Source organism: Hymenobacter montanus, from assembly GCF_014699115.1.
Classification (GTDB): Bacteria; Bacteroidota; Bacteroidia; order Cytophagales; family Hymenobacteraceae; genus Hymenobacter; species Hymenobacter montanus.
The window spans coordinates 1-115,343 of sequence record NZ_JACXAD010000004.1 but is presented as its reverse complement, the minus strand read 5'-3'; the positions used below and the strand labels follow the sequence as shown (position 1 = coordinate 115,343).

The window sequence follows — 115,343 nt, the reverse complement described above, 5'->3', positions numbered from 1 at the left end:
GGCCCTGCGCACGCGCTTCCTGGTCGAGAATGGGGAAGTACGCCAATCTATCGAAGCGACGGTTGATTTCACGGTAGACTACCACGAGCAGCTCGACTGGGAGCTGACTGGCGAAGCGGTGGCCGCCTTCGCCCGGGCGTTTGTGCAGCCGTTCAACTTACAGCAGGCCCCCCTGCTGCGCGCTGCCCTGCTGCAAGTGCAGCCCCAGGCCGGCGCACCGATGCACCTGCTGCTGCTCGACAAGCACCACATCGCCAGCGACGGCGTTTCCGAGCAGGTGCTCTGGCTGGAGTTGCAGCAGCTCTACGCCGGGCAGTCCCTGGCGGACGTCGCCCTGCAGTACAAGGACTACGCCGTCTGGCAGCAGGCCCGCCAGGACAGCGCCGCGCTGGCCCCGGCCCGGGCCTACTGGCTCACCCACCTGGGCGGCGAGCTGCCCGTGCTCAACCTACCCCTCGACCACACCCGCCCCCCGCAGCGTAGTGGACGCGGAGCACACGTGCGTACTGAGCTGGCACCGGAGCTGGCGGCCGGGCTGCAGCGGCTGGCCCGCCAGGAGGGGGCTACCCTGTTCATGGTGCTGCTGGCGGGCTACTACGTGCTGCTGAGCAAGTACAGCGGGCAGCAGGATGTGATAGTGGGTACGGTAACGGCAGGGCGGGAACCAGCCGAGTTGGAAGGGATAGTAGGCATGTTCGTCAACACGCTGGCCTTGCGGGCGCAGCCGGCGGGGGACCTCTCGTTTAGTGGCTTCGTGCAGCAGGTCAAGCAGCTGGTGCTGGCGGGCTTCGAGCAGCAGGCCTACCAGTTCGAGCAGGTGGTGGAGGACCTACAGCTGGCCCGGGACCTGAGCCGGCACCCGATCTTCGAGGTACTCTTCACTCTGGAAAACGAGCCGATTATAGCCGGTCAGCTAGGGGCCGCTTCCGTAGTGCCGTACGAGCTGCAGGCGCATCAGGTAGCCAAGTTCGATTTGAGCCTGGTTATGCGGCAGCGCGGGCAAGGGTTGGAGATGGAGCTGAATTACAACCCCGACCTGTTCGAGCGGGAAACCATAGCCCGTATGGGGCAGCACTACCATCAGCTGTTGGCAGCGGTAGTAGCTAACCCGACGCGGCCACTGCACGCCGTGAGCATGCTCAGCAGTGCAGAAAAGTTACAGCTGGTGGAAGAGTTTAATGCCACGGCGGTGGCATACCCGCCGGAGCAGACACTGGTAACGCTGTTCGAGGAGCAAGTGGCCCGCACGCCCGACGCAGTGGCGCTGATCTACCAGCAGCAACAGCTGAGCTACGCGCAACTCAACGCCCGGGCCAACCAGCTAGCCCGGCAGCTGCGGGCCCAGGGCGTAGCGGCGGAGACGGCTGTGGCCCTGCTGGTGGAACGCTCCGTCGAGCTGGTCGTGGCCATCCTGGCTGTGCTCAAGGCCGGCGGCTGCTACGTCCCGCTGGACCCGGCCTATCCGGCTGAGCGCATTCGGTACACGCTCCACGATAGCGGGGCCCGCCTGCTGCTCACCAACGTGGCCGCAGCTCAGGAGTACGCCCCGCACGTGACCGTGCTGGAGGTAAGCCAGGACAGCCTCTATCAGGGGGAAGCCCAGAATCCACCGCGGGTGGCGGGGCCGGGCAACCTGGCTTACATTCTCTACACCTCGGGTACGACGGGCCAGCCTAAGGGTGTCATGATCGAACACAGCAGCGTGGTTAACCTCCTGGGGTGGGTAGTGGAATTGCTTTACCGCTCGTTAACGGGCAAGGTGCTCCTAACGTCCTCCTATGTATTTGACGCCTCGGTAGAACAAATCTTTGCCTCCCTGGTGGCGGGCACCACCCTGGTAATAGCCAGTGAGGAACAGCGCCGTGATCCAAGGGCCTACCTGGCCTTATTGGAATCGCAGGCTATCCAGCTGCTCGACATTACCCCCTCCTACTTATCGCTGGTGGTAGCCGAGCAGGCCGACCGGCCGGTACAGTTAGCCTTACGCTACATCGTATGCGGCGGAGAGCCACTGGGCGACGAGCTGATTGCGCAATCCCGGCGGGTGCTGGAGGGAGTGCAGCTACTGAACATGTACGGGCCCACCGAAACTACGGTAGACGCCACGTACGAAGTAGCGAGCGAGCGCAAAAAAGCAGGGGCACCGTCAATAGGTCGTCCCATCCCCAACGTGCAGGTGTACCTACTCGACGCCGGCGGGCAGCTCGTGCCCGTGGGCGTGCCCGGCGAGCTCTGCATTGGCGGAGCCGGCGTGGGCCGCGGCTACCATCACCGCCCCGAGCTGACGGCCGCCAAGTTCGGATCCAACCCGTTCGGGGCGGGACGGCTCTACCGCACGGGCGACGTAGCCCGGTGGCTGCCCGATGGTAACCTTGAGTACCTAGGCCGGCAGGACGAGCAGGTCAAGATTCGCGGCTTTCGCATCGAGCCCGGTGAGGTCGAGCAGGTGCTGCGTCAGTGCCCGCGGGTGCAGGAGGCGGTCGTGGTCGCCCGACAGGAGGCCGGGCAGCCGGAGCCGTATCTGTGCGCCTATTTCGTGCCCCAGCCGGGAGAACCAGCCCCCGATAGCCAACAGGTGTGCGCCTATTTAGAGCAGCATTTACCGGGGCATATGGTGCCTACTTGCTTCGTACCGCTGGCCAGCTTACCGCTAACAATCAACGGCAAGCTCGACAAGAAAGCCCTGCCGGCGCCGGACCAGCCGCAAACGGGGCTAGCTTATACCGCCCCGACCACGGAGCTGGAAGAAAGCTTGGCCACTATCTGGCAGCGAGTGCTGAAGATAGAGCGGGTGGGTATCCACGACGACTTCTTCCGCTTGGGCGGGCACTCGCTCAAAGCCATTAGCCTGGTGAATCAGGTGGAGAGGGAATTTGGCAAACGACCGTCCTTTAGCGACCTGTTGGCTGATCCTACTATTAAAGGGCTAGCAACTGCCCTGCAGCGACAACCAGCCGTAACGCAGGAGGCAGCTATTCGGCCTGCTTCAACTCAGGCTTCGTACCCCTTGTCCGCAGCGCAGCGGCGGATGTATGCGCAGCAGGCGACAGCCCCGCAAAGCACGGCCTACAACATGCCGCAGGTTTTGGTGCTACGCGGCAGGGTCGACAAACAGCGGCTGGAGCAAGCCTTGCAGCAAGTGGCGGATCGGCATGAGTCGCTCAGAACGAGCTTTACCCTGGTAGATGGGGAAGTACGACAGCGCATTGAGCCCCTACGCTTTGTTCTGCCCTGTCAGCACCGCCCCGACTGGGAGGTAGACGGGCCGGAGGTGCTCCAGTTTGTGCAGGCCTTCCCGAAGCCCTTCGACCTGGCCTGCGCCCCCCTCTGGCGAGCAATGCTACTGCAGGTGCAGCAGGCGGGAGAAGAGCTCCATCTACTCTTGCTGGACAAGCACCACATTATCAGCGACGGGGTGTCGGAGAGTATAATCAACCGGGAGCTGAGTGCGCTGTACGCCGGCCAGGAATTGGCGCCCCTTAAGCCACTGCAGTACAAGGACTACGCGGTGTGGCAGCTCGGGCAGCAGGACAGTGCGCGGCGGGCGCAGGCGCGACAGTACTGGCTCGATCAGTTTACCGGTGAATTGCCCGTCTTGGCCCTGCCCTCGGACTTCGCCCGGCCGGCCGTGAAAAGCCTGATCGGAGGAGTATGGCACTTTGAGGCGGAGGCGGAGCTGGTTACTCAGCTGCACCAGCTGGCTACCGACCATCGCGCCAGCCTGTTCGCGGTCTTGCTCGCGGCTTACTATGCGTTGTGGCATCGATACACCAGCCTGCCGGAGATTGTAGTGGGCACTATCACGACGGGAAGAGGCAGGCCCGAATTAGAGGAAGTAGTGGGGATGTTTGTCAATACCCTGCCCTTAAAGATGGCGCTTCAGCCCCAAGAGCCCTTTAGCGGGTTGATCCGACGCGTTAAGCAAGGCACGATGGAAGCCTTCGCGCACGAGGACTATCAATTTGATGAGTTGGTGCAGGAGCTTCGAATCGCCCGGGATCCCAGCCGTAGCCCCTTGTTCGACACCATGCTGGTGCTTCATAACCAGGACAGTCAGGGCCTGCACCTGAGGGGCAGCGAGATTTCAGCCTATCAGGGGAATACGCACCGGGTTGCCCTGTTCGACTTGGTACTGGATTGTTTAAGGGAGGATAAAGGGAAACTGTACTTTCAGTGGAACTACCGCAAAGACTTATTCCGGCCGGAAACCATGGAACGGCTCGCGCAGCAATACCTCCAGGTACTGAAGCAGGTAGCGTCCCGGCCCGATATGCCTTTGAAAGAAATAAGTATTCTGACCGGTGCTGAGCGGGCTTTGATGGCCCGATTTAATGCCGCCGTACCGCCCCGCCGGCAAGCGCAGGTGGCCAGCTTACAGAACTCCTAGACCGCCTAGTAATGGATATGTACAACCACTTAGCACCTCATCAGCCAGATGAGACCTTACACGGCTTGTTTGAGAAGCAGGCCGCGCAGCGCCCCGACGAAGTGGCGCTGGTTTTTCAGGAGCAGCAAGTAAGCTATCGGGAACTGCAACGGCGGTCCGATCAAGTAGCGGGCTTCTTAATCGAGCGCGGCGTTAAGCCGGGCGAGCTGGTAGGCTTAATGCTCGAGCGCTCGGTCGAGCAAGTAGTCGCTCTCCTGGGCATCCTAAAGGCAGGGGCCGCTTACGTGCCGCTCGATCCGGCTTACCCAATGGAGCGCAAGCGGATAATTTTACAGGAGAGCGCCTGCCGGGTGCTCATTGCTAATCCGGCTCATATTCAGGGAGAATTGGCAACCGTACAGCTCGTGGATGTCAATTCAGCGGCCGTGATGAACGGCCGGGCTAAGCCGGCTGTGCCTTCCACCGGGGCCGACCTAGCCTACGTCATTTATTCGTCGGGGACAACCGGGCAGCCCAAGGGAATTATGGTTGAGCACGGCTCCCTGATCAACCTATTGCGCTACTATAATCGCCGCTATTGCATTAACCAGGACACCCGGATTCTTCAGGTAACAAACCTGGTTATCGACATTGCCTTGCAGGAGATTTTTAGCAGTCTGATCAATGGCTTGACGCTCTACATTCCTACGCAGGAGATGATCTTCGACCGGGAAGCCTTGCGGGGTTTTATAGCGACCAACCAGATCAGCTTCGTGCAGGTAATCCCCGACACACTCAGGGAATACTTTCTGGAAGGGGAGCGCCTGGAGTCGGTGACCACCCTCTTATGCGGTGGGGATAAGCTACCCGGAGAATTACAGGACGCAATTGTCGCCAAGGGGTATCCCTTGTACAACGTATACGGCCAGACGGAGACTACCATTGATGCCTTGGTCAGTCAGTGCACAACAGGAGTTCAGGGCTTTGATGAGGTGGTGGACAACTGCCAGGTGTACGTGCTGGACGACCAAATGCAGCCCGTGCCGGTGGGGGTGGCGGGTGAAATCTGCGTGGGCGGGGTGGGGGTTGCCCGGGGCTATTGGCAACAACCAGCTCTCACCCAGGAGAAGTTTATTGAGAATCCCTTCGCCGAAGGCCGGCTTTACAAGACCGGGGACCGGGGGGTAATAACCTGGGAAGGCCGATTGGAATTCCGGGGCCGACAGGATGAGCAGGTTAAGATTCGGGGCTACCGCATCGAATTAGGAGAAATTGAGAAAGCGTTGCTGGGCCACCCGCAAGTGCGGGAAGTAGTAGTGGTAGCCCAGGGCGAGGCAGAAGAGGAAAAGTACTTGTGCGCTTACTACACCCTGCCTTTAGCCGACGCGGGCGGGCGGCCAAGCGAAGAGCTGCGCGAATACCTGCAGGGCCAGCTACCGGGCTACATGGTGCCAAGCTATCTGGTAGAGCTGCCGCAACTGCCGGTCAATGCCAACGGAAAAATTGACCGCCGGGCTTTGCCCTTGCCCGACAAAACTCAGCGCAGCAAAGAATTTGTGGCCCCCCGTAACGAAATCGAGCAACAGCTGGTCGAAGTGTGGGAAGACGTGCTGAAAGTAGCGCCTATCGGTCTTAACGATAACTTCTTTGAGATCGGGGGCGATTCTATTAAAGGCATTCAGGTAGTGGCCCGGCTACACCAGCAAGGCTTTAAGCTCAGCGTGGCCCACCTGATGCAGTTTCCGCGCCTGCGGGAGGCGGCCTTGCAGGTGCAGCCCTTGACCATTGCGCTGGATCAGGGGCTGGTGCAGGGCGACGTCAAGCTCACGCCGGTTCAGCAATGGTTTTTCGACTTCCGCTTCACCGACCCCCACCACTTCTCAATGGCTTGGATGCTGCACCGGCCCGAAGGGTTGGACGAACAGCACGTTCGGCAGGTGTTAGAGGCCCTGGCTTTGCACCACGATGCCCTGCGCATGGTATATCGACCGGAGCAGGACCAGGTACGGCAGCATAACCGGGGCCGCGAAAGCGCTCCCTACGACTTACGGGTGGTAACCGTGCAAGGCGCCGAAGACGAAGGCCGGGCCATTGAACAGGCCGGCACGCAGCAGCACGCAAGCATGGACCTGGCCGCGGGCCCCTTGCTGAAAGCCGGGCTATTCCGGGCCAGTGATGGCGACCATCTGCTCCTGTCTATTCATCACTTGATTATGGATGGGGTTTCCTGGCGCATTGTGTTGGAAGATTTTGCCACGGCTTACCAGCAGCTGCAGCAAGGACAAGCCATTCGCCTACCCCCCAAAACCAGCTCTTTCCAGCAGTGGGCCGCGGCGGTGCACGGGTACGCCCACAGTCCGCAGCTGCAGGAAGAAGTCGCCTATTGGCAGCAGGTTGAGCAAGACTTACAAGCCCTTACTCCGCCGGGGCAAGCGGTGGGAACCACGGCCGACCTGGCCTTGGAGTGGATTAGCCTGAGTGAGCCGCAAACGCGCCGCCTCCAGCACGAAGTCCATCAGGCTTATGGCACGCAGATGAATGATGTTCTACTAACCGCGCTGGCCCTGGCCTTGTGGGAGTGGACTGGGCAAGACAAGCACATCATTATGCTCGAAGGGCACGGCCGGGAAGAAGTAGTGCCGGGAGTGGATGTCAACCGAACAGTGGGGTGGTTTACAGCGCACTTCCTGCAGCCCTTGAACGTGAAATTTCCCCACGACTTGTCGTATCAATTGCGCTCTATAAAGGAGCAGGTAAGGCAGGTGCCCCACAAGGGAATCGGCTACGAGATCTGGCGACACCTGTTGAGCCGGGAGCACCCGGCTGAGCGCCCGTACCCCCTGGTGGATTTTAACTACCTGGGCGAGTTTAACGAAAGCGATGTTGCAGCGGGCCTGCAGCCTTCTCCTTACTCAGTGGGCATTACGACCAGCCCGGCCAGTGAGCTGGTAACCGATATCGAGCTAGTAGGCAGTATCCGGGCCGGAAAATTGACCTTACGCTGCCACTACAATAGCAAGCGGTTTGAGCAAGCGTCAGTGGCACACCTCCTGGAGCGGTTACGCGAGCAGCTAAGCAACCTGATCGACCACTGCATGAACCAGATGCAGCCCGCCTTGACGCCTTCCGATTTCAGCGCCAATGACTTGTCGCTCGACGATCTGGCTCTGTTGCAAGGCCAGTTCAGCAATTTCTAAAAGCTCCTAACTCTTTCTACATGCAGTCTACCATTGAGGATATCTACTCGCTATCCCCCCTGCAAGAGGGAATGCTGTACCATCACCTGGCCCAGCCAGACTTTGACGCGTACGTTTCCCAGTTTGTCTACACCCTGGAGAGCGACTGGCAGCCGCCCCACTTTGAGGCGGCCATGAAGGCCCTGGTCGCCAAGCACCAAGTGCTACGGACCGTGTTTGCCTACGAGAAAATCAGTAAGCCCCAACAGGTTGTGCTTAAGCAGCGCGAGGTGCACGTGCGCTACGAGGACTGCTCGCCGCAAGCCGCCGATGAGCAAGCCCAGTTTTTACAAGGCTATTACGCCACCGACCGCCAACGGGGCTTTGATTTGTCGAAAGACTGCCTGTTGCGGCTCTCCGTGATCAAGACTGGCCCGCGGACGCACAAGTTGGTGCTCACCCATCATCACATCATCGTCGACGGCTGGAGCTTTCCCTTGTTGATCGAGGACTTCACCCGGCTCTGCCAGTTAGCGCAGCAGCACCAGCCTTTACCCACCACCGCCAGCCCGCCCTACAGCCGCTACATCAACTGGCTGAAGCAGCAGCCCCGGCAGCTGGCGTTAAACCACTGGCGGGAGTATCTGGCGGGTTATGAGGAAACCGCTTCTCTGCCCAAACTCACCCCCCAGGCCAGTTCCCATTTCGAGCTCGGGAAGCACAACCTGCGATTTAACCAACAAACCACGGCTCAGTTGCGGGCCCTGGCCATCGGCCAGCAAACGACGCTGAGTACTGTGTTTGAGGCGCTGTGGGGGCTTGTGCTACAGCGCTACAGCGGGAAGGACGACGTGGTATTCGGACGAGTTACCGCCGGCCGGCCGGCGGAGCTGGTTGGAGTCGAGCAGATAGTGGGCTTATTCCTCAACACGGTTCCGCAACGGGTCAGCCGCCAAGGCAGCGCGACGTTCCTGGACCTGCTGGCGAAGCTGCGCGACCAAAGCCTGCGGATGCAGCCGCACGAATACGTAGGGCTGGCCGATATCCAGCAGCAGAGCCCGCTCAAGGGGCAATTGCTCGACCATCTGGTTGTATTTGAGAACTACCCGGCTGGTAGCGGCGCGGAAGGGCCCGCTGAGGAGTTCACCTTACAGTTGGAACAGGGGGTTGAGCAAACCAACTATGATTTTACGGTAGCCGCCATTCCCGGCGAGGAGCTAACGATAAGATTGGAATACAACGCCAGCCAGTACAGCGAGGCGCTGGTCGGCTACATCGCCGCCTATTTGGAGCACCTGGCTCATACCATTGCGCAGGAGCCAGGCATCGCCCTCAACTCACCCTCGCTAACGGCTCTGCTGCCGCAGGAACAAACGCTGTTGCAGCAGGTGAATGCTACGCAGGTCGCTTATCCTGACAACAAAACGGTGCAGCAGGTTTTCGAGGAGCAGGCGGCCCAGACTCCCGATGCCGTAGCGGTGGTGCATGAAGACCAGCAACTGACGTACCGGGAGCTGAACGAGCAGGCCAACCAGCTGGCTCACGCCCTGCGGGCAAGGGGAGTAGCCAGGGATACGGTGGTGGGGCTGCTGGTGGAGCGCTCCCCCGACATGGTCGTTGGCATGCTGGGCATTCTGAAGGCCGGCGGCTGCTACCTCCCCATTGATCCGGCTTATCCTGCCGAACGAATCAGCTATGTACTGGTTGATAGCGCGGCCCGGTTAGTAGTCAGCAGCGGCGGGATCGCATTGGAAACCCAAGAAGTACTGCGCTTAACTGATTCCGTTGTTCAGGAAGCCAGCAGGGACAACCCGACGCTGGTCAATCAGCCCACGGACCTGGCTTACATTCTTTATACCTCGGGTACGACGGGCCGGCCCAAGGGCGCCCTGATCGAGCACCGCGGCCTGATCAACCTGGCCTTTGCCTACCAGGCGGCGTGGGGACTTAACTCCTCAGACCGGGTGCTGCAGTTCGCCTCCATCAGCTTCGATGCCTCTACCTACGAGATTTTCATCACGCTGGCCGCTGGAGCCGCGCTCTACCTGGTGCCCCGCGCTACCATCGAGGACTACCGCGCCTTCGAGCACTACCTCAACCAGCACCGCATCAGCGTCGCTACCCTCCCCCCTACTTACGCTGCCTACCTTGAGCCCGCCCGGGTGCACACGCTACGCGTGCTCAGCACGGCCGGCTCGGCCAGCACCCCGGCCCTGGCCGAGCGCTGGCGCCAGCAGTTGACGTACGTCAACGCCTACGGCCCGACCGAGGCCAGCGTGGCTGCCACCCTCTTCCCCTACACCCGCCACGAGCTGCCCCTGGCTTCCCGATACGCTTCGGTGCCCATCGGCAAGCCCCTGGCCAACGTGCAGGTCTACCTGCTCGATGCCGACGGGCAACTTGTGCCCGTCGGCGTGCCCGGCGAGCTCTGCATTGGCGGAGCCGGCGTGGGCCGCGGTTACCACCACCGCCCCGAGCTGACGGCCGCCAAGTTCGGGCCCAACCCGTTCGGGGCGGGACGGCTCTACCGCACGGGTGACGTGGCCCGGTGGCTGCCCGATGGTAACCTTGAGTACCTGGGCCGGCAGGACGAGCAGGTCAAGATTCGGGGCTTTCGCATCGAGCCCGGTGAGGTCGAGCAGGTGCTGCGCCAGCACCCGCGGGTCCGGGAGGCAGTGGTGGTCGCCCGGCAGGAAGCCGGGCAGCCGGAGCCGTATTTATGCGCCTACTTCGTCCCCCAGCCGGGAGAACCGGCCCTCAACGGCGAACAGGTGCGCGCTTACTTGAACGACCAACTCCCGGCTTACATGCTCCCGGCGTATTTCGTGCAGCTACCGCAGCTGCCCCTGAATACAAGTGGTAAAATAGACCGGAAATCGTTACCAGCCCCGACTAAACAAGGCGACACCACAGATTTCATCGCCCCCCGGAGCGAAGTTGAGAATAAGCTGGCGCAGGTATGGCAGGCTGTGTTAGGGGTGGCCCAGGTAAGCCGGGATGATAGCTTTTTTCTGCTGGGCGGCGATTCCATTAAAGCTATCCAGGTGGTTTCCCGCTTGCAGCAGCAAGGCTTGAAGCTGACCGTCACGCACCTCATGCAGCACACCGTGCTGAAAGTAGCGGCGCTATACGCCACGCCACTGGATGCTCAGATCGACCAGGGCCTGGTAACGGGGCCGGTACGGCTTATCCCCATTCAGCAGTGGTTTTTCGAGCAGAACTTCGTGGATGAGCACCATTGGAACTTTCCCTGGGCCCTCCACGACCAGCAGGGCTTTAAGGAGGCCTACGTGCAGCGGGTGCTACAAGCCCTGGTTCTGCATCACGACGCCCTGCGGATGGTGTACCGGAAGGAACCATCAGGAATCATTCAGCACAACCGGGGCCCGGAAGGCCCGCTGTACGAATTCCGGCAGCTTGATGCCCGGGGAGCAGCTGATCCGCAAGCGCTTATCACCGAAGCCGCTACTGCCTTGCAGAACAGCATTGATCTGGCGGCCGGGCCTTTGCTGAAAGCGGGCTTGTTCCGAACGGAGCACGGAGACTACCTGCTCCTGGCCGTCCACCACCTGGTAGTGGATGGGGTATCGTGGCGCATTCTGCTGGAAGACTTTGCCACTGCTTACGCGCAGCTCAGCCAAGACCAAGCCATTAAGCTGCCCGCCAAAACCACTTCCTTCCAGCAGTGGGCCGAACAGCTACATGCCTACGCCACCAGGGGCCGGCTGCGGGAGGAGCTGCCTTACTGGGAAAAGATAGAACATCAGTTGCTGACCGCAGCCCCAACGAAGCATATGGGTACCGGTGCCGACGCCAAACAAGTGGAGGTTCGCTTGACCGCCCAGCAGACCCGCCAGCTGCAGTACGAAGCGCATCAGGCCTACCAAACCCAGATGAACGACCTTCTCCTGACATCCCTGGCCCTCGCCCTGCGCACGTGGGACGGCCAGGCGCAGCACGTGATTGCGTTGGAGGGGCACGGCCGGGAAGAAATAATTGAGGGAGCTGATCTGACCCGGACGGTAGGCTGGTTTACTACCCTGTTTCCCTTCGTGCTAAATGCGCCTTCCGGCGAAGACGTATCGTACCTGGTGCGTCAGACCAAGGAGCAGTTACGGCAGGTGCCCCACAAGGGCATCGGGTACGGCCTGTGGAAATACTGGTACCGCAAGGAGCCCTCAACCAGGAGCCACCCCGAAATAAGCTTTAACTATCTGGGCGAGCTTCCGGCGAATGAGGCGGTGGCCTACTCGTTTGGTCTGGCCGGGAGTGAGCAGGCCGAGCTAACCTATGCCTTGAATCTGAACGGCATGATTCAGGGCGGGGAATTAGCATTCAGCTGCCAATACAATAGCCAGCAATACCCCGCCGACCAGATTACGCAGCTGATGGAGCAGTTCCGAGAACAACTGCTGCACCTCATCGAGCATTGTACCAGCCAGGAGGAAGCCGCCTTTACTCCTTCGGACTACGGGACCACCAGCATCGATATGGAAGAGCTGAGTGATTTGGAAAACAGCCTGGCTGACATCTAAAGTGGTTTGTAGTCGGCGCGGCCGGGGGCCTCACGTGCCCCCTGCGGGGCAGACCCCGGTTCGCTTGATGCGCGAAGCCGCAGGAGAGGGGAGCCTGACGTTCACTATACGGACACGGAGCTGAAAATCGCTCTAAGACGAAAGGTGGCAAGACTTCCCGCTCAGAGCATTTGGCTTACCCCCTCCCCTTTCCTAAACGACTAGCTCTAAAGCCCTGGCACGACTACGTCCGCTTGCGGGCTCCCTCGGCGCATTCTCAAATCAAGCACTACGGCTTCCTCAGCTTAACTCATTGACGAAATGGAAAATAAAGTTATCAAGACCAGTCCGGAGAAGAAAATTGAAAAGCTTCTTGATCTGTCTCCTTTGCAGGAAGGCATCCTGTATCATCACCTGGCCGATGCTGCCTCGCTCGCTTATATTCCCCAGGTTATTTATAACATAGCGGGCCCCTGGGAGCCGCGGCACGCCCAGGCAGCCCTGGATGCGCTGGTTGCCCGGTTCGAGGTGTTGCGCACGGTATTCGTGCACCAAAAGCTGAGCAAGCCCCAGCAGGTTGTCCTTAAAACCCGCCAGGCTAAGCTGCGCTACGAAGACCTCACGTACCTCCCGGCGACGGAGCAACCGGCTTACCTGCAACAGTATGCCGAGGACGACCGGCAGCAGGGATTTGACCTGGCCAAAGACTGCCTGCTGCGCGTGTCCCTGATTCGAACGGGCCAGAACGCCAGCAAATTGGTGTGGACCTATCACCATATTATCCTGGACGGCTGGAGCGTCCCGCTGCTGCTCAACGAGTTTATTCAGTTCTACCAGCTGGCCAGCCAACGGCTACCGTTAGTGGTTGAGCCGGCCCCCGCGTACAGCCACTACATCGACTGGCTGAAAAAGCAGCCCAAGCAAGAGGCCCTCACTCACTGGCAAGCTTACCTGGCCGGGTATGAGCACCCCGCGGGGCTCCCAAAGAAAACGGGGACCGGGCGCCCCGGCTACCAACTGGTGAAACACACGCGCTGGCTGAGCAAACCGGTGACGGATGCCTTGCGCGCGTTAGCCAGAACCCACCAGGTTACACTGAGTACGGTGTTCGAGGCCCTCTGGGCCCTGGTGCTGCGGCGCTATAGCGGTCAGGACGACGTGGTGTTCGGGCGAATTAGCGCGGGCCGGCCCGCCGACCTGGCGGCAGTAGACCAGATTGTGGGCTTGTTCGTCAACAGCGTACCGGTACGCGTCAACTGCCAGGATTGCCCGACGTTCGCCGAGCTGCTGACCCAGTTGCACACCGACCACCTGCGGATGCAGGCCTACGAGCACGTGGGCCTGGCCGAAATTCAGCAGCAGAGCTCGCCTAAAGGGCAATTGCTGGACCACCTGGTCATGTTCGAGAATTACCCGGTTGTGCGGGCTACTCCGGAGCAGCACGGCCAGGCTGATTTCACCCTGTCGGCCGAGGCGAGCATTGAGCAGTCGAACTATGACTTTGACGTAACGGCTTACCCGGGCGAGGAGCTGATGCTGGAGCTGGCCTACAACGCGCAGGTGTACGAGGACTGGCTGGTGACCCATATCGGGCAGTACTTCGTGCAACTGGCCGAAACCATCGCCCGCGACCCTGAGATTTCGCTGCGCGATGCCGCCATTACCGCCCTGCTGCCGCACGAGCAGGCGTTGTTGCAAGCCGTGAACATGACTGGGCGGGCCTATCCGCAGGAAGATACCTTGCCCGACCTGTTTGAAGCCCAAGCCGCGCGTACCCCGCACGCCATTGCGCTAGTAACGGACGAGGGGCAGCTTACCTATCAAACCCTGAACGAACGGGCCAACCAGGTAGCGCACTACCTGCAAACTCATTACCAGCTCCAGCCCGACGACCGGGTGGGGTTGCTGCTGGGCCGTTCGGCCGATCTGGTAGTCGCCCTGTTGGGGATCCTGAAAGCCGGCGCGGCTTACGTGCCCGTCGACCCAGCCTATCCGCGGGAGCGTAAGCTGGCCATTCTGCAGGAGAGCGGATGCCGGGCGCTGCTGACGGAGCAGTTACACCTGGCCGAGGCCCTCCATTCCGCAGCCGTAGACCTCGCTACCATTCCCCGGGGGGAGCGGAGCAACCCGCCGCGCACGACGCAGCCCCAGCACTTGGCGTACGTGATCTACTCTTCGGGCACCACCGGCAAGCCCAAGGGCATTATGATCGAGCACCGTTCCATCGTGAACCTGCTTTACTACTACAACGAGAAGTACCAGCTCCGCCATACCGACCGGCTGCTGCAGCTCACCAACGTTGTCATCGACATTGCCTTGCAGGAGATGTTCTCCGCTTTCATGAATGGCTTGCCGCTGTTCCTGCCCAGCCAGGCGCTGGTCTTCGACCCGCCGGCCCTACGCCGCTACATCCGGGAGCAGGGCATTACGTTTATCCAGCTCATTCCCGATACCCTGCACGAGTACCTGGCGGAAGGAGAGCGAATCGAAGAGCTGCGAATAGTGCTGTGCGGCGGCGATAAGCTGCCGGAGAAATGGAAGGAGCTAATCGTAGCTAAAGGCTACCCCCTGTACAACGTGTACGGACAAACCGAAACCACCATTGATGCGCTGGTAAGCCAGTGCCAGGTGGGTAAAAACGGGTTTGAGGAGGTGGTAGCCAACTACCAGCTGTACGTGCTGGATGAGCAGCAGCGACAAACCCCAGTGGGGGTACCCGGCGAAATCGGCGTGGCCGGCGTGGGCGTGGCCCGCGGCTACCTTAACCAGGCAGAGTTGACCAGCGAGAAGTTCGTGGATAACCCTTTCGGCGACGGCCGTTTGTATAAAACGGGGGATCGGGGCCGGTGGCTAAACGATGGCACGCTGGAATTTGTGGGACGGCAGGACGAGCAGGTAAAAGTCCGGGGCTACCGCATTGAGTTGGGCGAAGTAACCAAAGTGCTCTTGCAGCAGGCCGAACTGCGGGAAGCCGCAGTAGTAGCGCAAGCCACTGATTCGGAAGATAAGGCCTTGTGCGCCTACTACGTCCCTAGCGCAGATCATCCGAAGGTATCGGCTCAGGTCTTGCGTAAGCGGATGCTGGAGCAGCTGCCCGACTACATGGTGCCGCAGTATTTCGTCGAATTGGATCAATTGCCGTTGAATGCCAACGGCAAGCTGGACCGGCAAGCGCTGCCCCTGCCCGGCCGGAGCCAGGGCCACACCGGCTACGTAGCGCCCCGTACGGCAGCAGAAACCAAGCTGGCTGCGATCTGGCAAGACGTGCTCAAAGTAGCACAAGTTGGGATCGATGACAATTTCTTTGAGCTAGGAGGGCACTCACTGAAGGCCATTGCGTTGCTGGCCAAAGCGGGCAAGGAACTGCAGGTAGCCTTGTCCATCCGGCAGCTGTTCGAACAGCCCACTATCCGGCAACTGGCGGCCTCCTTCGCCGGGCAGATTGCCGCTGAGCCGGTTGCCTACGCCATCCCGCCGGCGCCGGAAAGCCCGTTTTACCCCTTGTCCTCGGCCCAGAAGCGGATGTACGCGCTGTATGAGCTTGATCGGGAGAGCACGGCTTACATTACGCCTTCGGCCTCAGTGATTGAGGGAGAAGTAGACGTTGCGCAACTAGAAAAAGCCTTTAACCAGCTCATTGCCCGACACGAATCGTTGAGAACCTCCTTCCACCTCGTCGACGGCCAGGTGGTGCAGCGGATTACCCCCCGAATTTCCTTCTCACTGGCCTACGAGCAGCGCCCGGAGTGGGAGGTAGCGGGTCCGGAAATCCAGCAAGTGGTCAGGGAGTTCACCCGGCCCTTCGACCTGACGCAGGCCCCCTTGCTCCGGGCCCGGCTGTGGCGGGTGAAGCAAGGGCCAGGCGTGGCCCACATCCTGCTGGTCGACAAACACCACATCATCACCGACGGCGTTTCGGAAGAGATTATTGACCAGGAATTAGCCCGGTTATACGCCGGCCAGGAGCTGGCGCCCGTGGCCTTGCAGTACAAGGACTACGCCGTGTGGCAGCAAAGCCAGCTCACGAGCGAACGAGTAGCCCGCCAAAAGCAGTACTGGCTGGAGCAGTTCCGCGACGGGGTGCCCGTGCTGAACCTGCCAACCGATTACGCCCGGCCGAAAACCAGGAGCTTCCAGGGCAACTACGTCTTCTTTCGCTTCGATGAGCAGCTGACCAACCAGCTGAAGCAACTGGCCCGGGACGAGCAAACCACGCTCTACGTGGTGCTATTCACTCTTTTCAAGACCCTGCTGCACCGCTACACGGGCGAAAAGAGCATCGTCGTAGGGTCAGGGTCGGCCAACCGGACGCACGCCGACCTGCAGGAAGTCGTCGGCATGTTCATCAACATGCTGGTGGTAAAAACAACCCCGGAGGCGCCGCAGCCTTTTGTCGAATACCTGCGGCAAGTGCACCAGGCCACCCTATCGGCTTTCGACAACCAGGACTACCAATTCGACGTGCTGGTGCATGAGCTCAAAACAGCCCGGGACGCCTCGCGTAATCCCTTGTTCGACGTGTCCTTTGTGTTGCAGAACATCGAAGAAGCCAACCGGGCCGAATCGGCGCTTACCCTGACGCCCTACCAGCACGCCGACACCTTTGCTACCACCCGGTTCGACCTGCACCTGGAGGCTTGGGAGAGCAACCAGCAGCTAGGCCTGCGGCTGGAGTACAGCACCGAGCTATTTAAGCCCGCGACGGCCCAACGAATGGCTCGGCATTTTCAAGCCATCGCGGAGCAGGTCACGGCCAATATCCGGGTTCCGCTAATGGCCATTGAACTGCTCTCCCCCACCGAGCAACAGCAGTTGGTAGCGGAGTTCAATGATACACCAAGGGTTCAACCAGCGGCGGGTACAATCCATGAGTGCCTGGCCCAGCAAGCGGCCCGCACGCCTCAGGCGGTAGCACTGGTTTACGAGGACCAGCAGCTTACCTATCAGGAATTAGATGAGCGGACCAACCAGCTGGCTCGCTTCCTGGCAGAAGAACAGCAGCTGCGGGCGGAAGAGCCCGTGGCCCTGCTGGTAGATCGTTCGCCGGAAATGATCATCGGCATGATCGGTATTCTGAAAGCCGGCGGCTGCTACGTTCCCCTCGATCCGCAGCTGCCCGAAGAGCGGCTGCAGCACGCCCTGGCCGATGCGGCAGTACGAATCGTGCTGTCCGGCAAAGACCATGTGCGCTTGTTGAACCGCCTGCAGTGGGAAAGCGACGTCCGGACCTACGTATGCCTGGATACGGACGACGTTTACGCGGAAGTGGAAAAGCAGGGGAATGATCTGATGAGCCAGCAATTATGGGATTACATCGGTGAAGAGGCTGAGAATGCCATCATGGGCGGCGGCTGGAAGAGCAGCTACACGGGCGAATACCTCAGCGAGCCGGAAATGGCGGAGTACGCCGAAAACATCTTTCTCAAGCTCCAGCCTTACTTGCACGCCCACACCCGGATACTGGAGATTGGCTGTTCGTCCGGCCTGAGCATGTTCCAGCTCGCGCCCCACGTGGCTCACTACTGCGGGACCGATTTATCGGGCGTGATTTTGTCGAAAACGCAGGAGCGAGTAGAAGCCGCCGGGTTCCGCAACATCCATTTGCACGTGCTGGCGGCCCACGAGATCGATCAGCTGCCCGAAGGCGGATTCGACATTGTGATTATCAACAGCGTGGTTCAGGCCTTCCTGGGCCACCACTACCTGAGGCAGGTAATCAGTAAGTGCGTCGACAAGCTGTCGGATCGAGGGCTCATCTTCGTGGGTGATGTGATGGACCAGCGTAAGAAGGCGGCCCTGGCGGCCTCGCTGGAAGACTTTAAGCAGCAGCACCAGGCAGCGGGCTACGTCACGCGGACGGACTTGTCAAAAGAGCTGTTCATCGACCAGCGCTTTTTCGAAGACCTATTGCAGGAGCAGGCCGCCCTACAGCAAGTTGAGTTCTCCGAGAAAATCCACCAGATCCGCAACGAGTTAACGCAGTTCCGGTACGATGCGCTGCTGACGGTAGCTAAGCAGCAAACCGCTTCGCCCGCCCGCAAGCACAAGCAGCAGCTGGACCGGCGGGCCGTAGCGCGGCATAGTTCAGAGCAAGTCGCATTCAAGGGCTCGCCCACTCAGCTGGCTTACCTTATTTACACCTCGGGTAGTACGGGCCGGCCTAAAGGAGTGATGGTCGAGCACGGCGGGCTGGTTAACCATGCCATTGCCTACCAGCAGGCATTTGGGCTGACGCCCACCGACCGGGTCCTGCAATTTGCCAGCCTCAGCTTTGATGCTTCGCTGTCGGAGGTTTTCATGGCCTTCGGGTCGGGGGCCAGCTTGCACATGGTGCCGGCGGCCACTATCAGCAACTACCGCGATTTCGAGGAGTATCTTACCCGGCAGCGCATTACGGTTGCCACCTTGCCACCGGCTTATGCGGCACAGCTCAAGCCTGGTCGCCTCCCCCATTTGCGGGTATTACTCACCGCGGGTTCGGCCAGCAGCTTTGCGCTGGCCAACCTGTGGAAGGAGCACGTGACCTACATCAACGCCTACGGGCCGACCGAAGCCAGCATCGCCGCCAGCTTCTTCCACTGCCCGCCTGGGGCCGCGCTCGAACAGCAGTATGCCTCCATTCCCATCGGGCGCCCCATCGCTAACGCGCAGGTGTACATCCTGGATGAGGAGCTGCGGATTCAGCCGCTGGGCGTGCCGGGCGAGCTGTGCATCGGCGGGGCCGGAGTGGCCCGGGGCTATCTCAACCAGCCCGTGCTTACCCGGGAAAAATTCATTGCCAACCCCTTCGCTGCCGGCCGGCTGTACCGGACGGGAGACCTGGCCCGCTGGCTGGAGGACGGCAACCTCGAATACCTCGGCCGGAAAGACGAGCAGGTGAAAGTCCGCGGCTACCGCATTGAGCCGGGCGAAATCGAGCAGGCCCTGCTGAATTACCACGGGGTGGCTGAGGCTACCGTCGTAGCCCGCCCGGAGCCGGACAGTGCGGACCACTACCTGTGCGCCTACTACGTACCGACCGATACTACCCGGCCGGCTTTCCCGATAGAGGAGCTGCGTGTTCATCTGCTCACCCACCTGCCGAAGTATATGCTCCCCGCCTATTTCGTCCGGCTGGATGCTATGCCCGTAAACGTCAGCGGCAAGGTTAACAAAAAAGCTCTGCCGGAGCCCGACAAAGGCTACGCCGCAGTCGCCTACGTGGCCCCCCGCACTAAGGCGGAAAAAGCCTTGGCGGCGGCTTGGCAGAAGGTGCTAAAAACGGAGCGCGTGGGCCTTGAGGATAACTTCTTTTTCTTCGGCGGCGACTCTATTAAAGCCATTCAAGCCATTGCGCACCTGCAGCAGCAGGGCCTCACCATCACCATGGCCAAGATGTTTCAGCACCCCGTTCTGGGAGCGCAGGCCGAACAGGTCGAGCCCATCATCCGGGAAGCCGAACAAGGCCCCGTGGAAGGGGTAGTGAAGCTGACCCCGGCTCAGCAGTGGTTCCTGCACTTCAACGGGTCAGACAAAGGGAACCAGCATCTATTCTGGTGCCTGTACCAGGCAAAGGGCTTCGACGAACAGCACGTGACGCAGGCCCTGCAAGCCGTAGTGCGTCATCACGATGCCTTGCGGATGATCTACCGCGACGATAGCGGAAAGATAGTACAGTACAATAAAGGCCCGGAAGCTTGTGACTTATTCGAGTTGCAGGTAGTGGATGTCCGGGGGGCCGCTTCGGAAGAAGAAGCCATTCGGCACGCCGCCGAACAGCTGTACTCGAACACCAACCTGTCGACCGGTCCGTTGTTCCGCCTGGGCCTGTTTAAAGCCAGCGTCGGCGACCACCTGTTCTGCTTTGTTCATGAGCTGGTAGCCGATGGAGTAGCCATCCAGATCATCGTGGACGACCTGGCAAAAGCCTACCACCAATTGGAGCAGGGGCAGGCCATCCGTCTACCGAAAAAAACCACTTCCTATCAGCAGTGGGCCGAAGCCTTGCACCGCTATGCGTTTGGCTCGCAGCTGGCCCGGGAGGCCGCTTACTGGCAGCTAGCCGATGAGGTGATTAAAGAAAACACCGAGCCCACCGCTGGCCTTACCTCCAAAGGCGTTTGGGCCGATATGCAAGAAATTGCGCTGCCCCTGAGCCGGCGGCAAACCAAGCAATTCCAGCAAGAGGTTAACCAGGCCTACCAGACCCAGAGCGGCGACGTACTGCTCACGGCCCTGGGCCTGGCGCTGCGGGCCTGGAACGGGCACGACCGGCAGGTGATTGCGATGATGGGTCACGGCCGAGAAGAAGTTATTCCGGGGGTTGACGTGACCCGGACAGTCGGCCAGTTCACAACGAGATACCCGGTTCTGTTGGAGTTACGTGCGAACGGCGAATTTGCCGACCAGCTAACCCACACGAAGGAACAGCTGCAACGAGTCCCGCATAAGGGCATTGGGTATGAGCTATGGAAATACATCCATAAAAACGAAGTCCCGGTTTACCCGGAAGTGCTGTTCAATTATTTAGGGGATTACCTCGGAACCGCGTCGGCCGAGCTGGCGCAGTTCGACACACCGATCTATTCGCCCCGGGATCCGGTCAGCCCGGCCACCGAATTGCTATTCGATTTGGATATGAGCGGCATTATCATCGACGGGCAACTACTTCTTAAATGCCGGTACAACCCAAAACGAAGCGACGAACACCAAGTGCGGCAGCTCATGGAGCTGTTCCGGCAGCAATTGCTTGACCTGATCGAGCATTGCACCACTCAACAACTACCACTTACCGCGGCTACCGCAAGCCGATAAGTTCATTACCACCTCTCCCAACCTTTCCAATCTATGAATTCTACCTATTCGACCATGGAGGCCCCTGCGCTAAAGGCGGCGGCCGCCAAAAAGGCCCCTCAGGTGCTGCAGCTTACCCTGGCTGAGCAAGAGCAATTGCAATACGTAGCAACTGTTCTGGCGGCGCGCTACATCCACGCCGAAGTGCCGGCCTTCGTCCACCGGGCCCGCATCCTCGCCGGTGAGCTGCCCCCCCGGCTGCTGTCGTACCTGCACAACTTCAAGTATGATGAAGACAACTACGGCGTGTGCCTCATCAAAGGCTACCCGATTGACGATGTTGCGATAGGCCCAACCCCGGCCCAGCTAAACAATCAAATCTATTCGCTGAATGCCGTGCGGGAAGAAATGCTGCTGGTGTTGTTCAACTCGGTATTAGGCGATTTGATGAGTTGGAGCACCCAGCGGGAAGGCCGATTAATCAACGACATCCTGCCGATAAAAGGACACGAGCAGGAGCAATTAAGTACGGCCAGCAACAGCACGCTGGAATGGCACATCGAAGAAGCGTTCCACCCCTGCCGGGCCGATAACCTAAGCTTGCTGTGCTTGCGCAACCACGACCTGATCGCCACTACGTTTAGCTCCATGGCTACTATCGAGCTGCCGGATAACGTGAAAAGGGAGCTGTTTCTCCCGAAATACATCTTTGAAGCGGATAAGAACTTCAACTCCCCTGCTTTTCGCTTGCAGGATCCCGCGCCCGTGCTCTTCGGCGATTATGCCGCCCCGTATTTGCGGATTGACCCTGCTTTTATGCATCCTATCGCGGGGGATCAACCAGCCGCCGAAGCCCTGGCTCTGCTTATTGACCTACTAAACAGCCAGCTGGAGGAAGTAGTGCTCGAAGCGGGCGACTACTGTTTCATTGATAATTACCGGGTTGTTCACGGGCGTAAGCCTTTCACTGCCCGCTACGATGGCCAGGACCGCTGGCTGAAGCGCGTACTGGTGACCCGGGATTTACGCAAATCGAGAACCATCCGGAAGAATGCCGCTTCCCGGGTGCTGCTTACCAACTAGTCGTCATTAAAGAACAGCTGCTCTGCTGAAGCATTCGCTTCGCGCGACCCATCCGCTTACTTATTTTAAGATGAAGCTAATCAAGTTTCTGAAGAGGCATTCGCCTTACTTCACGTACCAATTATTCGCGATCGGGATAATGGCCGGGCTGGCCGAGACGGGGGCTATCGCCATCATCAACGAAGTAATTCGAAGGAGCCCGGCCGGTACTGACTTTTACCCCAAACTGTTACTCGGGTTTGTAATTGCCGTGACGGCTTACATTTTCATACAAAAGTATTCTCAGCAATCCCTCATAAAGCTGGCCGAGAATATTATCTGGAAAGCGCGCCTTTCGATTATTGACGACGTCCGGCAATCTGATTTCGAGCAGTACGAAAATTACGGCAGCACGAACATCTACACGGCCTTGAGTCGCGATGTTGGCCGAATCTCCGAGTTTGCCACCTTGCTGCCAAGCGCAGTTATTGCCCTGGTTACCACCGTTGGCTGCCTGGGCTACCTGCTGTGGCTCTCCTGGGTTGGCTTTGTTTTTACGGCCCTGATTATCGGCGTACTGGTGGCCATTTACTTCCTGCAAAGCAAGCGGGCGGTCCAGGATATAGAAGAAGCCCGCCGCGTAGAAGCCACCTTCTTCGAGCATCTCAACGATCTGTTAGCCGGGGTTAAAGAGGTTAAGATGGATAGCAGCCGGAACAGCGACTTATACACCGGCTACCTAAGTCTATCCGCTCGAAAGGCGGAAAAAATACTAGCCAAGAGTAACATCAGCTTCGTTACTATTTCCATTATTTACCAGCTGTCATTCTTCGTTCTGGTCGGCTTAGCGATTTTTCTACTTCCATTTTTGAAGATCAGCTTTTTCGCCAACACCTCTCAGTTTGTATTGGTCATTCTCTACATGATTGGGCCTATTCAGGGGCTAACCCAGATCATTCCTACTATCTCGTTCTCTAATGTTGCGGTTAAGCAAATAGAATCGATAACCCAGGAAATAGCCTCTATGAAGGAGGTTCTCAAAACCGAGCCCCCCACCTGGGCCAAACAGCACCTCGCCCCTATCGTCTTCGACCGCGTCTGCTACACGTACGAAAACAAGCAGGAGCGCCGGGGCTTTCAGCTGGGGCCGTTAAGCATGAAGATTAATCCGGGAGAAATCGTTTTCATAAGTGGCGGCAATGGGTCCGGGAAATCTACCTTCGTCAAGCTCCTGACGGGTTTATATCGCCCCACCGAAGGCACTATCTGGGTGAACGACCATCCGGTTTCCGCCGATAGCCTTCAGGCCTACCGGGAGCTTTACGCGCCTATCTATACCGACAACTACCTCTTTAAGCGCTTATACGGCCAAGCCGCGGTTGACCCGGCCAAAGTCAATGCCCTAATTCAAAAGCTTGGGTTGGCGAACAAGGTCACCTTTGTCGATAATGCTTACAGTACGCTGGACCTCTCCCAGGGGCAGAAGAAGCGGTTAGCGCTGATTTCAGCGCTCATGGAAGACAAGCCAGTTTACGTTTTCGACGAATGGGCCGCTAATCAGGACCCTGAATTTAAGGAGTACTTTTACCGGCAGCTGTTACCTGAGCTAAGCGACGCGGGAAAAACGGTATTCGTCATTACGCATGATGATCGTTATTTTTCCGTAGCAGATCGCCATTTCCATATGGAAGCTGGTAAGCTACTCGAAAATCAGGTTGTTACTCTTAGCTGAGTAACAGTCAGCAATAGAGCCGAGGGAAAGCAGTAATCTTAATGTTTAAGTACTACCGGCCGGTTTAATACCTGAGCTGATGCTCAGTGGGCAAACCCGAAACTATCGCGCACAATAATACCCGAGCCGCGAAGCTGGGCACTTCAGCGACTGCCTGCTTCACGTTCACCCGTGAGTCACCATGAAAGAATGTAGTACGTACCCGCTCATCACCTCGAAGCTTTATTCAGCATTCAGCGCATGGAGATTGATGCTTCGGATGGCTAATTGTTCAAGAGGATGAGAAGCAGTCAGCCAACAAACAGCTGAGGGGTCGATATGAATAGGTTTAAAAAAGTACTCTGCACCCGCGTATGAAGTTCTATCCGATAACACATCTAATTCGTGCAGAGGGATGTTTAACCCGGAGCCCTCGGCTTTCACAATAGCTTCTTTTTTGCACCACAACGAATAGAATAAAGCAATGGGGTTGACAGCTGAAGTCAGCGCCACTGTTTCGGAAGCCGTGAACTGCGCTGTAAAGTCTCGTATATCAATTTCACGCACCACCTCTACATCTATCCCCACTGCTTTCTGTTGATCAACTGCGCAGATTATATAGGGCCAGGAGTGGGTTATGTTGAAATAAGGGCCATCGCTAAGATAGGGCTTGCCAAAGCTGGTGTATTTGATCTGCGACAACAGATTACCTGATAACCCATTGTCAAGCAGGGCCTTTTTCAACAACATTCTGCCAATCAGACTTGCCTGCCTATCTTCCCACTGCCTGAAGCTATTTATTTTGCGTTGCAGATCTGCAGGCATTTGCGAATAGAAAGAGTTAAAGAGACTCTCCTTAATTGGCTCGGTTACCACTGCGTACAACACGGTTGTCATGGTTTACTAAGATAACACGGGGGCTAAAGCGTCATACTACTTCCCCATTATACCGTAGGCAGTATATAAAGAAGTGATATAAGCAAATATACTCCTCCGTTTTAAGTGCTATCGGCGCAGCAAACAAAGCGAGCATAGCTACCAACTACCGCCGCCGCCTGAAAAGGCCAGGAATCAGCGGGAATGGGTTCTCTTCATAAACTAGCTTAAGCCAAGTAATAATACCCCTAGGTAATGCTGATTCAGATTCCAGAACAGCCAGCGCTATGACGATGATTTGGACAATTCTTTTAATCAGGACAGACTCACAACTGCTAGCGTTGGACCATCCTATTGTCGAAGACAGGTCGAATATGTTAAGCTTATGTTTCCTCAATCTGGACTTAATAGGGGCCTATTTTGTTAAATTTAGAACATTTTTAAGTAGAAATAAATATTGTTCAATAATTTTATATGAAATTCAAAGTCTATTAGTTAGCCATAGTTATCCGAAGGTTATCGACATACGTATCTTAGTATTCCCTATTGTTGAGTTTATAGTCTGTAGACAGGCTGAGCGGATCTGATTTCACATTGCACAAATTTCATTACAGCTATGCAAAGGATACTATCAATAGTATCAGAGTGGATGGTGATATGCAGCTTGCTCCTCATAGTTGGTAGAAAAGAAGCTCTTGGGGCGTCTCCAAAGAATATAGACAGCCTGCGAGTAGCTCTGAACAGTACCACGGCCGATTCGACCAGGGCGCGGCTCCTATGCCAGCTTTCCTTCGCGTATCTGCCGATAAATACGGATAGCGCCCTGGGCTTAGGGCAGCAGGCCCGACGCCTGGCCCACCGCACCTGGCAACCTTACTGGAAGGCTAAGGCGCTGGGGCTGCTGGCGGCTGCTTACCAGGAGCAAGGGGAGCTCTCCCTGGCAGTTAACTATCAGCGCCAAGAAACAGACCTGTGGCAGGCAATGCACCATACCGACAAGCACCCCAGGGCCCTGCGCCAAGCAGCCGGCCTTGATACTGGTTGTTTGCTGCTCAACTCAGCCGAAGCGTACGACAATGTGAAGCAGTACGAGAAAGCACAACAGGCCGCGCTCACCATCAGCGATAAAATGATGCTCTTGCTGGCGGCGCTGGCTGGCACATGGCTGCTAATCCGGCAGCGGCGCCTGCGGGCGGAGCGCGACAACGCCGAGCTACGCGCCTATCAGGCGGAATTGCAGACTCAGCAGTTGCAAGCGCAAGAAGAGCTGCGGCAAAGTCAGTACGCCCTGGAATTAAAAAACAGTGAGCTAGCTAGCCTGGTGCTGCAAGTAAGTGGCAAAGAGCAACTGGTAGCCGACGTGAAGGAGGAGCTACGTGCGGTCGCCCAGAAGACGAATGGGGTGGCGCAGCAACGCCTGCAGAAGATGTATCAAAGCCTGACGCTGAATGCTCAATCAGGGGCTAACCGCGACTATATGCAACAGATATTAGAGCAGGTGCACCCCCGCTTTTTCGCTGCCCTCCAACAGCGGTGCCCCAGTGTAACGCAGAGTGACCGGCGGCTAGCCGCCCTGCTTCGACTACACTTTACCACCAAGGATATTGCTGGGATACTCAATATTTCGGAAGATGGAGTGCGCAAGGCCCGCTACCGCCTGCGCCGCAAACTAGGCCTCGCGGCCGAGCAAGAGCTATCGGCTTTTCTGTATACGCTGGACGAGGAAGCCACCCCGAATGAGACCTCTATGCCAGAGTAGCGAAACAAACAGTCTGTACCCCGGAACCGCAGAGTCTGCCCAAGGCCTTGCTACTAGCTTGTACAGTGGCGCTGGTCAGCTACCAGCAGCCACGTAATGCGGCATTTCGCCTGCTTCCCTTCTTCAGGGCAGGGTAGGTATTGTAGAGAGTATGAGATTCGAACTCATGAGTCAGTTTCCCGACCACAGTTTAGCAAACTGCTCCGTTACCACTCCGGCAACTCTCTAAGTGAGGAGGGTAAAGGAGTCGAACCCTTATACCGAAGCATAGCACAGTTTTCAAGACTGCTTGACCGCCACTGGTCGCTACCCTCCTTGCAAGTCACGAGCTAGAATCGAACTAGCCCCCTGGCTTTGCAAGCCAGCGCCCCGCCGCGGAGCATTCGTGACCATAAAGTGGACTGGGCTGGTATCGAACCAACATCTTCGCTTTTTCAGAGCGACACATAGACCTCTATGTTACCAATCCAATTCGTGGGAAGTGATGGAGTCGAACCACCCGAGCTATTAAACAACAGGGTTACAACCTGTCCCGCTGCCCCTACGGTATAACTTCCCAAATTGAATAGCCGTCCGGTTGACGGCTATTTGCACACGGGGGAGGAATCGAACCTGATACAAATGGTTTTGGAGACCTTCTCGCTGCCTTAGTACTTGCCCATGTAAAACAAAAAACCCTGGCTTCGGGGCCAGGGTGCATCGTTGTTAAGAGGACTTACTTCTTAGGCAACAGGCATCCGGGCCACTTTTGTGGTCGAGTAATACCAGCTGCTAAAGGAGCGATTCATCATAACGGTGCAAATGTACAAACGATTATTTACAAAACAATACCTCACCTCATTTTCTTTTTAAATTCGGCCACATTCGCAACGCAATCAGGGCGGAAAAAATAGCGGCCCTTACGTGACAAAACGATAGAAAAGAGGGTCGATTCGGCGGGTGTTCGGGGTTCGCTCGTGATATAAACTATTCATATACAGCATCTAGTTACATCGATACCACAGCCCTGCCTATTTGCTCCAGTTTAATGGATACGCGGTTAACCCCGGCGGCGGAAGCTGGACCGTGGCCTCGGATGAGCGATTGAAGAGGAGCGTATCGGCTTTCAGGGATGGCGGCCTTGAGGCGCTTACCCGGGTCAGGCCGGTTTGGTTTGAGGACAACGGGCAGGCAGGTATGCCCACTAATAAGCGGCGCGTGGGCGTGATTGCCTAAAGGATACAGCAAATAGCGCCCTATATGGTGAGCCGCCACCTATCAGGACCCCACGGGGTCTGGTCAGGCAATGCAACGCGCATCCATTTTCCAGGTAGATTTCGTAGCGCACGAGCTCGACGTTGCCCCCTTGAGCGAAGCGTTCATCTGGTCAATGACCAGCCGGCCGTAGCGCTCCCACGTACCGGTACGTGTTGAGGAGCACACCCGTGGAAGTCGTCTGCGTACTGACGAACGCGAGCTCGCACGGGTCGGCACGGTCCGAAAAAAAGCGTTTGCCTCGGCCCAGCAAGACCGGGTAGACCAGCAGCACCACCTCGTCGGCCAAGCCCTGCTCGAGCAATAAGGAAGTCAACGTGGAACTCCCGCAGACAATCAGGTCCGGGCCGTTCGTTGATTTGAGGCGGCGAATACCCTCTAGGATATCCGTGCCCAAGTCCTGGACCGGGCCCCATTGGAGGCTCTCCGGCCGGTGGGTCGCGACATATTTCGTCGCCGCATTCAGCCCGTTGGCCATCGGGCTATCCCCGGCCGTCGGCCAGAAGCCAGCCCAGGCATCGTAGGTGCGGCGGCCCAATAGCAAATCGAAACAGCTGCCGTAGGCCTCGACCACGGCCGCCAGCCCCGCCGGCGTCCGATAAGGTACCGTCCAATTACCATGTGCGAAGCCTTCGTCTTCTTCGTGCTGGATTACGCCATCCAGGGAGACGTGTTCCATGATTCTGAGCTTTCTCATGCTGTTTGCTAGTAGGTCACTGTTGACACAAAGTTGAAACGAATGCAGTGTACGTGGAGCAATCAGGACAAACAGCTAGCTACTAGGCCTGTACATAAACTTAGAAACCACTTTAGGGTATAGTCCCCGGATGAGGTAGGTGGGGTCACGGGTAAAGATAGTGGGGTTCTGTTACCACTGGGCACAAACGAATTCGTGTGAAGTCAGCCCGCGTAGGGTCTTCAAGCACTTGGCTTGGTTATAGGCCAGCCAGAAGGCTTATAGGCGCTCGTTGAGCTTGTCCGTGGTCTGATAGTGGAGCGATGCACAGTCGCCTCAAAAGCGCTAGCTAAGAACTATGTGGGCTGGCCTTTCAGCACCCTACTCAGTCCCCTCTGCAAGCGGTGGAAACTGGCAGGCTTACTTTTGGCTTCCTCCCTCTCGTTCTCAGCCCATGGATAACTGGCCCATTTTGCTCGCGCTGACGCTCGCTCTCAGCGGGGGCGTCTACTTGCTCTCCCGTCCGCTGCCCCTGGACTACAAAAACCGGGAATATCAACGCCATCTCACGCACGAGGAAGTGGCCGCGCTACGGCGGGGGGAAACGATTGAGAAGACGCATAAAGCGTTTCAATCGATCTGGAAGGATTATTACGATGAGGGGCCGCTACGCGTGACTCCGACGCCGAAGGGCAAGTACAAGTACACGTTCCTGCCGCATGGAGAGTGGCGGCGCCTGCGGACGGACGGTCGCCTGTGGGCCGAGTTCACGCAGACGAGTTGGCCACAAGAAAACTACTGGCACGAGTATTTTCCTACCGGTCAACCAGACTTTCATATGGTGACAGTTCCTCAGGTGCTGGACGGGGACTCCGTGCTCGAAGTACGGACCACCTATTTTAAGCTGGCGACGCCTACTGATACAGCTTATGTAGAGCACCGCTTCGCTAAGCTGCACGAAAATAAGGAAGCTCGGAAGCGTTTCTACTCCTTTGATGCGGTGGGCAAGCGCGTGGTGCCACCGGGATGGAAGCCGACACGCTAGGCCGGCGGTTACTAGGAGGCGGCACTAAAGGACCTCAGCTTGGTCCTGGTCGACTATATACAACTCATGCGCGGCGACACCAAAGGCAACCGTGAGCAGGAAGTAGGCAGCATCAGCCGCGGCCTCAAGGAACTAGCCAAGGAGCTCAACGCGCCCGTCATTGCCCTCTCCCAACTCTCCCGCGACGTGGAAAAGCGCGACGGTGAGAAGCGCCCTTTCCTCAGTGACCTCCGCGAATCCGGCAGCTTAGAGCAAGATGCCGACTGCATCGTGTTTTTATGGCGTGGCGAATACTACAACATCGCCGAATACCAAGACGGGACCGCCAACACTACGCAGGAGGCGTAGTGAGCAGGAAACATACGAGCAGCTTAACCTCAAAAGCCCCTTTTGGGGCGCCACGTTAAACTCCTTCCGTACTCAGTCCTAGCTAACAGCCAGGAAGGGCTAAGCCTGGCTTCCTCCCCCGTTGGCGCAGTGGGCGCTGAAACCAGGCACCCGCCGCCCCACGAAACGACTACAACAATCAGAGATTTGGCTACGGGTGCCCAAAATCTCCGGCGGACCTTTGTGCCATAATCCAACCAGGTCCCCTCAGCCGCGAACCCTGAAAAACAACCCGTCGCTAGTTGGTTTCTGCTGAGCCATCACCCGATGCCTGTGCCATGAAAAAAGAGCAACCCCGCCCAGTCGAAACCATTACCGCTTTTCACCAACTGCGCGGGCTACCCAAGCCGGCCCATCCGCTCATCAGCGTCGTTTCCTTCGACGACATGTGCTACGCCGCGGACGGCTCGCCCGCCACGCTGGTTCATAACTTCTACTCGATTGCCCTCAAGCGCAACTTCACCGGCAAGCTCAAGTACGGCCAGCAGCATTACGATTTCGACGAGGGCGTCATGGTGTTCATGGCCCCGGGCCAGGTCCTGACCGTGGAGGCCGACGGCCCCCTCCACCACGAGGGCTGGCTGCTGCTCCTGCACCCCGATTTCCTCTGGAATACGCCGCTGGCCAAGACCATCCGCCAGTACCCGTTTTTTAGCTACGCCGTGCACGAGGCCCTGCACTTGTCCGAGAAGGAAGAGCGCCAGATGACGGATATTCTGCAGCACATTGCCCAGGAATACCACGCGAACATGGACGCCTATAGCCAGCGTGTCATCGTGGCCCAGCTCGAGCTGCTACTAACGTATTCCGAGCGCTTCTACCAACGGCAATTCCTCACCCGCCAGATGGCAAACCATCAGCTGCTCGAACGACTGGAAGACCTGCTCACGGCCTACTTCGCCAGCGACGCACTGCCCCAGCACGGGCCGCCCACGGTCCAGTACATCGCCGACCAGCTGCATGTGTCGCCCAACTACTTGAGCGTCCTGCTCAAGACCCTCACGGGCCAGAGCACCCAGCAACACATCCAGGATAAACTCATCGAACAGGCCAAGCAGCAGCTCGCCACCACGGCGCGGTCGGTGAGCGAAATCGCCTACGCCCTGGGCTTCGAGCACGCGCAGTCGTTCAGCAAGCTCTTCAAGACCAAGACGGCCCTCTCGCCGCTGGCTTTCCGCAACTCTTTCAACTAACCCCTGCCCATGAAACTCGAAGAAAAAGGTCCCATACAGCCCCCGCCCGTGCTGGCGGGCCCCGGCCAGAAAACCGCCGCGGCGGTGCAGGCCTGGCCGGCCGTCATCGCGGCCACCCACTGGGACTTGTTCGACCGCACCCGCGCCGACGGCGCGGATTTCTACGTGGGCGAAGAAGAACTGGGCCACATCCACCTGAACGGGGAAGTGCACCTAGCCACGACGCCGGCCCTGGGCCGGCCGCTGCTGACGCAGGGCCTGGCCCGCCCGTTTCCCTACGGCGGGGGCCCCGGCGACTGGGTCACGTTTCTGATTCGCACCGACGCCGACGCCGACCACGCCCGCTGGCTCTTTCAACTCAATTACGACCGCCTGCGGGGCGTGCCATTGGCCACCCTCACCGAGCGCGTCCACGCCCAGCCCCGGCCGTGACCCAGGCCCCTGACCAAGTAGCCGGTACGGCCCACCGTTTCGCTTTTATCACCATCACCCCACCACTATGATTGTTATCACCGGAGCCAACGGCCAATTAGGAACCGCTGTGCTCACCCATTTATTGCGCACCCTACCCGCGACGCGGCTGGTGACCAGCGTGCGCAACCCCGCCCAGGCCGCCACCTTTGCCGAACAGGGGGTGTCGGTGCGCGCCGGCGATTATGCCCGGCCCGAGAGCTTGCGGACCGCCTTCGCAGGGGCCGACCAAATCTTCTTAGTTTCCGCCGATAAGCTCGGGGAAGAAGCCCGGCAACTGCACCGCGTCGCCATCGACGCGGCCGCGGCGTCCGGCGCCGGCCGCATCCTGTACACGAGCCACATGGGCGCGCGGCCCGATTCGTTTTTCGACCCGGCCCAGAACCACGCCGCCAGCGAAGCCCTGTTGGCCACCTACCGCGTGCCGTACACCGCGCTACGCCACGGCTTCTATGCCGAAAGTGCCCTGCACATGGTCGGGTACGGACTGAAGGCCGGCCTGCTGCAAACGCCAGAAGACGGCCCCGTGAGCTGGACCACCCGCGCCGACCTGGCCGAAGCCGACGCGCTGCTGCTGGCCCAACCCGGCCGCTTCGACGGCCCCACGCCCCCGCTCACCGCCGCCGAAGCCGTGACCATGGCCGACCTCGCCCGCCTGGCCTCGGAAATAACGGGGCGCGACATCCAGCACGAGACCCTGACCGATGAAGCCTGGGTGAAGGCCCAAGTAGCGCAGGGCGTACCAGCGCCAGTGGCCGACCTCCTGCTGGGCTCGTTCCGGTCCTCTCGGCGCGGCGACTTCGCCGCCGTCGACCCCACCCTGAGCGCGCTACTCGGCCGCCCGCCGCGCTCTATGCGGGACGTGCTGGCTGACTTTCTAAGCCCAGTTAGCGCCTAACTGCCCCGCAAACACAATTCCCACCGCAAGGAATGGTGAGTAAGTCAGTTGCACGAATCACAACCAAAACGAGCGGACCACTGGCCTGCTCGTTTTGGTTTCACCCCATCTTGCTGCTGTTAGCCCTTCCCTCCGAGCTGGACCGCCTTGAATTCTCTTTGCTGAGGATAATTGTGGCCATATAGCCTGATAGACCCGGTACAGCTGCGCAAGTAAACAGCGCCACCCTGCCCCCGGACGCGCGTCGTACGGCTCACGCCCGCTCCGCTACCAGCCGGTACAGGTCTTGGGCATTTTCAAGAGCGGCGCCCATGGTATTGTTGAAGTAGGCATACACGTCTTTCCCCTCTTGGAGGTAGTCGTGTATCTGCTCGGCTTGGTCGTGTAGAAAGTCGCGCTCGTAGGACTCGCGGTAGTTGCCCTGCGGGCCGTGGAAGCGCATGTAGACAAAGTCGGCCCCCTCGTTAAGGCGGGCGTTTCGGGCGGGACCTTTGTCGTGCAGCACGAGGCTGGCGCCGTGGTGGTCCAGCATCTCAAACGCATCATCTGCATACCAGCTTGGGTGACGAAACTCCACCGCTTTGCGCCACTCGTGGGCGGGGTCTGCAGCCGCAAGCGCATTCAAGAGGGCACTGACCGCGTGTAGCTGACGAATGGTGTTGCTGGGCGGGAACTGAATGAGCAGGCATCCCTTTTTGGTGCCCAACGCACATGCGGCCTCTAGAAAGCGGACCATGCCGGAGAGGTCATCGGCAAGAGCCTTGGTGTGCGTGATATCGCGCCACAGCTTGAGGGTAAAGTCAAACGCAGGGCCGGTTTCACCGGCCCAGGCAGCGAACGTTTTGGACTGGGGGATGCGGTAGAAGGTGCTGTTAATCTCCACCGAGTTAAACAGGGTGGCATAGTAGGTGAGGCGGCTCGTCGCCTGGTAGGCCTCCGGAAAGGTGGCCTTGGGGCCGGGCACGACGATGCCGCTGGTGCCCGTGCGCAGGGTGCCAAGGAGGGCAGGCATGGGAAAGAGTTAAATGAGAGTTTCGGGGTATAACGTGCCACGCGGCCTCGGCGTTTTACCCCAAGCGCCTCTTCACGGGGTTCCAACGTATCACCTGCTTGTCATCGTAGCTCTCTTTGCAGATCCGGCAGGGGGATGCCATCTAGGCTGATAAGTAGCACAGAGTCCCCAATTAGGCTAGCACACGGCAGTCGGGCGAGGCCTAGTACTTGACTGTGTTGCCGCTTTTGCAGTAGTATATCTGCCGACTTGTGACGGGCCCGATTTTGATGGAATTGGCGAAACAAGCAACCCGGTGTATCTGATGCAATACATTACTTAACGTACTGCTTCTTATCGTGCAGCTCGTACCATTTGCCCAAAACACTCCCATACATGTTGCTTTGCTTCTTCCACCTCACAATGCCAATGCTGAGCTAAACCAGAAAGAGTTCTTTTTAGCGAATGTTGCCGAGTGGAAATATTGCCAGCAAATGTGAATGGTGCATCTGTTTCAGTAAGCACGGTATTTCTAGGTAGCGCTTGAATTATCTGCTGCCCGTTGCGACTAGTAACCATCTTATGGTTGACAGAAAAGAGAAATCCAGCAGCTACAGCCTGGCGCAATTCATCAAGCCCCCCCGAAAACCAATGTAGAATAACTTGGTGCGAGGTGCCGCGCACCGCTTGTTTCAGCTCCTCAATGGTTTCGCGGGCAGCCCCGCGGCTATGCACCGTGAGAATTTTAGGCTCTTGCTGCTTAAGAGAATCTAGTATGTTTCGAAACACGGTCAACTGGGCATGTCGCTCGGCTTGCTCGTTAGAAGTGCCATCCAGTCCTATTTCTCCAATGTATTTAGCTTCGGCGAACACAGCTCGCAGCTTTTCTACTTCAGGTGCCCGCCGACTTGCCAGTTCAGGGTGCAGACCCAGCGCCACCCGGATGTTGTAACACTCCTTAAATATCTTCTTATTAGGCTGCCATAGCGTTGGGGTATTGGTAACCGTGATGGTTTTAATGGGTAGCGCATCTTCTTCGGCAACGCCGGTACGAATACCAGGGAATAGGTCTAAGTGGCAATGGGTGTCAACGTAATAACTCATCCTCAGTCAACGAGGCGGACCTGTCGCAACACGGCTTCTACTTCAGCTAAGCCACTCTTGTAAGTAGCCAGCGATTTCTCAGGGTCATTCAGAGGCCCTGTCAGACGGATAGCAGCCGTCAGGAAATTAGGCTGGGTACGTGCTCGCTGGCTTAAGTACCGCAGTGACATGGCGTGCTCTCCCTTGCCCGGTGTATTGTCACTGGTCGAAACGTGTAGCGTTTCGGTATAAATATCAGTTCGATAGGGCGGATATCCATCGGCACGCAACTGGCTATTATCATCAGGTAGTCTAGCTTTTTTAAGGGCTGCCCGGCGGATTATGCACGGCACGCACCGGCCGCAATGGCGCTTGCCCGCGCCTTCTAGGTTGGCATTGCGGGTGGCTGGGCGACTACACGACATGGTATCCACACTAGCTACAAACGCCGGATCAGCGCTTTCAATCAGCATCTCGCCCTTGGTTTTGAATTCAAATGGGTTTGTAATGGTGGTTTCCAGTTGCAGCGCATCAAACAGTTGCTGCATTAGGCTCAGGTAATAGGGGTGCGTGGTGCGGGTGCTGTACGCTCCCAGACGAAGGGGCGTCAACGACAGGTTGAGCGTAATGAAACCGTTTTCTGGAATGTGAAGTTGCTTACGCTGCCCTGCGGCCGGAGCAGGCAGGGCAGAGGCGCAGGCTGCACCCAGCGCCAAGAATAGAAATGAGCGTCCCCGCTCCGTGTTTTCCCCGTCAATAGCCTTATTGTTTTCCTGGGGCTTACCTACCCGCACGTAGGCTTCCACAAGTTGCGGGTCGAGCGTGGGGTAACGACCTGCTAGCGCAGTAGCCGCCTTGTTGCGATATTCGGATACATCGCTGCTCTTGGCATGCCCGACCAACAGGGGCCGCATACCAGCTTGGAGCAATCTCATGGCCCCCAAAAAGCTATCCATGCCGCCGGAAAACAAGCAAATGGTATCCGTAAGATAAGTGGACGGGCGCATGGGACGCTTGGCCACCGTGATGCTGTCGGTGCTGAGCCGGAAGGTAAGTTGCCATAGGTCTCCAGTCAGAAAGTTCAGCAGTTCGGCCAGCAGGGCTTCCTGCGCCTGCCACAGCGCGGGGTCGCTCACGGGAATGAACAGGTGCAACTGCCGGGTCCAGCTGTCGGCCGCGTAGCGGTGCCGCTTCACGCAGGTGTCGGCCGCATAAACGGTCGCGGCGACGTTCAGAAAATCCAACCCCGTGGCCGTAGGTAGCAGATGCAGCCGACGCAAGCTCTTGAGCAGCTTGCTGAAGCTTACTCGCTGCACCTTGTGCGCTGGGTCCTCCGTGTAAAACGTGTAGAATTGGGCGAAAGAAGTTGTATCAGCCCCAGCGCCCGCATCTTGTGGACCTACCCGTAACTCAATACCAACGTGAGCCATATTAACAGAAATTTAAGAGTTTAGGATAGTTTGGATGGCAATGCGGTAAATGCGGGCCAGCTTGCTCTCAATGGTGGCTTTGTCTTGCGCTGCTTTTTGCAGCTCCGGCACGATAGTACTGCGGATGAGGCCGCTCACTATCTGCGAAAGCTGCTCCTCGGCCTGTAGCGCCTGGGCCGGATTAGAGGTCGCCACCGTGAGGTCGCGCCCAACGTCACAGATGAGTCGGTACACCAAGCTTTCCTCCAGAAACACGGCCATCATCTCGGCCACTTGCGTGCTCGTCAGGCTACTTAGGTCGAGCGCGGAATTTTCGTCGATTATGCGCACTACAGCCTGCGCATAGGCATACTTCGTGACGGCGTTATCCAGCAGCGACGATGTGCCGCATACGGCTTCCATCAGGGCCGACAGCACTTCCACCACTGGCCGGCCCGTGTACTGAGCTAGGTTGTACTGGGCAAGCACTGGCGCTATGCCCTGCTGCTGGATATCGCTGAGAATGCCTCCGAACCGGGCCACGGCCCGGCTGGATGACTGAATACGCTGCGCTGCTCGCTGGGGTCCCCCGAGAGCATGGCGGTAATAGTTCTTAACTACCCGGACCAGGCCTGCCGACATGCCTGTGCGCACGGCTTCTCGAAAGCCGCGCTGGCTGGCATCGAAGCGGTTATAGGGAATATCCGGGTTATCATCGTCGGGAACTGGTGGCTCGGCCGGCGCCTCTTCATTGCCTGGCTGGTCCGGCTGGTCGGAGTCTTCCAGCTTGTTCTCCTCCTGCGGGTCGTCATTTTCTTCGGTGTCCTCTTCCTCTGTGTCTTCCTCATCAAGCCAGTCGGGCAGTAAGGGAGTAGCACGACTGATGCCCCGTCGATTGGTAGAAGTTCCCATAGAGTTAGCGGATGGTTAGTTGCGTGATGAGAGTTTTGAGTCCGGCCGAGGCGTCGGCGTTGCGCTGCACGTTGGCGAAAAACTCGGCTTTCGCCTGCAGGCCGGCAGCCGACTGCATAAAGTCCAGATTGGAAGCCACCCAGGTGCCCAGTTCGCGAGCCGGAATGGCCTGAAACAGGTTGATTAAATCCACTTCCAATCCGGCGTGCTGCTGCACCAGGTAGAGCAAGCCTTTCATGGGCATTGATTCGCTACGCCAGCTGTTTTCCTTCACAGCCAGCTTTTCTAGTTGTCGGAACAGCAGCTGCGCTAACGGGTCGGATAGGGCCGTGATGTTGGCCTGCTGGCCCTGCATGGCCATGCGGCTGCCACTGGCCAGCACCTCTAACACGGGCACCAGCGTGTGCGGAATATCATCGAGGGGCTGGAAGCTGATGGCCCGTTCTCGCGCTACAAATACATAGGGGCGCAAATCAACTTCGCCCATCGCGGGCTCAAGCTTGGCCCATGCCAATAGTTGATGCTCCGCAGCGGTTTCCACAGCGGGCTTTGGGGCTGGGGCCGGTTTTTTTACCCTGGCTTTTTCCGCCTTATCAGCTTTTTCTGGCTCGACAGGCTTCTCCAGCCCCTGCACGGTAGCCGAGTGGCCATCGGCTGAAGCAGTGACTTCCGCCAGGATTTGGGTGTACTCCCGCTCGTGAAAGCGCTCCAGCAGCAATAGCTTGGAAAGAATACCCACCTTGAGGTCATTCAAGCCATATATCTCCGCCACGCGCTTGCGCAAGAATACGGTATTCATGAACCGCTTGATATTGCGGGGGTTGCCCCGCAGCTCGGTCGCCAGCGAGCTGCCGAGCTGCTCGCCCACGTGAAGCACCATTCGCAGGTCCTGATTGGTATCGCCGAGTTCCTGGGTAATGAACTCGTACGTAAGCTCTGTGGGGTCGTAAGGCGTTTTATGCGAGCGCTCGAAGGCTTGGCAGATTTCCTGCAGCCGGGCCTGGTCATCCTGTAAATGGTGCTGTAAAAGCAGGAAACGGATGTAATTCTGGGTTTGAAGCTGATTCAGGGAGGGAATACGGATAGGAATCTGGATAAGCTTTTCTAGGTAATGCTTCGTGTAATCGGCCTGAGAAACGGGCAAATCAGGATAGTACCGCCGCACAGCGTACTCAATCATAGCCTCATCCGTAGCAATAATGAAGACAGTACCAGGCACGAAAAGAAACAGCTTGACCGCTTCCAAAATGTCAATGACTGCGCCGGGAAGGCACCTGTCTAGGTCATCCACCAGCACCACAAGCCGCTCAACCTCCACGCGCGTAATCAACTCTTGCAGTTCATCACGGAATGCCTGAATCTGAGCGGGCACCGTTGCCTGCTCAGGTTTAAGCCAAGGTTCGTCATCTTCCGCCGCCACTGTGATTTCGGTGCTGGACTTTTCCTCCTTCGACTCAGTTAGCTTCTTTACTTTGGCTACTGCTCCGGCCAACCCAAATAGGGCTGTGGGAGGTAAACCCAGCGTAGTAGTCAAAGCTGCAGTTAAGGCCAGTTCGCCGGTCGTTTTAGCCGCCTTGAGCCAATTAATGCGACGAAAGATAGACTTGCCTAAATCGAGCACCTGCTGGCTCGTGGAGCGCCGCTTAAGTAACTCATGCACCACCGTCTCCATTAGAGCTGACTTGGTGTCCTCGTAACCTTGGTACAGCCAGCCATTGAAAGTGAAACACAATGTTTTGGGGTCGTCCCGCAATTGTGCATCCACCAGCGACAGGATGGAGGATTTACCCGCACCCCAGCTTCCGTGAATACCAATGGTGAGCGGCCGCAGTGCTTCCTGCTGCATGATGCTTACCAGCGTCTCTGCAATTCGGCGATGTCCGAGTAAATCAACTCGTGCTTCTTGGTCGTTCCACATTGTTACTGGGTTCTCAGAACTGTAACAATTGGGAGAAACCGGAATACTACTCGTCTCATTTTGTGTCGATTTGGTAATAAGCTGGAAAGTACCGGCAACATACTCAATCAGACACTAGTTTCCTAAATTTATATTTTATAATATAAATTTCCCATTTTGGTACTATTTTCCCATCTTGATATTTCAGCTAAGCTTAGATTACCTCTACCTCCGAATCTATCCCAACAATGCTTCTCTCCAAAATTAATCCGTCAGTTGTAGGCGTGTGCCACTACCATCTCAATGTCATCCATGAGCTGCTAGGTCAGGCTGAGGTCTTAAACGTTTTAAAATGGGATTTATGCCTCCTTTAAACAGCATACTGGGGCTAATAATTAAAAAAGGCCACTCACGGTATCGTGAGTGGCCTTTTAGCGCTCCCTCCTGGGCTCGAACCAGGGACCCTCTGATTAACAGTCAGATGCTCTAACCGGCTGAGCTAAGGAAGCAATTGTTTATCCGAAACCCGGTTGTTGTTGTTTCGGACTGCAAACTTACGACCTTCCTCAAAAAAGCGCAAGCTGAAATCAGTTTTTTTTCTAAAAAACTACTAAAGACCTCAGTTTGTGATGCTGAGCAGGTTGCCTTGCAAGCTGGTACTGTACTGTTTAAGCGGCCTGGGAGCCGGACCGCCAGTAACTTGCCCTTTCAGGTCGAACTGCGAATTGCAGCAGGAATCGCGCATAAACAGCCGCGAGCTGCGGTCCAGGCTTACCAGGGCGCAGGCATCGTAAGGCTGGTAGGGGCAGTTGCGCTCGAAGGCCAGGAAGGTGTTGGCGCTTTGCCGCACCACGATGACGCCCTTCACCCCGCCGTCGCCGGCCGGGCCCTTCGCCGGCAGGGCTACGGCCCCGTTGTTGAAGCGGAGCGCGACGTACTCCTGGTTGGTAATGTTAATGCTGAGGTTCACCGGGGCGTACGGGATCAGGGGCTGGTCGCTGTTTTTCTCCCCACAGGCGACCAGCCAGCAGGACGAGGAGATGAGCGCAAAGGCGGAAAAAAGGCGGCCGGCTACCCGGGTTTGGTGATGTTTCATGGCTCGTTCCTCATTCATAAGTGTAGAATCCCCGACCGGTTTTGCGACCGTGGTGCCCCGCATCCACCCGCTGCTGCTGAATGCGGCTGGGGCGAAACCGGCTCTCCTGGTGAAAGGAGGCGAACATGGCACTGGTGACCGCGAAGTTGGTATCCACCCCGATCAGGTCCATCAACCGAAACGGACCCATTTTGAATCCACTGGCCTCCAGCAATTCATCCACCACCTGCAAAGAGGCGACGTTTTCTTCCACGATCTTCAGGCTCTCGACATAATAGTGCCGCGCCACCCGATTTACGATGAAGCCGGGGGCGTCAGCGGCCCGCACGGGGGTTTTGCCCAGGCGCCGGGCCAGGGCTTCCACCGCGTCGGCTACCGCGGGAGCCGTGGCCACCCCGCTTATCACTTCAACCAGCGGCATCAGCGGCGCGGGGTTGAAAAAGTGTAGGCCCACCACCCGCTCGGGGTTCGGGACTGGCGCGGCCAACTGCGTGATGGGCAGCGAAGAGGTGTTAGAAGCCAGAATGGTGGTCGGGTCGTTGATGGCCGCCAGCTCCCGAAACAGCTGGTGCTTCACGTCGAGTCGCTCCACTACCGCCTCCACGATAACGTCGGCCTGCACCAGGTTCATATCGGTGGTGGTGGTGAGGCGAGCCAAGGCGGCGGTGCGCGCGTCGGTGCTCAGCTTATTCTTTTCCACCAGCTTACTCAAACCGGCGGCAATGGCCGCCTGGGCTTTTTCCAGCGCGGCGGGGTTCAGGTCGAATAATATCGTGGGCAGGCCGTGCTGAATAGCCAACTGGGCGATGCCGAGCCCCATGGTGCCGGCCCCCACGACGGCGAGGGTTTGAATGTCGTTCATGCTGAAGGTAAACGGCTCGGCCCATCAAGTATTGTTTGAGGGAGCGGGCGGTGGGTTACCCCAAACTTACTACGAAAGCTTGGCGCCCGGCCAAATGCCATGAAGCAGCTCGCGGGCGTGGCTGGCTCATCAGGCAGCCCGTTCGCAAGTTGGCCCGCGAGGCCCGGCCGGACGGGTTACTTTCGGCGGGGCCTACTTTTTAAAGAGCGAGTTAACGAAAGTATGCCGGTCGAACAGCTGCAGGTCGGTCATCTTCTCCCCTACCCCGATGTAGCGCACCGGAATGCTGAACTGGTCGGAAATACCGATGACCACGCCACCGCGCGCCGTGCCGTCGAGCTTGGTAACCGCCAGGGCCGTGACCTCGGTGGCTTTGGTGAACTCCTTGGCTTGCATAAAGGCATTCTGACCCGTGCTGCCGTCGAGCACCAGCAGCACCTCGTGGGGCGCATCGGGAATCACTTTCTGCATCACGCGCTTGATTTTGCTTAGCTCGTTCATCAGGTTCACCTTGTTGTGCAGACGGCCGGCCGTGTCGATGATGACCACATCGGCTCCCAGCTCCACGCCTTTGCGCACGGCATCGTAGGCCACGGAAGCCGGGTCGGTATTCATGCCGTGGCTTACCACGGGCACGCCCACCCGCTCGCCCCAGATGATGAGCTGGTCTACTGCCGCTGCCCGGAACGTATCCGCGGCCCCCAGCACTACCTTCTTGCCCGCGGCGTGGAAGCGGTGGGCCAGCTTGCCAATGGTAGTAGTTTTGCCGACGCCATTCACCCCGACCACCATAATCACGAAGGGCTGGCCGGAATTACCGGCCCGGTCCAGCATGGCCGTGGAGCCGGAGTTGTTGTCTTCCAGCAGAGCCACGATTTCCTCGCGCAGGATGCGGTCGAGCTCGGCGGTGCTCACGTACTTGTCGCGGGCTACCCGGGCTTCGATGCGGTCAATGACTTTCACCGTCGTTTCGATGCCCACGTCGGAATGCACCAGCAGCCCCTCCAGGTCGTCGAGCACGGCTTCGTCCACGGTGCTTTTACCCACCACGGCCTTGCTTAGCTGCTCAAAGAAGTTGGTTTTGGTCTTCGCCAGGCCCGCGTCGAGCGAGGCCTGCTGCGTCGTGCTTTCCTTGTCTTTCTTAAAAAAATCGAAGAGGCCCATGGGTAGCGCCGACCGGAAGTCGGAGAATCGTTGAACGGTCCGGTAGACATTGTCGGAGGGCCACCGTTCCGCCACCCTTCAACAATTTTCCACTGCAGAGTGGATTTATACTAACACGAAAAAAGTCCCACGGACGTGGGACTTTTCAGCTTTACTTACCTTACCAATAGCCTACTTGTTGCCGGTAGCCAGGTACTCCTGCACTTTCTCGAGCAGCACCATTTCCTCGCGGAAGGTGTAGGCCCCGGTCTTCTCCGACTTAACGGCGCGAATCACCTTTGCCCAGTTCTTGGCATTCTCGGTGGTTTTCAGCGTTGCTACTACTTTCTTAGCCATTGTTCAGGTTATTTAATTTCCTTGTGAACAGTCATTTTCTTGAGGATGGGGTTGAATTTCTTCAACTCAATGCGCTCGGGGGTGTTCTTGCGGTTCTTGGTGGTGATGTAGCGCGAGGTGCCCGGCATCCCCGAGTTTTTATGCTCGGTGCATTCCATGATAACCTGCACCCGGTTTCCTTTCTTGGCCATCTCGACGGGGGTGTGATTTTTAAATTTAGGACTGCAAATGTACGGCTATTTTTGGAAACGACCAAGAAAGCCCAAAGCCAACTTTCAGTTGGCGAAGCAGAACGCCGGCCTCATCGCTGACCCAATACCTTACTCATAGAACTTAGAATTTAGAGCTCAGAACTTAGAACCTAGAGCTGAAACATTGCTTTATTAGCCCCAAGCCGGCTCTTTGCTTCGATCTAAGTTCTCCGCTCTCGGTTCTAAGCTCTAAAAGCTCTTCTTAAGGTTACTTCAGCACCGGCAGCTGCCAGCTTTCCAGGGCGCTGGGTTCGGCCATGAGCTTTTCGATATCGGCCACGGTACGCGGAGCTTCGGCGGAGAGGTTTTCGTAGCCGGTGGGCGTAATCAGGACGTCGTCCTCGATGCGAACGCCGATGTTCCACCACATGGGGTCGCAGGGCGAACCGGCGGGGATGTAGATACCGGGCTCGACGGTAATAACGTTGCCGGCTTGCAGCGGGCCGTAGGTACCGCGGTCGTGCACGTCAAGGCCGAGGTAGTGGCTGGACCCGTGCGGGTAGTAACGCCGGAAATCCTCTTTTTTCTGGAGGATGCCGAGCTTTTGCAAGCCGGCGGCCACTACTTCCTGGGTGGCCTTGTTAGGCGCATCAAAGTCGGCCCCGGGCCGGCAGGCGGCGAAACCAGCTTCCTGAGCGGCCAGCACCAGCTCGTAGATCTGGCGCTGCGCGGGGCTGAACGTGCCCGAGGGCGGCGCCGTGCGCGTGACGTCGGCGGAGTAGCCGTGGTATTCGGCGCCGCAATCCATGAGCACAAGGTCGTTATCGAGGCGTTGGCGGTCGTTGGTTTCGTAGTGCAGGATGCAGCCGTTAGCCCCGCCGCCCACGATGCTGGGATAGCCCTGGAATTCGGCCCCGTAGCGGCGGTACACGTACTCGTGCAGGCCCTGAAGCTCCATTTCGCCCATATCCGGACGCATCAGCTTCAGTACCTCGCGCTGGCCCTGGGCGCTGATGCGGATGGCGCGGCGCAGCAAGGCTAGCTCCTCGGGTGTTTTCAGGGCCCGCAGCTCGTCGAGCTTTTCGCCCAGGGTCGCATCGTCGAGCCGACCGAGCGGATGCGCCTCAATGGCGGCTTTGCGGCCGGCATCGGTGGTGGCCGCCAGGAAATCCTTTAGCAAGCGTGAGTTTGCCAAGGCAGGGTTCTTTTTAATGGCTTCGGGGATGTAGCTAGCCGCCACCTTGCTGTCGCGGAGCCCGTAGCGGCGGGTCAGGTTTTCCGCTTCGGAAATTGCCGGGTTGTAATTGGCCGCCGTCAGGCCAGCCTGTTGCCGGAAAGTGGCCACCAAGCTGAATAAATCCGCGGGGTTGCTGGCGTCGTCGCGGGCGTCGGTGGGTAGGTTAGTAAACAATAGCTTGCCGAAACCGGCCCACTTGATCCCGGCCGCGGCAAAGTCCTGGTTATCGGCGGTGAACTGCAGGCCCAGCTGCGACTTAGCCCCGGCGGCACCCAGGCGGCGGCCGGTCCACTGCTCCTTCTTCGGGTCGTGGGGCCGCACGAACAGCGCCTCGGTAATGCCCGCCTGACCACCGACGACCTGCGGCTGCTTGAAGAGCAGCAGCACCGCGTCGGGCTCGTCGTAGCCGGTGAGGTAATACAGATCGGGGTTTTGGTGGTAAACGAAATTGACATCGTTGGCCCGGTTGCGCTCGGGGGCCGCGAACAGCACCGCCACGCTGCCGGCGGGCATTTGCTGCCGCAGGGCCTCGCGCCGGCTCTTGTGAAAGGCGGGAGAGAGAAAATCCGTTGGCCGGCCCGGAATGGCCATTGCGGCGGGGGTCGGTTTGCCTTCCATCTGGGCTCGGGCCGGGGCCAAACCCAGGCCGGCCAACAGCCCCAGCGACAGGCAGACTTTCAAAAACGACCCTGATGCTTTGGCTCTCATGCTCGGGGGTTGGTTAGGGATGAACGCGGAAAAGACCGAAGTTCCCACAAAGTATCACCCGCAGGCAATACGTTGCACGAACGTCGGTCTTTCCAACGAGCCCGGCCCCAAAAGAGCCGGCGTAATAATCTAGTAGGTAATAAAACCTTCCTGTTTGGCTTTCTTCAACACGGCCATGATGCCGTTCTTGTTGATGGTGCGGATGGTCGAGGTTGCGACTTTCAGGGTAACCCAGGCGTCCTGCTCGGGGATGTAGAAGCGCTTTTTCTGCAGGTTCGGATAGAACTTGCGCTTGGTCTTGTTGTTAGCGTGCGAAACGTTGTTACCAACGCGGGTACGCTTGCCGGTCAAATCACAAACACGGGCCATGATATCGGAGGGTTAAGAATTACAAAGCAGAGAAACGGGCCGCAAATATCGGCAAAAGTCTGGCATTCACCAAGCACCCGGCTCTTATTTCTGCTGGGATGCGTCTGGCTGGCCTGCTTGGGCCCGAAATTTCCATGGGCAGTGCCGACACCCGTTCCGGCAGCAGCTGCCCCGCCGCCGGTGGTACTGCTCGGTAAAGACGAGATAGCCCTCGGGCGTATAGTAAAAGTCGCCGGGCTGCAGCGGCTGGGGAGCGGAGGTAGGCATTGGCAACTCAAAGGTACAATTGGGGCCGCTACCAGTTTCCCCATGACAGCTTGGCTCTTATCATTTCTTACCAAGGTGTAAGCTCAGCGGTGCTGACACGCGTCGGTGAAGCGCGCCAGCAGCACTCTCAGCCAGGCTTCTCTGGACGATCTGAGAGCGGCCAAATTACTTTTGAAATCAATCTGGCTGTTGAAGCTTTATGATTTATATGCTACTGAGAAATTTCCTGGAGGGATGCGGCCCATTCCGATTTGGCAGTGAACCTGTAGCTTTGCTGACCGCCGGCAAAAATGACTGCCCGCGGCAACGCCATTCTGCTTTATGCTCAAAGAACTGTACCGGTTCGTTTCGCCAAAATTTCAGAACCTGTTTCTGGATTACAAAGTCACCTTCGAACCCCGCTACGGCCACGGTAAGCCTCCCCATCAGCCCCTCTACGACCTGATAAACCGGCATAGAGACACCTACCGGAGCCTACTTACGAACATATTGGCTTATCAATCAGAATTCGAGCGTATTAAGGACGCCAAATTTGAAACTGACCCCAATCAGCCCGCCTGGAACAATGCCTTCTTGCCGGGCCTCGATATCGTGGCTATCTACGGCCTGCTGGCACATTTCCGTCCGGAGCAGTACGTTGAAGTTGGCTCAGGCAATTCAACTAAAGTGGCTGCCAAAGCCATTCGGGAACAAGGGCTCTCTACTCAGATTACTTCAATTGATCCTTACCCGCGGGCTGAAATAGACCAACTGGCGCAACATATAGTGCGTAAGCCTTTCGAAAAGACTGATTTCTCGTTTTTGTACGGTCTCAAGGCGAACGACATTCTTTTTATTGACAATTCGCACCGAGTACTCCCTAACTCGGATGCCACTGTATTCTTTCTGGAGGTGCTACCCCGACTAGCTCCCGGCGTAATTGTACACATCCACGACATCTACCTGCCTTACGACTACCCGCAGTTCATGTGTGACCGGGCTTATTCGGAGCAGTACTTACTGGCAGCTTTCATTCTAGCGAATCCTGACAAGTACGAAACAATTTTGCCTAACTACTTCATCAGCCAGGATGCTGAACTAAGCGGCATTCTGAGTCCTCTGTGGCAGCAGCCAGCCTTGCAGGGGGTTGAAACCCACGGGGGCTCTTACTGGTTACGCGTGAACTGAACCGAGGGACGAGCCCGCGTGGGAGACTGCGGCCAGCCAGAGGGTGCGAAGAATTACTCGGGTTGCCATTGCCAGCCCAGGTTTTTGCGCTAGCTGGGGCGCTGGGGCTCCGGCACCTCCGACTAACGCCCCTCGAGCCGAAAACCCGTAATTTCACGCCCTCACCTCTGTTCCCACTGGCCTTATGAACACCTCCTCCCCTACCGCTACGAGTAGTCGCGCCGAGCAGCTAATGCAGCTCGAAGATCAGTACGGTGCGCACAACTACCATCCGCTACCCGTGGTGCTGAGCCGCGGCGAGGGCGTACACCTCTGGGATGTGGCGGGCAAGCACTATTACGACTTTCTGTCGGCCTACTCGGCCGTGAACCAGGGCCATTGCCACCCGCGCATTATTGCGGCGCTTACTCGGCAGGCCCAGCAGCTGACGCTCACCTCGCGGGCATTCTTCAACGACCAGCTGGGCGCGGCCGAAAAACAGCTGTGCGAGCTGTTTGGCTACGACAAAGCCCTACTGATGAACTCCGGGGCCGAAGCCGTCGAAACGGCCCTGAAGCTGGCCCGCAAGTGGGGTTACCAGGAAAAGGGCATTGCCCCTAACCAGGCCCGCACCATTGTGGCCGAGCACAATTTTCACGGCCGCACCACCGGCATCATCTCCTTTAGCACCGACCCCGACAGCACCGGCGGTTTCGGACCGTACATGCCCGGCTACCAGGTAGTGCCCTACGATGATTTGGAGTCCCTGGAAGCCGCCGTGCAGGACCCGCACGTTTGTGCATTTATGGTGGAGCCCATTCAGGGCGAAGCCGGGGTTGTGGTGCCCTCGGAAGGCTACCTGGCCAAGGCGCACGCCATTTGCCGGGCCCACCACGTGCTGTTTATCGTCGACGAGATTCAGACCGGCCTAGGCCGCACCGGCCAGTTGCTGGCCTCGTGCTACGAAGGCGTGCACGCCGACATTCTTATCCTGGGCAAGGCCCTGAGCGGCGGGGTGCTGCCGGTGTCGGCGGTGCTGGCCAACAATGAGGTGATGCTCACCATTCAACCCGGCCAGCACGGCTCAACCTTCGGCGGCAACCCCCTGGCCTGCGCGGTAATGCGCGCGGCCCTCGACGTGCTGCTCGACGAAAAGCTTATTCAGAACGCAGCCGTACTGGGTGAAGTATTCCGCAAGCGCATGCGCCAGGTGCAGGCCCAACGCCCCGAAGTAGTGGAGCTCGTGCGCGGCAAGGGCTTGCTCAACGCGGTGGTTATCCGCCCGCACGCCGATGGCCGCACGGCCTGGGACGTGTGCGTAACCCTGATGGAGCGTGGGGTGCTGGCTAAGCCCACGCACGGCGACATCATCCGCTTTGCGCCGCCCCTAGTGATTACCGAGGATCAGCTGCATGAGGCCTGCGACGTGATCGAGCAAGTTATTCTGGCGTTCTAAGCGCCAAGTCCCGCAAAGTTTTAAGGCTAAACTTCGCGAAGTTTGTCGGTATTAAACCTTGCCTTGGCGCAACTTAACGTTTAGAACTTTGCGGGACCTGGCGCTATCGTACTGGGAACACCAGTCTTTTTTCGGCCCCCACGACGTAGCCATAGTTGGCGCCGGGCTGGTGGGGCTCACGGCCGCGCTGTACGTAAAGCAGCGTCGGCCCGCCTGGCGCGTGGCGGTGCTGGAACGCGGCCCGCTGCCCAGCGGCGCCTCGACTAAAAATGCCGGCTTTGCCTGCTTTGGGTCGATTTCAGAGCTGCTGGAGCAGGAAAAGCGCGGCAACCTGCAAGCGGTGGTGGCGGCCCGCTGCGAAGGGTTAACCCGGCTGCGCGAGCTGGTCGGCGATGCGGAGCTGGACTACCAGCCGGTGGGCGGCTACGAGCTTTTTCGCCGCGAAGAAGCCGCGCTGGCCGCCGAATGCCGCGGGAAGCTAGCTTATTTCAACGCCCTGCTGGCGCCGGTGGTGGGCCGGGCCCGCACTTTCCGCGACGTTAGCGACGAGGTGGGCCGCTTTGGTTTCGGGGGTCTGGGGGCTCTGCTTAAGAACGAGTACGAAGGCAGCCTCGACGCCGGCCGCCTGATGCGCGCCCTGCTGGCCCGGACCTGGGCCGCCGATGTACTCGTACTCACCAGCTGCGGGGTAGAAGCGGTGGAAACTTCGGGAGCGGGCCACCGCCTGCACCTGACGAACGGCGCCAGCCTGGAAGCGGGCCGGGTGCTGGTGGCTACCAATGCCTTCGCCAACGAGCTACTGCCCGAGCTGGGGGTAACGCCCGGCCGCGGTCAGGTGCTGGTAACGGAGCCACTGCCCGACGTGGCCTTGCCCGGCACCTTTCACTACGACCGCGGCTATGCCTATTTCCGGCAGCTGGCCGACCACCGCCTCCTGCTGGGCGGCGGCCGCAACCTCGATTTCGCAGCCGAAGCAACCACGGCCCCTGGTCTCACCGAGCAGGTGCAGCATTACCTGGAAAACCTGTTGTACGAAGTGATAGTACCCGGCCAGCGCCCCCGCATCGACTATCGGTGGAGCGGGGTTATGGGGTTCGGACCGGCCCTGGCTCCGATTATCGAGTGGGTGCGACCGGGCCTGCTGGCGGCGGTGCGCTGCAATGGCATGGGCGTAGCGCTGGGCGCTGGCACCGGCTGGCGCGCGGCCGAGCTATTGGCGACCCGATAGCGGAAAGTAACCGAACTTCGTATCGCATAGTTTACGCTTCACTTTTTGATATTTTGAGTATGCACTTCGCCTTTTACACCCGTTGGCTTTGGCTAGGACTGCTGGCGGTAGCTTTTGTCGGCTCAATGAGTGGCTGCCAGAGCACCCGACCCAGCTTTTCGTTTCAGCCCGCCCCCCGGCGAGCCGCGCCCGCGGTTGATACAGGGGCAGTCCGGATCGAGCGGGCTCAAGTAGCCTCGGTACCGGTGGCCGAGCCGGCCGTTGCCGTTGCACCACGGTCCACTTTCCTTCGGCCGCGGGTACGGGTGCGGCGGCCCGTGTCCGCGCCCCAAGTGCTGGTAACGGATGCGTCCGTAGTTTCGAGCCCGGTGGTAAGGCCGGCCTCGACGCCTCGGCGGCGGCTTTGGGCCCGGCCCCAGGCCCCGGCTGAGGTGGGCTTGGGCACCACGGTTTTGGGCGTGCTGGGCCTGGTGACCCTGCCAATTGCGCTCGTCGGCCTGGCACTGAGCGGGGGTGGGCTGGTATGGGGCATTATAGCCGGGGCGGCAGCGCTGGCCGTACTGGTAGCCTACATCGACCCGTTTGGGGGATAACCCGGTTTGCGGGCAACCTTTGCGGCTTCGTGCTGCGTTGTCGTTGTACTAAACGCTTGTGCTAATTTCTTACGCGCCCGACCCAGGCCCGGCGCTACTTCTTAATATGCTCCCCATTCACCGCCCCCGCCGCAACCGCAAGTCTGAAGTTATCCGCGACCTGGTGCAGGAAACTCGCCTCACCACCCACGATTTTATTTTCCCGCTCTTCCTTATTGAAGGCCAGAATCAAACGTTGGAAGTGAAGTCCATGCCCGGCATCCACCGCTTCACGGCCGACCGGATTATCGACGAGGTCGGCCAATGCGTGGAGCTCGGCGTGAAAGCTTTCGCCCCCTTCCCTAGCATCAACGACGCGCTGAAAGACTGCCTGGCCCGCGAGTCGGCTAACCCCGAGGGCCTGTACCTGAAAACGGTGGCTGAAATCAAGCGGCAGTTTCCCGACATTGTGCTGATGACCGACGTGGCGATGGACCCCTACAGCAGCGACGGCCACGACGGCATCGTTGACGCCGAGTCCGGCGAAATCCTCAACGACGCTACCCTCGAAGTGCTCGGCCAAATGGCCCTGGCCCAGGCCCGGGCCGGGGCCGACATCATCGGCCCGAGCGACATGATGGACGGCCGCGTGGCCTGGATTCGGCGGGTGCTCGACGAGAACGCCTTTCAGCACGTGAGCATCATGAGCTACACCGCCAAATACGCTTCGGCCTTCTACGGGCCGTTCCGCGACGCTCTAGATTCGGCCCCGAAAAAAGGCGACAAGAAAAGCTACCAGATGAACCCCGCCAATAAACGTGAGGCCCTGCGCGAGCTGGCCCTCGACGAAGCCGAAGGGGCCGACATGGTGATGGTGAAGCCTGCCCTGAGCTACCTGGACGTGATTCATGCGGTGAAGGAACGCACTCACCTGCCCGTAACGGCCTACAACGTGAGCGGGGAGTACGCCATGGTAAAAGCCGCCGCCCAAAACGGCTGGCTCGACGGCGAGCGTACGATGCTGGAAGTGCTCACCAGCATTAAGCGCGCCGGGGCCGACGCCATCCTGACCTATTTCGCTAAAGAAGCGGCGGCCGTGCTGCGCCGCGGGTAACCCGCTTTCCAGCTTCTGAGCCGTAGCGCCTGGGTAATTTCAAAGCAGTTCTGTTATCAGGGTACCGGACCGACCGTAGCACCGTAGCGCGGACTATGTAGTCCGCGTCCTGAGACGAGTCGCTAGTGCGGCGCGGTGACGCGAACTACACCGTTCGCGCTACCGCCACGGTACACCTACTGCACTTTTGCCCGATTCCGGCGAGAACAGACTGCATGGATTGGTAATATTCTTTATTAAATATCTTACGCTCGTATAAATATTTATAAAATATGATAATTAGATATTCTTAATTAGTTTCTACCGTTGTTTTACTAACAAAGTCTATCCCTGATCAATGGCAAATATTTGATTAAAAAGTACCTCTAGGTAGATTAAAACGCACTTTCCAATTTAGCACCAGTTCTTCTGCTCCGAGATTAATACGCCGTCGCGAAGGCGGCCAATTCAGCCAGCTCACTGGCTATCCGTCTTTCCCACTCTTGCTGCTTATCCAGGAACAACCCATACTTGGTTTCATCAGCATACTGAATTATTCGCTGGCTGGCCGCCTCATGAGTAGCCCTGAATAACTCATTGACATCCGGCTTGCCGAAAAGGACTATCTTTTTGGCGGCGCCCCGAAGCTGTTGGCGGAGTCGTCGGGCCGCCACCTCATAGATATCCCATTCGGTTTGCAGGTATCGAAGCGCGGAAGCAGTTCTGAGCGTATCGCCCGATTCCAGATCCAGGTAGGAGCCGAGGCGGTAAAAATAGTTCTTAACCATATGGTTTGCATTCTTGCCCAGCAGCTCCATATTGCTCCCGTTCATTTCTAAGCCAAATTCCGCAAAGCTTTGGCTTAGATTGTTTTGGGGCCTTACCTTCAATTGAAAGTCACTGGCCCTTAAGCGCCGGGTAGGGCTCCAGAGCAGGTAGTCAGCCGACAAGGTTTTTACTGGCCGCCAAAATTGCGCGGAGCCCCCAAAACCAGAAAGCAGCAAAAACAAAAAGAATCCCCAGCGGATGATCATGACACTACGCTAAAAAATCACAAAATAAGATCCAGCCGATAGGGGAATTGCACCCCGTATGGTTTTGCGGATTGCGCAGCAACTGCCGGGTTTCTCCATTCAGCGACGTCCCCAAACGGGGTAGATATGGATTCAGGTTGTTTTGGAACCAGGTTTTCATTTCGGAGTTAGCCCAGCTTTTTCTCGAACGGCCACCGCCCCAGCCGACGACTCCACAGCAAGAACGCCCCTACCCCCAGCGTAATCACGGTGAGGCCGGAGAGCATGAACCGGGGGCCGGTGCTGTAGAAAATGAGCAGCCACACCGCAATGGCAATAAGCACGGGCAGTGGGTACAGCGGCATTTTGAACGGTAACGCGGCCGTACCGCGCCGGCGCCGCAGCAGCATCAGCCCCACCGCCTGCCCCACGAACTGGACCAGAATGCGCATGGCCAGAATAGCCGTGATTACCTCGCCCAGTCGGAAAAGTAAACTGAACACGAAGCCCACGCCCCCCAAAACCAGCAGCGACACGTGGGGGAAGTTTTTGGTGGGATGCAGCCGGCCGAAAAAGGGCAGAAACTCGCCATCGGCCGCCGCCGCGTAAGGAATGCGCGAATAGCCCAGCAGTACGGCAAACAAGGAGGCGAATGCCACCAGCAGCACCAGCGCGGTGGCCGCCTGGGCCGCCGCTACGCCGTAGAGCCGCTCCACGAACACGCTCACGATAAACTGCGACTTGTCGGCCACGGCGCCCGTTCCAGCCGCCTGCCACCCCTGCACTTCCTGCCAGGGAATGACCGTGCCTACGCTCCAGTTCAGTAGCAGGTACAGGGCCATGATGCCGAGAATGCTGAGGAAGATGCTGCGCGGAATTATGCGCTGGGGATTCACGATTTCGCCACCGAGGTGACACACGTTGTAGTACCCCAGGTAGGAATAGATGGTTTTGATGGCGGCTTGGCCCATGGCCGCCGAGAGCAGCACGCCCGGCAGAGCCGCCGCGCCGCCAGTGGGCAGCCACGCTACTTCATGGTGGGCGTGGGTGAGGCCCCCAACAATCAGCCAGCCCATCAACCCCAGTACGCCCATCCAGAGCAGCACCCCCAGCTTGCCAATGTCCTCGATGCGGCGATAGAGCAGAATTATCAGCAGCAGCACTACGGCGCCGGACACCAGCTTGGGCTGCCACCACTCCGTCATCGGCACGAGGTAGCCGAAGTACTGGGCAAAGCCAATGGCCCCCGAGGCCAGCACCAGCGGCGACTGCACCAGCGTCTGCCACACGTAGAGAAACGACATGAGCCGCCCCCACTTCTGCTCGCCGTAGGCCAGCTTGAGGAAGCGGTACGAGCCCCCGGCTTCGGGGTGCGCCGCGCCCAGCTCGCTCCAGATTAAGCCGTCGACCACCGCCAGGCCTGCCCCCACCAGCCAGGCCAGCAGAAAATTTGGCCCCATAAAGCCCATGACGAGCGGCAGCGTAACAAAGGGGCCAATGCCCACCATGTCAATCATATTAAGGGCAGTGGCTTGCACCAGGCCCAGGCGGCGCTGCAACGAAGGTTGGGACATAGGGCGAAAGTAGTACCCTGGCCGCAGTCTTACCGCGTATCTGCACCGAACTGCCGGTCCCGATCCTCGGGCACCGTGCCGGGGAACCGGAGCTAGGCACCAACCAACGCCGCCCGGCACCTGCTCCCCCTCTTCCAAGGCTTCGCCACAGTCGCTTCGCTCGTTTGGGGCCGTCTTCCATCCGCTCCATGTCCATACCGTCAGGCTCGCCCCTCCTGCGGCTTCGTGCCTGAAGCGAACCAGGGCCGTACCTAGTAGTGCCCGACCGGGTGCCACCCCACAAGGAATAGGTGAGGCGCCCGGGCCGCGCTAAGCTGATGGGCGCCACCGGCCAACGCCATCCCCTTAGGTTGCGTAAGCGTCCGCATGAGTTCAGCTGCTTCCTCTTCCAAATTTGCCATTTACGGGGCTATCGGGGCCAACATTGCCATTGCGATCAGCAAGTTTGTGGCGGCGTATTTCACCGGCTCGTCGGCCATGCTGTCGGAGGGCATTCACTCCCTAGTCGATAGCGGCAATGGATTCCTGATTTTATTGGGGGTGCACCAAAGCACCAAAGCGCCCGACAAGCGCCACCCGTTCGGCCGCAGCAAAGAGCTGTATTTCTGGGCCCTCATCGTGGCCATCCTGGTGTTTTCGGTAGGCGGCGGCATGTCGTTTTACGAGGGGGTCGAACACCTCAAGCACCCGGCTCCCATTACCGACCCCACCTGGAACTACTGGGTGCTGGGCCTCTCGCTGCTTTTCGAGGGAATCTCGTGCTTTCTCGCTTTGCAAGCGTTCAATGAGGACCGTGGCACCGAAGGCTTCTGGCAAACGCTACGCCGGAGTAAGGACCCGGCGGTGTTTGCCATTCTGCTCGAAGACATGGCCGCGCTGCTGGGCCTGGTCATTGCCCTGCTGGGCGTGTACTTCGGCCACCTGCTGAATAATCCTTATCTCGACGGGGCCGCCTCCATCGGCATCGGTACGCTGCTGGTGGGCGTCGCAGTTTTTCTCATCTACAAAACCAAGGGCCTGCTTATTGGCGTGGGCGTTGAAGAAGAAGTCCTCCTTGACCTTCAACGCATCGTGCAGGCGCACCCCTCCGTGCAGCACATGCGGGCCCCGCTGACCATGTACCTTGGGCCGGCCGATGTGATTCTGGCGCTTGACATCGAGTTCGCGAACCACCTGTCGGCGAATGAGGTCGAGCAGGCCGTGGACGAGCTGCAAAACGCCATCCGGGCCCGGCACCCCCAGTTTAAACGCATTTTTATTGAAGCCAAGGCCATAGACGAGAACGAGCGAGTGGAAAGCGCGGCCACCACTTAGCCACCCCAATCCGCACCCGCCCGGAAAAAAGCAGTTACTGACAAGGGCGAGCACCAATTGAATATTTTTACCCCGAAACACCTTGCGGCCTCGCCCCGGGCTAGCCCGGGGAGCGCTCGGGGTTAACCTTTCCCGGGTATAATCTGTACATAAGAACGTTGCCCAGCTGCTTCCTTGCGGCCGGGCAATTTTCATGAAGTGAAGTCTTTATCCGATGCCTGAATCAACTATTACTGACAATCCTTTTCGCTCATTCTGGTGGGGCGGCTACGAGTGCACCGACCAGCTGAACTGCTTCGGCCAGCGGGTCGATTTCCTGCCCCTTACTGGTCATTTGCAGCTTATCGACGAAGATTATGCGGCCTTGGACCAGTTCCAGATCCGCACCGTGCGGGAAGGAATTCGGTGGGCTCACATTGAGAAGGCCCCCTACCAATACGATTTCAGCACCGTAAAAACCATGCTCGACGCCGGCCAGCGCCATGGCTTGCAGCAGGTGTGGGACCTGTGCCACTTCGGCTTTCCCGACGACCTCACGCCGCTGCACCCCCTGTTTGCCCGGCGCTTTGCCGCCCTCTGCCGCGCCTTCGTGGACTTCTACCGCAGCCAGCGGCCCGAGGGCGTGCTCATCGTGACGCCCATCAACGAGGTGAGCTTTATTTCCTGGCTGGGCGGCGACGTGCGCGGCACCTCCCCCTACTGCCACCACCAGGGTTGGGACGTCAAGTACGGGCTGATGCGCGCCTACATCGAGGGCAGCTACGCCCTGCGCGAGGCCGACCCTGGTATTCGGCTGCTCACTACCGAGCCGCTCATCAACGTGGTGCCCCCGGCCAACGCCGGGCCCCAGCACCGCCGCGAGGCCCGCGACTCGCACCGCAACCAGTTCCAAGCCACCGACATGCTGTGTGGCCAGCTGTGCCCCGAGCTGGGCGGCGCGCCCGAACTACTGGACATCGTCGGCTTTAACTACTACTACGACAATCAGTGGCAGCTGCACCCCTACCGCAAGCTCGGCTGGAACGACCCGCGGCCCGACCCGAGCTGGGTGCCGCTGCACAAGCTTCTGCACAAGGCCTACCGCCGCTACGGCCGGCCCTTCGCCATCACCGAAACCAGCCACCCCGGCATTGACCGGCCGCTGTGGTGGCGCATGATCGGTGAAGAGTGCGCGCTGGTGCTGCGCCAGGGCCTGCCGCTGTGGGGCACCTGCCTCTACCCCATCATCGACCGCCCCGACTGGGACCACCTCGACCGCTGGCATCGGTCCGGCCTCTGGGATGCCGACTTAGGCCGGCCCGGCCCCGCCCGCGTGCTGCACCAGCCCAGCGCCGAAGCGCTGCACCAGGCCCAGGCGCTAGTGGCGGCGGCCAACCCGGCCCGGCGCACCCAAGGTATTAAAATCAACCCGGTGCAACCCCTGATTTCCCAAGCCGCGCCGGCTTTCAAGCTATGAGCACTACGGCTTATTTGGACTCCCCGCTGGGTACCCTGGCGCTTATCGGGTCCGAGGCGGGGCTGAGTGCCGTCAGCTTTAACGAAGGAGCCGGCCACTTGGCCACGCCCTCCCACGAGGTACCCGACTGCTTACGCGAGGCGCATCGGCAGCTGCGAGCCTATTTCGGCCGCGAGCTGCGCGATTTTGACTTAGTGTGCGCGCCCACGGGTGGCACCGGGTTTCAGCGGCAGGTTTGGGCCGCGCTGGGAAGCGTGGGCTACGGCCGGACGGCTTCGTATCTGGACGTGGCCAAGCTGCTGAACAATCCGCAGTCGGTGCGGGCCGTGGGGGCGGCCAACGGCCAGAACCCACTGGCCATTGTGTGGCCCTGCCACCGCATTATTGGGGCCGATGGCAGCCTGACGGGTTACGCCGGCGGCATGCACCGCAAAAAGTGGCTGCTGGAGTTTGAGCAGCCCACCCGGCAAGGCGCGCTGTTCGGATAAGTTTACCGCGGTAATCTGTTCCTCTATCACGCTATGAAGCAACTGCTGATTAGAAAAGCCACGCGGGCAGATCTGCCGATTCTACTAGAGTTCGAGCAAGCCATCATTGAAGTTGAGCGCCAATTTGACCCTACCCTGGCGCTGGCTAACGTGAGCTACTACGACCTCGCCGGCATGATTGACGCGCCCCTGGTGGAGTTGCTGGTAGCCGAAATCAACGGGGAAGTAATAGGCTCCGGCTATGCGCGGCTCGAAGAATCGAAGATATATTTAAAGCACCAACGCCACGCCTACCTGGGTTTCATGTACGTGGTTCCTAGCCAGCGTGGGCAGGGCGTGAATCAGCAAATAATAGCGGCCCTCAGCCGCTGGACAGTAGCCCGGAACGTGCATGAGCAGCGGTTAGACGTGTACCACGATAACCAGGCGGCTATCCGAGCCTACGAAAAAGCTGGCTTCCGCCGCCACCTAACGGAAATGCGCCGGGGCCTATGATACCCAGCCGGGCTACGCTGCCGCCGGCTTCAGCAGCCGATAAATTACGTTGGGCTGCTAATACAACTGGAGCACCATCAGAACATAGTGCCGGCCAGGGATGGCGATATAAAGCGCGCTGCCCAATAACCTTTACTCGGTCGCGAAAACGAGCTGAGCGCTAATACCGGAGTAACTGGTCGGCCTGGGCGTACTGCCGGCCCTTTACCACAGTGGCCGGTTGGAGATACCCCTGATGGCTGCTGCCCTTTGGCAGCTTTTTACCCCCTTTTAACTTGGCTACTGGAGCAAACCTATCTTCCCCAAAGTCAGGTAAGTTTCGCTGCGACGAGGGGCGCCGAGACAGCTACGTACGCAAGATCTTCGCTACGGCGGCTGGGGCACGATGACGTATTGGGCGGCTATCACGATTACTATAGCGGCCAATATAGCCGCCGGCATCAACCAGAGAAAACGACGCATAGCATACAATCAACAACAGAGCGTTCCAACGACCATCGGCCGCCACGCGCCCCACTTATGACCTATGCCCCTGACCGCTGCAGTTTGCCCCGGCCGGGAGTCGTAACCGGGTCTCCGGCTTGGCAGCCCGGGCTTTATCTTTGTCAGCAACTGTGTTCCGCCTTTTTAGTAAGGTGTTTCATTTGTCTGATCCTTTATTTCGCCCCCTGTTAATGCCCACTTTGCTCAAAACCATTTTGCAGTCAGTGGCTGCGCTGTCGCTGGGGCTGTGCCTGGCTCTTCCCGCGCAAGCCCAACGCAAGGGTCGCCCCGGTACCGTGGCCAACGCCGATGGTAGCCTGGGCGCGCCAGTTCCGCCGCGCCCCGCCCGCTTGCAGCCCTTGTTTGGCGGCCTCACTCCGACCCAGGCCACCCAGGTTATCGGGGAGGCTCAGCTTAAGGCCATTGCGGCTAGCTTTACCTCGCCAGCGGAAGCCAGTGCCTTCTTTACCACCAAAGGCTTCGAGTACCTGCGCGAGAACCAGCCCGACACCGCCACCTACCGCTTCAATCTGGCCTGGCTGCTCAACCCGCAAAACGCGGACGCTTACCGCGGCTTAGGCATCATCGCCAGCACCCAGCCCACTGCTGATGCCGCCATTGCCCTGCTCACCAAAGGCCTGGCCTTAGCGCCCACGAATCCCTTGCTCATGAGCGACCTGGGAGCCAGCTACCTCATTCGCTACAACACCGCCAAAAAGAAGAAGGACTTGGCCGCGGCCCTGGACTTGCTGCAACGGGCTACCACCGCCGACCCCACGAATGCCGTGGCCTGGCAGCAGCTGGCCCGGGGCCGGTACTACCAGGAGAAGTACCCCGAAGCGTGGGCAGCCGTGCACAAAGGTCAGTCTCAGAGTGTCACCAGCCTCGACTTCGAGCTCATCAGCGACCTGCTGGCCAAACTGCCCGACCCCCAAGGCACCTTTAAATAAGGCCCGCGAACCCGACGGATTTCGGCGCTTTGTGCCTGGAAGGCCGTATAAGCGGTTTTCTTCTTTTTAGCTGGACAGTATGTGTTTTCGTGCGTTAATCTTTGGAGCCGGGTTATTTACCACCGCCGTAGTTGCTATCCAACCGGCCCAGGCGCAGCACCGAAATCAGTTGCGCCACTATAATAGCCAGGGCCGCCCGTACTATCGCGGGTCGTTGCACCTCACACTAGGCGGCGGCACCACTTTTTATAACGGCGACCTCGGCAATAACCCCGGCGACAATTTTCTGGGGCCGGCGGTTAGCCTGGGCGTACTTTACCGCCTCACCACGCACCTGCACATCGGCAGCGAGTTTTCGTATTTTGAGATGGGAGCCCGCGATAAGGCCCCGGACCGTGGCTTGGCTTTCGTCAGCCAAAATGGCCTGGGTACGGTTTTCTTTCGCTTCGATCTACTACCCGACGAATCTATTTACGCCGCTTCCGCGGCGGAGCCGCCCAGGCTGCAGGTGTTTGTCCAGGGCGGAGCCGGGCTGTTGCTTTACAGTCCGAAATCGTATTTCGGCAAGGAGCCGGCTACTCCTAACACCTCTTTCCTAGAACCTGAGCGCAACGATTACCCGGCCCTGGCCGGCGCCGTTCCGGTGGGGGGAGGGTTCAACATCCGCTTCAGCAACCAGCTGCGGGCCGGCCTGGAGGCCAACTATTACCTCACCACCACCGACCAGCTGGACGACATCAACGTCCGCCTCGGCGGAGCCTCCCTTGGCAACGACGGTTTCGTCACCGCAATCCTGAAGCTCGATTACTCACTCAAGTAGCACTCCCTCACCCTTGAAACCGAAAAGGCCCGTCAGCAATACTGACGGGCCTTTTTTATGGGCTTACGGCATCGGCCTCAAGCTACTCCTTTACAAAGCGCTGGTGGAACACTTTCTGCCCGTCGCTTACGGTCAGCGTGTACATGCCCTTGGCTAAACCACCGATGGTTAGCGTGCCGTGGCTGTAGGTAGCACCCTCCACGCGAACGCCGCGAATGTCGGTCAGCGCCACGCTGGTGGCTTCGGCGTTGCCGGGCAGCACGAGGCGAATGGCTTCAGTGGCCGGGTTCGGGTACACTTCCAGGGTCCGGGCCAGCTCATTGCCCAGGGGCGTATCGCCGCTCGTCAGCGTGGCGGGGCCGGTAAGGGCGCCGCCGGTAATGTTCAGCGTGTAGTCCTCGGTTTCGCCGTAGCTGTAGCTGCCGCAGCTGGTGGTCCCGCTGGCGTCGCTCATCACCACCCGCAGGCGGGTAGGACCGGACTTGGCCGTGCTCGGCACCGTGAAGCTGCCGCTGAGCGTGGCCGAGCTGGAGCTGCTGCCGCTCAACACCAATTCGCCGGTGTCGGTGAACACGCCGTTCTGGTTGTAGTCGATGTAGATTTTCCAGTATTCGGTGTACGCCGTGCTAGCGAAACCAGCGGAGAAGCGAATAGTCTGGGCCGAACCGGCGGCCACGCTCGTGCTGCTGGCCGTACCATCGTAGTAACCGGCGTCTTTGCTGGAGGTGCGATTGATGGAACCGAGGTTCACGAGATCAATCCATTCGTAAGCCTGGCTACCTCCTTTGGTAGTGCAGTACGTGATTCCTCCGGTGGGCGGAGGCGTGGTGCCGCCGCTATAAGCTGCCCCGACCCCCACGGCGTACCAGGCATTCGTCACCGCAATCACTTGGTCCGAGCCAGCCCCGTACAGGTCGGTGGCGGCTTGAATGGCGAACGAGCGAGCCTGCGCGTAAGTTGAGGAAGACACCATGTACACGCTTTCCATGCGGTAGGTAATTTTAGCCGCGGCATCGAGACCTACTCCGGTTACGCTGTAGGCATTGCCGCCTTCATTGGTACCCGATTTGCCCACCGCCAGGATGTAGTACCAGTGGTTGAGCACGCCTGAGTTAGTGTGCACGCCGCCGTTGTCGGCGGTGCCGGTGTACCAGTACTGGCCCCGGTAGTAAGCCGGCTGGCCCAAGGACTTAGGGTCGCTCATTGAGCGCAGAGCGGCTTGCTGCTTGTCGATTTCCTCACCAATCAGCCAGGTCGACTTCGCCTTCACGCCCCCCGAAACAACGCCCAGCGTGGCCACCGAGTAGGCCTCAATCGAAGCCCCCCAGATGTCAGAAAGCCCTTCGTTCATGGCGCCGGACTCGTTGGAGTAGGTAAGATTAGCCGTTCTCTCGCACACGGCGTGGCCAATTTCGTGCCCGCACACGTCCAGGGCCGTCAGCGGGCGGAAGCGCGTGGCCCCGTCGCCGTAGGTCATTACCGAGCCGTTCCAATAAGCGTTTTCGTAGCCCGCGGCGGTACTCGGCGTGTCGTCGAAATGCACGTAGCTTTTGATTTTAGCTCCGGCGTTGTCGTAGCTATTGCGGCCGTGCACGTTTTTCCAGTAGTCGTAGGTGCACTGCGCTCCGATGTGGGCATCGCCGGCTACGTTATCGAAGTTGGCATTGTTGTACTCAGCCGACGTCCAGTTGTTATCGCCGTCGATAAAGTCGACGGCGGCAGTGTAGCTGTTGCCTTTTCGGCAATTGTACGTTTCGATGCCTTGCCCGCGGGTAGTACCCTCGCGGAGAGAATAGCCGCCCGTGGCGGTGCCGTTGTTGAACGTGCGCGAGCCACTGTAAGCCGTCGCAAACGTACCCGTAGCCGCGGCATGCTTGATAATGGCATCCGTCATTACTACTTCACCGGTACGAGCGTCTACGTAAAGGTAGGCGCGGCTAATGGGCTGCGCAGCGTATATGTTGAACTTCCACGCCAGTACTAACCGACCTGCTTCGGCGCTTTTACGGTTGTCGCGCACCACGACCAGCTCACCCGTGGGGCGGAAGGAATCGGCATCGGCTTCATCGGTCTGCCACATGTACTTGCGGGCTCCTACGTGGGCCAAAGCCCGCTTCAGGGCGGCTTCCTCGCTCAGCGATGGGGTGACGGTCAAGTCCGCAATCCGCTCAAAATCGCCGCTGATGCTTTCAATGACGTCGCCCTTAGCGTGCACCGTGTAGTCCGCGTGCTCTACCCGGACGCCTTTGTAGTACTGCGCGAATTTCTGGTGAGTGAAGCCGAGCTGATCGGTTTCGATGGTACGCCGTACCATTTGGTCGGCGCTGGTAAGGCCCAGCTGCTGGCGTAGCAGCTGAGCAGGATCGGCCCCGCGGTAGGCCATTTTCCCTTGAGCGTTGAACTGCACCAGCACCGGCTGACTGTCTTCGCCTAATACTTTGGTTTGAATACGGAGCACATCCTGAGCTTGAGCGGTAGTACCCCAGGTGCCGAGCATCAGCAATGCCACAGCATAGTATTGTTTTTTCATGTTGATGAATATTGGTAGATTATGGGATTGGTCTTGGAGCGATTAACTGATCCTCACCAAACTTTGCGCAACATAAATGTTTTTATTGCTTTCACCACCTTATTTTGAAAATATGGTTAAAAATGCCCGAATTTTATACCACTACCCCATTGAACCCACCCCTCCTTCCATTTAAAAGTATTCCTTTAAATGTGACTTAAAAAAGAGTTGATTTTTGCTGGTACTTATTGGCCTCAGAAAGACACGTATATCGCTAATTATTCTAGCAAACCCGAGTTGCGGACTAGCCGCATCACGGTCGTACCCGGTAGGGCGGGAGGTTGGTAGAGAATGGTACCCCGGACCAAATGAAAGCCGCGGCGCGGCGACAGGCCAAGGCCAACAGCCGAATGGGTCACCGCGCCGCGGCTCGCAACCACTAAGCCTCTTTAAGTACTACCAACCCACCGCCGCTAGAAGGCCATTTCGCAGCTTGAGATAGCTATAATAGTAAAATTACCTCGCCAAAAGATTGTCTGATGAGCACAAGCTGGTTTAGGCAACTACTCAAGGGCTAGACCGGGCTTCACAGGTAGGGGGCTAGCTGCAACTCTCTGGTCGGCGGAGCTGGTTAGCTAGCGCTCTCTTCTACTGCTCCCCGCCAGGACTAATCCATCATTCAACTCGTGTTGCATTTTTGTTAATTCAACAATATAATAGCAATTTGCAAATGTTGAGCGGTAATTTTGGGGCTGCTTTGTACCGCCTGACCCCATTGCCCATGATCAATATTTACCCTCGGTGCGACTGCGCCGTCAACTTCCATAGCCTCCTAGCCTCGACCAGAATCTGACGGTGGGCAACCCTACCGAGACCCGTGGCTGCCCTGCGCCAGCCTACTGTTATCACCCGGCGAAGCCTTGGTGTACGCACACCAGGGTACCAACGATATAAGCCGTGGAAGGGGCCACGACCCGCAGCATCGCAATCGACACACGCAACAAAAAAAGCAGGACCCAGGGCTGGAGCCTGTACCGCCCCAACGGGCGGCCATCGGAGCCACGACTAGCATTGACAGGCTCTCAACTCTGCTGGTGGCGGTGCGGAGCATGGTGGTAAGCAAACTTGATAACCGCCCACCAGATAAGCGGCCCAGCCTGTTTCCCTCACCGTATTTCCGACTAACTCATGTTGTCATCTTCTTTCATTTCTTGCTTACGCCTGCTTACGTCGCTGCTGCTCATCAGTAGCTTTCGGTTGGAAGTGGCCCGCGCCCAGACCCCGTACCCGCTAACCTCCGGCCTCTACTCGGAAGACTTTAGCTCCATCGGCACTTGGACTACTAACTTTGGTGGCCCGACCCAGGCCACCCGCTATAGTGCCGCCTCGCCAGTGAGCGGAACGGGCCAGCCTACCCAGAATAGTGTTTTTGCCACTGGTTTCAGCGGCGGGGTGCAGCGGGGCACCCAGACCATCGTGCTGCTGGCCACCGGTACCAACGATGGGGGCAACGCCGCCGCGTTCGACCTGAACCTGAACTTTACGGGCACTACTGCCGGCACGATCTCCCTGGCCTGGGCGTCCGTCAACAATCAGACCGGCAACCGTCAGGCCACCTTTAAGCTTCAAACCAATACCGGCGCCGCAGGTACCTTTGTCGACCTGCCAGGCTCCGCCGTAGTAGTGGTGAACGGAACACCATCCACCGGCCAACTGACCAACCTGAGTCTGCCGGCAGCCTTTGACAACATGGCTAACGCTAAAATCCGGTTCTTCCTGGTGACCTCCTCCGGTGGCACTTTCGGCTCGCGCCCCAGAATTAGCCTGGATAACGTGGAAGTAAAAGCCTCTTCCGTGCCCTTGCCCATCACGCTTGTGAGCTTTACCGCGAAGGCCATTGGCCGCGATGCGCAGCTCACGTGGCGCACAGCGCAGGAAGTCAACAACCGGGCATTTGTGGTGGAGCGCTCCCTGGATGGTCATACCTTCTCGGCTGCCCATACCATAGCCGGACGAGGTACCTCGAGCGCAGAGCACACTTACGCCCACACCGACCTGGGAGCCTTGGACGTGGATCGGACGGTCTACTATCGCCTCCAGCAAGTCGATACGGATGGCAGCGCGCACTACTCACCAATAGTGGCCATAAGGTCAGCGGCCGGGGTGTCAGCGGCCTTCTATCTTCTTCCCAATCCGGCTCGTGGGCAAGTGCAGCTTATTGGGGCCCTCTCCCCTACGCTGCAGTTGCTGGATCTGACGGGGCGAGTGCTACGCACGCAGGCTAGCACCCAACCGGTGGCGTTGACCGGCCTGAACCCCGGTATATACCTCGTGCATTGCGGCAGCCATAGCGCCCGCCTGCAAGTAGAATAGGATAAGAACAGCTAAGCGCTCATGGTTACTAGGGGGTGTGGCGAGTAGGCTGTTCGGTCATGCTGAGCTTATCGGAGCATGTGAACTGAATCGTGAAGACGGCTTCAACGTCCTGGGTCCAACACTTCCACAAACGGCAGTACAAGGATCCGGATGCATTATCCGCGCACCTAACAGGGCGTTAATTCTTGAACTTGATGGGTGGATGGTACCCCAAGACGTAGCGGCGTTGGGTGAAAGGAGATAGTGAGTCAGCAGGTGGTTTACAGGGCTAGTGGAGCCACTACTATGCTGTAGCTAAAATCCATACTACCAGGCTCTTCTTGGTTAAACCGTAACACACGCTCTTTGGGAGCTGATTTTTTGCGAATCGGGCAGCTTTATTGCCGTAGGGAAGAAGAGAGAACTCTGAAATGGGCTGGCAGCACTTTACCCGCCAGTCTACCCGGAAAATGGATGCCGGGCGCGGCCATCGGCGGGCTGAGCGCTGGGTAGCTGCGGGGGCGGCGGTACTCGCTTAGAGCCTGTTATGCACCTGTACCGAAATTTGGGGCATGGCAGCTATCGGTTCCTACCCCAGTGATGTTAAAGCAAAGAATGGGTTTGTAGCGCCCTATTGGGCCCTGATGCGGGAAGAAGTTCCGCAACGGGAATACCTCTTGCGGGCCTTCTGCAACGCCTTGCGCTACGTGGCACACACGGGGCGCCCCTTAGCGCTACCTGCCGCATGACCTGCCGCCTTAGTCAGCCGTCTACCAGCAGTGGACGCGCTGGCGGGATGCGCGCGTATTTGAATCCATTGTGCACGATTTGAACGCGTTGCAGTGTGTGCTACTGGGAAGGTCTGCAAGTCCGAGAGCGGGCACCGGGCCGGCTACGACAGGGCCAAGAAGCGTACCAGCCGCCAAGCCCGCATCGCCGTGGATACGCTCGGCCAGCTCTTACGCGTGGTCATCTCCCCGGCCAACGAACAGCAACGCGCACAGGGGGACACGTGTGCCGCCGGGTGCAGGAAGTGAGCGGGCAAACCGTCCAGGTGGGCTTCGTGGACTCGAGCGATACCGGCGGGGATGCAGTATATGCGGCAGTGGCACACGATATTGCCTGGCAGGTTATTAAGTCAAACCGGCTTCGTCTTTTTGCCGCGTCGCTGGGTCGTGGAGCGCAGCTTTGCGTGGCTCAGCCGGTTCCGGCGATTGGGACGGGATTATGAGCGGCTCAGTACCACGCTCCAACACCTGCATTTTGTTGTCTTTGCGTGCATCATGCGCGCCAGACATGCCGCAAGTGCATAATAGGCTCTAAGAGAAGCCCCTGAAAAGCAACTTAGCAGGTGACCTTTATTGTGGTCAGGGATAAATGACAGGTTTTACGTACACCCTGCTCTTTATTTCATGTTTCGCTCCATCATTTGCCTACTTATGCTAGCCGTGATTTGCAGTAGCTGCGATGAGCTAAGCTGCGATGGGCTAAGGCCTCCCATCGCCTTCAGCTCCCCTCCTAACGGCAAGGCAGAAAATTTGCAACAGATTCTCGGTTCGCAACTCACGCTCACTTCGGAACGGGATACGCAACACGTCTGGGTGCATTTCGATCCTCATACGCAGTTAAATCTGCTGGCAGCGGCCGAAACTGGCGATACGCTGTTGCTGGCCCGGGTCGTTCGACATCACCGACTTTTTTACTTCATTGAATCGGCTAGTGATTCAAGCTACGCGGTCCATGCTGTGCGTATCCGCAAGCGCTTTGTGCAAGGGCTAAACACTAATTGGCAGCAAATGATCTATCTGGACAACGCCACCAAGAGAGGCCATTATGGGGACCTGATTCAATCGCGCGATCTGGAACGCGGCAGCCAGTTGTTACGCTTTGACCTAAAATCACTACACCCCTTTTTTCGCACTGTCTTAGATAGCTTACCTCGTTATTCCATAACTCATCCCGAGGTAGTATCCCCCGTGCAGCAGCCGAGCCGCCACGTAACGATTTCCGAAACGTCGGCTTCAACTGGACCGCTCAGCATGTACCCAAACCCCGCAACGGACCAGGTCACCCTTTCTTTTGCGACGACGGGCCGGTGGACCGCCCAACTATTTTCTCCGGATGGCCAATTAGTACAGACTCAACAAGTACAAACCTCCTCCGTGGTTCTTCCACTCACTCAGTTACCGCCAGGAAACTACTTAGTAAAGCTGACAGCGGATGGCAAAGGGTATATCACCACGAAACATCTACTCGTGCAACGCTGACGCTAAGAAAGGTCGGTGACTACGAACACGATAACACAGGATACTCCGAAGCGGGCGGGCTAGTCCGCACCACGCTAGGCCGTAATTTGGACAGGGCCCGGAAGTAGGTTTGGCAAGTAGTCGCGAACGCCGGCATGCCGTCTTTGGAGAGGGAGCGTAGCGCGGTGCCGTTCGGCCAGCCAGCAATGTTACGGCAATGTCAACAATTAGCGGGTTAGTGTTCAGTATGTGACGTATTTTTGGGCGCTGGATTACTGCTTTTTTAATAATGGCTTAAGCGTTCCGCCTTTGTGGCTACTTTTTCATCCCCCCCTTCCCACCCCCGACCCATTATCGAACCGCAGGCAGTTGGCTTAGAGTCCCAGAGCTGGGTGGAAGCGTGGGCCCAGTTGAATTTTCGGCTTCGTCTGGGGTTAGTCATGGCTTTCGTGCTGGTTTTGGTGCTGGTAGTACCGCACTTCTACCAGTTCATTCAGTCGCGCCCGGGCCAACAGCTCGCCGACCCGCTGCTGGCCCTGCTGCCGATACGTGATGTATCGTCCCCCACGTTTGCCCTGATTTATGGTAGTTCCGTTGCTACCATCGCTTTTTTGCTTCCCCGGCCGCAATTGCTGCTGCGAGGCTTATGGGCGTATTTCTTTTTGCAAGTATTACGCATGCTCACGCTGTGGCTGGTGCCCCTGGATCCTCCCACCGAGCTGGTTGTTTTGCACGACCCGATGATGGACCACCTCTTTGGCGTAACCACCCAACCCATAGTTCGTGATTTATTTTTTTCGGGGCACACTGCCACCATGACGCTACTGGCGCTGGTAGTGCGCGGGCCCTGGTGGCGATGGGGCCTGGCTCTGATGACGGCTGCCGTCGGCACACTGGTCTTGGTGCAGCGGGTGCATTATTCCTACGATGTACTGGCGGCCCCATTTTTTGCGTGGTTGGCTTACTGGATTGCGGGACAGGTTACCAAGCCAGTAAGGGAGTCAGGCGAGTAAGCCCGCTCGTCGCAGCCAGCAAAGTGAAGCTGCTCTCCTTCTCTGAGCGCCAACCAGAAAATTTAAAATTCTATTAGCTTAGAATCAAGCATTCCCAATACTTTACTCATCAGCTGATCATCCTAGCAGACCAGTTGACGGATGGCGCAATGACACCGAACGACGCGGAACGTCGTGAGCTTTTCCAGGAGCCGACGATTACCTATTCCAGGTACTTCTCGTAGATTCCCGCCGCGATTTTCTCCACTAAGCCTTTGGGCACGAAGCTGGTGAGACCGGCCGACATCTTATTGAGCACCCCGGGTACCACCTCAGCTTCGCCGGCCAGCAGGCCGGCTACCGCCGCTTCGGCCACCGCTTCGGCGGTCATGGATACTTTGTTGGCCGTGGCCTGCAGCTCGGCTCCCATGCCAGCCCGATCGGCGAAGCTGGTAGTAGTGGCACCGGGGCATAAGCACGTCACGGAGACGTTGGTCGTCTTCAGTTCGTAGCGCAACCCCCGGCTGAAGCTCAGCAAGAAAGCCTTACTGGCCGCGTATAGCGACAACGATGGCACGGCCTGGTAAGCGGCGGTGCTCGCTACATTGAGCACGTAGCCCTTCGGCACTTTGTGCAGGGCGGGCAGCAAGGCGTGAGTCAGGGCCACCGGCAGGTGCATGTTCAGCTGCAGCATATTTTGCTGCTCGGTCAGCCCAAGCTGCTCAAAGCGCCCCCAGAGGCCATAACCGGCATTATTCACCAGCACGGCCAGCTCGTCGGTTTGCTGCCGGGCCCACGCCGCCACTGCTTCGGCAGCACCGGGGGCCGCCAAATCCAGGGTTAGCACCCGGGCCTGGTGCTGGTATCGCTGCCCAATTTCCTGGGCTAAGTCCGTCAGTTGCTGCTCGGAGCGGGCAACCAAAAGCAAATCATAGCCGCGCTGGGCCAACACCAGGGCAATGGCCCGGCCAATGCCGCGTGAGGCGCCGGTAACGAGGGCGTACATTAAGGATGATGTTTGAATAAGGTGCTGATGCGCTAACCACAAGGCGCCCACGTGCTCTTCACTCAGCACGTGGGCGCCTTGTTCGATCAGCACACTACTTGACTAGGTGCAGAAACCGCAAGTAAAAAGGTGTAGGGCTGTCTTTACTCTTGGGCTGGTATTTACCCGCAATGATGGGTACGTACATGACGCGGCGGCGGCTGGCTTCACCGACGAGGGGCGACTGCGCCACACGGTGCCACATGCGGCCGTCGTGCACGGTCAGGTCGCCGGGTTCGGTTTCGATGGCTACCTCGTTAGGGTCGTAGAAGACGTCTTTGTAGTACTTCTTGCGAAACAACATCTTGTGCAGGCCCTGCCGGTGGGTCCCGGGGATCACGCGCAGGCCGCCGTTGGTGGCCTTGGTACCGTCGAGGTGCAGGCCCACGTTCAGCATGGGGCCAATGCGCTTGCCGTAGAATACGTCGCGCAAGGAATCGGTGTGCCAGCCCATTTGCGAGAACTCGGAGCCCTCTACGTTCACGTAGTGATTCACCACCAAGCCGTCCTTTTCGTTTTCGCCGACCCGGCCACCCTCGGCTTCAAGCAGGGGGAACAAGGCTTTAAACCGGTCATCTTGTAGCAGTTCGTGTAAGACAGGGCTGTGCTGTGAGGCAAAGGCAAATCGTTGCACGATGCGCGAGCCGTCGACGTCCTGCCCATACTTAATGGGCACGCCGTTTACTTTCTCTACTCCTTCGGCCAGCCATTTGGCTTGCACCTGCTGGGTTGCCTCCAGCAGCTGTTGAACGTACTCTGGCGAGGCAAAAGGACGGAAGTGAAGAAAGCCGTACTTTGAAAAAAAGGCCCGTTGTTCGGCAGTGAGCGTGCTGCCGAGGGTGAAGCGGGGATAATCGGAAGTTAAAGCCATAGCAGAAAAGAGGCAACCGTTGGGAATACCCGACGATACACAAAGGTAATAGGTCAAGTATCGCCCACACCCATCAAGTAACGGGCCAAGCAACCTAGGCACCCATTAATTGAGCCGAAGCACGGAAGTTTTAATGCAGCAAATACGCATTACGGGAATGAATAAATGATGAATTCGGGGCTTTGGTTGTTCGTCACAGACGCGCGAGCCTCCTAATTACTTTAAAAAAATTTTCAGATTTCTACCTTATGGGCCGGCCAGATCCCTCCCATTTGGGAGCTGACGGCTTACCACCGCCTTACCAGCTCAGCAGGAAAGAGTTCCTGCTCATGGAAGCAAGCCAGAGTTGCCTCCCGCTCAGCTGCCGAGGGATGCGCGCCGGCAGCCGTAATAGTTGCCCTATTGCTTACTCTTCATTGGCATTCTCCGCAAATTTTCCCACCTTCACCCCTGCGCTACTAGCAATCTTGTTCTCACTTCACCCTGTCACGCCCTAAAATGGTCTTCACCCCCAGCCCCATGCTTTTAAAGCTGCTCTACACCCGCGGCAGCCTCCACAATTTGCCCCAGAATGGGGGCGTAGCTTTCAGCATCAAGAACCGGCTGGATACCGTGCGCCTTACCGGCTTCAAGCAGGTGCAGATTGGAGACGTCGTAATTCCGGCCGAGCAAGTGCAGATTGACTTGGGCAACGGCGAGCGGCGGGCCGCTACCGCGATAAACGACGGTGCGCAGGCCATTGAGCTGCCGGTAGGGCGGTCACTGCTGTTTCTGCTCGACACCCCGGTGCTGGCCGAGGGCATTCATTCGGTGCAGGTGTGGTTTTCGACCGATGCGTTCGGCGACTTGCACGTGGAAGTGGAAGACGCCATTGTAAGTGCAGTCAATCATAAGCCCCGGATTCCCCGTTCGGGAGATGATGACTACTCCGAGGCGGCCATTGCGGCCCGGCAGCGCTTCGCGGAGCAGTTTTCTGGTAAAGAATTTTCTCATCTGAAGCATTATTCCTTCGACGCCCACCAGTTGCAAGGCAACTGCGAGCATTTCATGGGCGTGGCCCAAATACCGGTAGGCTTGGCCGGCCCCCTCACCGTGCACGGCGAGCATGCGCAGGGCGACTTCCTGATTCCGATGGCTACCACCGAGGGTACGCTGGTGGCGAGCTACAACCGCGGCATGCAACTCCTGAATTTGTGCGGGGGCGTGAAGTGCACCGTCATCGGCGACGCCATGCAGCGGGCGCCGGTGTTCGTGTTCAGCGATGCCCGTGGGGCCCGCGACTTTGGCAAATGGGTAGAAGACCACCTCGACCAGATTCGCCCCCAGGCCGAAAGCACCTCGAGCGTGGCCAAGCTCCAGTACATCGACACGTACCTGAGCAACAAGTTTGCGTACCTGCGCTTTAACTTCAGCACGGGCGACGCCGCCGGGCAGAATATGGTGGGCCGCGCCACCTTTGCGGCCTGCTCCTGGATCCTGGAGCAGTACAAAGACCACCCAATCGAGCACTTCTACCTCGAGTCGAACTTCGCGACCGACAAAAAGGCGTCGCAAATCAACGTGATGCGCACCCGGGGCAAGCGCGTGGTGGCCGAGGCCGTGATTAAGCGCGACATCCTGCAGCAGCGCATGCGCGTCACCCCCGAGCAATTGGCCTACCACGGGCAGGTGAGCAACGTAGGGGCTTTCATTTCGGGGGCTAACAACAATGGTGCTCACTCTGCCAACGGCATCACGGCCTTGTTTATCGCTACTGGCCAGGATGTAGCCAACGTGAGCGAATCCAGCGCCGGCATTCTGTATTCGGAAGTAACCAAGGAAGGCGACCTCTACATCAGCATTACCATTCCATCGCTCATCGTGGCTACCCACGGCGGCGGTACCGGGCTGGCCACTCAAAACGAGTGCCTGCAGATGCTGGGTTGCGTGGGCCGGGGCACGGTGCGCAAGTTTGCCGAAATCGTGGCTGGCGTAGTGCTGGCCGGCGAATTGAGCCTGGGCGCGGCCATCAGCAGCTCCGATTGGGTGAGCAGCCACGAGCAATACGGCCGCAACCGCTAATTAAAAAGCCCCTGGAAATGCTTCCAGGGGCTTTTTAATGAAATAGATGGGCGCAGTTTAGTCGCGCACCAGCGATAGGGCCAAGTTCCCGGCTGGGCCGACGACGCGCACCACGTAGGCGCCCGGCAGCAGGCCCTCGACACTGAGCGAATGCTTGCCGGCTCCCTCAAGCTCATACATACCCACCTCCCGCCCCGTCAGATCGAGGATGCGGACCTGGTAGGCCCCGGCTGGCAGGCCCGTCAGGTCGAGGGTGGTGCGACCCGGCGCCGGGTTGGGATAGAGCCCCACGGTCGCCTTGCTCAGGCTAGTAAATTTCACGACCCGCACCGGGCTCCAACTGGCCTGGCCGTCGCCATCGACCTGCCGCAGGCGGTAGTAGACCAGCGGATAGCCCTGGCGACCGGCCCCGGCATCGGTGAAGCGGTAGTCGGTGGGGCGAGTGCTGCTGCCCTGCCCACGCTCGCTGCCCACCCGCTCGAACGAGTGGGCGTCGAACGAGCGCTCAATCTCAAACCGGTCGTTGTCGAGCTCGCTGGCCGTCGTCCAGCTCAGCACCGCGTCGCGGGCCACAGCCACGGCCGCGAAATCCTGTAGCTCCACCGGCAAAGGACTCAACACCTGAGTGGTGATGCTGGCGCTGTTGTTGGGGACGTTATTATCGGTCCGCACGCACGAGCCCACGTTACTGGTAACCGTCACCGGCGCGTTGGGCATAGGGAAGCTGATAGTGCTGGTCACTACGTTAGTGGCGTTCAGTTGAGCAAGGGGCGCAAAAGTTACCACCCCGGTGGCCGCGCTGTACGTGGCCCCGGTGGGTAGCGTGACGGTGCCCGCGGCCGGGGCCGGCGTCAGCGTCAGGGTACGCTGCACGTTGAAGGCCAGATTAGGGCCGGCGTTCGTGGTCGTATGCGTGTAGGTCACGGGCTGGCCCACCATGACCGAAGCCGGGCCCGTGGGCGCCGTGCGCAGATCCGCCGTCGGGGTCACCGGCTGGATCGTAATCGTACTACTGTTATCGCTCAGATTGGGATCGACTGTGCTCGAGCTTACGCCGCCAACGATTGGCGGTAGTGTATTGCTGCTTTCGGGTATAGTAAAAGTGATGGTTATGACGTCAATTTGCTCTTCGTAGGCAGGAGCAGGTATCTCGCCAGTACCGCGTAAGACGGCGATGGGGGGCAGCGTCACCACCCCCGTAGCGGGGTTGTACGAGATGTTCCTGTCAAAGTACCGCGTTATCGACAAGATGTTCAGGCCTGGGGGTATTGTAAGGGTGGGTACCACATTGATGGCCGGCAGAGAACCTCCATTTTGGAGAGATACCAATAAGTCGACCTGTTGGCAACGGAAGCCTTGGCCAGTAGAATTGTCTGGTATGAACGTGCCGGCTGTGGCGCTCATGCTCCAGAGCAAACTCTGTGGCTGCCGTGCAGCAATGGAGGCGCTTGACGCATTGTTGCCCTGAGGGTCGTTCACAGGCAGTACGTTCGGCGAACTCACGTTACCCGAGGCCACGACCGTCCCGTTCGGCATGGTGAAGCTGACCGTAACAACGTCGCTACCACCAGCGGCAATGCTAATGCCAGGCAGGGACACCGCCCCGGTGCCAACATTGTACGAGCCCGCACCCGACACCACCACATTAGTGAGGCCTGGCGTCAGGTTCAGGGTCCGCACCACGGGTACGGTGAAGGTGCCAGCGTAGAGAACGCGAGTGGTGAAGGTGAAGCTCACGGTTGAGCCCAACGCGCCTAAGTTCGCTCCTGGGATGTAGCCATTGGGAACGAGTTCGGTCGCTAGGTCCGCAGCAGTGAACTGCGCGGCAGCCCTAAAGCTCAAGGCTAGGTTAAGCAGCAGCCCTGCAGTTAGAACCATAAATAAGCGCCGGCCCAAAAAGGCGGACGACGCAAGCTGAAGAATGGAGGATGTTTTCATGCTGATTCCTGAAATAAATATGAGGACGTGAGGGCAGCACTAACGCCGGCTGGGAGCTTCGTTAAACAAATATAAACTAACTAATTCTCGAAGTAACCATAAATAGGCCAGCTGTATTTGTTTTCTCCTTGATCCTTCTATATTTTTTGCAGGCGCAGGCTTACGCTTTATGGCATTCTACCGCTATTCGTCTTTGTTTAGTATTAGCCATCCGCCCTGTCGGTGAGCGCTGGTCCCTGGTGGGGCAGGCGCCCGTGCCTAACCCGCGCCCGGCACCGACGCGCTCCAACGCCCGTCTGTCGGGCGAACAAGGGCTCTACCCTCGCGCTATACGTGTTCTACTCGCTTACCCCATGAACAAGCCCCTGGGAGCGTTTCCAGGGGCTTTTTAATGAAATAGATGGGCGCAGTTTAGTCGCGCACCAGCGACAGGGCCAAGTTCCCGGCTGGGCCGACGACGCGCACCACGTAGGCGCCCGGCAGCAGGCCCTCGACACTGAGCGAATGCTTGCCGGCTCCCTCAAGCTCATACATACCCACCTCCCGCCCCGTCAGATCGAGGATGCGGACCTGGTAGGCCCCGGCTGGTAGGCCCGTCAGGTCGAGGGTGGTGCGGCCCGGCGCCGGGTTGGGATAGAGCCCCACGGTCGCCTTGCTCAGGCTAGTAAATTTCACGACCCGCACCGGGCTCCAACTGGCCTGGCCGTCGCCATCGACCTGCCGCAGGCGGTAGTAGACCAGCGGATAGCCCTGGCGACCGGCCCCGGCATCGGTGAAGCGGTAATCAGTGGGGCGAGTGCTGCTGCCCTGCCCGCGCTCGCTGCCCACCCGCTCGAACGAGTGGGCGTCGAACGAGCGCTCAATCTCAAACCGGTCGTTGTCGAGCTCGCTGGCCGTCGTCCAGCTCAGCACCGCGTCGCCTCCCTGGGCCGTGGCCTCGAAGCGCGCTAACTCCACCGGCAGGGGCTGGGCTGTCGTCGTGGTGGCGGCGTTGTTGTTGAGCGCGTTGAGGTCTGTCCGATCGCACGAGCCTACGGTGCCGGTCACCGTCAGCGGCGCGTTGGGCATGGGGAAGCTGATGGTGTTGTTCACCACGCCGCTAGGGTTCTGCTGCTGGGTGCTGGGAAACACCACCACTCCGGTGGCGGCGTCGTACGTAGCCCCGGTGGGCAGCGTCACCGTGCCCGCGGCGGGGCGCGGGGTCAGCGTCAGAGTTGGCTGCACGTTGAAAGCCGGCTCAGGGCCGTTGTTGGTGGTCGTATGGGTGTAGGTCACGGTCTGGCCGACCGTGGCCGAGGTCGGGCCGGCCAACGTCGTGCGCAGATCCGCTGTCGGGCTATACGGGTAAATCGTGAGCGTACCGCTGTTGTCGCCCGGCGTGGGGTCGGCCGGGAACGAGCTCACGCTGCCAGTGAATGTCAACGGCGCATTGCCGCTGGGCATGTAGAATTCGATTCCTATCGGGTCCCCCGACTGCGGATCATTCGTGAAAGAACTTGGCATGACGGAAATAGGAGAGAGGGTCACTACTCCCGTCGTGGGGTTGTACGAGATACTCCTGCCGTATAGCCGCCCTATCGACTTGATGATCAGGCCCGGAGGCATCTGATAGGAGATCGTTACATTGTAGGCTGGGGAGCTGGGGGTGCCGTTGTTAACCACAACAGGAACAAAATTAACCACTGAGCAACGGTAGGCTGAACCATCGGAAGATATGTATGTGGATGAGCCGTTAGGGTAGACAATCTGGGCTCTGAAGAACATCGTCAAGTTCTGCTGCGCGACGGCTGGCAAGCTCAGCGCCAAGTTAAGCAACAGCCCTACTGTTAGAGCCACGAATAAGCGCTGACCTGAACAGCCAAATAGCGCCAGTTGAGGGATGAAAGATTCTTTCATAGCTAAGCAATGAGAGTGAGCAGGCTAGGTCAGCATCCTTAGGTGATGCGGTAGATTGGTTGAGCTAACACAAGTTATTTCCAAGGTATACAGAAATAGTTAGACAATGTTTCGGTATTAGCTCGTCCTCCCTTAGAAACTTTATATTGCACTACTTTTGCTGCTTCCCGTCTCTCATCGCTCGTTGCGAGTTCCAACTAGCGAGCATTGGAGGTTGCCTGTCGATGAGCGGGGTGTCGATGCCCTACCCGCGCACGGTACCCACGCACTCAAATGTGCGCCCGTCGAAGAAGCACTCGACCTCGAAGTGGTCGTTATTGGACTTGCTGGCCGTGGTCCAGCTCAGCACGTCGCTCTTCACGGCCATCGCCTCAAAGCGTATCAGCGCTACTGTTAGGGGGCTGGGACCCGTTTGTGGTAACGCTGGAGAAGTTGTTGAAGTCAATAGCTTGATTGTTCAGGAAACTTAGTCGCGCACCAGCGACAGCGCTGGGTTCACGTCATTGACGACGCGCACCACATAGGCTCCCAGCAGGTTCTCTACGCTGAGCGGACGCTTGCTGCCCCCGTTCAGCGTATACATACTTACCTAACATCCCGCCATATCGAGTAGCCGAGCCTGATAGATCCCAGCCGACAACTCCGTCAGATCGAGTGTGATGTGGTCCGGCACCGGGTTAGGACGTAGCCCCGCAGAAGCTTTGGCTAAGCTGCTGAATCTCACGACTCGTATGGGGCTCCAGCCGGCTGTGCCATCGGTGTCGACCTGCCGCAGGCGGTAATTAACGAGCGCGTGGCCCTGGCGGCTACCTCCGGCATCGGTGAAACGGTCGGTGGTAGGACGTAGGACGAATGCTGCCCTGGGCGCGCTCAGTGCCCACTTGTTTGAGCGACTGGGTACTGAGCGCGAGGTTACGCGCGCTGCGCCGGGCACACTGATGTGGAAACGGCTTTACTCAATTGAGTTATTATCACCCATAAGAGGCCTCCCCACCGCCGACACCAAATGAGCAGGACCGTCTTTTTGATACCGCTACTTTTACGCGGGTACTTAAAGCGGGTCGGCTGTTACTTTGAACCGGGCGTCGGAGCGGACGGTAAAATAGTTGGGACTGAAGCTGCCGGGGGTCAACCGGGCGTCCACGGTTAACTGGTAGGTGTCGGATTTCAGGTACTCATCCAGCTTGGCCTTTGTGGGCTCCAGGGTAATGGTATTCGTTCCCCTGGGAATGGTGTACAAGTGAGCCAGTGGAATTTTGTTGTTGGTGTTGGGGGTATTGATGAAGATATCAATTTCCTTCAGGAAATCGAAGGTGGAGCCGGCAGGTGCCGTCACGGTCAGCACCAACTGGTCGAGCAACACGTTTTTGACGTTGTTGCGGGTGGTCTTGTTGTTACGGAAGGATTCCTCCGACCTGGTAGTGACCGTTACCGGCTGTAATTGTGCGCCCACGAAGTAGCCGGGGATTTCTACAGTCTGCGTTACATCAACGGTAAAGGTGAGCAGCTGGTCTAGCTTTTTGCAGCTGACTACCACCAGGAAGAGTGCCAGCGGCGCGAGGAGAATTATTTTTTTCATGACAACAAATTATATGATAACAGATCAACAATATAAAAATAACTTGTTTTAGAAGCAACCTGGACGGGGCTAATCCATCATATCAGCGGACCTTGGGGGGTCGGGTACGAAGCCGGGATTCCAGCTCATGGGGTAGCGGGCATCAACGTACGGCAGGGCGGCTTCCGTAAGATACAGCGGCCGAAAGGTATCGAGCATGACCGCCAGTTCGTGGGTTTCCTTTTTGCCGATGCTTGCCTCTACCGTACCGGGGTGTGGCCCGTGCGGCAGCCCCGTCGGGTGCCAGGTAAAGGAAGCCAGATCTACCCCCTTGCGCGACATAAAATTGCCAGCTACGTAGTACAGCACCTCATCAGAATCGACGTTGGAGTGATTGTAAGGTGCCGGAATGCTAAGCGGATGGTAATCAAATAAGCGCGGCACAAACGAGCAGATGACGTAGTTGTGCCCCTCGAAGGTTTGGTGCACGGGCGGCGGCTGGTGCAAGCGGCCCGTTATTGGCTCAAAGTCGTGAATGCTGAAGGCGTAGGGATAGAAATAGCCGTCCCAGCCCACGACGTCGAACGGGGAGTTCGCGTAAGTGAGCTGGTGCAGAAAGCCTTCTTTTTTAACCTGCACCAGGTAATCGCCCTCCGGAAAATTGTCGGTAATCAACTCCGTGGGCGGGCGCAGGTCGCGCTCGCAGTAGGGCGAGTGCTCCAGCAGTTGGCCGAAGTGGTTGCGGTAGCGCCGAACGGTTTCGACGGGGCTGAACGACTCAATAATCATTAGTCGCACGGGGCCTTCCTCAAAATGCAGCTGGTGGATGATGGTGCGTGGCACCACCACGTAGTCGCCGGGCTCGAAGGCTACCTTACCCATTTGGCTCCACAGCTCGCCCCGGCCTTCGTGTACGAAAATCACCTCGTCGGCCTGAGCATTCTTATAGTAATACGTCATCCGCTTCTCCGTGGGATTGCAGATGCTCATGGTCACGTCGGCATTGCCGAGTAAGGTTTGGCGGGCGGCCAGGTAGTCGCCGCCGGTACTGGTTTGGGCCAGCGTGCGCAGGTGCTCAGGCTGCAGCGGGCGGTCTTTCAGCAGCTTCGGAGCGTAGGGCTTGGTTTCGCCGACGTGCTTAATCTGGGTGGGTGGATGCACGTGGTAGAGCAGCGACGACACGCCGTGAAACCCGAGCGTGCCCACCAGCTGCTCCGAGTACAGGGTGCCATCGGGCTGACGGAATTGGGTGTGGCGCTTGCGTGGAATCTGGCCGAGGCGATGGTAGTGAGCCATAGTTAACGGGTGGGTTTAGGCTGTGAAGTTACGATCCGCGGCCGTTATTGCGATAATGCGGCAGCTATTCATTATGAGCGTAGTCCAGGCCCGGAAGAGCACTCGGGGCCTCAAGCGGCCTGCAAGCACTCAAAGGGTGGCGGGCCCAACTCCTCATCGAACCTCGAGCCTGTCGCACACAAACTATAGATAATTTGCATTTTATCTTATTTCACCAGGCCCTACTAGGTAAACCCACCGCTTTCGAAAAGTGCGTGGTAGTTACAGACCTCCGTTTTACCTCCGGCCGGGCCCGCACGGGGCGGCCCACGCGATAATCGACTCCCTTTATTTACCCAGCAATGCCAGCTGCGCGGTGCTGTCGCTCACGAGGTGCAAGGCGCGCTGCAGTTCCGGGTCCTGCTCGCGGAGAACCGTGTAGTAAGCCAAAGGACCGTACGCACTGCGGGCAATGTAGGCCTTGAGCTGGTTGCGCAGCAGCGGCGCACAACGGCGCACCGCGCCAACATTAGTCGTTATGCCCGCCAGCGAGGCTTGGGCGGCCAGGCTAACCAGTTGCGCATCGCTGATGCGAAAGGTCGCGTTGTACTGCTCGAACCGTAGGCCTTCCAGCTCGGCCTTGTGCGCCTGGTAGAACGAGAGCGCGAAAGCCCGCGCGACCCCGTGGCTCAGTAGATTGGTGAAATAGCTGGAATGCGCCAGGGTGTCGCGCGGCACGAACACATCGGGCATGATACCGCCGCCGCCGTACACCGTGCGGCCGTGGTCGGTGCGAAAGCGCAGCTCTTTGGCGAAGTGGGTGCTGTCGGCCGAAGCCAGCTCGCCGCGGGCGGAGCGCCCGGTGAGCTCCTGGTTGTACTCGGCGTAGTTGGCGCCGTAGGGCTTCTGAATGGAGCGGCCCGCCGGGGTGTAGTACCGCGCAATGGTAAGACGCAGCTCACCGCCATCTTTCAGCGCAATGGGCTGTTGCACCAGGCCTTTGCCGAACGTGCGCCGCCCTACCAGAATAGCCCGGTCGTGGTCTTGCAAGGCCCCGGCAACCACCTCGGCGGCCGAGGCGCTGCCTTCGTCGACCAGCACCACCAGGGCACCTTCTTCGAACTCGCCGGCCACGCGGGCGTAGGTTTGCACATCATACTGTTCGCCCTTGCCGTCGGTGTACACGATTTTGCGCGAGCCGGCGATGAATTCATCGGCCAGGCGGGTCGCGCGGTCGAGGTAGCCACCGGGGTTGCCGCGCAAATCCAGCACCAGGCGGGTGAGCCCCTGGTGACGCAGGTTGACTAAAGCCGTCTTAAACTCATCGTAGGTGTTCGAGGCAAAGCGGCTAACCTTGATGTAGCCCGTTTGGTCGTCGACCAAATACGCGATATCAACCGAGGCATTGGGAATGCGGCTGCGGGCAATAGTCAGGTTCAGCGGACGGGCCAAGCGGTAGCGGCGCAGCTCGATGCTGACGCTGCTGCCGCTCGGGCCCCGGAGCAGCTCGGTGAGGCGGGCAGTGCTCAGGCGCGCCCCCGAAACGCGCTTACCACCCAGGCTCAGAATTTGGTCGCCGGGCTGCACCCCGGCTTGCTCGGCCGGGCCGCCACTGAGCGGGGCCACCACGGTCATGGTATCGCGAAACAGGTTGAACTCGATGCCGACCCCATCGAAATCGCTTTGCAGGAAAGAATCAGTCTTTTCCCGGTCGCGGGCCGGAATGTAAACCGAGTGCGGGTCGAGCTTCTCCAGCATCTGCTGCACGGCGTAGTCGGCCAGCGCTTCGGTGTCGACCGAATCGGCGTAGTCGCGGTCGACGTAGCTCAGGACTTCCTTGAAGCGCAGATACCCCCGGGCCGTGGCCTCGGGGTTTTCAGTGGAAGGCTGAAATGGATTGGTAGCCACCAGCAGGCCGCAGCCCAGGGCCAGCACTAGCCGGCCGGCTTGCCGTAGCCGCCCGCGCCCCCGTGGGGCCGCGGAACGGCCGGTTTCTGAGGCAGCAGACGAAGACGTGGGCATACTTGCGTAAAGGTGCTAACGAGTAAAATAGAATGACATTACCTTCCAAACTGTTTTAAATTTTCCTGGTTAGCAGAAAAAAGGAGGACATGGCGGGGGCATTCGGCTTAGCAGATTATTGGCTAAAGTTACCAAATAAAGGGCTGATTTACGGGCCTGCTCCAAGCTATGCGGGCCTACGGCCTTTGAAACCAACACGAACGCAATCTATAACTTTATCCGGAAAGCGCTAAGTGGCTTCCGGCAAAGCGCCTTAATTACCCGCTGAGCCAAGCCTTTTGGGGCTGGCATCCGGCCGCCTGCCGGTAGATGGGCCGGGGCCCGTGCGGGCTGAATAAGTTGAGGGCTTTTCCGTTGCCGTATCTTTGCGAGAGCAACTCCTGCTACGACCTTACTCGTTTACTTTACCCAGCCGGACCCATGGGCCGCATCCTCGCCATCGACTACGGAAACAAGCGCGTGGGCTTGGCGGTTACCGACCCCCTGTGCCTGATTGCCTCGCCGCTCGAAACCATTCACAGCCAGGATCTGGTGGCATATGTGCTGGCTTACCACCAGCGCGAGCCGTTGCGGGCCGTGGTAGTGGGCATGCCGCGCACGCTGCTCAACGAGCCCACCGACGTAACCAGCGCCGTAGTGGGCCTAGTACGCCGCCTGCGCCGGGAGCTGCCCGACGTACCCGTCCACGAGTTCGACGAGCGGTTTACCTCTCGCATGGCCCACGCTACCATGCTGGCCGGGGGCCTCGGCCAAAAAGCCCGCCGCGACAAAGCCACCGTGGACCGCATCAGCGCGACTATCATTCTTCAATCGTTTCTTGAGTCGCCGCTGATGCGCGATGTTTAGCCGCCGCTTACTCGTTGATAGCCGTTGGCCCCTCAGTGGCTGCAGCTGATGATACCCTGACGACGGCTCTCCGCTAACAATTGACCACGAATAACCGATAACTACACCATGATTTACTCCATCGTCGCCATTGGCGACCCGGTACTGAAAACTAAAGCCAAAAACCTGGCCGCCGACCTGCCCGCCGCCGACTTGCAGCAACTAATTGCCGACATGTTTGAAACCATGTACTACGCCCACGGAGTGGGCCTGGCCGCGCCCCAGATTGGCAAGAGCGTGCGGTTGTTCGTGATGGACTCGGGGCCCATGGTGAAGCTGGACGAAGAAGACCTGGCCGAGCTGGAAGAAGGCGAGATGCCGGAGCCACCCATAAAACGGGCTTTTATCAACCCCGTGATGGTGAGTGAAACCGGCGAGGAATGGGGGTTCGAAGAAGGCTGCCTGAGCATTCCGGGCGTCCGCGAGCTGGTGAGCCGCCCAGCCGACATCGTACTGCGCTATGAGGATGAGAACCGCCAACTGCGCGAGGAGGCATTTTCGGGCATGGCCGCCCGCATCATCCAGCACGAGTACGATCACCTCGAAGGCATTCTCTTTACCGATAAGCTCTCCGCCTTCAAAAAGCAGCTGCTCAAAGGCAAACTCACTCGCATCAGCAAGGGCGACGTAAAACACGACTACCGAATGAAGTTCGCCGGCGACGGCAAACGGCGGTAACCGCTGTATACCGGGCGAAATACCACCCACCGCGTACCGGCCCCTCTTCGGTAATCTCTACCAGGCGAAACCTCACGTGACCCCTACCAGGTACGACCCCGGTCCGCTTCAGGCGCGAAACCTCAGCAGAGGGAGCCAGACGACAAGTACACAGACCGTAGTATAGCTCTAATCTATTGACTGTCAATCTTTTTATACTGGAGATGAGCAACTTAGGAACTCTACGCCCGTGAGAGAGCTGCCGCTCTGTGGTTGCTGTACCACTGCATTCATCGATCTGGCTCCCCCTCTCCCCCGGAGAGGGGGCTGGGGGGTGAGGCCCCTAAATTAAGAAAATCAGCAAGCGGAGCCAAGCCAATGAAATGGCAGGATACGAGTCCGCGATTTGTTTTTGCGCGCGTTTCCCGTACCTTGTTATTCGTGAAAAAATATGTATTGCTATTATTCCTTGGCTTGCCGTTCTTCTCCCGCCAGGTCCGGGCGTGGGGGTTCTTCGGCCACCGGCTGCTGAACCGGCTGGCCGTGTACACGCTGCCGCCGGGCATGATTGGCTTTTATAAAGCCAACATTGAGTACCTGACGACCAATGCCACCCGGCCCGACTCGCGGCGCACGGTGGTGCCCGGCGAAGCGCCCAAGCACTTTCTCGACGTGGACCGCTACGGCGACAGCGCTGAGTATAAAATGCCCCGCCACTACGCCGATGCCATTGCCCGCTACGGCGAAGACTCCCTGTTGCGCCACGGCATCGTGCCCTGGAACATAGTGAGCATGAAAAATCAGCTCACCGCGGCCTTCAAAGCGCACGATACCGACCGCATTCTGCGCCTCTCGGCCGATATGGGCCATTACATTGCCGATGCCTGCGTGCCGCTGCACACCACCCGAAACTACAACGGCCAGCTCACTGGCCAGCGCGGCATCCACGGCCTGTGGGAGTCGCGGCTGCCCGAGCTGCTCAGTACCGATTACGACTTGTTCAGCGGCCAAGCAAGGTACATTGAAGACCCCACCAAAACCATCTGGGTGGCGGTAGCTCGCTCACACGCCGCCGTAGACTCGGTGCTACGGTTTGAAAAAGACGTAACAGCTCAGTTTTCCGAAGACCGCAAGTTCGGCTACGAGCAGCGCGGCAGCCAAACGGTCCGGGCGTATTCACGGGAATTCAGCCGGGCCTACCATGCCCGGCTGAATGGGCAGGTTGAGCGGCAGATGCGCTACGCAGCGGCCCTCATCGGCAACTTTTGGTTTACGTGCTGGGTCGATGCTGGCTCGCCCGATTTGAGCCAACTGCCCCGCACGCCTTCCGAAAAGGAAAAGCAGCAGCTGGAGCGCGAGCTGAAAGAAGCGGCCGCCGCACCACTGGTAAGCGCACCGGGGCACGAGGAGTGAATAGTCGAATCAGGTGAATAATAACCAGCGAGGCAGGCTACTTCATTTGCTCATTGCTCGAGCGGTTCGGTGAGGTGCAGCTGATCTAAATCGACCACGGCGATGCCGTCATCGCCCACCTCGTAGGCGCGGATAAAGCGGCGGTCCCACTCTATTTCGTCGTGCGTGTAGGAGTTGCGAGCATGCACGTCCTGTGCGAAGGTGTCGTCGTACCCTTTTAGCTGAATGATGACTTCCATGCTCTGGGCTTCGTAGTCGGCCGGGCCCAGGCCGTGGAGCGGACTATCGGGCGTAATGTCGTGCACCACCGTCCAGCTCAGCGGGAAAAAGCTGATGAAATCGCGCTCCAGCGGCAGAAGGTTATACTGCTGGTTGTTGGTAACCGGGTCCACGGTTTTGAGGAGGACGCGGGCCCGCAAGTCAATCAGGATGTTGGAGCGCTGGTTGGCAATGCGAAACTGCAGGCAGGGCAAGCCATCGGCCCGGCGGCTGATGATGGCCCGGTGGCTGAAATGAATGCGGGCCGTGGGCCGCGAAAACCGCCCGTAGAGCAAGCCCGTCGCCAAAGCAAAGGTGAGCACCCCCACCAGGGCTTCGAGGCTGGAGACGAATCCGGTACCGTTGCTGCCGGGGTACACGTGGCCGTAGCCCACGGAAGTAAAGGTTTGGATCGAGAAAAACAGGGCGCTCAGGAAGTCCTGCCACCAGTTGTGCGGAGCCGTCACGCCGGGTAGGTTGTCCAGGCCCAGGGCCAGGTAGGCCAGGGCGAAAGCCGTGTTCAGCAAGCCGAAAAATACCACAACCACCCCAATAAAGGGCCACCAGTCCATCTGGATGAGCCACTGATAGGGGTCGTGGCGGTGGGGCCCACCACGGCGCCGCACGTTGAAAGAACCGTCGTGGTTGATGGCTCGCTTGGTACGACGCGAGAATTTTTCGCCAATGCCGGGGTCCAAAGTAGTCGCTGGGTTCATAGAATTGCTGCTGATAACGGCGGTTGATTTAGAGGGTAGCATAAGCTGGTTAATGGGAGGGCGCCCGCCGCGGAAGTACCCCGCAGTTGGGCCTGGCCCCGGCTCAGCCAGTGGCCTAAACTATAACAAGGACAACTGAAACCTGCTTTTGACCTTAATTTACCCGCTCGAATTCAGTCGGCTTCCTCTTTATGAAAGGCGTTTACTCTCTCATCCTGCTTACCATTGCCAACCTGTTTATGACGTTGGCCTGGTACGGGCACCTCCACTTATTCAAGAAGATGGCGTGGTTTGCCAAGCTGGGGCTGGGTGGGGTTATTCTGGTAAGCTGGGGCCTGGCCCTGTTCGAGTACGTGCTGCAGGTGCCCGCCAACCGCCTCGGGTTCGAGGAAAACGGTGGTCCGTTCAGCCTGTTCCAGCTCAAGGTGCTGCAGGAAGTCATCACGCTCACCGTGTTTACGCTGTGTGCCGTCTTCCTCTTCAAAACCGATAAGCTAGGCTGGAACCACGTGGTCGGCTTCGGGCTACTGATAGCGGCCGTGTACGTTATTTTCAAGAAATGGTAGGCCCGGGCGTATGATGCCCCGTTAGCCCTCCCGGAACCTGCAACGCTGAGCTAGCCCCCCGCAAGTTGGTGGTGGTTTCTTCACCTATGCGCGTTCCGCTGCCCTGGCTCCTTTGGTGGAAGCTGCCTTCAGACCGAGGATATACGGAGCCCGAGCGGTACCTGTAGTTGTTGGCGCTGCTTCGACGGAGAAACTGGTTGAATCCTGATTGATAGAGCAATAGATAGCAGGAACAGTAACTCGCTAGCAGGTGATTGGGGCTATTTTATGGGATATTGTATTATTAATTGTAGATTGGATGACCAAATTATTTTTTCCATAAAAAATAATTCATGTATCTTTCCAAAAAAGTAGCCTGTTACTCATTGATATAGCAAGTGCTACTGCTAATCCACTCTTGGCATAGAGCAATTTCTGACCTTCGGTTGGGATTCCGCACGGATTTCTTCGAATAGAATTATCACTTTAGCCCACTTTTTCTTATCAAATGATGATCTTTTTTACACGACTACTTATTTTGTTGCTGCTCATGCTAATCATCCCTGGGATGAGCCGGGCGCGGAATCTTCTGCTCGATTCAGGTTTTACGGCGGGCAATGCCAGCCTTGCTTCAGCCTCTATGCCCGCAGCGGTGCCGGAGGTGGCCCCGGCGGCCCACGATGGGGCCACTGAAAACGACGCCCCTGACAGCCGTTCTCCCCTGAGCCCTGACCGCCACCTCACCGGTACGGGAACCAGCCGGTCGGTAGCCGGTGCGTTTGCTGACGTTGCGGACGTGACGACCACCTTAGTAGGTAACACCACTAGGCCGTCCCAATTTGGGACACCGGTCGCCTCCACGCTCGGCGGGGGCCTGCCATCGGGCGCCTACACGGTCACCTTCACCAACAACGGCCCAAATTCGGCTGAAAACGTTACGCGGCAGGTTACTCTGCCGGTCTACGCGTCCATGACGGCGGCCCAACAGGCGGCCCTGTCCGGTGTGGCTACTTACAACGCCTCAAACTATACCATCACCTTTACAACGCTAGCAGTGATGCCGAGTGGTAGTTCGAACACTTACACCTTCAGCTTCACCGCCCCTTCCACGGCGAATGGCAACTTCTACTTGATGAGCAGCACCGTGGGCACCAGTACCAGCCAAGGCAGCAATACGGCCCTCGACTACGCAACTCTCTCCGTGAGCGTAACCAACCCCACGTTCATCATAACCGAGGACGACACCAACGATGTTCCGCGCAACACGGCCAAGACGGGAAACGTCACCCTCAACGATGCCAACCCAGCTAACCAAGCTATTAATGCGCAGCTCATATCGCAGCCCGCGCATGGCACCGTCGTACTCAACCAAAACGGCAGCTATACCTACACGCCCGTCACGGGCTACCTCGGGCCCGACAGCTTCACGTATGACATCGTCACCAACCGCTTCTCGAATAGCTCCACGGTAAGGCTGAACGTGTACGATGCCGACCTGGTTTGCATCCTTGGCACCGGCAGTAACCTCCTAACCAACCCTAGCTTTACAAGTGGCAACACCGGCTTCTCGTCGAGCTATACCTACCGACCAACTTCCACGCCCTTTAACGGCAACGACTTACCTGCGGCTTCGTACATGGTCGGCGGCAATGCCGCTTCGTACCACTCGCTCTTCGTTGGCACCGGCCGAACCGGCCCGAGCGACAACTTTATGATGGTGAATGGCTCGCAGAATTTAAGCATCATCTATGCGCAAACGGTGCCCGTACGGCCCAACACCTACTATAGCTTCTCGGCCTACGCTAGTAGTCTGTACTCCCAAAACCCGGCCCAGCTCGGCTTCGTGATTAATGGCAAGTCGACCTCCTCGGTGACGACACTGCCCACCACCCAGAATAATTACGTGCGCATCTCCGACCTGTGGTTTTCGGGTACCCAGACCAGCGCCGTGGTAGAAATCCGGGATGTGAACAAGTCAATCGAAGGCAACGACTTCGGCATCGATGATTTATACATCGGCACGTGCACGGTGTTGCTCGTTGCTAACAATGTAAACAATGCCAGCCTGAGCAACCAGTCGCCGGCCCTAGCGGTCTCTCCACTCAGCGCCACCATCCTGAATGGGTCGGCGGTGAACTTTTTCACCATTCAAACTCTGCCGCCCACGGCAAGTGGCACTCTGTACCTGAACAATTCACCAGTCACCGTGGGCCAGACTATTCCCGTGGCGCTGGCCAACCAACTGAAGTTTGATCCTCAGAGCAGCTATGCGGGCGACGCCGTGTTTACGTATAGCGCCACTGACCTGAGCGGCTCGGGCAGTAACATCGCCACCTTTACCATCCCGATCACCAAAACTCCCCTGCCGGTGGAACTGGTTTCGTTTGAAGCCCGCGCCGGGCGCAACCTCGATGCCCAGTTAACCTGGCGCACGGCCTCGGAAAAGAACAACGCCCACTTCGACGTGGAGCGCAGCACCGATGGCCAGGATTTTACGCGGGTAGGTCGCGTGGCCGGCCAGGGTACCACCATTCGGTCCACCGCTTATGCTTACACCGACGCCAACGCCGGAGCCGGCCGCAAGGGCACGGTGTATTACCGCCTGCGGCAAGTCAATACCGATGGCAAGGCCAGCTACTCGCCCGTGGAGACGGTACCCTTCACTGGCCCACAAGCCCTGGGTTTCCACCCCAGCCCCACCACCGGCGCCGGTGCCCTGGACCTGAGCGCCCTGCCCAGTGGGGAGTACCAGGTTACGCTACTGGATGCCATCGGCCGCCAGGTACTGAACACCTCGCTCGCCGGAGCTCAGATCCATTCCATGTCGCTCGCCCACGTGGCTCGCGGCACCTACCTGCTGATGGTACGCGGCCCTGGCATCAAACTAAGCCAGCGCGTGGTGCGGGAATAGCCGGGGTCGGCTTTTCCAGTTAGAACCACGATAAGTAAAAGCCCCTTGCCTCACCCACAAGGGGCTTTTACGGCGGCGGCCATCCTCTACCTCAAACCTGATAAGCTCGGCTAGAGCTACGTGGTCGGATTCGGACTGTTGCTACCGGCCGTACACGTTATCTTCAAGAAATAGTAAGCCTAGACTACCAGATGACGCGCCCGTTACTACTCACGACACCAAGGGCCGCAACTACGCAATAGTCACCCACGAGCTGGTGAAGACTCCCTGACCAAGACCGGTTCCTTAGTCTCTTTAGTGGACGTTGCCTTCGAGCCGGGGCTGTGCGGGGCCTCCGCATAAGTCAGCGAGAAGTGGCGGAACGCGGGAGGATAAACCCGGCAAACCGCGACAGCGTCACTTGGCTTGGCTCGCAAGGGCTAACCCTGGCTGCCGGGTACAGTGGCCGAAATTTCGATCTATATCTTTCTCCACCCGGATCTGCGATTTTGGTGAAATTTTTGATTGCGGCCCCGGGTGAAGGCGCCAGCCAGAGCATGGTTCCCACACGGCGAAATTGCTTTTGACTTTTGGCCGTTTTTTTTATTAACCGGCTGATATCCTTAGGCAGGCCCTTAGCGTAATTTACGCACCGGGCTTCCCTACGGGAGTGGCTCCTCTTCTAAACATATGAAGCATTTTTTCGCTCGAATTCTGCTGGTGCTACTGGCAGGCAGCTTCGGTTTTTCCGCTCAGGCCCAGCGCGTGGGCGTGGTGCTCAGTGGGGGCGGAGCCAAGGGCCTGGCTCACGTAGGAGTGTTAAAGACGCTGGAAAAGAACGGCATCCCCATCGACTACATTATTGGCACCAGCATGGGTTCCATTGTGGGCGCCCTGTATGCGGCCGGCTACTCGCCGCGCGAAATAGAGCAGCTGATGCTCTCGCCCGAGTTTCAGAACTGGGTGAGCGGCAAACCAACCGAAGACAAAACCTTTAACTACCTAACGGCCGAGCCCTCCCCGTCGGCGCTGCGGGTGGGAGTGGCGCTCGATTCCACCCTGAGGGCCCGCGTCAGCACCAACCTGGTGAACGACCTCAACCTCAATTTTGCCCTGGCCCGCACGCTGGCGCCCGCCGCCGCGCGGGCCAACTACGATTTCGATAAGTTGTTCATTCCCTTCCGCTGCCTGGCGGCGGAGGTGTTCACGCGCAAGCAGGTGGTGCAAAAAGCCGGCTCGCTGGCCGATGCCGTGCGCAACTCCATGAGCGTGCCCCTCGCCTACCGCCCCATCCGCAACCCCGACGGGCGCTACCTTTTCGATGGCGGCATCTACAACAACTTCCCGACCGATGTAATGCGCACCGAGTTTGCGCCTGACATTATCATCGGGGTTAACGTGGGCGATGTGGCGTACAAGAAGTATCCATTCAAGCAAGACGATGCCCTCCTCACCAGCACGCTGCTCTTTCTGGGGGCCAACGTAGCCGATACGCTGAGTGTAGGCAAAAACGGAATTTACATTCAGCCTAATCTGGAAGGCTTTGGCGGCACCGATTTCGCCCGGGTGCGGGAATTGATTGCCAAAGGCGACACGGCCGTACAGCGACAGTTGGCACTCATTAAAAAGCGCATCGTGCGCCGCATCGACACGCTGGAGTTGCAACAGCGTCGACAAGCGTTTCAGGCGGGCGCCCCTAAGCCGCGCTTCGTGCAGGTGCAGGTGCAGGGCCTGCGCCCCCAACAGAATGCCTATGCCCAGCAGTTCTTTCGACGCTCGGGCAGCACCTACACCATCGACGAGCTGGAGCAGGGCTACTTCCAGCTGGCGGCGGATGACTTTTTCCGCAACATTTATCCGCGCATCAAATATGACCCCGCTCAGCAAGGGTACGTGATGAGCGTGGACGCGCGCAAAAACAATAACGTGTCGGCCGAAGTCGGCTTCGTGCTCAGCAACCGCCCGCTCGACAACCTGTACGTTGGCGTCGAGTACCGCTACCTGCGCCGGCTGCTGTACTCGGCCCGGGCCAACGTGAGCCTGGGACGCTTTTATAACGGAGCCCAGGCCAGTTTTCGCGTGAACGTGCCCAGCCGGCTCCCCTTTTACGTGGAGCCCGCTATTACCTACAACCGCTGGGATTACCAAAACACCAGCGGCCTGCTCGGGCGCAATGTGCTGAACACGCAGGTACTCCAGCAAGATACCAAAGTGGGAACCCAGGTAGGCATCAGCCCTAACTACCGCAGCCGCCTGCTGCTCGATGTCGGTGCTTTTTACCTGAGCGACGACTATGCTAACGTGGCCGAAATATCAAGCGATACGGAACTGGATAGAACCCGATTCCGGGGCGGTACCGTAGCCCTGCAGTTCGCCCGCAACTCGCTCGACCGCAAGCAGTACGCCACCAGTGGCAAGCGCGTGGTCGTGACGGCACGGGGCGTCAGCGGCTCAGAGGCCTATAACCGGGGCAGTACTTCTACTTTGCCTAGCTTGTCGCAAAACCACCGGTGGGTGCAGCTGCGGGCTACCGTTGAGCAATACTTCCCGCTGAAAGGCGATAAACGCGCCTGGGGCTATTACGCTGAACTGATGGCCAGCGGGCAGGACGAGTTTGCTAATTACCGCTCCAGCATCACTACGGCCCCGGTATTCGCGCCTTTGCCGGATGGCCGTACTTCGTTTCTGGACAATTACCGTTCGTCGCACTACGCCGGGGCCGGCCTCCGCTACACTACGCCGTTTCTGGGCCGGCTGGAATGGCGCACCGAAGTATTCACCCACGTAAACTACCGGCCCTTACGACCGGGCGCAGACCAGCGCGCCGTCAAAACCGAGGGCATCGAACGGCCCCGGCTCACGGCCAGCACGGGCCTGGTTTTCCAAACTCCGGTGGGGCCGCTGGCCGTGCACGGCCTGTTCTACGACGACCCGGCCCGCCGCTTCAGCATTTACGGGCACCTGGGCTTTCTGCTATTCCGGAGCCGGGCCCTGGAATAGGGGCGGCTGGCTGGCTCCCATTGGGAGCAAAGCCCTTAAACCGGCGCATGGGCGGCCGGAGCTGGCCCAGCCGCCCGCAGCGAATAGCACACCCATTGTTCAGTCTAATGTACGCGTCGACACGCTCCGTCATTAACGGCTTACCGGGGGCACTCCTCGCGGGTCAGGCTTTCGTTGATAACGATGGCGGCTTTGCTGCCGGCCGCTGCCGCCAGCAAAGCCTGTTGGGTGCCCGGGGTGGTATCGCCTGCGGCGTACAGGCCGGGGATAGTGGTTTGCATGGCCGAGTCGACCCGAACGGCGCCTTTGCTGGTATGGCGTGCGCCCAGCTGGACGGCTAAGGTGCTGCGCTGGTGCTGGGATGCGTGCAGAAACAGGGCCGTACGCGGCAACTGACTACCATCGATGAATTCGACGCATTGCAGCTCGTTGTCGGGCGTGCCTACCAACCGGGCAATTCGCTCTTCGCGAATGCTGATTTTATGGCGCCGCAGGCGCCGCCGGGCATTAGGCGTGAGATAGCCGGGCCCGTCGGTCAGGACCACCACGTCGGCGCTCCAGCGGCTCACCAGCAGGGCCAGGCCCGTCACGGTCCGCCCGCGCCCGTACACCGCCAGGGGCTGCTGGCGCACTTCCCACCCGTGGCAGTACGGGCAGTGCAGTACGCCACGGCCCCAGAGCTCGCGAAAGCCCGGCAAGGGGGGTAGAATGTCGGCCACTCCGGTAGCCAACAGTACCCGCCGGGCCGCGATGGTGATCGGAGCATCGGTAACGGTATTAACCCCCGTGGCCCGAAAGCTTCGACCTTCCTGGGCAATGCGGTCGATTTCCAGCGCCTGCACTTCCACGGAATCGTAGGGCCGTAGCTGTTCGTGGCCCAGCCGCAGCAGTTCGGCCGGCGCAATGCCGTCGCGGGTGAAAAAGCCGTGCACCGCTGGCGACGCTTCGTTGCGGGGGAGGCCGCCGTCGGCTACCAGCACCCGGCGCAGACAGCGGCCCAGGGTGAGCGCGGCCGAAAGGCCGGCACTGCCCGCGCCAATGATAAGCACATCGTATTGCATCAGAAAAACAAGACCAGAGGTGAACTCGATCTAACCCCAAGCGGCGGGCGGAGGTTACGGCTACCGGTTCAGCTTAAGCACAAAAAAGCCCTTTCCAAGGTGGAAAGGGCTTTTCTTATTTACCAGAGGGAGACGGGCGCTATTCCTTGACCAAGCGCTTGCTCAGGTTGATTACCTGGGCTCCGTTGAGGCTGCGAACCCGCACGGTGTAGGTGCCCGCGGCAAGCGGGCGCAAGTCCAGCGCGTGCGTCAGCCCTGCCTCCAGCGTAGTGCTGAGCACTACCCGACCCGTCGCCTCGAGCACGCTCAGCTGGTAATGGCCAGCCGGCAGCTGCTTCAGGTCGAGCGTGGCCTCGGTCGTGGCGGGGTTGGGGAACAGGCTGATGGCCGGCGTCAGGCCCGTGAAGGCCACCGTGCGCACGGGCGAGTAGCTGCTCACGCCGTCCGTGTCGACCTGCTTGAGCCGGTAGTAGACCGGGCCGCTCACCTTCGCCCCAATGCCCGCGTCCGTCAGCGCGTACTCCGTCGGGGTCGAGCGGCTGCCCTGGCCCTTCACCTCGCCCATCCTGACGAAGTCTACGCCATTGAGGCTGCGCTCCACCTCGAAGTGGTCGTTGTTCTTCTCCGAAGCCGTGCTCCAGGCCAACGCCGCGTCCACGTTCTTCACTGCCTTGGCTTCGAACACGGTCAGCTCAACCGGCAGCGGGTAGGCCCCGATGCTGAAGCGGGCCGTAACCAGGTTGGTGCCCCCGTACATGTCGGTCGTGACCACGTTCACCTGGAAGTACTGCACCGACGCATAGCGCAGCAGCTGGGTACGGTCGCTCACGTAAATCAGGCCCGTGGTGGCATCGAGCGCTACGCCGGCCGGCAGCGCGTTGCTGAGGTTGGCCGGGTACAGGCCACTGGCGGCCGGGCCGCTGCCCGAGGGCGCCGGCACCACGCTGTTGGGGGTGTTCACCAGGCCGGTGATGCTGTTAGCGGCTTTAATAGTGCTCGTGGTGCCGGAGGTGTTGTATACCAACCCATCGGAGTTATACGCGGCACCGTTGGGGTCAATCACATAAGCCAGCACGTCGGTGTTCTGATACTGGTTTGCCCCGCCCTTATTGGGAGTCGCCGTGTACACCGAGTTGTTGTCGAGGCCCACTGGCAAGGTGTAGAGCGCCGAGTTGCTCACTACGTTTCCGGGGGCATAAGTGGCCGTGTAGGTAAACATTACGTTGCCCACGTAGCTGCCAGCGGGGTCGAAGCGCAGGCTGGCGGCTTGGGTCGGCGTCAGGTTCAGGGCACCAACGTTGGCAGCGGTAATGGCCGTGTAGGTGCCCGCGTTACTGTAGTAGAGCACGCCCTGGCTCGTGAGCGGAATGCTCGTCAGCTGGTAGCTGGTGATGGGGCCGTCTGTGTCAGTCGACTGGAGCGGCGAGATGGGCAAGGCGGTTGCGGCCGTGTTGCCATCGGGAGCCGAAATGCTGTTCACCACGTTCTGGGCCACCGGCAACTGGTAGGCGCGGGTAGCAGTACTGCTCGAGCCGTTGTTCAGCGTGTTGCTTTCCGCAGTCGAGGTACTGGCCGTGGCCGTCACCTGGAACGTAGAACCCGGGGTCCCAACCGGGGCCGTAAAGCTAATAATCTGCGTCACGGAACCGCTGGATCCAGGCTGCTGCTGCGATACTGCCGGCAGGGTTACCGTCGTACCGCTGATCGTGGAACCGGCCGGGGCCACGATGTTGCTGGCGCCAGCGGGCAGGGTTACTGTGGTGGTAGAAGCCGCTGCGGGCGAAGTACCAATGTTCATCGTGGAAACGGCGTAAGTAACCGTACTGGCGGTGGCGGGCACCGAGCTCGGGCCGCTGATGGCCGTTGTCAAGTCCGCTTGCGGCACCACGGTCACTTTCGCCGTGGCCTGATTATTGGCCGCCACCAAGTCGGTGTTGGCCGACGAGACGCTGGCGGTAGCCACCAGGGTAGAAGCGTTGGGGGTCGAAACCGTTACGGTATATACCAGCGGGGCGTAGGTAGCGGCGCTGCTGTTGGCCAAGGTCACTGGGGGGAAGATTACCATCCCCGTGTTGACGTTATAGGTCGCGCCGCCGGCGAAGGTCACCAGGCCGGTGCTGCTGTTATAGGTGCCACTCATGCTCCCTATCTGCACGCCGTTCACTGACAGGCCCGCGGGTAAAGCCAGTACTGGTCTCACGCCCGAGGCCTGGTCCGAAGTGGTGATTGGGCCATTGTCCACGGTCATTGTGAACGTGACGGCTGAGCCGGCGTTCACGGAAGCCACCGAGCTGGTCAGGGCTACGCTCAGGTCAGCCATCAAATCGGTGGGCGGCAACGGGGACGTGGCGATGATCGCGCGGTTGTTGTCCACGTTGCGATCTACGGCAGAACCGCTCACCATCGAAACGGCCAGTCCGGTCAACTGGGCTACGTCGGGCATGGTAAACGATACGCTGTTGGTGATTGCGCTACCATTGGCCAGGTTGCTGATGGTAGCAAACGTCACCAGGCCGGTGCTGCTGCTATAGCTGGCGCCGGTGGGCAGCACCACGTTGTTCAGGTTGGCGGGCAACTGCAGGGTGGGCACCACCGAAGCGACCGGACTCGGGCCGTCGTTGACGGTGGTCACCGCATAAGTAACCGGGCTGTAAAGCACCGCTGAAGTGGGGCCGCTAACCAACGCCCGTACATCAACTGACGGCGTCACGACCGTCGTCACTGCGGCGGTGTTGTTGGTCATGTTGGTCTCGGGCGTTGCGGTGCTCACCACAGCAGTAGCCGTGAAGGAGGCCAAGCCAACGGGGGCTACGAACGTAATGGCATTGCCGCTGCTGCTGCCCGGGGCAGCACTAGCAATAACGGGCAGCGTAAGCAGGCCGGAATTGATGTTGTAGGCCGCTCCGTTGGTGAAGGCCACCGCACTCCGGCTTACCGTACCAGCCGAGCCATTTAGCATGAGCGTACTCCCCACCAAGCTGGCTGGCAGCTCCACAGTCAGCAGCATGTTTTGGGCGTCGTTCAGCCCGGTGTTAGCCATTGTCACGGTGTAGGTCACTGCTTGGCCCGCCTGGGTCGTGGCCGGGCCGTTGATGGATGTTGCCACGTCCGCCGACGGCAAAACGTTCACAATGGTGGTGGCCAAGTTATCGGCGGACACGGGATCCGAAGTGGTGCTGCGCACACTGGCGGCGACCAACACCTGGCCCGCGTTCGGGGCCGTGAAGGTGAGGCTGTAGCTTTGAGTGCTCGCCGAGTTCAGTGTAGTGCCCGTACTGCTGAAGCTAATAATACCCGTATTCGTGTTATAGGAGGCACCATTGGGGTAGGTAATAATTCCGGCGAGAAGCACCCCCGTCTGGCCGCCTACCTGTAGCGTAGCAACCGTGAAGCCGGGCTGGAGGGCTAGCTGGTACATCACGCCCGTCGCAGTGCTGGGACCAGCATTGGTGTAGGTCACGTTCACGGTAACCGTGGTGCCGGGCGCCACCGAACTAGCCGAAGTCGTTAGGGCCGATACTTGCATGTTAGCCATTGCAGTAGTAGTGGGAGTGCTGAGGGTACCGGTGGTGACCACCCCGTTCAGACTGGCGGTATTATTGAGTGGGTTGGTGTCGCCCGTGCCCGTGGTGTTGGGAGTGAGGGTGGCCACGGGCGTGATGACGGTGCCGCTGGCCGGAGCGGCGAAGCTAATGACGTTGGTCACGCTCAAGCCACTCGCAAAGCTGCTTACGGTGGGGAAAGTCACGGTCCCGTTACCACTGTTGTAGGTGCCGTTGTTGCTCACGTACACCGCCGTCAGGCCAGTGGGCAAGCCGGTCACGGTCTGAACCACGCCGGGAGCAATGCTGGGGCCATAGTTGGCCGAGGTCAAGTTATACGTTACCTGATTGCCAGCCACCACCGTAGTAGGGCCGCTGAGGGTCGTTGCCAGGTCGAAGCGCGGGGTTACGGTAATGGCTGCGCTGGCAGTGTTGTTGGTCGGATCGATGTCGTTGTTGCTGGTGCTGTTCACGTTAGCCGTGGCGGAGAAAGCGCCGTCGCTGGGAGCATTGAAGCTCACCGTGTAGCTTACGTTGCCAGTGGTGCCGGCGGCCTGCGAGGCAATGGTGGGGAAGGTTACCAGGCCCGTCGTGCTGTTGTACGAAGACGTACTGCCCAGGACCAACGCGGCGCCCAAGCCCACGGTCGGGATTCCGAATGTAACGTTAGTGAGGCCGGCGGGCAACTGCACGGTTTGCACCACGTTGGTGGCGGTGTTACTGGTGCTGTTGTTGCTGGCAACAATGGTCAGCGTTTCGGCAGCGCCGGCGTTAATAGTGCTGGCGCTGGCCGTGATAGCGGTAGCCAGGTCAACGGGGGGCGGGCCCACGGTTATCGAGATGGTGCCGGGGTTGCTCAGTGCGTTTTCGTTGTCGCGCACCGTGTAGGTAAGGCTAGCCGTGCCCGTGAAGCCGGTGGCCGGCGTAAAGGTCACGCTGCCAGCGGTCGTCACGGTGAAGGTGCCCACCCCCGCGATGATGCGAGTGGTTTCGTTGGTACCGGGGGTACTGGGGTCCAGGTCTACCGTGTTCGCGGCGATGGAGCCATCGGCATCGGTGTCGTTGGCCAGAATATTGAAAACCACGGCCGTATTCAGCGGCGTAGAAGTCAGGTCGCTGTTGGCCACCGGGGGCAGGTTGCAGGTGCCAAAGTACACGTCATCAATACCGAAGTCGTTGCCCGTAGCTACGGTTGAGCGGTTCCGAATTTCGAAGGTAGCCGTGGTATTGGAACCTGAGAACCAGATGTCGGAAACCCGTACCCACCGGTCGGGCGACTCTTCAATAATCGTGGTAGTGGACGTGCTCTCGCCGTTAATCACAAAGCCTATTTCCGGCTTTCCAAGGTCGTTGCCGGGGCTGATCAGGTTATTGACGTAGCAAGAGAAGGTATAGTAGCGGTTGGGCTGCACCGCCACCGTTTGCGCGTACACCCGCTGCACGGTGGCTGCCCCGTTAACGATCATAAACTTATCGTTCGGGTTGGTCGCGCTGGCGCGGCCCAGGCATTGGAAAGCACCGTGGTAGAATAGCCCATCAACGTCCACGGCGTAAAATCCCTCGGGGTATAGCCCATCTGCTTCCGAGGTAAACTCGTAGTCGGTGCTGAAACCCGTGTTGCCGCTATTGAAGTCGGGGTTCACGAGCAGGTTCGTGCCGGAACTCGACGAGCAAGCCGTGCTCGGATTATACACGCGGATAAATACCGTAGCCGTATTGCAGGTAGTTGTGGTACCGTCGCTACTACAAACCTGGTAGTCGAACCGATCGAGGCCGAGGTAGCCGGTGTTGGGCGTATACGTGTAAACACCGTTGGAAGCCATGCTCACCCGGCCATTGGCGGTGGTCAGGTTGCCACTATTGTAGGTGTACGTGCCGTTAGCAGTGGTGATGGAGCCCGTGGTTGTTACGGTCATGCTCGCGCTTTCGGGGCTGGTATCGTTGAGCAGCACATTGCCCGTAGTAGCCGTGTTTATCGGCACCACGTTGGAGTCGTTATTGGCTGTAACGCCCCCATCGGCCACCGGAATGAGGAACACGGCCGCACCGTCCACTATATTCCAGCCGTCGTTGGAAGTGGTGCTCACGTTGCCCTGATTGTCAACTGCCTGGTAAGTAAACGACATGTAGCCAGCATAATTATTGCTGGGGTCGAAAGTGAGCGTGGTGGCCTGGGCTGGGGTCAGCGACAAGCCGGCCGTTGCAACCCGGTAGGAGCCGCCGCTTCCCGTCGTGCTGCTATTGTACAATATAACTCCCTGCACAGTTGGGGGCACGGTGACAATGATGTAGCTGGCAATGGTGCCGTCTTGGTCGGTGGCCTTCAAAGCCGAGATGGGCGTTGGGCCATTAGTACTCAGTACGTCAGCATTGTATACGTTCTCTGGCACAGGGCTGAAGCGCACGGTGCTGCTCACCTTGGCTACGTCGTTGGTGGTAGAATTTTGGGTGGTGGTAGTGCCGATGGTGGCCGTGGTTATCGCCGGGCTGCTGTTACCATTTAAAGGCACAAAAGCGAACGTGAATGAACTCGAAGCCTTCGAGGCCAGCGTAGCCAGAGAGCTAAACGTCAGTGTGCCCGAGTCAGTGTTGCTCGCGGGGGCTACGTAGGCGCCACCACTGGCATCTACCTGGGCCGTCGTCATGGTGGCACCAGGAGGCAGGGTCACCACGCGGGTCACGTTGTCCGCTGCGCTGGGGCCGTCGTTCGTGAAGGTAACGACGAAGTTGCCAGTGGCGACGTTGCCGGTAATAGTAGTGGGGCCCGTAAGGGTGGTGTATACATCAGCATAGGGCACTACGGCGACGGTAAGCGATGCTACATCATTGGCCGTGGCCCCGTTCTGGTTCGTACCGGTGCTGGTGTTGCTCGTAATCGACACGTTGCCCGTTGCGGCCGGAGCCGTAAAGGCAAAAACGAAGGAAGCCGTACCACCACTGGCCTGGCTCGCCAGGGTGCCGAAGTTGATGGTGGTTACGGCTGAGGCGCCACTTCCCGTCGTGCTGAAGCTGGTGCCAGGGTAGTTTCCCGTGATGGTGGTTTGCTGAGCCGCCGTCACACTCGCCCCGGGGGGCAGAGTCACCGTACGCGTCACCGAAGTCGCGGTGCCAGAACCATTATTGGTGAAAGTAGCCGTGAACATGACATTGTTCGTTGGCTGGCCCTGGAGAATAGTGGTCGGACCACTGAGGCTAGTGAATACATCAGCATAGGGCGCCACGGCGACGGTAAGCGATGCTGCATCGTTAGTCGTAGCCCCGTTCTGGCTCGTACTGGTGCTGGTATTGCTTGCAATCGACACGTTGCCCGTTGCGAGTGGAGCCGTGAAAGCAAAAACGAAGGAAGCTGTACCACCACTGACCTGGCTCGCCAGGGTGCCGAAGTTGATGGTGGTTACGGCCGAGGTGCCACTTCCCGTCGTGCTGAAGCTGGTGCCAGGGTAGTTTCCCGTGATGGTGGTTTGCTGAGCTGCCGTCACACTCGCCCCAGTGGGCAGAGTCACCGTACGCGTCACCGAGGCCGCGGTGCTGGGCCCGCTATTGGTGAAAGTAGCCGTGAAGTTGCCCGTGGCCTGGCCCTGGAGAATGGTGCTCGGACCAGTTAGGGCAGTTAGTACGTCGGCCACGGGGGTTACTACGGCCACCGTCGAAGTAGCCGAGTTGGTGGTCGTGGCGCCGTTATTCGCAGTGCCGCTTACCGTCGAGCTGGCCACTACCTGCGTGAAGGTCGTCGGTACAGCAGCAATGCTGACCGTCAGGTTTTGGTTGGCATTCTTGGCCAGGGAGGTTGGGGTACCGGTGAAGGTTACTGTACCATTGGTATTATTATAAGTGGCTGTAACGCCGGTAGGCCGGGTTGGAAAGCTGACCGTACCTAAGCCTGCCGTCAGGCTCAGGGTTTGGGCATAGCTATTGGCGGTACCCGGGCCACTGTTAGTGTACGTTACGGAAAAGCTCAGGGCCGCCCCGGGAGCTACGGGGTTAGATGAAGGCGTAATTGTTGTTGCCACGTTTTGCGCCAGGGCCGGACGGAGGCTAGTCAAACCCAGAATAGTGACGAGTAGAATTGGCCAACCGGTTTTGGTAAGGACTGGTTGGCACTGCTCGGATGGCGAGAGGGGGCTAGGCGGGAAACCCCGCTTGTTTCCCGCCCGCGAGAATGGTAAGAATGTATCCACGATAAATAAGGGGGTTAAATAAAATATTAATTGAACTTTGGATAACAAGCTCAAAACTATAGCGGGCACCCACCCCTCTTTGGTATTTTTAGGCGAATGAGCTAATTCAATCGGCGAATGGATGACCTTTCCCTTAGCAATGGATGGCCGGCTGTTTCGCGCAGAATTCGCTTGCTTAAATTCTCAACAGCCAGGGGATTAAGCCTTACCCTCCCCAAAAATTAGCGGCCAAATACGAGTTAATTAATCAATTGGATTTTATTGGATTAAATAAGCCATTATAATCTAATTATCAGCACTTAATAAAGTTGATTCACTCACTGACTGGGTATTTGACGTACCTAAAAAACATGTTAAGCACGCCAATTATCTACTTTATTGTATAGTAAATTTCAAATATGTAACACCTTCTTAACAATGCAAAAAGGCCTGCTCTTTTCCAAGAGCAGGCCGCGAGAACAGAGGCACTTAGTGGTGCCCCGAATTTTTACAGAATTTTATAAAAAACGTATGCTGCAAAACGCTAACTGGAAGGCCAGTACCTGGTAGGCGGTGCAAAAGCAGGTCCTCCAAACCCCAGTAGCCAACTGCCAGAAAATGCTTGGCTACCGCCCACTGGCGGTTACCATGGCGCGCAGGGGCTCATTAAAACCTACGGCGTCGACCAGTTCTTCCAGCGGCAGGTGCAGGCGGTACTTCCAGAAGTGCGCGGGGTTGCTGGGTACGTTAATCTGCTCGTCGTGCGGATTGGCCCGGCGCAGGTGGTTGTCCATGGCCAGCAGGTCCTGCAAGGGGAAGATGGCCCACATGGCCGGGGAGTGCAGGTGCTGCACGAGGATTTCGCGCGCCACCCAGGCCTCGCAGTAGAACGGGGCAATTTCGCGCCAGTGGCCCAGCATCGTTTCGAAGAAGCGCTGGGTCCGCACCCGGTCTTCTTCCCACCAGCCGCGAACGGTGCTCATGTCGTGGCTGCTGGTCGTAACCACGCTCAGGTAAGGCGCGGCGTCGGGGTGGCCAAACTCCGTTTCGGGGTTGGCGGGCATGCGCTGAATGTTCAGGCCCAAAATGCCCAGCTCCTTCATGACGCCCGGCACGGAAGCCGGCACCATACCCAGGTCCTCGCCGCAGATGAGCATGTCGGTGGCGTAGCGCACGGGCGGCAGCTTCACCAAGCCCTGCTGGCGCCAGAACTCCTCGTGGCGGTGGAAGAAGAAGTCGGTGTAGATGTCGTCGTAGAGGCGCCGGCGGTCCTCGTCGCTGTGCAGCTCCCGGAACGAGTAGCTCTTGTTCAGGGTGATGCGCGGGTGATAAAAGTCGTTACCGGCCGGCACGAATAATACCTCGTTCACCAGCTGAAACAGGCCCTTTTGCAGCCAGGCAAAGTAATCGGCATGCTCAGGGGCCGCCGCTACTTTCCGGGCGATATAGGCTTCAATCTTGCGTTGGTTATCGACGTGCTCTTTCAAGTGAATCCGGCCGTAGCTGGCGTCGTACAGGTACTCGTCGAACACGGCCTGGGCTTCACCCTGAAAAATATCCTGGAGCATGTGCCAGCGGATGTAGGGCTCGCAGAGGCGGCTGTAGTTAAACCAGCCCAGACGGCGCTCAATTTCGTGGCGGTGCAGGGGCAGGGCCGGCGCGAAATGCCCCAGCAGCCCCTCAACCGACTCAATGGGCATCTCCCAAATGCGGAAGAACCCCAGGATATGGTCGATGCGCAAGGCGTCGAAATAGCGGCTGAGGTGGCCCAGACGCTGTTTCCACCAGGCGTAACCGTCCTGGGCCATGCGCTCCCAGTTGTAGGTGGGAAACCGCCAGTTTTGCCCGGTGGTGGAGAAATCGTCCGGCGGGGCGCCGGCCTGCCGGTCCAGGTGGTAGAGCTCGGGCTGGGTCCAGGCATCCACCGAATGGCGGTAAATACCAATGGGCAGGTCACCCTTCAGTACCACCCCGCGGCCGCGGGCATAGCTGACGGCTTCGCGCAGCTGCTGGTCGAGGTGGAACTGGGTGAAGAAGAACAGGCCGTACTCGTCGTAGTCGGGCGCGGTTTCGGCCGTTAGCTCGGACAGGTTCTGCGGGGTGCGGAACTCTGCGGGCCACTGCTGGAAGTCGGCGGTGCCAAAACGGTCGCGCAAGGCCGAAAACGCGGCGTAGGGCACCAGCCAGTCGGCCTGGCTGGCGTAGAAGGTCCGGTAGCCGGCATCGGCCAGGAATGCCTTCTTCTCCTGTTGGTACAGCAGCCGGAGGAACTTCCACTTGGCCTTCATCATGGGCTCGTAGTCCACGAAGTCCTTGGCATTCAGCTCGGCCTTGAGCTGCGCGAGCTCCCGGGCCGCTTTTTTGTCCTGGAGGGGCGCGATGCCTTCGAGATGAATAAACTGTGGGTGCAGCGCAAACACCGAGATGGCGGCGTAGGGATAGGAGTCGACCCAGGTATGAGTGGCCGTAGTGTCGTTGATGGGCAGAATTTGCACCAGCTTGAGGCCGGTTTGTACGGCCCAGTCGGTCAGCAGCTTCAAGTCGGAGAACTCGCCCACGCCCAGGCCGCTCGCGCTACGCATGGCGAACACGGGCAGCGCCACGCCCGCTCCCCGCCAGGCGTCGGGGTGGCGGTAGGCCTCGTCATTAAACACTCGGGCGGTGGTCTGCTGGTGGGTGGCGGGTACTACGCGATTCTCGCCGCCTTCCATGTCCAGGGCGTGGCCGGCCTGGGCATCCCAGATAGCGTATTTGTAGTGGCAATCCTCCGTGGGGTTTTCGAGCCTTATGGTGCCGGTCCAGGTTGGGTACTCGCTATCAGCTAAGACCAGGCCCTTAGTGTTATCCCAAGCCCCCAGGGCCGGGTCGGAGCCCAGAACGCAGAGTTGGTAGTGGGGCGCCACGCGGGGAGCCACCAGCCGAAAAACGGTTTCGCCGGCGGCCGGGGCCTGAGCTGCTGGCCGCTGGTTGCCGGGGGCTGGTGGGGCAGTGGTGCTGCTGGCCTTAGCGCTGGCCTTGCCTTTATTGGCTTTGGGCGCTGCCGGGGCCACCGCTGGGGCGGGCCGGCGAAACAGCGCTTTGGTGAAGGCGGCAGTCAGCAACTCGTTTTCGGGCTGGGTGGGCGGGCGCCAGTAGTCGGCCAGGCTCAGGCGCTGGGCGCGCGAAGCGTCGTACACCACGGTGCGGTTGGGGCCAAACTCCCAGTGCTGGCCACCCGTGTTGGCATCGAGCAATGCGTACTTATAGGTAAGCTCCCCGGCGGCATCGGCCACGGTCAGCTCGTGGCTCCAGCAACCGGTGGCTTCGTCGTAGTGCATGCTGGCCGCCGCGGCCAACTGCCAGTTTCCTAGCTCGGGGTGGGAGCCGCAAACGGCTAGCTGCTGGCCGTAAACGGTACGGTAAGGAAGGGAAAAGCGTAGTATCATGCGATTGGTAGGGTTTAGGCGCGCAAGATACTGCTTTGCCTAAACCAGGAATTGAGAATACGAAACCAGGCCGCCAACCGGCAGTTCTGTTTCCTAACGCTGGGCCTCTGCCGGGGGCGAGCTACTGGCGTAGTGCATAAATGGCTATGCCACGCCTTGAGTGGTGCAATTAATGCTGCCAGGCGCAGGCTTATGGCCCAACAGGCTGTTCTCATTTACATAAGCAGTAAACGTCTTACTATAATGATTGCTTATCCTGGAGTCGTCCTGCTTAAAATTACCAAGCATATCCCGAGGCTAGTCTATCTAATTTCCCATTGACAGAGTTTTACTACTTCTCTCCTTGCCTCAGCTGTAATAATATTGGAGGATGTTTTAAACGTGGTTCAGCGCAGCAGTCCTGACATCGAGGGCGGACCCGCCGCTAGCCTACCCGATACCGATTGCCTGATGAATCTCACCGGTTTGGTAGCTGTAGCATCATGCCTGTGCCATGCGGCTATGATGAACTGGCTAACGCTTAGGATTTACTTAGTGGCAACACTAACCAGCACCTGGGGCAAGACTGGTTGATGCCAAAGAGATGCGCTACGACGCTTGGTTGCGCCTGCTCTGCGCCACTCTGGCCCAGGTAGCCGACCAAATTCCACTCGCTCTGCCCGCACACGCTACTCCGGCCGACGATCCGCCTATCCCCAAACGACGGGGACATGAGACGGGCTAAATTCGCTGATGAAATCTACGGAATAAAGTGGTTGTGGCGTTGGTAGTTTATGCGATGATAAACCAATACGATTTTTTTATAAAATAGTAGTCAACAGATAATTTTCAATTATATTCTCATACACAAAATTTAAGGCCAACTAAGCACAAGCACTCAGATGAACCGACTGGTTTTTACAACCTGGTCAAATAATAAATAAGGAGAGAGTAAAAAATTTAAAACCTAAAGCATGCTATGAGATGAGAATCACAAACAAATGCTCTTGAAGCCATAATCTCATACTTTAACCGCTTCAATGATCATAAATTTTTTATTATTGGCAATTACCTTTGCATTCCCGAATAAGGCCTTAAGCCTCATCTTGTATCCTAGATGGCAGTTTCCAATAACTCGAATAAGTCCACCTTTTTTCAAAACCTTGTAAGCGTCCTTGAACATAGCCCGAGCAATAAAATCACCCACTGTATTCTCTTGATGGAAAGGAGGATTACACAATACCAGATCCATACTTTGGGCTTCTCCATTCTCAAAACAGTTGGTCCATTCAAATCGAGCCTCATCTGAGAACATCTTTTTATAATTTCTTCGAGCGCTCTGAATAGCCATTGCTGAATCATCACTAAAAACCAGTTGAGCTGCAGGATTCAATTCCTTGGCTCTAAAGCCTATAATTCCGTTAGCGCATCCCAAATCCAGGATGCGTTGAAAGCTTCCCTGGGGGATATGGTTTAGAAAAAAACGTGTACCGATGTCGAGTCTCTCCCGGCTGAAGAGATTGGAGTGGTGAGTGAATTTTTCCTCAAACCCGTCCAAGGCAACTTCCAGGGGATAAGGGGATTCTACCTGTTCTTTCTCAAAATTTACGAAAATGAGCCGAGCCTTTTTTTGCGCTAGACTCGTGGTTGTTGCTCCAATAATAGTATTTAACAAGTTAAAACTTCCCTTGGACAGGTGCTTGACCATGGAACCGCAGATTATTTTTGAGTCTGATTTAACATGCTTTGTTAAATGACAGAGGATATCTTCAAAATAGGAAAGGCTCTTCGGTATTTTAATAAGAACATAGTCATATACCCCGCTCAGATCAGATAAATTATTAACAGGAATGATGTGTTGATTGGTATTGAGCCTGATGGCCATCGAACTAACGTAGGAATCAGTGTAAGTTGTAGGTTGCAACTCTTCGAGGCCATAACTCAGAGCACCAAATTGATCACAGCATATGAGAATTTCTTGACCCACAAGATCTTGGCTTTGCATGTACTGAAGCAGTAACTCATCGGCACTATCCCAGCCCTGGAGTGGATCATTGTTCCTCACCGGATAACGGAGTATTTTCTGAAGATCCTTGGGCATCGGTCGTGTTAATAGTGTAGTATCATTTTAGTAATCTCTGCTCCTCTTAAAAAACTTATTCCAGAGCTTTCCACTATGATACATTCGTTATTTTTCTGTTTTTACTTTGCTTAACCCTTGTTCTGGTAGCAGCCAAAGTTAGTACTTCTCGTTTCTAAACCAGTAGCTCAAGAAGCCAAATCAAAACGCTTCTGGAAGCTGCTAATAATAATGCTGCTATGAGCACTTTGATGCAAAGCTCTTCATGGGTAAGCACTTTCGCCTGATCATTCTGCTTCTGAAAAACTATCACTCACGTTCCTCATTTTACGGATGAGGGCTGGATATTATAGAAATTATTTATATTATACTATTTTATTATATAAACCTTATAAATATTTCCACTTTTTAATTCAGTAAACGTCTACAAGGTCTGGCAGGTGCTGATGCGAGCTCTTGGAGTGAGCGTCAAGCCAAGTTATCCAGGACGGGACCGCGCCAGAAGCTTCGGGTTACGGGTTTAGCACTTACCCAAGTAAAAAATTCCCAACCCAACTCCCTCGTTTTGCGTTTGGAAGTCGCGTTCTGCTTTATCTGCGGCTTATCCCCTCCTGCTTTGGCCACTTTTTTACGTCGTACCCTTTACGGATTGCTGGGACTGTTAGCTCTGGTACTAACCCTTATCATTGTGGTGGTCGTGGTGCTGCAGTTCCCAGCCGCACAGGATTTTGTGGCCCGCCGGGCCGAAGGCTACCTGCGCGGTAAGCTCAAAACCGAGGTGCGCATCGCGAAATTGCGCACCGATTTTCGGCACGTCATCAACCTCGACGGGGTATACCTGGCCGACCAGCAGCGCGATACCCTCGTCTCGGTTGGGCACCTGGGCGTCGACATCGACATCTGGGCGCTGCTGCGCAAGCAAATCAACGTGTCGAGCGTGGAGCTGAACGACGGCCGCGTGCGCCTGACCCGCACCGAGCCGGATTCCGTCAATAATTACGACTTCATCATCAAGGCCTTTACGGACCCAACCGCGCCTAAGGATACCACCGCCTCGGGCCTGAAATATGCCATTGGCAAGGCCCGGCTCACCAACATCCTCTTCACCCAGCAAGACCAGATAACCGGCTCCGACATCCGGGCGAAAATCGGCGAGTTCACGGCCAACATGGACGAGGTAGATGTGGATAACTCCATCTATAAGGTGGATAACGCGGCCCTGCGGCGCTCAGCCATCCGCATCACCCAAACCAAAACGGCCCCGGAAGTGGATAACCCCGCTCCTACCGAGCCGCTCACGCTGCAGTTTGGCCTCAACCGCGCTACGCTCGATAGCGTGTCGTTTACCTATAAGAACGCCCCCGCGGCCCAGTTCATCAGCACCACCATCGGCCTGGCCGACATCACAGCGCGCAACATCGACTTGCGCAACGAGCGCGTCGACCTGACCAAGCTCACGCTCAAGAACACCCGCTTCGCCTACGCCCAAAACGAGGCGGTGCCGGTGGAGCAGCGGGTGGTGAACCCCGCCGAAGCCGTGCGCAAGCTCGACGATGCCGCCGACCAAGCCAAAACCGCCAAGGGCCAGCCCCTGAAATGGCGGGTAACCCTGGCGCAGTCCAACATCAGTGGCGTCGACGTGGCCTTCGACAACTTCAACCAGCCCAGGCAACGCACCCGCCTGCCAGCCTTGGATTACAACCACCTCCACTTCACGGATCTGGTGCTGAACACCCGGGACTTTGCCTTTTCGGAAAACCGCACCACCGCGAAGGTCGATAACTTGGCCGGCCGGGAACAGAGCGGCTTCCGGATTGATAGCTGGCGGGCCAACGTGGTGTACGACTCCGTGCAAATCCGCCTCGACAGCCTGGACCTGGTGACGCCGCACACCCGCATCCGGCGCACGCTGGCCATCGGCTACCAATCGTTGGCCGCCCTGAGCGATACCAAAAACCTGCCGAACCTGAAGATTGAGGGTGATTTGCGGGAAGTGCGGCTAGGCTTCCGCGACATTCTATACCTCGCGCCGGACCTGGCTGGCACTTCTCCGTTCAACACCGGCCCCAACCAGTCGGTACTGGTTAATGGGCAGATCGCGGGCCGCGTGGGCGACTTCACGGTGCGCAACCTGGAGTTTGTGGGGCTGCGCAACACCATCCTGAAAGCACGGCGCGGCCGGATTCAGGGCCTGCCCAACGTCGACCAGCGGCTATATGCCGACCTGGACCTGCAGCAGTTCAGCACCAGCGAAGCCGACATCCGCAGCCTGGCGCCGAAGGGCAGCATTCCGAACAACATCAGCATTCCGCAATCGCTGGCCCTCAGTGGCACGTTTCGGGGGCGGCCCACTACGCTAGAATTCACTACCAGCCTGAACCTGCGTTCCAGCTACGGCAACCTGGGATTCAGCGGCAATTTGGGGGCGGCCCAGGCCAATGGCCGCCAGCCGGTGGTGGGCACCTTCGCCGTGGGTGGATTTGATTTCGGCCGTTTGCTGAAAAACCCGCAGCTGGGCCGTGTCACGGCGACCGGGCGCATCAATGCCACCGGCGATGTAAAAGACCCGGCCACGCTGGTGGGCCAGGTGAAAGCCACCGTGCAAAGCGCCCGCTACAATGGCTACACCTACCACGGCGTGGCCGCTACCGTCGACCTCGACCGGAACCGCTACGTCATTCGGGCCAACAGCAAGCAAGACCCCAACCTGAACCTCGACTTACAGGCCGTCGTGAACCTGCGCGACCCTCGCCAGCCCAGCTACCAGCTGACCGCGCTGAACTTGCGCAGCGCCAACCTGACGGCTTTGGGCTTCTACACCGGCGGCGACCTGCGCGTGCAGGGCAACCTGACGGCCAACCTTCGGGGCGCCGACGCGAACTCGCTCAACGGCACGTTCAGCGGGCAGCGCATTGTGATCGTGCGCGATAACCAACCCTTTCCGCTCGATTCCCTGAATGGGCGGATCCTGCAAACGGCGGCCCGCACCGCCGTAACCATCACCTCCACGGTTGCTGACGTAAACCTCGACGGCAACGTCCACCTCGGCGACCTGGCCACGGAGCTGCAGCAGCACATCGACCGCTATTTCGACTTGCCGGGTGTCCGCTACGTTGCCAGCAGCGCCGACCGACACTTTACCTATTCGCTGCAGCTTAAGGACGCTACCCTGGCCACGAAGCTGGTGCCGGGCCTCAAGCGGATTTCGCCGTTCACGGTGAGCGGTGACTATAGCCGCCAGGCCGCGCGCCTGACCGCCACCGGCAGCATCCCCATTATTCGCTACAATAACTACCGGCTCGACTCGCTGCGTGTGAATGTAAACTCGGATGCTCGCAAGCTCGACTATGGCCTGCTCCTGGCTCAGGCCGCCCAGGATACTACCCTGAAGTTCCGGCGCCCCAGCATCATCGGCAACGTAGCCGATAATAAAGTCTTCACCCGAGTGGCCATCCTCGGCGACTCGGCCAACCGTGAGCGGCTGGCCCTGGCCGGCACCTTGTCGGTCATCAACGGGCAATCAGCCGGTAACGGTGGGCGGACCACGGGGCCGGTTTACCAGTTTTCGGCCGCCCCCGAGCAGATTATCAACTACGCGACCTGGACGGCGGGCGCGAACAACTACGTGCGCTACTACCCCACCGGCGCCGTGGTGGCCGATGGCCTGCGCCTGACCAATGGCCGCAGCTCACTGGCATTGCAAAGCACCAACCCGGCCGTACCTACCTCGCCGCTCGGAGTCACCTTTACCAATTTCGAGCTGGCGGAGCTGGCCCGCATCGCGCAGCAGCGGGATTCCCTGGTGGCGGGCACCTTGAATGGCACGGCCCGCATCGATAACCTGGGCACCAAGCGCCAGGCCTTCACCGCCGATGCCACGGTGAGCAAGCTTGTATTCCAAAAGTCGCTTATCGGCGACCTTGCCCTCCGGGCCACCAACCCCAGTTCTAACCGGTACGACTTGGATGCTCGCCTGACCGGCGGCGCAAGCGCCAGTACGGGCGGGGCCGGCAACGATGTGCAAATACGCGGGACGTACGTTACCACTAGCGCCACGCCGTTGGATTTTGTGCTCGATGCCAATCGCCTCAACTTTAAGGTTATCGAGCCGTTTTCGGCCGGGCAGCTCCGGAGCGCCACCGGGTACATTCGCGGCCGGCTTACGCTACGGGGCGCCACGGCGGCCCCGCAGGTCCGCGGCACGCTGACGACCTCCGATGATGCCGGCTTTATTGTGAACCAGCTCGGCTCGCCCTTCCGCGTGCCTAATCAGGCACTCACGTTCGACAGCCGGGGCATTGCCTTCAACAACTTTACCGTACTCGACTCGGCTTCCAACAAGGCCGTGGCCAACGGCTACCTGCTCACCAAGAACTTTGTCGACTACGCCTTCGACCTGCGGGCCACGACCAAAGACTTCTTGGCCGTGCGCAGCACCCGCAAAAACAACCCGCTTTTCTACGGCCGCCTGGTGCTGGACTCTGACACGCGCCTGACCGGGCCACTGACGCTGATTAAGATCGATACCAACGTGACCGTAGTCGACGGCTCCGACTTAACCGTGGAGTCGCCGAGCTCCGACCCCTCGGTTCAGGCGCGTGAAGGCATTGTCAAGTTTATCGACAAAAGTGCCCCGCTCGACACCGCGCTGGCCCGCCAGCTGGTTCTCGATACCGTGCGAACCGGCCCCCAGGGCTACGACATAACGGCTCACGTCAAAATAACTAGTCGCACACCCTTTACCTTCATTATCGACCCGGTGAGCGGCGACAACCTGCGGGTACGGGCCAACGGTGACCTCACCACCAACATCGACCCCAGCGGCAACATCACGCTCAGCGGCGCGCTCACGGTGGCGCGCGGCAGCTACCGGGTTTCCCTCTATGGCTTGACTTCGCGCGAGTTCAGCATCCGCCGCGGCTCCTCCCTCACCTGGAGCGGCGACCCCTATAACGCGGATCTAAACCTGACGGCCGTGTACAAGCTCAAGGCTTCGCCGACCGAGCTGATTGCCAACCAGGGCAGCAACGAGGCTCAAAGCCTGGCTCGTAATCCCCTGCCTTTCAACGTGCTTATTAATGTAACTGGTAACTTAACTAAACCCACCATTGGTTTCGACATTACCATGCCCGAAGAGCAGCGCGGCGCCCTTGGTGGACAAGTCGATGCCCGGCTGAGCCAGTTGCGGCAGCCCGACCAAACTTCGGAGCAGAGCAAGCAGGTATTCTCGCTGCTGATTTTGGGCCGCTTCATCCAGCAAAACCCGTTTGAGTCGAGCTCGGGCGAGAGTTTCGCGGCCTCGCAGCTACGGGGCTCGGTTAGCTCGGTGCTCACCGATCAGCTCAACAACCTCACTGGCAAGTACCTGGCCGGCCTGGGCCTGGACCTGGGCGTCACCAACCAGGCGGTGTACGGGGCCGATGGCAACACCGGCTCACGCACCGACCTCAACGTGGCCATGCGCCGCCAGCTGTTTAACAACCGGCTTACCGTGCGCGTGGGCACCGACATTGGCCTAAGCGGCGCCAACAATGCCAGCACCGGCGCCCGGGGCGGGGGTGGTGCCAGCAACCTGGCCGGTGACGTCAGCCTGGAGTATACCCTGCTGCGCGACGGCCGCCTGCGCTTGCGCGCCTTCCGCCAGAATGCCTACGAGGACATCGATGGGCCCATTGTGCGCACCGGAGCGGCCCTCATCTATCAACGCGAGTATAACAGCCTGGCCGAGCTGTTCGAAAAAGTCAGCCCGGAAGTGAAACAGCAGCGCAAGCGGTCGCGCCAGGAAGAAAAGCAGGATCGGCAAGACCAGAAAGAGGAAGATCAGGCTGCCCGCGACTCGGCCTCGGCGGTGCTGCCGCTGCGGCGCGACACTTTGAGCAGCCAGGCGACCCCGACCAACACGGGCGCTAATTAAGAACGGATAATGAACGGACCTACATCTTCACTGAGCAGAGCAATCCAGCTGTTTCAGCAACGAGCCCGCGACGGACGCGCAACCCTGCCGAGCCGGGCGGAGGTAAGCGAGCGCAGGGCGAGGAGCGGGAGAATGCTTCATTCCTGGTACTTCGTGCTTCCCTGCCTGCTTTTTTCGGCCTGCTCGGGCCTACGCTACATTCCCGCCAACGAAAAACTTTACACGGGCAGTAAGGTTAAAATCAATTACCCTGAGAAGCCCAGAAACGCCGCAGCCCTGCAGTCGGAGCTGGAGGGCGTAATCCGGCCCAAGCCCAACGCTTCGTTTCTGGGCCTGCGACCGAAGCTGTACTTCTGGCACTTGGGCGTGGGCAAAACCAAGGGCCTGGGCAAGTTCCTGGCCGATAAGCTGGGCGAGCCCCCCGTGCTGCTCAGCCAAGTGAAGATTGCTGCGACGCGGGGGTTGATGACCAACCGGCTTCAGAACCGTGGTTACTTCCACGCGGCCGTCACGCACGAGGTGAAGTCCGACGAGAAAACGGCCCAGGTGAATTACACGGCCACTACCGGCACGGTGTATAAAATCAAGGAAGTGAACTTTCCGGCGGGCGATTCGGCCGTGCTGGTCGCCATTCGGGGCACCCAGGCGGGCAGCCTGCTCAAAGTCGGCGACCCGTATAATCTGGACGTGCTAACCCAGGAACGAGTACGCATCGACGCAAGCTTGAAAAACCAGGGCTTTTACTACTTCACGCCCGACATTCTGCTATTTGCCGTCGACAGCACGCTGCACAACCAGGTAACGGTGGACGTGCAGGTAAAAGCCGCGGCCCCCGCCCGAGCCCTGCGCCCTTACTGGCTCAACAACGTGAAGCTGAACACCAACTTTGTGCTCACCGACACCATCCGCCGCCAGCCCATTCTCTTTCAGAAGTACCAGTACTTCCCCGACGAGCGCATGTTTCGAGCCCGGGCCATTACCAAGGCCGTCTTTCTCACTCCCGACAGCCTCTTCCGGCAGCGGCGGCGCGACCAGACCCTCTCGCGCCTGATGAGTCTGGGCACTTTCCGGTTTGTGGAAATTCGCTTCAACCCCGCCGCGGCTGGCGACTCTGCGGGCCGGGCCCGCCTCGATGCCGACGTGCGTATGACCCAGCTGAAGAAAAAAAGCTTACGAGCCGAGCTACAATTGGTCAACAAAACCAATGACTTCACGGGCCCCGGCCTGAACGTTAGCTTTCGCAACCGCTCCGCCTTACGCGGAGCCGAGCAACTAATCATCACCGGCACGGCTGCCTACGAAATCCAAACCCGGGCGCCCGCCAATAACGAAAGCCGCAGTAACAGTGGCGCCATCTCCACTGACTTTGGCATCAACGCCCAGCTGATTGTGCCGCGCCTAATCTCGCCTAATCTACCGCTGCTCGATGTCAAGCTGCCTAACTCCGACTTTCAGCCCCGCACCACTTTTGGCGCGGGCGTTCGCTACGTTACGCGTACCGGGTACTTCAGCACGGCCAACTTCAGCCTTAACTATGGCTATAGCTGGAAGACCAAGATCACGAACGAGCAAGAGCTACGGCCCATTGATGTAACGTACAGCGCGTTTTCGAGCGAGCCCGCTTTCGACGAGGTGCTTGCAGCCAAGCAGTTTCTGCGCACCGCCTTTCAGCAGCAGTTTATCCTTGGCAGCTCCTACCGTTACACCTATAACCAGCAACTGCTGGAGCAGCGCCGCCAGCAAATCTTCTTCCAAGGCCGGCTTGAGTTTAGTGGCAACGTCGCCAACGCCCTAAACGGCTTGAGCACTAAGCGCGAAGGCAGTGAGTACTACACTATTGCCGGCCAACGGTTCGCGCAGTACAGCAAACTTGACTTAGAGCTGCGCGAGTACTACCGCATTTCTCCCAACCCCAACTCCGGCAACCGCATCGTGGGCCGCCTGCAGGTTGGCATTGGTTTGCCCTACGGCAACTCGGCGGGCGGCACGCTGCCTTACCTGCGCCAGTACGGCATTGGCGGTCCCAACTCGGTCCGGGCCTACGCCGCTCGTGAAGTCGGGCCGGGCATCTACCATCCCTCCGGCTCCAGCATCAATAATTACTACGACCAGGTCGGCGACCTGCGGCTGGAAGGCAACGTGGAATACCGTCAGGATTTGTTTCCCTACGTTAAAGGCGCCGTGTTTATGGATGCCGGCAACATCTGGCTCGTGAATGAGGATCCCAGCCGACCCGGTGGCAAGTTCAATTCCAGCACCTTCCTCAAGCAACTGGCGGTGGGGGCTGGCGCCGGTATTCGAATCGACGTGCAGTTCTTCGTTATTCGCTTCGACTACGCTATTCCACTCCGAGCGCCCTACGGCACTCCCGAAAGCACCACTGGCCGGCTTAACTTAGCTATTGGTTATCCATTCTAGCATGGGGCGGTCACTGCCCTGCTTTCCGGCTCGCAATAACCGTCGCTCAGCGAATAATCGGACTGCGCTCGAACGGCCGCTCCCGGTCAAACAGAAACCGGTAGGTAGCATGGGTTTTCACTATCGTGGCCCCAATCGAGCGCATGGTAACCAGCATTCGCGGGTTAAAGTCCCCAATCCAGTTCATTTCCAGGTCGGCATAGCCCGCGTCGATAAACGCCTGGCGGGCGTGTACCAGCATAGCGGCATCCACGCCCTTACCCTGGTACTCGGGCACCACCCCGTAGATGATGCCAAACATCCGCTTATCGGGCCGCCGGAGAAAGCGCCACTGCTCCCACAGGAAACGGAGCTTGCCCCATAGGTTTAGCCGCCGCCCTACGTGCCGGAAAATCTGGTTCAGCTCGGGCAGGCTAATAAAGAAAGCCACGGGCTCCGTGCCACGGTAAGCAAACCAAAGGAGGCGCTCGTCTACGACCGGCTTCATTTCACGCACGATTTTACGGGCCTGGTCCAGGGTCATGGGCTTCACGCCCGAGTGCCGGGCCCAAGCCAGATTGTAGACGTGGTGAAAATCCTGGGCCAACTTTTCAGCGTCCTGCTTGCGCGCGTGGGCAAAGCGAAACTCTGCAGCGTGCTCTGCGGCCCGCTTCGCAAAGCTGGCGTGCAACGGCGCGGCGGTAGTCCGATAGCAAGTGTACTGCTTGAAATAAAGCTCGAACCCGTAGTGCTCGAACAGCTGGCGGTAATAAGGCGGGTGCCAGAACATGCCATAGTTCGGAGGCCGGTCGAAGCCATCGATAAGCACTCCCCAAAACCGGTCCCGTTCCCCAAAATTGATGGGCCCATCCATTGCCTGCATGCCCCGCGCCGCCAGCCAGGCCCGCCCTGCCTCAAACAGGGTGTTGGCGGCTGCCTGGTCGTCGATGCACTCAAAGAAGCCCAGGCCGCCGGTGGGTAAGTCGGGGTTCTGCACGTCTACCGCGTCGCGGTTCAAAAACGCCGCCACCCGACCGATAACCAGACCAGCGGCATCGGTCAGCACCCAGCGGCAAGCTTCGCCGTTAATGAACTTGGGATTTTTAGCTGGGTCGAATACCGCCTCCACCTCATTCTCTAAGGGGCCAATATACTGAGGCACCGCTCGGTGCAGGCGGGCCGGCAAAGCAATAAACTGCCGCGCTTGGCGGGCATCAACAACTTCAAGAAGCGGCATGAAAGGCTAAGAAACGTTATACAAGCCCCAACTGATAAGCAACAGGAGTGGCTCGGAGACAACGCAAATAAACAGTTGCCCGTCGCCTTGAGCCAGCATACCCGATTACCCTTGGCTATGCGCCTCGCTCAGATACTAAGCAACAAGCAAATAACGTAATTTACAAATCATTAAATATCAATCCCTTGTATAACAATCCGAATAGTATTGAAGGCCCGGCGCAAAATTTACCCTTACCCTAGCAGTAGGCTTGGCGTGCAAAAGCTGTAAGTCTATATAATGTGCCGGGGCAGCCGAACGCCAAATTCATGCAAACGACCAAACGGAGTAAGCTTTATCCTGCTGGCGTGCCTACCTGGGGCTTACCGTCGGCGGTGGCCCAAGCAGCTCTTCCTCGTGATACCCGATTTGTATCGAATTGCCCCAGTAAAAAACAGAACGGGCATTGCTGTCGGCTATCACCGGTGCCCGCTATTTGAGCATCCACTGCGATGCCTTGAGCAATCCGACAGCGAGGGTGCGTATGATATACGCGTTGCACACTGTCTCCACTATTCCTTGAATAGAATGGAAAAGAAGCAAGAGTTTCCATAATAAGTGACCTAATATTTGCCTAAATGTAATAATAATAATCTAAAAATTATCCTCCCCGAGCAATAAGTAATATTGACAAGGATTTTATACAAATTATCTACCGGTAATTTGCCATCAGGGATAGCATTGCTTTCAGCATGGTATGGCCAAGCTATCATCAGGAGGCAGTAAAGTCAGACCCTTAACATGAGCTATTCCTATTAGACCAGCCTCGCCATAAGTAGGCGCTTTGTTGTATCTAAAGCAGGGCTATGCTATATTAATTGATTTCAATATCCAAACTTGCATACATACCACCTTCTCAAGAGCACCCTCTGTCACTCAGTCAATCCTGAAGCAATTGAATTAAACGGAAACTAACGATGGAGATTTTGCTGTTATATTCCCTACCCGTGCTGTGGTCGACAAACGACTAGGTAGTCCTTCCATTGTGAGGTTCCAAAAAAAAATCATAGGTCACTTGTACGGAATAAAATTGTCGCTACCTTTGCAGCCCCAATTAGAAAGCGCCTCAAGCGGAGGCAAAAAACTAATGAGTGGATGAACGAAAATTTGGGTCAGCCGGTTTAGCCGCCAACCTGATTATTAATTCATCAGCCATCCGAAGGTGCTGCTTCATTAAAAAATAAAAAGCGGCGGTATAGCGGAAGTCAAAAAAATTTCATTATCTTTGCACTCCCAATCGCAACAGGGGCTCAAACGGAGCCAGAAACGTTGCGGCGGGGGAACTACCAAGAGGCTGGGTATGGTTGTTGATCCGGCTCTGATGAAGGAGCGGGAAGACGAGGCCGGCAGTGCGGAAGCAAGTAGCACAAGACTGATTACGGGAGTAGTCACGAGGTTGGCCCAACAGGGGCCGACGCACGTTCTTTGAATGACTGGAAAAGACAACAGGTAAGACGTGGCTTTCTACGGGAAGCCACGGTGACGACCATGCGTAACAAGAGAAAAGAGAACTCGTCAACACGAGTCGGAGAGGCACTCGACATCAGCCCGCGTTCGCGTGGGTGTAGGAATTTATACAATGGAGAGTTTGATCTTGGCTCAGGATGAAC

Annotated in this window: 67 protein-coding genes, 6 tRNA genes and 2 pseudogenes (1 of these 75 running past the window's edge); 37 read left to right on the top strand and 38 right to left on the bottom strand. The window is 58.5% G+C overall.

The window, feature by feature from the left end:
• From IC235_RS04710 to IC235_RS04685, 6 genes are all read left to right on the top strand, one after another.
• Positions 1–4,387: the 3' portion of a non-ribosomal peptide synthetase gene (locus IC235_RS04710; RefSeq protein ID WP_191004022.1), read on the top strand. Its footprint begins 3,365 nt before the window's first position; only the last 4,387 of its 7,752 coding nucleotides appear in the window; the start codon falls outside the window, past its left edge; the stop codon is at positions 4,385–4,387.
• Positions 4,388–4,398: 11 nt separating this feature from the next.
• Positions 4,399–7,563, top strand: a complete 3,165-nt coding sequence (locus IC235_RS04705; RefSeq protein ID WP_191004021.1) for a non-ribosomal peptide synthetase — start codon at positions 4,399–4,401, stop codon at positions 7,561–7,563.
• Between the two features lie 20 nt (positions 7,564–7,583).
• Complete coding sequence (locus IC235_RS04700) at positions 7,584–12,077, top strand: non-ribosomal peptide synthetase (RefSeq protein ID WP_191004020.1); 4,494 nt, start codon at positions 7,584–7,586, stop codon at positions 12,075–12,077.
• A 300-nt stretch (positions 12,078–12,377) separates the two neighbouring features.
• Positions 12,378–20,849 carry a non-ribosomal peptide synthetase gene (locus IC235_RS04695; RefSeq protein ID WP_191004019.1) on the top strand — a complete coding sequence of 2,824 codons (8,472 nt, stop codon included), beginning with the start codon at positions 12,378–12,380 and terminating at the stop codon, positions 20,847–20,849.
• Positions 20,850–20,882: 33 nt separating this feature from the next.
• Positions 20,883–21,911 (top strand): TauD/TfdA family dioxygenase, encoded by a 1,029-nt coding sequence (locus IC235_RS04690; protein WP_191004018.1) that lies wholly within the window; start codon positions 20,883–20,885, stop codon positions 21,909–21,911.
• Positions 21,912–21,981: 70 nt separating this feature from the next.
• Positions 21,982–23,622 (top strand): cyclic peptide export ABC transporter, encoded by a 1,641-nt coding sequence (locus tag IC235_RS04685; RefSeq protein ID WP_191004017.1) that lies wholly within the window; start codon positions 21,982–21,984, stop codon positions 23,620–23,622.
• Positions 23,623–23,844: 222 nt separating this feature from the next.
• Here IC235_RS04685 and IC235_RS04680 read toward each other — a convergent pair whose 3' ends face one another.
• Positions 23,845–24,498: a 4'-phosphopantetheinyl transferase family protein gene (locus IC235_RS04680; RefSeq protein ID WP_191004016.1), complete on the bottom strand. Its 654-nt coding sequence runs from the start codon at positions 24,496–24,498 to the stop codon at positions 23,845–23,847.
• 643 nt (positions 24,499–25,141) lie between these two features.
• On the opposite strand from IC235_RS04680, the gene IC235_RS04675 reads away from it, so the two are divergent.
• A complete protein-coding gene (locus IC235_RS04675; protein WP_191004015.1) occupies positions 25,142–26,236 on the top strand; it encodes a helix-turn-helix transcriptional regulator in 1,095 nt (364 codons plus the stop codon).
• A 143-nt stretch (positions 26,237–26,379) separates the two neighbouring features.
• Here the strand turns inward: IC235_RS04675 and IC235_RS04670 are convergent.
• The 5 genes from IC235_RS04670 to IC235_RS04650 all read right to left on the bottom strand — a co-directional run bounded on the left by IC235_RS04670 (position 26,380) and on the right by IC235_RS04650 (position 26,794).
• Positions 26,380–26,463 (bottom strand) — tRNA-Ser (locus tag IC235_RS04670).
• A gap of 5 nt (positions 26,464–26,468) precedes the next feature.
• Positions 26,469–26,551: transfer RNA gene (locus IC235_RS04665), tRNA-OTHER, on the bottom strand.
• A gap of 5 nt (positions 26,552–26,556) precedes the next feature.
• A tRNA-Cys gene (locus IC235_RS04660) sits at positions 26,557–26,626 on the bottom strand.
• A gap of 7 nt (positions 26,627–26,633) precedes the next feature.
• Positions 26,634–26,705: transfer RNA gene (locus IC235_RS04655), tRNA-Phe, on the bottom strand.
• A 6-nt stretch (positions 26,706–26,711) separates the two neighbouring features.
• Positions 26,712–26,794 (bottom strand) — tRNA-Tyr (locus IC235_RS04650).
• A 507-nt stretch (positions 26,795–27,301) separates the two neighbouring features.
• Here IC235_RS04650 and IC235_RS22745 point away from each other — a divergent pair.
• The gene (locus IC235_RS22745) at positions 27,302–27,451 is read left to right on the top strand and encodes a tail fiber domain-containing protein (RefSeq protein ID WP_394355242.1); all 150 of its coding nucleotides are present in this window, start codon (positions 27,302–27,304) and stop codon (positions 27,449–27,451) included.
• Positions 27,452–27,602: 151 nt separating this feature from the next.
• Here the strand turns inward: IC235_RS22745 and IC235_RS04645 are convergent, their stop codons facing one another.
• A complete protein-coding gene (locus IC235_RS04645) occupies positions 27,603–28,187 on the bottom strand; it encodes a dihydrofolate reductase family protein (protein WP_191004014.1) in 585 nt (194 codons plus the stop codon).
• A gap of 433 nt (positions 28,188–28,620) precedes the next feature.
• Here IC235_RS04645 and IC235_RS04640 point away from each other — a divergent pair, with 433 nt between their 5' ends.
• The 5 genes and pseudogenes from IC235_RS04640 (at position 28,621) to IC235_RS04620 (ending at position 32,160) form a co-directional block, all read left to right on the top strand.
• Positions 28,621–29,211 carry a hypothetical protein gene (locus tag IC235_RS04640; RefSeq protein WP_191004013.1) on the top strand — a complete coding sequence of 197 codons (591 nt, stop codon included), beginning with the start codon at positions 28,621–28,623 and terminating at the stop codon, positions 29,209–29,211.
• 21 nt (positions 29,212–29,232) lie between these two features.
• Positions 29,233–29,538: pseudogene (locus tag IC235_RS04635) on the top strand (DnaB-like helicase C-terminal domain-containing protein); the annotation flags it as partial.
• A 338-nt stretch (positions 29,539–29,876) separates the two neighbouring features.
• Complete coding sequence (locus IC235_RS04630; RefSeq protein WP_191004011.1) at positions 29,877–30,791, top strand: helix-turn-helix domain-containing protein; 915 nt, start codon at positions 29,877–29,879, stop codon at positions 30,789–30,791.
• A 9-nt stretch (positions 30,792–30,800) separates the two neighbouring features.
• Positions 30,801–31,223, top strand: a complete 423-nt coding sequence (locus IC235_RS04625) for a luciferase domain-containing protein (RefSeq protein ID WP_191004010.1) — start codon at positions 30,801–30,803, stop codon at positions 31,221–31,223.
• 67 nt (positions 31,224–31,290) lie between these two features.
• Positions 31,291–32,160 carry an NAD(P)H-binding protein gene (locus IC235_RS04620; RefSeq protein WP_191004009.1) on the top strand — a complete coding sequence of 290 codons (870 nt, stop codon included), beginning with the start codon at positions 31,291–31,293 and terminating at the stop codon, positions 32,158–32,160.
• A gap of 253 nt (positions 32,161–32,413) precedes the next feature.
• On the opposite strand, the gene IC235_RS04615 is transcribed toward IC235_RS04620, so the two are convergent.
• The 14 genes from IC235_RS04615 to IC235_RS04550 form a co-directional block, all read right to left on the bottom strand.
• Complete coding sequence (locus tag IC235_RS04615; protein WP_191004008.1) at positions 32,414–33,172, bottom strand: DUF72 domain-containing protein; 759 nt, start codon at positions 33,170–33,172, stop codon at positions 32,414–32,416.
• A 333-nt stretch (positions 33,173–33,505) separates the two neighbouring features.
• On the bottom strand, positions 33,506–34,255 hold the full coding sequence (qatD, locus tag IC235_RS04610) for a Qat anti-phage system TatD family nuclease QatD (RefSeq protein WP_191004007.1): 750 nt from the start codon (positions 34,253–34,255) through the stop codon (positions 33,506–33,508).
• A 2-nt stretch (positions 34,256–34,257) separates the two neighbouring features.
• A complete protein-coding gene (gene qatC / locus IC235_RS04605) occupies positions 34,258–35,664 on the bottom strand; it encodes a Qat anti-phage system QueC-like protein QatC (RefSeq protein ID WP_191004006.1) in 1,407 nt (468 codons plus the stop codon).
• A gap of 12 nt (positions 35,665–35,676) precedes the next feature.
• Positions 35,677–36,555, bottom strand: coding sequence for a Qat anti-phage system associated protein QatB (gene qatB, locus IC235_RS04600; protein ID WP_191004005.1), 879 nt, complete (start codon positions 36,553–36,555; stop codon positions 35,677–35,679).
• 4 nt (positions 36,556–36,559) lie between these two features.
• Entirely contained in the window at positions 36,560–38,473 is a 1,914-nt protein-coding gene (gene qatA, locus IC235_RS04595; RefSeq protein WP_191004004.1) for a Qat anti-phage system ATPase QatA, read from the bottom strand.
• A 414-nt stretch (positions 38,474–38,887) separates the two neighbouring features.
• Positions 38,888–38,961: transfer RNA gene (locus tag IC235_RS04590), tRNA-Asn, on the bottom strand.
• A 110-nt stretch (positions 38,962–39,071) separates the two neighbouring features.
• Positions 39,072–39,548 (bottom strand): QcrA and Rieske domain-containing protein, encoded by a 477-nt coding sequence (locus IC235_RS04585; protein WP_223847084.1) that lies wholly within the window; start codon positions 39,546–39,548, stop codon positions 39,072–39,074.
• 10 nt (positions 39,549–39,558) lie between these two features.
• The gene (locus IC235_RS04580; protein WP_191004003.1) at positions 39,559–40,410 is read right to left on the bottom strand and encodes a 3-hydroxyacyl-CoA dehydrogenase NAD-binding domain-containing protein; all 852 of its coding nucleotides are present in this window, start codon (positions 40,408–40,410) and stop codon (positions 39,559–39,561) included.
• 192 nt (positions 40,411–40,602) lie between these two features.
• Complete coding sequence (ftsY, locus tag IC235_RS04575; protein WP_191004002.1) at positions 40,603–41,574, bottom strand: signal recognition particle-docking protein FtsY; 972 nt, start codon at positions 41,572–41,574, stop codon at positions 40,603–40,605.
• Between the two features lie 171 nt (positions 41,575–41,745).
• On the bottom strand, positions 41,746–41,910 hold the full coding sequence (locus IC235_RS04570) for a DUF4295 domain-containing protein (protein ID WP_092676284.1): 165 nt from the start codon (positions 41,908–41,910) through the stop codon (positions 41,746–41,748).
• Positions 41,911–41,918: 8 nt separating this feature from the next.
• A complete protein-coding gene (gene rpmG, locus IC235_RS04565) occupies positions 41,919–42,101 on the bottom strand; it encodes a 50S ribosomal protein L33 (RefSeq protein ID WP_046245291.1) in 183 nt (60 codons plus the stop codon).
• Positions 42,102–42,369: 268 nt separating this feature from the next.
• Complete coding sequence (locus IC235_RS04560) at positions 42,370–44,046, bottom strand: aminopeptidase P N-terminal domain-containing protein (RefSeq protein ID WP_191004001.1); 1,677 nt, start codon at positions 44,044–44,046, stop codon at positions 42,370–42,372.
• 129 nt (positions 44,047–44,175) lie between these two features.
• On the bottom strand, positions 44,176–44,415 hold the full coding sequence (gene rpmB, locus IC235_RS04555) for a 50S ribosomal protein L28 (RefSeq protein WP_191004000.1): 240 nt from the start codon (positions 44,413–44,415) through the stop codon (positions 44,176–44,178).
• Positions 44,416–44,499: 84 nt separating this feature from the next.
• Positions 44,500–44,682 carry a DUF5522 domain-containing protein gene (locus tag IC235_RS04550; RefSeq protein WP_191003999.1) on the bottom strand — a complete coding sequence of 61 codons (183 nt, stop codon included), beginning with the start codon at positions 44,680–44,682 and terminating at the stop codon, positions 44,500–44,502.
• A gap of 321 nt (positions 44,683–45,003) precedes the next feature.
• On the opposite strand from IC235_RS04550, the gene IC235_RS04545 reads away from it, so the two are divergent.
• The 5 genes from IC235_RS04545 (at position 45,004) to hemB (ending at position 50,198) form a co-directional block, all read left to right on the top strand.
• A complete protein-coding gene (locus IC235_RS04545; RefSeq protein WP_191003998.1) occupies positions 45,004–45,849 on the top strand; it encodes a class I SAM-dependent methyltransferase in 846 nt (281 codons plus the stop codon).
• 184 nt (positions 45,850–46,033) lie between these two features.
• On the top strand, positions 46,034–47,284 hold the full coding sequence (gene rocD, locus IC235_RS04540; RefSeq protein WP_191003997.1) for an ornithine--oxo-acid transaminase: 1,251 nt from the start codon (positions 46,034–46,036) through the stop codon (positions 47,282–47,284).
• 88 nt (positions 47,285–47,372) lie between these two features.
• The gene (locus IC235_RS04535; protein ID WP_191003996.1) at positions 47,373–48,512 is read left to right on the top strand and encodes an NAD(P)/FAD-dependent oxidoreductase; all 1,140 of its coding nucleotides are present in this window, start codon (positions 47,373–47,375) and stop codon (positions 48,510–48,512) included.
• A gap of 59 nt (positions 48,513–48,571) precedes the next feature.
• Positions 48,572–49,105, top strand: a complete 534-nt coding sequence (locus tag IC235_RS04530) for a hypothetical protein (protein ID WP_191003995.1) — start codon at positions 48,572–48,574, stop codon at positions 49,103–49,105.
• Between the two features lie 106 nt (positions 49,106–49,211).
• Entirely contained in the window at positions 49,212–50,198 is a 987-nt protein-coding gene (gene hemB, locus IC235_RS04525) for a porphobilinogen synthase (RefSeq protein WP_191003994.1), read from the top strand.
• Positions 50,199–50,617: 419 nt separating this feature from the next.
• Here hemB and IC235_RS04520 read toward each other — a convergent pair whose 3' ends face one another.
• Entirely contained in the window at positions 50,618–51,211 is a 594-nt protein-coding gene (locus IC235_RS04520) for a hypothetical protein (protein ID WP_191003993.1), read from the bottom strand.
• A 167-nt stretch (positions 51,212–51,378) separates the two neighbouring features.
• On the bottom strand, positions 51,379–52,764 hold the full coding sequence (locus tag IC235_RS04515; RefSeq protein ID WP_191003992.1) for an APC family permease: 1,386 nt from the start codon (positions 52,762–52,764) through the stop codon (positions 51,379–51,381).
• A gap of 366 nt (positions 52,765–53,130) precedes the next feature.
• Here IC235_RS04515 and IC235_RS04510 point away from each other — a divergent pair, with 366 nt between their 5' ends.
• The 6 genes from IC235_RS04510 to IC235_RS04485 all read left to right on the top strand — a co-directional run bounded on the left by IC235_RS04510 (position 53,131) and on the right by IC235_RS04485 (position 58,770).
• Complete coding sequence (locus IC235_RS04510; protein WP_191003991.1) at positions 53,131–54,078, top strand: cation diffusion facilitator family transporter; 948 nt, start codon at positions 53,131–53,133, stop codon at positions 54,076–54,078.
• Between the two features lie 214 nt (positions 54,079–54,292).
• Positions 54,293–55,534 carry an amine oxidase gene (locus tag IC235_RS04505; RefSeq protein ID WP_223847083.1) on the top strand — a complete coding sequence of 414 codons (1,242 nt, stop codon included), beginning with the start codon at positions 54,293–54,295 and terminating at the stop codon, positions 55,532–55,534.
• Positions 55,531–56,022, top strand: coding sequence for a methylated-DNA--[protein]-cysteine S-methyltransferase (locus IC235_RS04500; RefSeq protein ID WP_191003990.1), 492 nt, complete (start codon positions 55,531–55,533; stop codon positions 56,020–56,022). Before IC235_RS04505 ends, IC235_RS04500 begins: the two co-directional genes overlap by 4 nt.
• A gap of 33 nt (positions 56,023–56,055) precedes the next feature.
• Entirely contained in the window at positions 56,056–56,517 is a 462-nt protein-coding gene (locus IC235_RS04495; protein WP_191003989.1) for a GNAT family N-acetyltransferase, read from the top strand.
• A 674-nt stretch (positions 56,518–57,191) separates the two neighbouring features.
• Positions 57,192–57,950 carry a tetratricopeptide repeat protein gene (locus IC235_RS04490; protein ID WP_191003988.1) on the top strand — a complete coding sequence of 253 codons (759 nt, stop codon included), beginning with the start codon at positions 57,192–57,194 and terminating at the stop codon, positions 57,948–57,950.
• A 79-nt stretch (positions 57,951–58,029) separates the two neighbouring features.
• Positions 58,030–58,770, top strand: coding sequence for a hypothetical protein (locus IC235_RS04485; protein ID WP_191003987.1), 741 nt, complete (start codon positions 58,030–58,032; stop codon positions 58,768–58,770).
• 82 nt (positions 58,771–58,852) lie between these two features.
• Here IC235_RS04485 and IC235_RS04480 read toward each other — a convergent pair whose 3' ends face one another.
• Positions 58,853–61,300 carry a M4 family metallopeptidase gene (locus IC235_RS04480; protein WP_191003986.1) on the bottom strand — a complete coding sequence of 816 codons (2,448 nt, stop codon included), beginning with the start codon at positions 61,298–61,300 and terminating at the stop codon, positions 58,853–58,855.
• 1,167 nt (positions 61,301–62,467) lie between these two features.
• On the opposite strand from IC235_RS04480, the gene IC235_RS04475 reads away from it, so the two are divergent.
• The 4 genes and pseudogenes from IC235_RS04475 to IC235_RS04460 all read left to right on the top strand — a co-directional run bounded on the left by IC235_RS04475 (position 62,468) and on the right by IC235_RS04460 (position 66,893).
• A complete protein-coding gene (locus IC235_RS04475) occupies positions 62,468–63,652 on the top strand; it encodes a T9SS type A sorting domain-containing protein (protein WP_191003985.1) in 1,185 nt (394 codons plus the stop codon).
• Between the two features lie 824 nt (positions 63,653–64,476).
• A pseudogene (locus IC235_RS22740) lies at positions 64,477–64,947 on the top strand (transposase).
• A gap of 99 nt (positions 64,948–65,046) precedes the next feature.
• Positions 65,047–65,901 carry a T9SS type A sorting domain-containing protein gene (locus IC235_RS04465; protein ID WP_191003984.1) on the top strand — a complete coding sequence of 285 codons (855 nt, stop codon included), beginning with the start codon at positions 65,047–65,049 and terminating at the stop codon, positions 65,899–65,901.
• Between the two features lie 419 nt (positions 65,902–66,320).
• Positions 66,321–66,893 (top strand): phosphatase PAP2-related protein, encoded by a 573-nt coding sequence (locus tag IC235_RS04460; RefSeq protein WP_191003983.1) that lies wholly within the window; start codon positions 66,321–66,323, stop codon positions 66,891–66,893.
• A 202-nt stretch (positions 66,894–67,095) separates the two neighbouring features.
• Here the strand turns inward: IC235_RS04460 and IC235_RS04455 are convergent, their stop codons facing one another.
• Complete coding sequence (locus IC235_RS04455) at positions 67,096–67,878, bottom strand: SDR family NAD(P)-dependent oxidoreductase (protein ID WP_191004144.1); 783 nt, start codon at positions 67,876–67,878, stop codon at positions 67,096–67,098.
• A gap of 94 nt (positions 67,879–67,972) precedes the next feature.
• The gene (locus IC235_RS04450) at positions 67,973–68,788 is read right to left on the bottom strand and encodes a phytanoyl-CoA dioxygenase family protein (RefSeq protein ID WP_191003982.1); all 816 of its coding nucleotides are present in this window, start codon (positions 68,786–68,788) and stop codon (positions 67,973–67,975) included.
• A 519-nt stretch (positions 68,789–69,307) separates the two neighbouring features.
• On the opposite strand from IC235_RS04450, the gene IC235_RS04445 reads away from it, so the two are divergent.
• Positions 69,308–70,849: a hydroxymethylglutaryl-CoA reductase gene (locus IC235_RS04445; RefSeq protein ID WP_223847081.1), complete on the top strand. Its 1,542-nt coding sequence runs from the start codon at positions 69,308–69,310 to the stop codon at positions 70,847–70,849.
• A gap of 57 nt (positions 70,850–70,906) precedes the next feature.
• Here IC235_RS04445 and IC235_RS04440 read toward each other — a convergent pair whose 3' ends face one another.
• The 6 genes from IC235_RS04440 to IC235_RS04420 form a co-directional block, all read right to left on the bottom strand.
• Positions 70,907–72,727, bottom strand: a complete 1,821-nt coding sequence (locus tag IC235_RS04440; protein ID WP_191003980.1) for a T9SS type A sorting domain-containing protein — start codon at positions 72,725–72,727, stop codon at positions 70,907–70,909.
• Positions 72,728–73,198: 471 nt separating this feature from the next.
• Entirely contained in the window at positions 73,199–74,290 is a 1,092-nt protein-coding gene (locus IC235_RS04435) for a T9SS type A sorting domain-containing protein (protein ID WP_191003979.1), read from the bottom strand.
• 637 nt (positions 74,291–74,927) lie between these two features.
• On the bottom strand, positions 74,928–75,050 hold the full coding sequence (locus IC235_RS22435) for a hypothetical protein (protein ID WP_262892811.1): 123 nt from the start codon (positions 75,048–75,050) through the stop codon (positions 74,928–74,930).
• Between the two features lie 684 nt (positions 75,051–75,734).
• The gene (locus IC235_RS04430) at positions 75,735–76,262 is read right to left on the bottom strand and encodes a hypothetical protein (protein ID WP_191003978.1); all 528 of its coding nucleotides are present in this window, start codon (positions 76,260–76,262) and stop codon (positions 75,735–75,737) included.
• Between the two features lie 69 nt (positions 76,263–76,331).
• Positions 76,332–77,537, bottom strand: a complete 1,206-nt coding sequence (locus IC235_RS04425) for a homogentisate 1,2-dioxygenase (RefSeq protein WP_191003977.1) — start codon at positions 77,535–77,537, stop codon at positions 76,332–76,334.
• Between the two features lie 327 nt (positions 77,538–77,864).
• Positions 77,865–79,538 (bottom strand): S41 family peptidase, encoded by a 1,674-nt coding sequence (locus tag IC235_RS04420; RefSeq protein ID WP_191003976.1) that lies wholly within the window; start codon positions 79,536–79,538, stop codon positions 77,865–77,867.
• Between the two features lie 420 nt (positions 79,539–79,958).
• Here IC235_RS04420 and ruvX point away from each other — a divergent pair, with 420 nt between their 5' ends.
• From ruvX to IC235_RS04405, 3 genes are all read left to right on the top strand, one after another.
• Positions 79,959–80,384, top strand: coding sequence for a Holliday junction resolvase RuvX (gene ruvX, locus IC235_RS04415; RefSeq protein ID WP_191003975.1), 426 nt, complete (start codon positions 79,959–79,961; stop codon positions 80,382–80,384).
• 108 nt (positions 80,385–80,492) lie between these two features.
• Positions 80,493–81,101, top strand: a complete 609-nt coding sequence (def, locus tag IC235_RS04410; RefSeq protein WP_191003974.1) for a peptide deformylase — start codon at positions 80,493–80,495, stop codon at positions 81,099–81,101.
• 420 nt (positions 81,102–81,521) lie between these two features.
• Positions 81,522–82,493, top strand: coding sequence for a zinc dependent phospholipase C family protein (locus IC235_RS04405; protein WP_317173532.1), 972 nt, complete (start codon positions 81,522–81,524; stop codon positions 82,491–82,493).
• 50 nt (positions 82,494–82,543) lie between these two features.
• Here the strand turns inward: IC235_RS04405 and IC235_RS04400 are convergent, their stop codons facing one another.
• Positions 82,544–83,509, bottom strand: coding sequence for an ion channel (locus tag IC235_RS04400; RefSeq protein WP_191003973.1), 966 nt, complete (start codon positions 83,507–83,509; stop codon positions 82,544–82,546).
• Between the two features lie 149 nt (positions 83,510–83,658).
• On the opposite strand from IC235_RS04400, the gene IC235_RS04395 reads away from it, so the two are divergent.
• The 3 genes from IC235_RS04395 to IC235_RS04385 all read left to right on the top strand — a co-directional run bounded on the left by IC235_RS04395 (position 83,659) and on the right by IC235_RS04385 (position 89,902).
• Entirely contained in the window at positions 83,659–84,033 is a 375-nt protein-coding gene (locus IC235_RS04395; RefSeq protein WP_191003972.1) for a DMT family protein, read from the top strand.
• Between the two features lie 529 nt (positions 84,034–84,562).
• Positions 84,563–86,923, top strand: a complete 2,361-nt coding sequence (locus tag IC235_RS04390; RefSeq protein ID WP_191003971.1) for an Ig-like domain-containing protein — start codon at positions 84,563–84,565, stop codon at positions 86,921–86,923.
• A 669-nt stretch (positions 86,924–87,592) separates the two neighbouring features.
• On the top strand, positions 87,593–89,902 hold the full coding sequence (locus tag IC235_RS04385; protein WP_191003970.1) for a patatin-like phospholipase family protein: 2,310 nt from the start codon (positions 87,593–87,595) through the stop codon (positions 89,900–89,902).
• 140 nt (positions 89,903–90,042) lie between these two features.
• Here IC235_RS04385 and IC235_RS04380 read toward each other — a convergent pair whose 3' ends face one another.
• The 4 genes from IC235_RS04380 to IC235_RS04365 all read right to left on the bottom strand — a co-directional run bounded on the left by IC235_RS04380 (position 90,043) and on the right by IC235_RS04365 (position 104,167).
• Positions 90,043–90,963, bottom strand: coding sequence for an NAD(P)/FAD-dependent oxidoreductase (locus IC235_RS04380; protein ID WP_191003969.1), 921 nt, complete (start codon positions 90,961–90,963; stop codon positions 90,043–90,045).
• Positions 90,964–91,102: 139 nt separating this feature from the next.
• On the bottom strand, positions 91,103–98,548 hold the full coding sequence (locus IC235_RS04375) for an Ig-like domain-containing protein (protein ID WP_191003968.1): 7,446 nt from the start codon (positions 98,546–98,548) through the stop codon (positions 91,103–91,105).
• A gap of 740 nt (positions 98,549–99,288) precedes the next feature.
• Positions 99,289–102,087 (bottom strand): 4-alpha-glucanotransferase, encoded by a 2,799-nt coding sequence (locus IC235_RS04370; RefSeq protein WP_191003967.1) that lies wholly within the window; start codon positions 102,085–102,087, stop codon positions 99,289–99,291.
• A gap of 1,000 nt (positions 102,088–103,087) precedes the next feature.
• On the bottom strand, positions 103,088–104,167 hold the full coding sequence (locus IC235_RS04365; protein ID WP_191003966.1) for a methyltransferase: 1,080 nt from the start codon (positions 104,165–104,167) through the stop codon (positions 103,088–103,090).
• A 595-nt stretch (positions 104,168–104,762) separates the two neighbouring features.
• Here IC235_RS04365 and IC235_RS04360 point away from each other — a divergent pair.
• Positions 104,763–110,060, top strand: a complete 5,298-nt coding sequence (locus tag IC235_RS04360) for a translocation/assembly module TamB domain-containing protein (protein ID WP_191003965.1) — start codon at positions 104,763–104,765, stop codon at positions 110,058–110,060.
• A 153-nt stretch (positions 110,061–110,213) separates the two neighbouring features.
• Complete coding sequence (gene tamL, locus IC235_RS22560) at positions 110,214–112,478, top strand: translocation and assembly module lipoprotein TamL (protein WP_191003964.1); 2,265 nt, start codon at positions 110,214–110,216, stop codon at positions 112,476–112,478.
• Between the two features lie 46 nt (positions 112,479–112,524).
• On the opposite strand, the gene IC235_RS04350 is transcribed toward tamL, so the two are convergent.
• Complete coding sequence (locus IC235_RS04350) at positions 112,525–113,694, bottom strand: GNAT family N-acetyltransferase (protein WP_191003963.1); 1,170 nt, start codon at positions 113,692–113,694, stop codon at positions 112,525–112,527.
• Positions 113,695–115,343 lie beyond the last annotated feature (1,649 nt).

Coding starts and splice junctions, on each gene's coding strand:
- IC235_RS04705 (WP_191004021.1), top strand. CDS start 4,399: ATGGATATGTACAACCACTTAGCACCTCATCAGCCAGATGAGACCTTA.
- IC235_RS04700 (WP_191004020.1), top strand. CDS start 7,584: ATGCAGTCTACCATTGAGGATATCTACTCGCTATCCCCCCTGCAAGAG.
- IC235_RS04695 (WP_191004019.1), top strand. CDS start 12,378: ATGGAAAATAAAGTTATCAAGACCAGTCCGGAGAAGAAAATTGAAAAG.
- IC235_RS04690 (WP_191004018.1), top strand. CDS start 20,883: ATGAATTCTACCTATTCGACCATGGAGGCCCCTGCGCTAAAGGCGGCG.
- IC235_RS04685 (WP_191004017.1), top strand. CDS start 21,982: ATGAAGCTAATCAAGTTTCTGAAGAGGCATTCGCCTTACTTCACGTAC.
- IC235_RS04680 (WP_191004016.1), bottom strand. CDS start 24,498: ATGACAACCGTGTTGTACGCAGTGGTAACCGAGCCAATTAAGGAGAGT.
- IC235_RS04645 (WP_191004014.1), bottom strand. CDS start 28,187: ATGAGAAAGCTCAGAATCATGGAACACGTCTCCCTGGATGGCGTAATC.
- IC235_RS04640 (WP_191004013.1), top strand. CDS start 28,621: ATGGATAACTGGCCCATTTTGCTCGCGCTGACGCTCGCTCTCAGCGGG.
- IC235_RS04630 (WP_191004011.1), top strand. CDS start 29,877: ATGAAAAAAGAGCAACCCCGCCCAGTCGAAACCATTACCGCTTTTCAC.
- IC235_RS04625 (WP_191004010.1), top strand. CDS start 30,801: ATGAAACTCGAAGAAAAAGGTCCCATACAGCCCCCGCCCGTGCTGGCG.
- IC235_RS04620 (WP_191004009.1), top strand. CDS start 31,291: ATGATTGTTATCACCGGAGCCAACGGCCAATTAGGAACCGCTGTGCTC.
- IC235_RS04615 (WP_191004008.1), bottom strand. CDS start 33,172: ATGCCTGCCCTCCTTGGCACCCTGCGCACGGGCACCAGCGGCATCGTC.
- qatD (WP_191004007.1), bottom strand. CDS start 34,255: ATGAGTTATTACGTTGACACCCATTGCCACTTAGACCTATTCCCTGGT.
- qatC (WP_191004006.1), bottom strand. CDS start 35,664: ATGGCTCACGTTGGTATTGAGTTACGGGTAGGTCCACAAGATGCGGGC.
- qatB (WP_191004005.1), bottom strand. CDS start 36,555: ATGGGAACTTCTACCAATCGACGGGGCATCAGTCGTGCTACTCCCTTA.
- qatA (WP_191004004.1), bottom strand. CDS start 38,473: ATGTGGAACGACCAAGAAGCACGAGTTGATTTACTCGGACATCGCCGA.
- IC235_RS04585 (WP_223847084.1), bottom strand. CDS start 39,548: ATGAAACATCACCAAACCCGGGTAGCCGGCCGCCTTTTTTCCGCCTTT.
- IC235_RS04580 (WP_191004003.1), bottom strand. CDS start 40,410: ATGAACGACATTCAAACCCTCGCCGTCGTGGGGGCCGGCACCATGGGG.
- ftsY (WP_191004002.1), bottom strand. CDS start 41,574: ATGGGCCTCTTCGATTTTTTTAAGAAAGACAAGGAAAGCACGACGCAG.
- IC235_RS04570 (WP_092676284.1), bottom strand. CDS start 41,910: ATGGCTAAGAAAGTAGTAGCAACGCTGAAAACCACCGAGAATGCCAAG.
- rpmG (WP_046245291.1), bottom strand. CDS start 42,101: ATGGCCAAGAAAGGAAACCGGGTGCAGGTTATCATGGAATGCACCGAG.
- IC235_RS04560 (WP_191004001.1), bottom strand. CDS start 44,046: ATGAGAGCCAAAGCATCAGGGTCGTTTTTGAAAGTCTGCCTGTCGCTG.
- rpmB (WP_191004000.1), bottom strand. CDS start 44,415: ATGGCCCGTGTTTGTGATTTGACCGGCAAGCGTACCCGCGTTGGTAAC.
- IC235_RS04550 (WP_191003999.1), bottom strand. CDS start 44,682: ATGCCTACCTCCGCTCCCCAGCCGCTGCAGCCCGGCGACTTTTACTAT.
- IC235_RS04545 (WP_191003998.1), top strand. CDS start 45,004: ATGCTCAAAGAACTGTACCGGTTCGTTTCGCCAAAATTTCAGAACCTG.
- rocD (WP_191003997.1), top strand. CDS start 46,034: ATGAACACCTCCTCCCCTACCGCTACGAGTAGTCGCGCCGAGCAGCTA.
- IC235_RS04530 (WP_191003995.1), top strand. CDS start 48,572: ATGCACTTCGCCTTTTACACCCGTTGGCTTTGGCTAGGACTGCTGGCG.
- hemB (WP_191003994.1), top strand. CDS start 49,212: ATGCTCCCCATTCACCGCCCCCGCCGCAACCGCAAGTCTGAAGTTATC.
- IC235_RS04520 (WP_191003993.1), bottom strand. CDS start 51,211: ATGATCATCCGCTGGGGATTCTTTTTGTTTTTGCTGCTTTCTGGTTTT.
- IC235_RS04515 (WP_191003992.1), bottom strand. CDS start 52,764: ATGTCCCAACCTTCGTTGCAGCGCCGCCTGGGCCTGGTGCAAGCCACT.
- IC235_RS04510 (WP_191003991.1), top strand. CDS start 53,131: ATGAGTTCAGCTGCTTCCTCTTCCAAATTTGCCATTTACGGGGCTATC.
- IC235_RS04505 (WP_223847083.1), top strand. CDS start 54,293: ATGCCTGAATCAACTATTACTGACAATCCTTTTCGCTCATTCTGGTGG.
- IC235_RS04500 (WP_191003990.1), top strand. CDS start 55,531: ATGAGCACTACGGCTTATTTGGACTCCCCGCTGGGTACCCTGGCGCTT.
- IC235_RS04495 (WP_191003989.1), top strand. CDS start 56,056: ATGAAGCAACTGCTGATTAGAAAAGCCACGCGGGCAGATCTGCCGATT.
- IC235_RS04490 (WP_191003988.1), top strand. CDS start 57,192: ATGCCCACTTTGCTCAAAACCATTTTGCAGTCAGTGGCTGCGCTGTCG.
- IC235_RS04485 (WP_191003987.1), top strand. CDS start 58,030: ATGTGTTTTCGTGCGTTAATCTTTGGAGCCGGGTTATTTACCACCGCC.
- IC235_RS04480 (WP_191003986.1), bottom strand. CDS start 61,300: ATGAAAAAACAATACTATGCTGTGGCATTGCTGATGCTCGGCACCTGG.
- IC235_RS04475 (WP_191003985.1), top strand. CDS start 62,468: ATGTTGTCATCTTCTTTCATTTCTTGCTTACGCCTGCTTACGTCGCTG.
- IC235_RS04465 (WP_191003984.1), top strand. CDS start 65,047: ATGTTTCGCTCCATCATTTGCCTACTTATGCTAGCCGTGATTTGCAGT.
- IC235_RS04460 (WP_191003983.1), top strand. CDS start 66,321: ATGGCTTTCGTGCTGGTTTTGGTGCTGGTAGTACCGCACTTCTACCAG.
- IC235_RS04455 (WP_191004144.1), bottom strand. CDS start 67,878: ATGTACGCCCTCGTTACCGGCGCCTCACGCGGCATTGGCCGGGCCATT.
- IC235_RS04450 (WP_191003982.1), bottom strand. CDS start 68,788: ATGGCTTTAACTTCCGATTATCCCCGCTTCACCCTCGGCAGCACGCTC.
- IC235_RS04445 (WP_223847081.1), top strand. CDS start 69,308: ATGCTTTTAAAGCTGCTCTACACCCGCGGCAGCCTCCACAATTTGCCC.
- IC235_RS04440 (WP_191003980.1), bottom strand. CDS start 72,727: ATGGTTCTAACTGCAGGGCTGCTGCTTAACCTAGCCTTGAGCTTTAGG.
- IC235_RS04435 (WP_191003979.1), bottom strand. CDS start 74,290: ATGCCAAGTTCTTTCACGAATGATCCGCAGTCGGGGGACCCGATAGGA.
- IC235_RS22435 (WP_262892811.1), bottom strand. CDS start 75,050: ATGGCCGTGAAGAGCGACGTGCTGAGCTGGACCACGGCCAGCAAGTCC.
- IC235_RS04430 (WP_191003978.1), bottom strand. CDS start 76,262: ATGAAAAAAATAATTCTCCTCGCGCCGCTGGCACTCTTCCTGGTGGTA.
- IC235_RS04425 (WP_191003977.1), bottom strand. CDS start 77,537: ATGGCTCACTACCATCGCCTCGGCCAGATTCCACGCAAGCGCCACACC.
- IC235_RS04420 (WP_191003976.1), bottom strand. CDS start 79,538: ATGCCCACGTCTTCGTCTGCTGCCTCAGAAACCGGCCGTTCCGCGGCC.
- ruvX (WP_191003975.1), top strand. CDS start 79,959: ATGGGCCGCATCCTCGCCATCGACTACGGAAACAAGCGCGTGGGCTTG.
- def (WP_191003974.1), top strand. CDS start 80,493: ATGATTTACTCCATCGTCGCCATTGGCGACCCGGTACTGAAAACTAAA.
- IC235_RS04400 (WP_191003973.1), bottom strand. CDS start 83,509: ATGCTACCCTCTAAATCAACCGCCGTTATCAGCAGCAATTCTATGAAC.
- IC235_RS04395 (WP_191003972.1), top strand. CDS start 83,659: ATGAAAGGCGTTTACTCTCTCATCCTGCTTACCATTGCCAACCTGTTT.
- IC235_RS04390 (WP_191003971.1), top strand. CDS start 84,563: ATGCTAATCATCCCTGGGATGAGCCGGGCGCGGAATCTTCTGCTCGAT.
- IC235_RS04385 (WP_191003970.1), top strand. CDS start 87,593: ATGAAGCATTTTTTCGCTCGAATTCTGCTGGTGCTACTGGCAGGCAGC.
- IC235_RS04380 (WP_191003969.1), bottom strand. CDS start 90,963: ATGCAATACGATGTGCTTATCATTGGCGCGGGCAGTGCCGGCCTTTCG.
- IC235_RS04370 (WP_191003967.1), bottom strand. CDS start 102,087: ATGATACTACGCTTTTCCCTTCCTTACCGTACCGTTTACGGCCAGCAG.
- IC235_RS04365 (WP_191003966.1), bottom strand. CDS start 104,167: ATGCCCAAGGATCTTCAGAAAATACTCCGTTATCCGGTGAGGAACAAT.
- IC235_RS04350 (WP_191003963.1), bottom strand. CDS start 113,694: ATGCCGCTTCTTGAAGTTGTTGATGCCCGCCAAGCGCGGCAGTTTATT.